Source organism: Streptomyces sp. bgisy027, assembly GCF_057710365.1.
On record NZ_JBYIVZ010000003.1, the window covers coordinates 56,473 to 171,815 of the forward strand.

Sequence of the window (115,343 nt, forward strand, 5' to 3'; positions counted from 1 at the left end):
GAGAAGATCCTCCGCCTCGCCGAGGAAGAGGCCAAGGATCTGCGCGAGGAGGCCCGCCGCGCCGCCGAGCAGCACCGCGAGCTCGCCGAGTCGGCGGCCCAGCAGGTTCGCAACGACGCAGAATCGTTCGCTGCGGAGCGCAAGTCCAAGGCCGAGGACGAAGGCGTCCGGATCGTCGAGAAGGCCAAGAGCGACGCCTCGCAGCTGCGTGCCGAGGCCCAGAAGGACGCTCAGTCCAAGCGCGAGGAGGCCGACGCCCTCTTCGAGGAGACCCGCGCCAAGGCCGCGCAGGCCGCCGCCGACTTCGAGACGAACCTCGCCAAGCGCCGCGAGCAGTCCGAGCGCGACCTGGCCTCGCGTCAGGCCAAGGCCGAGAAGCGTCTCGCCGAGATCGAGCACCGCGCCGAGCAGCTGCGCCTGGAGGCCGAGAAGCTGCGCACCGACGCCGAGCGCCGTGCCCGTCAGACGGTGGAGACGGCTCAGCGTCAGGCCGAGGACATCGTGGCCGACGCCAACGCCAAGGCCGACCGGATCCGTTCGGAATCCGAGCGCGAGCTCGCGGCTCTCACCAACCGCCGCGACAGCATCAACGCTCAGCTGACGAACGTCCGCGAGATGCTGGCGACGCTCACCGGTGCCGCGGTGGCCGCGACCGGTGCGCCGGCCGCCGAGGACGAGCCGATCACGCGTGGGGTGCCCGCTCAGCAGTCCCGGTAACGATCCGGCACACGTCTGCTGAATTTCCGCAAAGCCCTCTGCCACTGGGGTGGCAGAGGGCTTTGTCCCGTTTTAGCGTGGGCGGCATGATCGAGCTCGAGGGGCTGACGAAGCGGTACGGCGACAAGGTGGCGGTCAACAACCTGACGTTCACGGTGAGACCGGGCATCGTCACGGGGTTCCTCGGCCCCAACGGCGCGGGCAAGTCGACCACGATGCGCATGATCCTGGGCCTGGACCGGCCCACCGCCGGCGACGTCCGCATCGACGGCAAGCACTACGACCAGCTCAAGGACCCGCTCACCTATATCGGCGCCCTGCTGGAGGCCAAGGCCTGGCACCCCGGACGCAGCGCCCGCAACCATCTGCTGTGCCTCGCGCAGAGCAACGGCATCCCGGACAGCCGGGTGCGCGAGGTGCTGGACGCGGTCGGGCTGACCGCGGTGGCCAGGAAGAAGACCAAGGGCTTCTCGATGGGTATGGGCCAGCGGCTCGGGATCGCGGGTGCGCTGCTCGGCGATCCGCGGATCCTGATGTTCGACGAGCCGGTCAACGGCCTCGACCCCGAGGGCATCCACTGGATCCGGAACCTGATGAAATCGCTGGCCGCGCAGGGCCGGACGGTGTTCGTCTCCTCCCATCTGATGAGCGAGATGGCCCTGACCGCCGACCATCTGGTCGTCATCGGACAGGGGCGGCTGCTCGCCGACACGTCCATGCCGGAGTTCATCGCGCGCAACTCACGGGCGTACGTCCGTATCCGCACCCCGCAGCGCGAGCGGCTGCTCGACGTGTTGCAGCAGGCCGGGATCACCGCCGTGCAGAACGGCAACGGCACGCTGGAGGTGGACGGCGGCAAGTCCGAGCAGATCGGGGAGCTGGCGGCGCGCCACCAGGTCGTGCTGCACGAGCTGAGTCCGCAACAGGCCTCCCTGGAGGAGGCTTTCATGCAGCTGACCGCGGAGTCGGTGGAGTACCACGCGCACGCCGAGGCGCCGCCGCAGGCGCAGACGCAGGCCCAGGTGCAGGCGCAGGCGCAACAGCAGCAGTGGGGCGCCGACTGGAGGAGGAGCTGAGCATGGTGGTCACCCAGGTCGTCCGCTCCGAATGGACCAAGATCCGGTCCGTCGCCTCCACCGTGTGGACGCTGTCCCTCGCGGTGGTGGTCACCATCGCTCTCGGCATGCTGATCTCGGCCCTGTCGAAGAACGAGTTCGACGACATGAGCCGCAGCGACCAGCTGTCCTTCGACCCGACCTTCATCAGCTTCGCCGGGATGGGCCTCGGCCAGCTCGCGCTGATCGTGTTCGGGGTGCTCGTCGTCTCGAACGAGTACAGCACCGGCATGATCCGCACCTCACTGGCGGCCGTGCCGCAGCGCGGCACCTTCCTGTTCAGCAAGATCGCGGTGGCGACCGGGCTCTCCCTCGTCGTCGGCCTGGCCACCAGCTTCGTCGCCTTCTTCCTCGGGCAGTCGATGCTCGGCGAGTACCGGGCCGAGATCGGGGACCCGGGCGTGCTGCGGGCGGTGCTCGGCGGCGGGCTCTACATGGCCCTCATCGCGATGTTCTCGATGGGCGTCGCCGCGATGCTGCGCTCACCGATGCTGTCGCTGGGCATCCTGATGCCGTTCTTCTTCCTGATCTCCAACATCCTCGGGAACGTCTCGGCCACCGAGAAGATCGGCCGCTACCTGCCCGACCAGGCCGGCAGCAAGATCATGCAGGTGGTCACCCCGGTCGACAACGACACTCCCTACGGCCCCTGGGGCGGGCTCGGGATCATGGTGCTGTGGGTGATCGCCGCGCTCGCCGGCGGTTACGCCACGCTCAAGAAGCGCGACGCGTAGGCGCTCCGCCCGGAAGAGCCGCGATGTGCCGTCATTCGGCCGCGGCGGTCCGGTGGCCGGTCGCGCAGTTCCCCGCGCCCCTTCGGGGCGCGTCCGGACCCACGCCGGCCGGGGACCGCGCGTCCGAGGTTTTACTTGCTCTTGAGTGGAACCGTCAGCGCCTCGGTATCCTCCTAACCCTTACGGGGGGCGTGCGCCCCGCTGTCCTGAACCTTTCGATGGGTGCGGAGCATGATCGAGGCAGTCGGCCTGACCAAGCGCTACGGCGACAAGACCGCTGTGTACAACTTGTCCTTCCAGGTGCGGCCCGGCGCCGTCACCGGCTTCCTGGGCCCCAACGGCTCGGGCAAGTCGACGACGATGCGCATGATCCTCGGCCTGGACAATCCGACCTCGGGGCAGGTCACGATCGGCGGCTACCCGTACCGCAGGCTGCCGAACGCCCCGCGTCAGGTCGGCGCGCTGCTGGACGCCAAGGCGGTGCACGGCGGACGCGCCGCGCGCAACCACCTGCTGAGCCTGGCCCAGCTGTCCGGCATCCCCGCCCGGCGGGTGGACGAGGTGCTGGGCGTGGTCGGCCTCCAGGACGTGGCAAGACGGCGCTCCAAGGGCTTCTCGCTCGGCATGGGCCAGCGGCTCGGCATCGCCGCCGCGCTGCTCGGCGACCCCCAGGTGCTGCTGTTCGACGAGCCGGTCAACGGCCTCGACCCCGAGGGCATCCTCTGGGTGCGGAACCTGATGAAGTCGCTGGCGGCCGAGGGCCGTACCGTCTTCGTCTCCTCCCACCTGATGAGCGAGATGGCGCTGACCGCCGACCACCTGATCGTCATCGGGCGCGGTCAGCTGCTGTCCGACATGAGCGTCAAGGACTTCATCGCCGCGAACTCCGCGGGCTTCGCCCGGGTCCGGACGCCCGACACCGAGCCGCAGCTGCGCGAGAAGCTGGCCGGCGCGCTCACCGAGGCGGGCGGGCACGTGCTGCCCGAGCAGGACGGCGGGCTCCGGGTCACCGGGCTGGCGCTCCCCCGCATCAGCGACATCGCGCACGACTCCGACGTACGCCTGTGGGAGCTGTCGCCCCACCAGGCCTCGCTGGAGGAGGCGTACATGCGGATGACGCAGGGCGCGGTCGACTACCGCTCCACCATCGACCAGAAGGAAGGGCTCCAGCAGCCGCTGCCGCCGGGCGCACAGCCGCCGATGCCGGTGCCCGGTCAGGGCCAGCCGGGCTGGTACGCCCCGCCGCCGCCCCAGCAGGCCGGGCAGCCGTACGCCGCACAGCCGGCCCAGCCCGGACCGTACGGTGCTCCGGCGGCGCCCGGTGCCGGGACGCCGAACCCGTACGCGCAGGCGGCCCCCCAGGCGCCTCAGGCGGCCCCGGGCCAGGCTCCGGTGGCTCCGGCGCAGCCCCCCGCGCCGCCGGCCGCTCAGAACCCCGCCCAGGCGCCCGCGAGCGCTCCTGCCGCCGCGCCCGCGCCCCAGCCGCCCGTCGCCCCCGCGACTCCCGCCGCACCGACCCAGCCCGAGGACGCCCGATGAGCACGCCCCAGCCCCCGATGCCGCAGACCGCCGCACCGAACTGGCAGGCGGCGCCCGGCACCCCGTACCCCACCTACACCTCGCCGATCCCGGTGGTGCGCACGCACCTGGGGCACGCGCTCGCCTCGGAGTGGACGAAGATCCGCTCGGTGCGCTCGACGATGTGGACGCTCGGGGTGTTCGTGGTGCTCGTGATCGGCATCGGTCTCTCGGTCGCCGCACTGATCGCCGGCAACGCCTCGGAGGAGAGTCTCTCCGGCGAGAGCCCGCTGTCGTTCGGCTTCTTCGGACTGCTGCTCGGCAGCATCTGCATCATCACGCTCGGCGTGCTGACCACCGCCTCCGAGTACGGCACCGGCATGATCCGCACCACGATGACCGCGTGCCCGACGCGTGGCCGGGTACTGGCGGCCAAGGCGATCGTGTTCTTCGTGGTCGCGTTCGTGGTGACGCTGGCGTCGGCCGTCCTGGTCGCCCTCGCGGACGTGGCCTTCCTGGAGGGCTCCCGGGAGCCGACCGGCGAGGAGTGGCTGAAGGGCACCGTCGGCATCTCGTTCTACATCGCGCTGCTCGGACTGCTCTCGCTCGTCGTCGGCTCGGTCATCCGGCACTCGGCGGGTGCGATCACGATCATGATCGGTGTTCTGCTGGCCCCGCTGGTCATCGCGCTCTTCATGTTCGCGGAGTCGCTGAGGGACCTTCAGCAGGCGCTGTTCGAGTACTCCATCCCGAACCAGCTGAGCGTCTTCTACGCCCAGTCCCTCTCCGAGTCCGGCCCGTCCGGCTGGGACCCGCTGTGGATCATGCTCGGCGTCACGGCGGCCGCGTTCGCCGGCGCCTGGGCGCTGCTGGAGAAGCGCGACGTGTGAGCCCGGCCCGCTAGAACCTCGGCGCGTTCCTGGACCGCTGCACCCGTGTGGTGCGGCGGTCCTTCGCGTTCCAGCACGCCTTGTGCCAGTGCCGGCGGTCGTCCACGCCCGCGTGGTCCGGCCAGGCGACCACATGCGGGACGCCGTCCGGGATCATCTGCTCACAGCCCGGGCAGCGGTACGCCTTGCCCTGCGCGCTCGCGCCCGCCACGTGCCGTACGTTCCACTCGTCGCCGCCCCAGCTCTCCGAGGACTGCCAGCCGCCGTAGCGGCCGGGACGGTCGTCCTCGGCGCTGCGTCCGGACGAGCCGGAATCCTTGGGTCGATTGCGACGCGGGGACACGGAACACCTCACGGGGCTATACAGGATGCACGGGTCGTATCCAGCCTACGCGGCACGGACAGGGGTAGTCGTACGGCACCAACCCCCACAAGTCCCGCACGCCGGCCATTGATTCTGCAGACAATCCGCAAATCTCTTCGCCAAGCCGTGTCCTCGGCACGTGTCAGACGGTTATGCCCGGTGGGGGAGCTCCGCGTCGGAGCCAAGGAAGCAGGAAAAGCAATGCGCGTAGGAAGTTTCGTACTCGCGGCCCGGTTCCCGGGCCAGGGTGATGGGGAGGCGCTGCACCGCGCGGTCCGCTCCGCCGAGGTCGCCGAGGAGGCCGGGCTCGACTCGGTCTGGCTGGCCGAGCACCACTTCGTGCCGTACGGCACCTGTCCGTCCGCGATCACCCTGGCCGCCCTGCTGCTCGGCCGCACCAGCCGGCTGCACGTCGGCACCGCGGTGAGCGTACTGCCCACCGCCCACCCGGTGGCCCTCGGCGAGCAGGCGGCACTGCTGCACATCGCCTCCGGCGGGCGGTTCTCGCTGGGCGTGGGGCGCGGCGGGCCGTGGGTCGACCTGGAGGTGTTCGGGCAGGGCCTCAAGGCGTACGAGGAGGGGTTCCCGGAGTCGCTCGATCTGTTGGTGCGCTGGCTGCGCGAGCCCTCGGTCTCGGCCGCCGGCGAGCGGTTCGGCTTCCGCGAGGTCGCCGTCGTACCGCGGCCGTCGGAGTGTCTCACGGACGTCGGGGGCCCCGAGGTCGTCGTCGCGTGCACCTCGCCGAGCAGCGTGCGGCTCGCGGCCGAGCGCGGGCTGCCGATGCTGCTCGGGATGCACGTGGGCGACGAGGAGAAGGCCGAGATGGTCGCCCTGTGGCGGGAGCACGCCCGCGCGGCCGGGCGGCCGGGGGACGAGATCCGCGGCGCGGCCCATGTGTCGGCCGGCGTCTGCCAGATCGCGGACCGGCGCACGGACGCGGTGGAGACCCTCACGAAGGCGATGCCGGGCTGGCTGCGACAGGGCCTGGAGGCCCATGTGACGGTCGACGGCCGCCATCGCTCGATGCGCGACCCGCTGGCGTACACCGAACTCCTCTGCGGGCTGCACCCGGTGGGCACGCCGCGCCTGTGCGCCGACCGACTGGCGGCGACGAGTGAGCGGACCGGGATCTCCCGCTTCGCGCTGCTGGTCGAGGGTTCGGGCGATCTGGCGGCGACCGAGGAGAACGTACGACGGCTGGGCACCGAAGTGCTGCCGCACCTCGGCTGAGCCGGCCGGTGCGCACCGAACGCCCCGGACCGCCAGCGGGCTTGCCGCCCCAGTACTGAATGCACCTCCCGCGTATGGAGCGGCAAGCAAGCGACTCAATGCGTCAGCAGTCCCTGAACTCCGGGGACTGGTTCAGCACCTGGCTGCGCACCGAGGTGAAGCGGGACAGCGTCTCGTCGACCGAGGAGTCAAGCGGGAACACCGCCACCCGGTGGCAGTTCTGGAATGCCAGTCGCACCCCGAAGTGCCGTTGCAGCGCGCCGCGTATCGCGTCACTCGCAAGCGCACGCAGCAGCTGGCCACGTGCCTGCTCGTCCGGCGGGGGCGTCTGGTTGTCGGCGAACGAGCCGCCGTCGACCTTCAGCTGGGCCACCAGGGAGCTGATCATCTCCCATGCATAGGGCAGGGAGGTCCGGACGCAGTCGACGAAGGCGGCTTCGTCGACCTCGCCTCGCTCGGCCTGTTCGAGTAGGGCCGGTGAGACGTCGAGCGACATGGGTTCTCCTCTCGCACCCCCGCAGCAGCAGGGGTTGCCGGACAGATGAGGGAGTTCGCGATATCGGACACTCTGTGTACACACCTCGCGACCTCCCGTTTAATACGGTAGGCAACAGACGGTGACGGCACCAGGAGAATGCGTACATGGGCGGGCCCCGTTGGGCTCACAATCGGCCAGAAATGAACAGGGGCAGTCCGGGGTCATACGGACTCCCCCAGGGCGAATCGCGTCGGCACCGGCCCGTCGAGTAGCGTTGCCGACCATGCGTCTCGTCATTGCCCGATGCTCCGTCGACTACGCGGGCCGGCTCACCGCCCATCTGCCCTCGGCGCCCCGTCTGATCCTGGTCAAGGCGGACGGCAGCGTCTCGATCCACGCGGACGACCGGGCCTACAAGCCCCTCAACTGGATGTCGCCGCCCTGCACTCTGAAGGAGGGGGACGGCGAGCAGCAGGACGTCTGGACGGTCATCAACAAAGCGGGCGAGAAGCTGATCATCACGATGGAGGAAATCCTCCACGATTCGTCGCACGAACTGGGTGTGGACCCCGGTCTGATCAAGGACGGCGTGGAAGCACACCTCCAGGAACTCCTCGCCGACCGCATCGAGACGCTGGGCGAGGGCTACACCCTCATCCGCCGCGAGTACATGACGGCCATCGGGCCGGTCGACATCCTGTGCCGGGACGCCGAGGGCGCGACGGTCGCGGTCGAGATCAAGCGGCGCGGCGAGATCGACGGCGTGGAACAGCTCACGCGCTACCTGGAGTTGCTGAACCGCGACCCGCATCTCGCCCCGGTCCGCGGCATCTTCGCGGCCCAGGAGATCAAGCCCCAGGCCCGCGTCCTCGCCACGGACCGCGGCATCGGCTGCCAGGTCCTGGACTACGACGCGATGCGCGGCATCGAGGACGACAAGCTGCGGCTGTTCTAGGGCCGCGGTCCGCCCGCACTTCCCTGTTCCCGCCGCAGCGGCGCTCGGCCCCCACGACGTTGTCCGGCGGTGCCCAACCGACCTCAGGCCGGTTGGGCACCGCCCAATCGCGCCATAGGAGCCGAGCGCCGCTGCGGCGGACAAGTTTTGGCCGGGGACGGGTGCCGGGCCACGACGGTGGTCGCACCCCGGACAATGGGCGCGCTCACCAACCGCCACTGGAACCACTGACCGTGGCTGACCATGGGCGGTGGGCCGGATCGCCCACCGCCGCTCAGGTCGCCGACCGTAGGTCAGATCAACGCGTCCGCACCCGTGCTCGGGGTGTCCGTCCGCGTGGACGTCGGGGCGCTGGCTGTGGTGGTGCCCGCTGGGTTCGAGACGGTTGGGCCGCTGGCCGAGTCCGATGTCTCCGGAGACGACTGCGACTCCGTCGGTGTGGGCGTCTCCGACTCGGAAGGCACGGGCGTCTCCGACTCCGTCGGCGGGGGCGTCTCCGACTCAGTCGGAACGGGCGACTCGGATTCTGTGGGCTTCGACGAGGTCGGCTTGGATGTCGGTTTGGTTGGTGAACTCGATGTACCGCCACCGGAACCGTTTGTCCCGGTCGGGTTGTCCGACGGGTCCGTCGGAGTCGGGTCGTCCGACGTGCCGAGGGTGCCGTCGGGGCCCGGATCCGTCGGCCGGCTGGTGGCCGTACCGGCCTCGCCCTTGTCGTCGTCGCTCTCCACCTTGTCCGCGCCCAGGCTGTCGTCACCGGGGCCCTGACTGGCGGACGGATTGACGCCGACCTGGTTGGCCGGGGCGTTGGAGTCGTTGTCGGACGTGGCGCCGAGCGTCACCACCGTCCCGAGCACCGCCACGAGCAGCGCGCCCGCGCCGGCCGCGACGAGGTTGCGGCGCGCGAAGTTCCGGATGCCGCCGCGGCCCTTGTGCGAGGCCATCGAGGCCGACGGCACCGACGACCGGTGGGTGACCAGCGTCCCGGTGTCGCCGACGGGCGGGAACGGGGTCCGCACTCCGCCGGGCGGCGACTGCGACTCCTCGTAGCGCGCGTCCGGCACCTCCTCGCCCGCGGTCGCGCCGAACGCGGCCGGTCCCGGTGCCGTACCGGAGCGGTCCGAGACCAGCGCGAGGGCGCGGCGTCCGGCGACGGTCCCGCGTTTGTCGGCGAGGGCGCCGCGCAGGCCGATGGAGGTCTCCAGCTCGGTGCGGGCCCGCTCCAGTTGGTCGCCGCAGAGCGCGAGGATGCCCAACTCGTGGTGGAAGTAGGCCTGTTCGGACACATCCCCGGCGAGGCGGGCGGCCTCGGCACCGGCACGCAAGGCCCGCTCCCAGGCTCTCCAGTGCAGTCCCGCCGCGAACGCGGGCGCCGCCGTGCGGGCCAGCTGCACGGTCGGGCTCTCCTCGCCCTCGGCGGGCGGGGCTGAGGGTCCCCCCTGCTCGAACGGAGTTGAGAGCTCGGGGGAGGCCGGCACGAGCACGCCCAGCGCCGCGAGCACGGCGTCGGCCTCGGCGGATACGCGCTCCGGCGTGACGGAGGGGTGCCCGGCCCACCAGGTGTAGTGCTGCACGGCGGTGCGGGCGTCGTCCTGGGCGTCGTCGGCGTACCCGGCGGCCTCCAGCTGGACCTGCACGCCGGCGGCGAGCCGGTAGCGGGAGCCGACCGGCGAGACCAGCCCGCAGTCGGCCAGCTCGCCCAGCGCGGCGTCCGCGTGGGTGTCCCCGACGAGCGCGGGCAGATGCGCCTGGTGCGGCACCTCGCCGCCGAGCGCGACGGCGAACCTCAGGGTGGTACGGGCGGAGGCGCTGAGCCGCGAGGCGAGCAGCCGTGCCGGTCCTGCCGCCTCTCCGAGCGACGGCAGCGGTGTCTCCTCGCCGCCCTCGGGGTCGATCGGGGTGTCGAAGGACGCGTCGGACGGCGGGGCGTCCTCGAAGACGCCGTACTCGTCGACGGCGTCCGCACCGGCCCGCAGCCGGTCCCGCTGCCGCAGCAGCGCCCCGGCCTGGACGAACCGCAGCGGCAGGCCCTCGGACTCGAACCACAGGTCACCGGCCCAGTTCGCCTCGTCCTCGGTGAGGACCCGGCCGATACCGCGCTCCAGGAGCTCCACACTCGCGGCACGGTCGAGGCCGCCGAGAGCGACCTCCTCGACGCCGGAATCGGCGGACGGCGCGGGCACCTCGGGCGTGGCGGCGAGCAGGAAGGCGCACTCGGGGGTCGCGTCGAGCAGCTCGTCGAGCGCGGCGCCGCCGAACTCGATGTCGTCCAGGACGACGACCGCGCCGATCTCACGCACGCACGAGAGCAGTTCGTCCCCATCGGGGCGGTACAGGGGCGCGCCGTACACGGAGCAGAAGAGGTCGTGGAGCAGGTCCGCGGGAGCGCGGTGGAAGCCGGTGAGGCGGACGACGCCGTCGGGGGCGAGGTCCACACAGTCCTCGGCGACGAGGTCGAGCAGGCTGGTGCGGCCCGCGCCACGGGCGCCGACCAGACGTACGGAGCGGCCGCGGGCGAGCATCCGCACCAGCTGTTCGCGCTCGTCCTGGCGGGCCAGGAGCGGTTCGGCGGGACGGGTCGGACCGGGCGGGACCGGTGGCTTGGCGGCGCGGTCTGCCTCGGCGCGTTCGGCCAGGGTCAGCTTCTCGGGCCGCCCCGGACGCTCCGCCGCCGGGCAGATCTCGATCTCGCTGCCGTCGACGGGGTTGACGGTGAGCAGGTAGTCGCCGGAGACGAGTTGCACCGTGCGGGCGAGTGCGGGCGAGTGCTGGCCGAAGTCGGGTGTGAGGGGGTCCCTGGGCGGGCGCGGGCGCGACGACTGGCCGTCGGCGTCATGGCCGTACTCCTCGGGTCCCCGGTTGTTCGGGTCCATAGGTTTCAAGCCCCCCAAAAGCGTCGTGTGCAGTTCGCGGCCCCTCCCGGCCTTTGCACACCGCGCTGTCGCTTCTGGTCCGGGCCCGCTCGAAGGGGTTTGTCTAGGCAGCGGGCAGCCGAACCCTAAACCTTCGCACAGTATCTACGACAGGTCGGGGTACCGCGCCGTCCGAGACATCACAGTCTCGTGAGGATTGCGCGCGACGTGCGCTTCGCAACCGGAACGTCCTGCTGTCCCGCCCCACTCGCGCCGGGTGTCACACCCGGGGCAGGGACTCCACCCCGATGCCGCCCTCGATCGCCAGGATCCGGTGCAGCCGGGTGGCCACCAGCAGGCGCTGCATCTGCGGCGGCACGCCGCGCAGCACCAGGCGCCGGCCGCAGCGGCCGGCCCGCCGATGGGCCCCCATGATCACCCCGAGTCCGGTGGCGTCCCAGAACTCCAGCTCGGACAGGTCGAGCACCAGATCGCCGACTCCGTCGTCGACGGCCGAGTGCAGGACCGTACGGGCGTCCGCCGCGCTGCGGACGTCGAGGCGGCCCCCGACGACCAGTTCGGCGTGGTCGCCCCTGATGTGCATATCGCTCCCCTAGGCGTGCGTTCGTGCTCCGCGTGTGTGGTCTGCGTAGGTGCCTGTGTCTGCGGCTGTGTCTGTGCCTGTGTCTGCTATGAGTCTTCGCTGTGGCCGGTGATGCAACCTCTGACTGCGTTGAGCGGTCAGAGGTTGCCGTCTGTAAGCGAACCGATACCGAATTCACCCCATCGCGTGACACCTGAGGGGGCTGTGCGGTGGTCTACGAAACCTCAGTAGCTGTAAAAGCCTTGCCCGCTCTTGCGGCCGATGTCACCCGCGTCCACCATCCGGCGCATCAGCTCCGGCGGCGCGAACTTCTCGTCCTGGGACTCGGTGTAGATGTTGCCGGTGGCGTGCAGCAGGATGTCGACGCCGGTGAGGTCGGCCGTGGCGAGCGGGCCCATGGCGTGACCGAAGCCCAGCTTGCAGGCGAGGTCGATGTCCTCGGCGGTGGCGACACCCGACTCGTAGAGCTTGGTGGCCTCGACGACGAGCGCCGAGATCAGCCGGGTGGTGACGAAGCCGGCGACGTCGCGGTTGACGACGATGCAGGTCTTGCCGACGGACTCGGCGAACTCGCGCGCGGTGGCTAGGGTTTCGTCGCTCGTCTTGTAGCCGCGGACCAGCTCGACGAGCTGCATCATCGGCACCGGCGAGAAGAAGTGCACCCCGACGACCCGCTCGGGGTGCGCGGTGGCCGCCGCGATCTTGGTGATCGGGATGGCGGAGGTGTTGGAGGCGAGCACGGCGTCCGCACGCACGATCTTGTCGAGCGCGCGGAAGATCTCGTGCTTGACCTCCAGCTTCTCGAAGACGGCCTCGACGACCACGTCCGCGTCGGCGACCGCGTCCAGATCGGTGGTGGGGGTGATGCGGGCGAGGGCCGCGTCGGCGTCGTGCGCCTCCAGCTTGCCCTTGCTCACGAACTTGTCGTACGACGCCTTGATGCCGTCGGTGCCGCGCGCGAGGGCCTCGTCGGTGACGTCGCGCAGGACCACGTCCCAACCCGCCTGAGCAGAGACCTGGGCGATACCGGAACCCATGAGACCGGCCCCGATGACGGCGAGCTTCCGTGCCACTGACGACTCCCCTTTGAATCACGGCAGCAGTACTGCGAGTGTGCGCTTACACGCTGCTTACGATTGGCTTCTGCGGCGGACCTTAGCGCTCGTCGGGGACTGTGTGACCGGTTAGTAACGCGAGTCACGTCTCATCTGACGGACATCACACCGGCGCCGGTCATTCCGCGCCTCGGACGGCGTAGTTGAGCACGCTCGCGCTCAACAGCTCCTCGATGTCGTCGAGAAGCACGAGTACCTCCCGTGACACTTTGCCCGGATTGTGCCCGGCCGCCATCTCCCGTCCGATGTGGACGAACACCGTCTGATGGATCCAGGCGATCTGACCGGCGATCAGCCCCGGCCACGGGTCCGAGGCGTCCGCGCCGACCTCCTCGCGCAGGGTCGCCTCCAGGTGGTCGTGGATCTCCTGCTGCATGCTCCACAGCCGCGAGCGCAGCGGCGGCGCCTCGTGGATGCAGCGCATGAAGCGGTCGTAGCCCTCCATGAGGCCGACCCTGGGCGAGACCGACTCGACGTCCGCACGCAGTTCGCGCAGCACCGCGCGGGCGGCCGACTCCCCCTCCGCCCGGCCGCGCACCCAGCGGGAGAGCTGCTCGACGACGCCGGCGGAGCGGTCGAAGAAGAGGTCCTCCTTCGCCGGGAAGTAGTTGTAGACGGTGTTCACGGAGACGTCGGCGGCCTCCGCCACCTCCGCGATGGTCACGGTCACGAAGCCGTGCTCCAGGAACAGCCCGGTGGCGATGTCCGAGATCCGCTGTCTCGTTTCGCGCTTCTTCCGCTCCCTGAGCCCTTCCGTCATAGCCCTCATCCTAACTTCAGTGGGCTCTCTTAAAATTTGGGGTCATTGCAAAATTTAAGAGACTCTGTTTTTCTGGGGTCATGACCATCATCAGTACGGCCGGACTGGCCCGTACCTTCCGGACGAAGCTCGGCCCGGTAGAGGCCGTCCGCGGGATCGACCTGACCGTGCGCGAGGGCGAGATCCTCGGCTTCCTTGGCCCGAACGGCGCGGGCAAGACGACGACCCTGCGGATGCTCACGACCCTGCTCGCGCCCACCGGCGGCGCGGCCACCGTCGCCGGCCACGACCTCGCGACCGACGCCGCGGGGGTGCGGCGGGCGTGCGGGTACGTGGCGCAGTCGGGCGGGGTGGACACGCAGATCACCGTGCGGGAGGAGCTGATCACCCAGGGCCGCCTCTACCGCCTGACCAAGGCGCGGGCCGCCTCGCGGGCCGAGGAGCTGGCCCGCGACCTGGACCTCACCGGCTTCCTGGACCGCAAGGCGGGCACGCTCTCCGGCGGCCGGCGGCGCCGCCTCGACATCGCGCTCGCCCTCACGCACCGCCCGAAGGTGCTCTTCCTCGACGAGCCGACGACGGGACTGGACCCGGGCAGCCGGGCCGACCTGTGGGACCTGATCCGGCGCCTGCGCGACGAACACGGCACCACGGTGTTCCTGACCACCCACTACCTGGACGAGGCCGACGCCCTCTCCGACCGGCTCGTCGTCGTCGACCAGGGCGTGGTCGTCGCGGAGGGCACGCCGAGCGCGCTGAAGCTGCGCCACGGCGGCTCGATCGACGCCTCGCTCCAGGACACCTTCCTCGCCATCACCGGCCGCAGCGCCGGCCCGGCCGACGCCGCCCCCGTAGCCGTATAGGAGACCCCAGAAAGATGCTGCTGCACGACACGGCCCTCATCTACGGCCGCTATCTCCGCCAGTCCCTGCGCTCCCGGTTCGCCCTGCTCTTCGGCGTGCTGATGCCGCTGCTGTACCTGCTGTTCTTCGGTCCGCTGCTGACGGATCTGCCGCTGGGCGGCCGGGGCAGCTCCTGGCAGGTGCTGGTCCCCGGCCTGCTGCTCCAACTCGGCCTGTTCGGCGCGTCGTTCGCCGGGTTCTCGATCATCATCGAGAAGGGTCAGGGGGTGGTGGAGCGGATGCGGGTGACGCCGGTCAGCCGCCTCGCCCTGCTGCTGGGACGCGTGCTGCGGGACGCCACGGTGTTCGTCTTCCAGGCGGTGCTGCTGGTCCTGACCGCGCTGGCGATGGGCCTGCGGGCGCCGCTGCCGGGCGTCCTGATCGGCTTCGCGTTCGTCGCGCTGCTGACGGTGTCGCTGGCCTCGCTGTCGTACGCGCTCGCCATGAAGGTCCGCACCCCGCAGGAGTTCGGGCCGGCGATCAACGCCATGACGATGCCGATGATGCTGCTGTCGGGCCTGATGCTCCCGATGACGCTGGGACCGAGGTGGCTGGACGTCCTGTCCCACTTCATCCCGTTCCGCTATCTGGTGGACGCGGTGCGGGACGCGTACGTCGGCTCCTACGCCACCGCGCACATGCTGTACGGCGTGCTGGTCGCCGTCGCCTTCGCCACGCTCGCCGTGACGGTCGGCACACGCGTCTTCCGAACGGCCGGGGCGTAACTAGGCTGACCTCATGGTCAATCTGACACGCATCTACACCAGGACCGGCGACCAGGGCACCACCGCCCTCGGCGACATGAGCCGGGTCGCCAAGACCGACCTGCGGATCTCGGCGTACGCCGACGCCAACGAGGCGAACGCGGTGATCGGCACGGCGATCGCGCTGGGCGGCCTGGAGGAGGAGGTCGTCCAGGTCCTCACCCGGGTGCAGAACGACCTGTTCGACGTGGGTGCGGACCTGTCGACGCCGGTGGTGGAGAACCCGGAGTTCCCGCCGCTGCGCGTCGAGCAGTTCTACGTCGACAAGCTGGAGGCGGACTGCGACCGCTTCAACGAACGGCTGGAGAAGCTGCGCTCCTTCATCCTCCCCGGCGGCACCGCGGGCGCGGCCCTGCTGCACCATGCCTGCACGGTCGTCCGCCGTGCGGAGCGCTCGACCTGGTCGGCCCTGGAGGCCCACGGCGAGACGATGAACCCCCTGACCGCGACCTACCTCAACCGCCTCTCCGACCTCCTGTTCATCCTGGCTCGGACGGCGAACAAGGAGGTCGGGGACGTGCTGTGGGTGCCGGGAGGGGAACGCTAGGCGGTCATCGGCGGGTTTTCTCCTCCGACCGGACCAGCCGGTCCGAGGAGGCCGGCTCGCCCTTCGGCTGCTTGGGCCAGATCAGGTACGCCAGCGCGACCAGGCCGTGGATGCCCGCGGCGCGCAGTGCCACCCACTGGAAGGACCGCAGGGACGAGGTGTCGCCGTCCCCGACGTACCAGACCGCGCCCTGGAGGAGTGCACAGGCCACGGCCGCTCCGAGCAGCGTGCGAAGCCACAGGCCGCCCTCGTGCCGGGCGCGTGCCATGCCGTACTGCGCAGGCTTGGGCGGGCGCGGGGCGCCGCCCAGGCGGTGCGCGGCGTGGCCGTCCAGCCAGCGGATCGTGTAGTGGCCGTACGCCACGGTGTAGCCGATGTAGAGCGCGGCCAGGCCGTGCTCCCAGCCCGGCTCGGCGCCGTTCTTCAGGTCCACCGCGGTGGCCGCGAAGAGCACCAGCTCCAGCAGCGGCTCGCACAGCAGCAGCACCACACTCGTACGACGCCGCTTCAGCAGGTAGCGGACGGCGAGGCCCAGTGCCAGCAGCACCCAGAAGCCGACCTCGCAGGCGATGATGAGGGCGACGATCACAACATGCTCCCTTCGGTCACCCGTCCAGGCTCCCGTCGGGACCGGCCGCTTTCGTCGTCGGCACTGACGAACCGGCGGTACATCGAAAGATGCAGTCCAGGACCCTTCCCCGGAAGCACGCGCGGGCAGGGCGCACCGTGTTGGATGGAATCATGCTCCGTCCCCGCCCGCACCGCTTCGACGTGTACGTCGCCGTCGGCGGGCTGCTCGGCGGCCTGCTCCTGGTGGCCGTCGGACTGGCCACCCGGCCCGCCAAGGACCCCGTCACGCTCTTCGACGGCCCCTGGCCGATCCTGCTGCCGCTCACCGTGATGGCCGGCTGCGAACTGCTGCGCCGGACGGCCCCGCGCACGGCCCTGCTGATCGGCACGGTCGCGATCTGCGCGGACGTCCTCACCCAGGGCAACCTGGCCACGGTCCTGATGTTCACCGACATCGTCTACGCGGCCGTGCTCTACGGCCCGCTCCCCTCGGCCCGCCGCATCCAGTGGATCACCGGCCTGCTCACGGTGGCCGCGACCCTGGTGCCGTTCGCGGTGTGGCGCACCCCGGAGGCACTGCTGATCGGCGTGGTCGTCGGCATCGTGGCCTACGGGCCGGCGGGCACGGGCTGGATCGTACGCAACCACCGTGACGCCGCCGAGGCCGCCCGGCTGCGGGCCGAACAGACCGCGCTGCTCGCCGAGACGGACCGCTCCCAGGCCGTCGCCGCGGAGCGCGCCCGCATGGCACGCGAGCTGCACGACATGGTCGCCAACCATCTCTCCGCGATCGCCATCCACTCCACGGCCGCGCTCTCCATCGACGACCCGAGGACCTCCCAGGAGGCGCTGTCGGTCATCCGCGAGAACAGCGTCGAGGGGCTCGCCGAGATGCGCCGCCTCATCGGCATCCTGCGGGACGCCGGCGGCGACACCGCGCCGGTGGCCGCCCCGACGCTCGACGGCCTCGACGCTCTCGCCGAGGGCGCCCGCACCAACGGCCTCGACGTCCACCTCGATTGCGCGCCCGGCACCGTCCCCGCCCCCGTCGAGCTCGCCGCCTACCGCATCGTCCAGGAGTCCCTGACCAACGCCCTCAAGCACGCCTCTCCCGGCCGCGTCACGGTCGCGCTCGCCCAGCGGGACGGCTGTCTGACCATCGCCGTGACCAGCCCCTTCGGTGACCGCGACGGGCCGCGGGCGCCCGGTTCCGGCGCCGGCCTGATCGGTATGCGGGAGCGGGTCGCGCTGCTGGGCGGCGAGTTCGGGGCCGGGCCCGAGGACTCGGCCGGCGGCAAGATGTGGGTCGTACGCGCCGGGCTTCCGCTGACCGAAGGAGACCCCGCATGATCCGTGTGCTCGTCGCCGAGGACCAGTCCGCCGTCCGCGCCGGGCTGGTCCTCATTCTGCGCAGCGCGCCCGACATCGAGGTGGTCGGCGAGGCTGCGGACGGTGAGCAGGCGGTCGAGCGGGCCCGGGAACTACGTCCCGACCTGGTGCTGATGGACATTCAGATGCCCCGTCTGGACGGGGTGTCGGCCACCCGCAAGGTCGTCGAGGAGCGGCTCGCGGACGTGCTCGTGCTGACCACCTTCGACCTCGACGAGTACGTCTTCGGGGCGCTACGGGCGGGCGCCTGCGGGTTCCTGCTGAAGAACACCGAGGCCCGCGACCTGCTGGAGGCGGTGCGCACGGTGGGGCGCGGCGAGGGCATCGTCGCCCCGGCCGTCACCCGGCGCCTGATCGCCGAGTTCGCCGCGAAGCCCGTACGGGAGACGACGGCCGACCCGTCCGTCCTGGACAGTCTCACCAGACGGGAACGCGAGGTGCTGTCCTGCCTCGGCGAGGGCTTGTCGAACGCCGGTATCGCCGCCCGGCTCGACATGGCGGAGGCGACCGTGAAGACACATGTCAGCCGCCTGCTGGGCAAGCTGGAGCTGCGCAGTCGCGTCCAAGCGGCCGTACTGGCCCAGGAGTTGGGGATCTAGCCGACCGGCCCTGAAGCCGATGGGCAACTGGTCCAGACCTATTGACCTGTGGTCCAGACCTTTCTATTCTCACCGCACCATGAATGGGCGTGAGGCTCAGTCATGCCCCCTGACTTCCCAACAAGGAGGCGCAGCATGCGCTTCAGACACAGAGCCGTGGCGGGGTTCGCGACCCTGCTGCTTCCGCTGGCGGGCCTGGTCGGCCTCGCGAGCCCGGCCGAAGCCGCGACATCCGCCACCGCCACCTACGCCAAGACCCAGGACTGGGGCTCCGGCTTCGAGGGCAAGTGGACGGTGAAGAACACCGGCACCACGTCCCTCAGCTCCTGGACCGTCGAGTGGGACTTCCCCTCCGGCACCTCCGTCACCTCCGCCTGGGACGCCGACGTCACCTCCTCCGGCACCCACTGGACCGCCAAGAACAAGTCCTGGAACGGCACCCTCGCCCCCGGCGCGTCCGTCTCCTTCGGCTTCAACGGCGCCGGCTCCGGCTCCCCCGCCAACTGCAAGCTCAACGGCGGCAGTTGTGACGGCGGCACCACGGAGCCCGGCGACAGCGCCCCCAGCGCCCCCGGCACTCCGAGCGCCTCCGACATCACCAACACCTCGGTGAAGCTGTCCTGGAGCGCCGCCACCGACGACAAGGGCATCAAGAACTACGACGTCCTGCGCGACGGCGCCAAGGTCGCCACCGTGACCACGACGTCGTACTCCGACACCGGCCTGACCGCCGGCACCGACTACTCCTACACCGTCCAGGCCCGCGACACCGCCGACCAGACCGGCCCGGTCAGCGGCGCCCGCGCGGTGCGCACCACCGGCGGCACCACCGACCCGCCGCCCACCGGCGACAAGGTCAAGCTCGGCTACTTCACCGAGTGGGGCGTCTACGGCCGCAACTACCACGTCAAGAACCTGGTGACCTCCGGCTCCGCGTCGAAGATCACGCACATCAACTACGCGTTCGGCAACGTCAAGAACGGTCAGTGCACCGTCGACGACACCTACGCCGCCTACGACAAGGCCTACACCGCCGACCAGTCCGTCAGCGGCACCGCCGACACCTGGGACCAGCCGCTGCGCGGCAACTTCAACCAGCTGCGGCAGCTGAAGGCCAAGTACCCGCACATCAAGATCCTGTACTCCTTCGGCGGCTGGACCTACTCCGGCGGCTTCGGCCAGGCGGCGCAGAACGCGGCCGCGTTCGCGAAGTCCTGCAAGTCCGTGGTCGAGGACCCGCGCTGGGCCGATGTCTTCGACGGCATCGACATCGACTGGGAGTACCCCAACGCCTGCGGCCTGACCTGCGACACCTCCGGCCCCGCGGCCTTCAAGAACCTGATGTCCGCGCTGCGCACGGAGTTCGGCCCGAACTACCTGGTCACCGCGGCCATCACCGCCGACGGCTCCTCCGGCGGCAAGATCGACGCGGCCGACTACGGCGGCGCCTCCCAGTACCTCGACTGGTACAACGTGATGACGTACGACTACTTCGGCGCCTTCAACGCGCAGGGCCCGACCGCGCCGCACTCGCCGCTCACGTCGTACGCCGGCATCCCGCAGGCGGGCTTCAACTCCGCCGACGCCATCGCCAAGCTCAAGTCCAAGGGCGTCGCGTCCAAGAAGCTGCTGCTCGGCATCGGCTTCTACGGCCGCGGCTGGACCGGCGTCACCCAGGCCGCCCCCGGCGGCACGGCGACCGGAGCCGCGCCCGGCACCTACGAGGCCGGCATCGAGGACTACAAGGTCCTGAAGAACTCCTGCCCGGCGAACGGCACCATCGCCGGCACCGCGTACGCCTACTGCGGCAACAACTGGTGGTCCTACGACACCCCGTCGACGATCGCCGGGAAGATGTCGTGGGCCAAGAACCAGGGCCTGGGCGGCGCGTTCTTCTGGGAGTTCAGCGGCGACACCGCGGGCGGTGAGCTGGTGACCGCCATCAACAACGGGCTCAACTAGTACTCAACCAGCAGGTGAACTAAGCGACATTGACGCGCTGACCGGGCGGGGCTGCCTCAAGCCACGCGAGAAAACCGGTCAGCGCGTCTTCGCTCATGGCGAGTTCGAGACGCGTGCCCCGGTGCAGACAGGTGAGGATCACGGCGTCGGAGAGCAGCGCCAGTTCCTCCTCGCCGTCGGGCAGCCGGCGGCCGGCCACCTCGATCGCGGAGCGCTCCAGGATGCGGCGCGGGCGATAGGCGTAGGAGAAGACGCGGTACCACTCGATGCGGTCGCCGTTGTAGCGGGCGACGCCGTAGCTCCAGCCCTTGCCGCTGGTGTCGGTCTTCTCCGGCACGTCCCAGCGCAGCGAACAGTCGAAAGTGCCGCCCGAGCGCTGGATGAGTCTGCGGCGCAGGCCGAAGACGAACAACCCCAGCACCACAAGGGCGACGACGATTCCGCACACAGTCAGAGCGAGGACCATCGGCACCGACCTCCTCGTCTCCTAGGTAACGGAACGGAAAAAACTTCCATATCTGCCACAGCCGCGACCGGCACCGGATTGCTCCGGTCCCAGCCGCGGCTGAGTGACGTCATCGCGTGCGCTCCCCCAGAGCCTAGACGGCCCGGAAGGTGACCCCGGGGGTCAGCGCGCCGTCGCCGCCCGCAGGCGGACCTCCGCGCGGCGCTCGGCGGACGCGTCGTCGGCCGACTTCGCGCGCTCCAGCGCCCGCTCCGCGCGCTGGACGTCGATCTCGTCCGACAGTTCGGCGATCTCGGCCAGCAGCGACAGCTTGTCGTCCGCGAACGAGATGAAACCGCCGTGCACTGCGGCGATGACGGTCCCGCCATCACTCGTACGGATGGTCACCGGGCCCGACTCCAGCACACCGAGCAGCGGCTGGTGACCGGGCATGACGCCGATGTCGCCGGACGTGGTGCGCGCGACGACCAGGGTGGCCTGGCCCGACCAGACCTCACGGTCGGCGGCGACCATCGCGACGTGCAGCTCAGCAGCCAAGGTGGCTCCTCGGGTCACCACCCGGCGGTTGTGCCGGGTGTTGGTTACAAGTCTAGTAGGCATGGAAGAGGGGGCGGGACGTGCCCCGCCCCCTCACCACAAGAGCTCAATGGCTCACGAAGACCGGTGCGTCAGGAGACGCCCAGTTCCTTCGCGTTCTTCTTGAGGTCCTCGAGACCACCGCACATGAAGAACGCCTGCTCCGGGAAGTGGTCGAACTCACCGTCGCAGATCGCGTTGAACGCGGTGATCGACTCGTCCAGCGGCACGTCGGAGCCGTCCACACCGGTGAACTGCTTGGCGACGTGGGTGTTCTGGGACAGGAAGCGCTCGACGCGGCGGGCACGCTGGACGACCAGCTTGTCCTCCTCGCTGAGCTCGTCGATACCGAGGATCGCGATGATGTCCTGGAGGTCCTTGTACTTCTGGAGGATCCCCTTGACGCGCATGGCGGTGTTGTAGTGGTCCTGCGCGATGTAGCGCGGGTCCAGGATCCGGGACGTGGAGTCCAGCGGGTCCACGGCCGGGTAGATGCCCTTCTCGGAGATCGGACGGGACAGAACCGTCGTCGCGTCGAGGTGGGCGAAGGTGGTGGCCGGGGCCGGGTCGGTCAGGTCGTCCGCGGGGACGTAGATCGCCTGCATCGAGGTGATCGAGTGACCACGGGTCGAGGTGATGCGCTCCTGAAGGAGGCCCATCTCGTCGGCCAGGTTCGGCTGGTAGCCCACCGCGGAGGGCATACGGCCGAGCAGGGTCGACACCTCGGAACCGGCCTGCGTGAAGCGGAAGATGTTGTCGATGAAGAACAGCACGTCCTGCTTCTGCACATCGCGGAAGTACTCCGCCATGGTCAGACCGGCCAGGGCCACGCGCAGACGGGTGCCCGGGGGCTCGTCCATCTGACCGAAGACCAGCGCGGTCTTGTCGATGACGCCCGACTCGCTCATCTCGTCGATGAGGTCGTTGCCCTCACGGGTGCGCTCACCGACACCGGCGAACACCGACACACCGTCGTGGTTGTTGGCGACGCGGTAGATCATCTCCTGGATGAGCACCGTCTTGCCGACGCCGGCACCGCCGAACAGACCGATCTTGCCGCCCTTGACGTACGGGGTCAGCAGGTCGATGACCTTGACGCCGGTCTCGAACATCTCGGTCTTCGACTCGAGCTCGTCGAAGTTCGGGGCCTTGCGGTGGATGGACCAGCGCTCGCCGTCGTACTTCTCGTCGACGTTCAGCACCTCACCGAGGGTGTTGAACACCTTGCCCTTGGTGAAGTCGCCGACCGGGACGGTGATGCCGTCGCCGGTGTCGACGACCGGGGCCTGGCGGACCAGACCGTCGGTCGGCTGCATGGAGATGGTGCGGACCAGGCCGTCACCCAGGTGCTGGGCGACCTCCAGGGTCAGCGTCTTCTTCGCGCCGGCGTTGGCCGGGTCGGCCACCTCGACGTGAAGGGCGTTGTAGATGTCGGGCATCGCGTCGACGGGGAACTCCACGTCGACGACCGGGCCGATGACCCGGGCGACGCGGCCCGTGGCAACGGCCGTCTCAACTGTCGTCGTCATTACCTGTCACTCCCCGCGGTCGCGTCGGCCAGGGCTGCGGAGCCACCGACGATCTCGCTGATTTCCTGGGTGATTTCGGCCTGGCGGGCCGCGTTGGCAAGTCGGGAGAGCGTGGTGATGAGCTCTCCGGCGTTGTCGGTGGCCGACTTCATCGCGCGGCGCGTGGCGGCGTGCTTGGAGGCAGCCGACTGGAGCAGCGCGTTGTAGATACGGCTCTCGACGTAGCGCGGCAGCAGGGCGTCGAGGACGTCCTCCGCCGAGGGCTCGAAGTCGAACAGCGGAAGGATCTCGCCCTTCGGCGCCTCCTCCGCGATCGCTTCGAGGCTGAGCGGCAGCATGCGGGCGTCGAGGGCCTGCTGCGTCATCATCGACACGAACTCGGTGTAGACGATGTGGAGCTCGTCCACGCCGCCCTCGGCCGTGTCCCTCTCGATGGCCTCGATCAGCGGGCCCGCGACCTTCTTCGCGTCCGCGTACGTGGGCTCGTCGGTGAAGCCCGACCACGACTCCACGACCTTGCGCTCGCGGAAGTTGTAGTGGGCCAGACCGCGGCGGCCGACGATGTACGTGTCGACCTCCTTGCCCTCGGCCTCGAGACGCTCGGTCAGCAGCTCCGCCGCCTTGATGGCGTTGGAGTTGAAGGCACCGGCCAGACCACGGTCGCTCGTCAGGAGCAGCACCGCGGACCGCGTGACCGTCTCGGCCTGCGTGGTCAGCGGGTGCTTGGTGTTCGAGCCGGTACCGACCGCCGTTACCGCGCGGGTGAGCTCGGTCGCGTACGGCGTGGAGGCCGCCACCTTGCGCTGCGCCTTGACGACGCGCGAGGCGGCGATCATCTCCATCGCCTTCGTGATCTTCTTGGTCGCGGTGACGGATCGGATGCGACGCTTGTAGACCCGGAGCTGGGCTCCCATGAGTCAGGTCCCTTCCTTACGTCACTTGGAGACGCTGGTCGCCTTCGGAGCGGCCGTAGCGTCCTCCCCGAGCAGCTTGCCGTCAGCGGTCTCGAACTGCTTCTTGAACTCCGCGATGGCGTCGGCGACGGCCGTCAGCGTGTCGTCGGACATCTTGCCGCCCTCCTTGATGGAGGTCATGAGGCCCTGCTCCTTGCGGTGCAGGTACTCCAGGAGCTCCTTCTCGAAGCGGCGGATGTCGGCGACCGGCACCTCGTCCATCTTGCCGGTGGTGCCCGCCCACACGGAGACGACCTGGTCCTCGGTGGACATCGGCTCGTACTGGGCCTGCTTCAGCAGCTCGACCATGCGCTGACCGCGCTCCAGCTGCGCCTTCGACGCGGCGTCCAGGTCGGAACCGAAGGCGGCGAACGCCTCCAGCTCACGGAACTGGGCGAGGTCCACGCGCAGACGGCCGGAGACCTGCTTCATCGCCTTGTGCTGCGCGGAACCACCGACTCGGGAGACGGAGATACCGACGTTCAGCGCGGGGCGCTGACCGGCGTTGAACAGGTCCGACTCCAGGAAGCACTGGCCGTCGGTGATGGAGATGACGTTGGTCGGGATGAACGCCGAGACGTCGTTGGCCTTGGTCTCGACGATCGGCAGACCGGTCATCGAACCGGCGCCCATGTCGTCGGAGAGCTTCGCGCAGCGCTCCAGCAGACGGGAGTGCAGGTAGAAGACGTCGCCCGGGTAGGCCTCACGGCCCGGCGGGCGGCGCAGCAGCAGGGACACGGCGCGGTAGGCGTCGGCCTGCTTCGAGAGGTCGTCGAAGATGATGAGGACGTGCTTGCCCTCGTACATCCACTGCTGGCCGATGGCCGAACCGGTGTACGGCGCCAGGTACTTGAAGCCGGCCGGGTCGGACGCCGGGGCGGCGACGATGGTCGTGTACTCCAGCGCGCCGTTCTCCTCCAGCGCGCCACGGACCGACGCGATCGTCGAGCCCTTCTGGCCGATGGCGACGTAGACGCAGCGGACCTGCTTGTTCGGGTCGCCGGTGCGCCAGTTGTCACGCTGGTTGATGATCGTGTCGACGGCCAGCGCGGTCTTGCCGGTCTGGCGGTCGCCGATGATCAGCTGACGCTGACCACGGCCGATCGGGGTCATCGCGTCGACGGCCTTGTAGCCGGTCTCCATCGGCTCGTGCACCGACTTGCGCTGCATGACCGTGGGGGCCTGCAGCTCAAGGGCGCGGCGGCCGGACGTCTCGATCTCGCCGAGGCCGTCGATCGGGTTGCCGAGCGGGTCGACGACACGGCCGAGGTAGCCCTCGCCGACGGCCACGGAGAGAACCTCACCGGTGCGCTGCACCGGCTGCCCCTCCTCGATGCCGCTGAACTCACCGAGGACGATGGCACCGATCTCGCGCTCCTCGAGGTTGAGGGCGAGGCCGAGGGTGCCGTCCTCGAACTTCAGCAGTTCGTTGGCCATGGCCGAGGGAAGACCCTCGACCTTCGCGATGCCGTCGCCGGCAAGGGTGACCGTACCGACCTCCTCGCGCGAGGCCGCGTCCGGCTTGTACGACTGGACGAAGTTCTCCAGCGCGTCCCGGATCTCCTCCGGCCGGATCGTGAGCTCCGCCATCTGGGTTCCCTGCTCTCCTTGTTGGGCCCGAAGTTTCACTTTGGGGGGATGGGGACTCCCCCCTGAACGAGGTGAATCCTCTGCACGGCCCAACATGGGCCGTCGTAAGTACGTACTGCTATGAAGTTTGGTGCTAGCTCGCCAGTCGGCGGCCGGCGTCCTCGATGCGGTCCGCGAGGGAGCCGTTGATGACCTCGTCGCCGACCTGCACCCGGATACCGCCGACGACCTCGGGGTCCACGTCGATGTTGAGGTGCATGGTGTGGCCGTAGAACTTTCCGAGAGCGGCGCCGAGGCGTCGCTTCTGCGTGTCGCTCAGCGGCACCGCCGTGGTCACGACGGCCACCAGGCGCTCCCGGCGCTCGGCGGCGAGCTTGGACAGGGACTCCAGTCCCGACTCCAGGCTACGTCCACGCGGCGCGGTCACAAGACGCGTCACCAGACGCTCGGTCGTCGCCTTCGCCCGGCCGCCGAGCAGGCTGCGCAGCAGCTCGCGCTTGGCCGAGGTGGCGGCGGCGCGGTCGGTGAGCGCGGCTCGCAGCTCGGTGCTCGAGGAGACGATCCGGCCGAACCGGAACAGCTCGTCCTCGACGTCGTCGAGCGTGCCCGCCCTCTGCGCGGCCGTGAGGTCGGCGGTGTCCGCCAGCTCCTCCAGCGCGTCCACCAGGTCGCGGGACTGCGACCAGCGGGAGCGCACCATGCCGGCCAGCAGGTCAGCGGCCTCGCCGCCGACCTGGCCGGCGAGCAGGCGCTGGGCCAGCTCGGCCTTGGCCTCGCCGGCCTGCGCCGGGTCGGTCAGGACCCGACGCAGCGACACCTCGCGGTCGAGCAGCGCGGTGACGGCGGCCAGCTCGTCGGCGAGCCGGCCGGCGTCGACGGACGTGTTGTCCGTCAGCGCGTCGAGTCGCTCGCGTGCGGCTGCCAGGGCCTCGCGGCTCGCTCCGTTCATCGTCCGGCCTCGGCCTTCTCCTCGAGCTCGTCGAGGAAGCGGTCGATGACGCGGCTCTGCCGGGCGTGGTCCTCGAGGGACTCGCCGACGAGCTTGCCGGCCAGGTCGGTGGCAAGCTTGCCGACGTCCTGGCGCAGCGCGGACGCGGCGGCCTTGCGGTCGGCCTCGATCTGGGCGTGACCGGCGGCGACGATCTCCTCGCGCTGCCGCTGGCCTTCCGCGCGCATCTCCGCGATGAGCGTGGCGCCCTGCTCCTGCGCCTCCTGGCGCAGACGCGCGGCCTCGTGCCGGGCCTCGGCGAGCTGGGCCTTGTACTGCTCCAGAACGCTCTGTGCCTCGGTCTGGGCGGCCTCGGCCTTCTCGATACCGCCCTCGATGGCCTCGCGGCGCTCTTCCAGAACCTTGTTGATGTTCGGGAGGAGCTTCTTGGCGAGGAAGCCGAAGACGATGACGAAGGCGAGCAGGCCGATGACAAGCTCAGGGATCGGCGGGACGAGGGGATTCTCCCCCTCGCTCGCCGCGATGAGCAACTGGCTCATGTGAGTGCCTTTCGTCTAGTCGGCTGGACTGGTGTGGTGGATCAGTAGCCGTAGACGAACGGCATGACCAGACCGATCAGCGCGAGCGCCTCACAGAAGGCGAAGCCGAGGATCTGGTTGGCACGGATCAGGCCGGCGGCCTCGGGCTGACGGGCAAGCGCCTGGGTGCCGTTACCGAAGATGATGCCGACGCCGACGCCGGGGCCGATCGCGGCGAGGCCGTAACCGATGGAGCCGAGGGAGCCTTCGACAGCAGCAAGGGTCTGGGACATGCCAGTTCTTCCTTTTCTTTACGGACCGGTGGGGGTTGGCCACCGGACGAATTGTGGAGGTGAAAAAGGGGCGGTGGCTCAGTGGTGCTCGGCGAGAGCGCCCTGGATGTAGGTGCACGTCAGCAGGACGAACACGTACGCCTGCAGGGCCTGGATGAACAGCTCGAAGGCGGTCATCACGATGACCATCACGAACGAGACACCCGCGTAGGCGATGCCGAAGCCGTTCAGCATGTACCAGCTGGCGATCGTGAAGAGCAGCAGCAGGGTGTGACCGGCGAACATGTTCGCGAAGAGTCGCACGGCGTGGGTGAACGGCCGGATCAGCAGATTCGAGAAGAGCTCGATCAGCATGGCCAGCGGGAGCACCGCACCGAGCGACTTGTCGTAGCCGGTGACGTTCTTCCAGAAGCCGACGAAGCCGTGCCGCTTGAAGGTCAGGGACACCCAGAGGATGTAGACAATCAGCGCCAGGACCAGCGGGTACGAGATGATCGAGGTGACGGGGAACTGGGCGATCGGAATGATCGACCACAGGTTCAGCATCCAGACGAAGAAGAAGAGCGAGACGACGAGCGGTACGTACTTCTCGCCTTCCTTCTTGCCGATGGTCTCGTAGACGACACCGCGCCGGATGAAGTCGTAGCCCGCCTCGGCGACCATCTGGAGCTTGCCCGGGACCACCTGGGGCCTGCGGAACGCGGCCCAGAAGAAGCCCACGATGATGATCGAGCCGAGCAGCGCCAGCAGCATCGTCTTGTTGAAGTACAGGTTGCTGTCGCCGTCACCCCACAGGGGCTGGAACATGAACGAGTGCAGGCCCGGAGAGACCACGGCGAAGCCACACCCGTCGAAAAGGTGGCAGTCGGTCTCGAAGGCGAGCACCTGCGTCGGGTCAGCACTCACCGCGGGCTCCTTCAGCGTGGCGCATAGGTACGGCAACCTCGTTGTGTCGGCGCGGCGCGCAGCCGCGGTTCGGCACGGGACTGGTGTTACGGATGTGGGGGCGGCTGTGGGGCATCTCGCCTCGCGATTGAGCAGGCGTCAGCTCGGATGCCCGCGCCCGCGATGCCGCAGTTGGCACCGGACGATAGCAGGACTTCTCCAGCCCCTTTATCCCGCCCCTACCTCTCACGACGAGTGGCCCGTCTTTTCGGACTTGCCGTCCTTCGCGGAGGCGTCCGAATCGGGTTCGACGTAGAGGATCTTGGCCTTCATGTGGGCACGCGTCTGCATGGCGATCCACACGAGGGTGGTGCCGAGCAGTGTGAACGCGAAGACCCGCGGGTTGAACAGCGTCGTGTTCTTGAACGCGGCCATGAAGATGAACAGCAGCAGGATCTGCGCCGCGTACAGCATCAGACCCATGGCCTGGAACAGATGCGGAAGCGATTTGGCAGTGCGCTGAAGTACGTAGAGGCCGAGCCCCATGAAAAGGATCACGACCAGCGTCGCGACGACCGCCCCGATCGCTCCATTGCCACCGGCGACCACACCACTGACGACGGCGGCGACAGCGCCGGCGACGGCTGTGGGCACAGCGGCCTGGAGCAGGGTGCGGGCGTCATTGGACGGCATGGCGGCAACTCCGCTTTCACGGTGGGGGCAGGGTGTCGTCATGGACGAGCGTAGTCCCGGGCTGAGAGAGAACCTCACGCCGGGTGGACCGTCGCACTTCGGTCCTTCGACTCTGTCCCGGGTTCTCGTGAACCGTATCACAAACTATTTGATGAGGTCTTTACCTGAGAGGTGTGCCTACTGTCACACATGAGAGTGAAGGTGCGCGTCTGTGCAGGAACGCTGCCGACTTGTCTGGTATTGGGGTGCTTCGCTCCCCCATGACTTGGCAATGCTCTAGTCAGATTCTTACCTTGGGGCTTCTCTCAACTTGACCGTCAGCGCGACGTTCCGGCTTTACGCCGGTCCAGAGGCCGCGAACGAGCGCCCATTGCGGTCGATCCGTTGACGCGGGAGACCCCGGCGGCGACCGGAGTGCGCGGCTGCTCCTCGGACTCGGCCGTCGCGGTCTGCGGTGTGGCCGCCGCGGGCTCGGCGACGGCCCCGCCCCGGCGGTAGCGGGGCGGCACGAAGGCCTCGGCCCAGCGGGGGGCACGCGGTGTGAAGCGCGGCAGGAGCAGCAGGACCAGGCCGATGAAGCTGAGGAACACCACGCCGAGCACGATCCACATCGACGCCGAGTTCACGGAGTAGGCGAGTGCGCCGAAGGCGATCAGCGCCGACCAGAAGTACATGATCAGCACCGCGCGGCTGTGGGAGTGGCCGATCTCCAGCAGCCGGTGGTGCAGATGCCCGCGGTCGGCGGCGAACGGCGACTGACCGCGCCAGGTGCGGCGCACGATCGCCAGCACCAGGTCGGCGGCCGGGATCGCGATGATCGTCAGCGGCAGCAGCAGCGGGATGTAGACCGGCACCGTCTGGTGCACGGCCGCCTTCTCGGAGCCGGCGAACAGCTTCAGCGCGTCCGGGTCGACCTGACCTGTGATGGAGATCGCGCCCGCGGCGAGGACCAGGCCGATCAGCATCGAGCCGGAGTCGCCCATGAAGATGCGCGCGGGATGCATGTTGTGCGGCAGGAAGCCCAGGCACATGCCCATCAGGATCGCCGAGAACAGGGTGGCCGGGGCGGCGGCCTCGATGCCGTACGACACCCAGACGCGGTAGGCGTAGAGGAAGAACGCGGCCGACGCGATGCAGACCATGCCGGCCGCGAGGCCGTCCAGGCCGTCGACGAAGTTGACCGCGTTGATGGTGATGACGACGAGGGCGACGGTGAGCAGGGTGCCCTGCCACTGGGTCAGCGCGACGTTGCCGACGCTGGGGATGGGCAGCCACAGGATCGTCAGACCCTGCATGACCATGACGCCGGCGGCGATCATCTGGCCGCCCAGCTTGATCAGGGCGTCGATCTCGAACTTGTCGTCCAGGACGCCGATCAGCCAGATGAGCGCCGCTCCGGAGAGCAGCGCCCGCGGTTCGTTCGACTTCTCGAAGACGGTACTGAGGTTGGTGAGGTGGTCGGCGACCAGCAGGCCCGCGCACAGGCCGAAGAACATGGCGATACCGCCGAGCCGCGGAGTGGGTTCACGGTGCACGTCACGTGCCCGGATCTCCGGCATCGCTCCGGCCACGATCGCGAACTTACGTACCGGCCCTGTCAGCAGATACGTCACCGCGGCCGTGATGCAGAGCGTCAGCAGGTATTCACGCACGGGCTTCCCCACAAGTCTCGCTGGCCATCTCAGCCCCACACACTAGCGACGTACGCATACGCGACGCATATGTGTGGGGACTTCCGGGTAGCGACGATGGTTGCACGCGTGGCTGTGTGCTCGACTGCGTCTACCCCGCCTCAGCCGGGATACGGCGGAAATCTACCGGTGAGCTCCCGCACTTCTTCACGGGCCTTCTGGCTTTCCCTCTCGCCCCGCAGCACTCCCGCCAGCAGTGCCGCGAGCCACACCATCTCCTCCTCCCCCATGCCCTGGGTGGTCACTGCCGCGGTGCCCAGGCGCAGGCCGCGGGCGTCGCCGTGCGGCAGCGCGCAGCAGTCCAGCACCACTCCGGCCGCCGCGAGCCGGCCGCGCGCAGCACGGCCGTCCACGCCGAGGGGCGCGGGGTCGGCGGTGATCAGGTGGGTGTCGGTCCCGCCCGTGGTGACGACGAAGCCCTCCTCGGCGAGGTGGGCCGCCAGGGTGCGCGCGTTGGCCACCACCTGATGGGCGTACACCGCGAACGCCGGCGTCGCCGCCTCGCCGAAGGCGACGGCCTTCGCGGCGATGGTGTGCATCTGGGCGCCGCCCTGGGTGAACGGGAAGACGGCGCGGTCCACGCGCTCGGCCAGGTCCGCGCCGCACAGGATCATCCCGCCGCGCGGGCCGCGCAGCACCTTGTGGGTGGTGGCGCACACCACGTCGGCGTACGGCACCGGACTCGGCGCCGCTCCCCCGGCGACGAGCCCCATGGGATGGGCGGCGTCGGCGATGAGATGGGCGCCCACCTCGTCGGCGATGTCACGGAAGACGGCGTAGTCGATGTGGCGCGGATAGGCGATGGACCCGCACACCAGGGCCTTGGGGCGGTGATTGCGGGCGAGGGTGCGCACCTGGTCGTGGTCGATGAGGCCGGTCTCGGCGTCGACCCCGTAGCCGACGAAGTCGAACCAGCGGCCGGAGAAGTTCGCGGGCGAGCCGTGGGTGAGGTGTCCGCCGTAGGGCAGGCCGAGGGCGAGGACGGTGTCGCCGGGGCGCAGCAGGGCGGCGTACGCGGCGAGGACGGCCGAAGACCCGGAGTGGGACTGCACGTTGGCGTGCTCGGCGCCGAACAGTGCCTTGGCCCGCTCCACGGCCAGCCGCTCGGCGGCGTCGACCATCTCGCATCCGCCGTGGTACCGGTCGCCCGGGTAGCCCTCGGCGTACTTGTTGGCCAGTGGCGATCCGAGGGCGGCCAGCACGGCGGGCGAGGTGAAGTTCTCCGCTGCGATGAGCTGGAGCGTCGTCGACTGCCGGTCGAGCTCCCCCAGCAGGATGTCGGCGAGCTGGGGGTCCTGACGGCGCAGGACATCGGCCTCGAGGGCAGGGGTGACCGACATGGTGGGCTCCGGGCGTGCGTCGGCGGTGACGTACGTCCAATGTAGGCCCGGCGCGCCCCGGGCGCCCGGCTGTCACGTCCTCGCGGGTACTCCCGTGAGCGCGGTCACCACCGGATCCAGTGCCTCGTGTATCTCCTCGCCCACCGAGCGGAAGAACGTCAGCGGCGCCCCGTACGGGTCGTACACCTCGTCCGCCTCGGCCGTCGGCGCCAGCAGCCACCCGCGTAGAGCCGCCGCCGCGCGCACCAGGGCGCGTGCGCGCTGGACCACGCCGTCCTCCAGGGGAGGCAGCGTCGCGGGGTCTATGGCGCGGACCAGGCGGGTGAACTCCTTCAGCGTGAAGGTGCGCAGGCCCGCCGAATGGCCCATGGAGATGACCTGGGCGCGGTGGTCGCGGGTGGCCGTGAGGACCAGGTCGGCCATGATGACGTGCTCGTCGAGGAGCTCGCGGCCGACGAAACCGGAGGCGTCCGCGCCGAAGTCGGCGAGGACCGTCTCCGCGTTGGACTCCATGGCCGCGCCCTCGTGGCCCCAGGTGCCCGCGCTCTCCACGATCAGCGAGCCGCCGAGCACACCGAGCCGCTGCGTCACGAAATGACGGGTCAGCCGCTCGGTGATCGGCGAGCGGCACACGTTGCCGGTGCTGACGTGGAGGATGCGGAAGCTGTCGCGCGGCAGTCCCACGAAGGTGGTCGTGATCTCCGCCGCGCTTTCCCCGTTGCCTATGCCACGCCCCGCCTCAGGGGCTGTCAATTCGCCACCTCGAGGTCGGGTACGACCTTCCGCAGATCCTCCGCCGAGAGGGCACCCGCGCGCAGCAGCAGCGGCACCTCGCGCGTGACGTCGACGATGGACGACGGGACGTTGCCCGGGGTCGGGCCGCCGTCGAGGTACACCGAGACGGAGTCGCCGAGCATCTCCTGCGCGGCGTCACAGTCCTCCGGCGCCGGGTGTCCGGTGAGGTTCGCCGAGGAGACGGCCATCGGGCCGACCTCGGTCAGCAGCTCGATGGCGACCGGGTGCAGTGGCATGCGCACGGCAACCGTGCCCCGGGTGTCACCGAGGTCCCACTGCAGGGACGGCTGGTGCTTGGCGACCAGCGTGAGCGCGCCCGGCCAGAACGCGTCGACCAGCTCCCAGGCCAGCTCGGAGAAGTCGGTGACGAGACCGTGGAGCGTGTTCGGGGAGCCGATCAGGACAGGGGTGGGCATGTTGCGGCCCCGTCCCTTGGCCTCCAGCAGATCGCCGACGGCCTCCTTGGTGAACGCGTCGGCGCCGATGCCGTACACCGTGTCGGTCGGAAGGACCACGAGCTCGCCACGGCGGACGGCGGACGCGGCCTCACGCAGACCGGTCGTGCGGTCGGTCGCGTCGTTGGTGTCGTATCGCCGTGCCATATCTAGCGGGCCTCCTCGTACACGAAGTACACGTGCTTCCGGGAAAGAGTCTGCGGGGCGGTCACGGCAGCGCCTTGCGGGCCGTCGCGAACCGGGGGCGGTTGTTGAGGTCGGGGTGGTCGGCCGCGTCGGCCCAGCCACGCTCCTCGGTGAAGATCCACGGCACCTGACCGCCCTGGGTGTCGGCGTGCTCGATGACCACGACGCCGCCGGGCCGCAGGAGACGGTGTGCCGTCCGCTCCAGGCCGCGGATGAGGTCGAGGCCGTCCTCGCCGGAGAACAGGGCGAGATCGGGATCGTAGTCCCGCGCCTCCGGAGCGACGTACTCCCATTCCGTGAGCGGGATGTAGGGCGGGTTGGAGATGACCAGGTCGACCTGGCCGTCGAGGTCGCAGAAGGCGTCCAGGGCGTTGCCCTGGCGCAGGTCGACGCGCGAGCCCTCCACGTTCTTGCGCGTCCACACCAGGGCGTCCTCGGACAGCTCCACGGCGTGCACGCGCGAGCGCGGGACCTCCTGGGCGAGGGCGAGCGCGATGGCGCCCGAGCCGGTGCACAGGTCGACGATGCAGGGCTCGACGACGTCCATCGCGCGCACCGCGTCTATGGCCCAGCCGACCACCGACTCGGTCTCGGGCCGCGGCACGAACACGCCCGGCCCGACTTGGAGTTCGAGATAGCGGAAGTACGCACGCCCGGTGATGTGCTGGAGCGGCTCGCGCTGCTCACGGCGGGCGATGACCTCCCAGTAGCGGGCGTCGAAGTCCGCGTCCTTCACGGAGTGCAGCTCGCCGCGCTTCACGCCGTGCACGAACGCGGCGAGCTCCTCCGCATCGGTGCGCGGCGAGGGCACGCCGGCGTCCGCCAGCCGCTGGGTGGCCTGTGCCACCTCCGCGAGCAGCACGCTGCGGGGGCTTGGGGTCCGCCCCCCGATGAATTGCTGCACGCAAGTCCTCCGTGTCGTACTCGTCCGTGCGTACGTCCGTCCCCTACGCCCTTACGCGGCCGCCAGCTTCGCCGCCGAGTCCGCGTCGACGCAGGCCTGGATCACCGCGTCGAGGTCGCCGTCCAGGACCTGGTCCAGGTTGTACGCCTTGAAGCCGACGCGGTGGTCCGAGATGCGATTCTCCGGGAAGTTGTAGGTACGGATCTTCTCGGAGCGGTCGACGGTGCGGACCTGGCTGCGGCGGGCGTCGGCGGCCTCCTTCTCGGCCTCCTCCTGCGCCGCTGCGAGCAGCCTGGAGCGCAGGATACGCATCGCCTGCTCCTTGTTCTGGAGCTGGCTCTTCTCGTTCTGGCAGGAGGCGACGACTCCGGTCGGAATGTGCGTGATGCGCACGGCGGAGTCGGTGGTGTTGACGGACTGGCCACCCGGGCCTGACGACCGGTACACGTCGATGCGGAGGTCGTTCGGGTTGATCTCGACGTCGATCTCCTCGGCCTCGGGCGTGACGAGCACACCGGCCGCGGAGGTGTGGATACGGCCCTGCGACTCGGTCGCCGGCACCCGCTGCACGCGGTGCACCCCGCCCTCGTACTTCAGCCGGGCCCAGACGCCCTGGCCGGGCTCCGTGGCGCCCTGGCCGCCCTTGGTCTTCACGGCGACCTGAACGTCCTTGTAGCCGCCCAGCTCGGACTCGGTGGCGTCGATGATCTCGGTCTTCCAGCCGACGCGCTCGGCGTACCGCAGGTACATGCGCAGCAGGTCACCCGCGAACAGCGCGGACTCGTCACCGCCGGCGCCCGCCTTGATCTCCAGAATGACGTCCTTGTCGTCACTCGGGTCACGCGGGACGAGCAGGAGGCGCAGCTTCTCGGTCAGTTCCTCGCGCTGCTTGTCCAGTTCCTTGACCTCGGCCGCGAAGTCCGGGTCGTCGGCGGCGAGTTCCTTCGCCGTCTCGATGTCGTCGCCGGTCTGCTTCCAGGAGCGGTACGTGGCGACGATCGGGGTGAGCTCGGCGTAGCGCTTGTTCAGCTTGCGCGCGTTCGCCTGGTCGGCGTGCACCGAAGGGTCGGCGAGCTTCGTCTCCAGGTCGGCGTGCTCAGCGACCAGTTCCTCGACGGCCTCGAACATCTTGGGCTCCTGTGTGAAATACGTCTGTGAAGGGCGGGCGACCAAAAACGCCGGTCCCGGCGCGCCTGAGACAGGGCGCGGCCGTGGACCGGCGGATTGGAGCTCGCTACTTCTTGGAGCCGGCAGCAGCCTTGCCGAAGCGGGCCTCGAAGCGGGCCACACGGCCACCGGTGTCGAGGATCTTCTGCTTGCCCGTGTAGAACGGGTGGCACTCGGAGCAGACCTCGGCACGGATGGTGCCGCTGGCGATCGTGCTACGGGTGGTGAACGACGCGCCGCAGGTGCAGCTGACCTGCGTCTCGACGTACTCGGGGTGGATGTCGCGCTTCAAGGTGTCTCCTAGTTTCGGGAGGGCGCCGGGTCGCCGCCGCGGGATGCGGAGACGTGAACCGGAGCCGACGTACCAGTCTGCCAGGACTGGGGCCATCCCCCAAAACCGGGGGCCGCTCCGATCTATTCCGTCGGCGATTCCGTCGCGGACACGACACCGCCGGCGTCGCCCTGGGCCGTGCCCTCGGTCGCCGCCTTCGGGATCGGCCTGTCGTTCTTCAGGGCCGTCCAGACCTGCTCGGCCTTCCCCTCCGCGACGATCACGCGGTTCGGGTCCGCCGGGTCGTACCGGACCGGCATGGTGACCATGGTCATGTTCTTGGAGCTGATGCCCTTGAGGCCATTGGCGAAGGACATGAGCTTGTTGACCGAGCCGAGGTCGGAGTCGGTGGTGACCGTCTTGGTGGCGGTGTTGGCGAGGTCGTACAGCCGCTTGGGGTTGCCGAAGAGGTTGATCTCCTTCATCTGCTCCAGCAGCGCCTTGACGAAGGCCTGCTGCAGCTGGATACGGCCGAGGTCGGAGCCGTCGCCCACGCCGTGCCGGGTGCGGACCAGCCCGAGGGCCTGCTCGCCGTCGAGCTGGTGGGTGCCGGCCTTGAGATCGAGGTGGCTGTCGGGGTCCTTGATGTCCTTGGTGGTGGTGACCTCGACACCGCCGAGCTCGTCGATCAGCTTCTGGAAGCCGGAGAAGTCGACCTCGAGATAGTGGTCCATGCGGATGCCGGTGACGGACTCGACGGTCTTCACGGTGCAGGCGGCGCCGCCCGTGGAGTACGCCTCGTTGAACATCACGCCGGACGCCGCGTCGTGGGTGTCGCCGTCGGTGTCGGTGCACTGGGGGCGGTCGATGAGGGTGTCGCGCGGGATCGAGACCACGCTGGCCTTCTTGTGGCCCTCGTAGACGTGCAGGATCATCGCCGTGTCCGAGCGCGCGCTGCCGTCGTCGGCGCCCCCGCCGAGCTTCTTGTTGCTGCCGGAGCGGGTGTCCGAGCCGAGGACGAGGATGTTCTCCGAGCCGTTGTCGACCTTCTGCGGCCGGTCGGTGCCGAGGGCCTGGTCGATGTCGACGCTCTTGAGGTTGCCGTTGAGCTTGAAGTAGAGGTACCCGGCGCCGGTTCCGCCCAGGACCACGATCCCGGCGGCCGTCCAGGCCATGATCCGCAGGCCCTTGCGCTTCTCGCGGGGCTTGCGGCGGCGGCCCTTGGCGCGGTGGCGCGGGCCGTTGGTCCCGTTCTCGCCCGGTATGCCGGGCTCCGGCGTGCTCTCGGCGGACACTCTGCTCCTCGGTTCTCGTCCGGTCGGTTACCCCCTGCTGTCAGGGTCAGGCATGGCCAAAAGGCCCTTACCGCACCATCGTCACCCCGTCCGGTCAGACGGGGAAACCCGGGAAAGGGTTGCACAACGGACTGTGCCCACCGCCTGGAAGGCGATGGGCACAGAGCGTCTCCGTTCAATCGAGGAACACCGTGCTCACCTGCGGGTTCAGCCCCAGATGTCGTACTGCTCGAAATCGGTACCGACCGAGATCCTTGTGGCAAAGATCTCGCTCGTCGCCTTTCCGGTGCCCTTGTAGAGATAGAGGGTGCCGTCGGGCTTCCGGGCCAGGAAGTCGGCCCGGCCGTCGCCGGTGATGTCGCCGACCGCGTCGAAGGCGTTGTACGTCGTGTTGCTCCAGGTACGCACCTTGATCCGCGTGGAGAACGCACCCGTACCGGACTTTCCGGTGCCCTTGTACAGGTACACGTAGCCGGTGCTCTTGTTGCGGGCGATCAGGTCGGCCCTGCCGTCACCGTTGAAGTCACCGTGGCCGCGCACGGAGTTGTACTGGTTCCATCCGGAGCCGACCTTCACGCGGGTGCCGAAGTAGCCGTTGCCCTTGCCCGGATAGATCCACAGGTAGCCCGCCGAATCGACCGAGAGCAGGTCGGGCAGGTAGTCACCGGTGACATCACCCGGCGTGACGATGCGGGTGCGGCTGGCCCAGTTGTCGGCGAGCTTCCTCGTGGACCAGGTGCCGGTCGAGATCACGTAGTGCGTCCAGAACAGGTCCCCGTCGGAGCTCCGCCGGTACACCAGGTCCTGGTAGCCGTCCCGGTCGAGGTCGGTCTGCAGGACCAGGTTGACGCCCTTCCAGCTGCCCCAGGACTGCCGCGCGCCGAACGAGGTGCCCTTGGAGTCCTTCGCGTACCCCGTGTAGGTGGACCGGTTGCGCACCCACAGGTCGGCCCGGTGGTCACCGCTGATGTTGGTGTCCTCGATGCGCGGGTAGGCGGCACCGACGTAGGAGGCGACCTTGGCGAACACGCTGTACGCGCCCTTGGCGACGCAGTCCTGCACGCCCCAGGAGACGACACCCGCGATACGGCCGTTCACCACGAGCGGCCCGCCGGAGTCGCCGTTGCAGGCGGCGACGGTGCCGGTGTCGCTGCCGGTGGCCGGCTTGCCCGCGCAGACCATGTGGCCCTTGACGAAGTCGCTGCCGTAGAAGCCCGAGCACGTGGTGTCGGACTGGATCGGCAGCGTCGCCGACTTCAGCGACTGCGAGATGTCCTGGCTGGTGGAGCTGGTACGGCCCCAGCCGTAGACCTTGGCGCTCGTGCCGGCGGCGTACGAGGCGGTGTCGCCGGACGTCGTCATGCGGATCGGCGTCGCCTTGACCGGGTTGGCCAGCGTGATCACGGCGATGTCGTTGTCGATCGTCGTCGCGCTGTACGACGGGTGGTTCCACTGCCGGTACGGCAGCGAGACCGTGCCGCCGTGCAGGTCGCTGTTGCCTGCGTCGTCGGTGGTCGGCAGCTGGTTGGTGCCGGTGACGACGGCGCCGTAGCGGTACCAGTCGTAGCCCTTGACGCAGTGCGCGGCGGTGAGGATCTTCGTCGGCGCGACGACGGCGCCGCCGCAGAAGAAGCCCGTGTCGTCGGCCTCGTCGGCGGTGCCCTGGTCGTCGTAGTACCAGAGCTGCGCCATCCAGGGCGCCGAGGTGATGCTGGTGGTGGTGCCGCCGATGACCAGGGGGCTCACGGTGGAGTCATCGGAGCCGTCGGTCGTGCTCGCGCCGAACGACGACTTCTTCGCCGTCTCCCCCGCGGTGTCGTCCCCCTGGACGGCACCGGCGACGCGCCGCTCCAGCTCGGCGAGCGAGGCCGAGGCGGTGGCGGGCTTGACGGTGGGCCTGGGCAGGGCGGTCGCGGCCCCCGCGGACGAGGTCAGCAGCGCGCCGGCGACGGCCGCGGCGAGGCCGGCGGCGGCCACGGGCAGCCCGAAACGTATCCGGCGTCTGTGACGACCGCTGCCGGACGGATTGGTGGTCAAGAAGGTCCCCCCAGAGACACGAGAAGCAGGAAGGGGCGCACAGGTACGCCCGCTCCTCTCTGCGCCAAAAGGCCGCCCCACGTCACTGATATGACGTGGGGCGGCCTCAACGCCCGCCAGGGGCGCGGGCGGTATTCGATGTGCGGCTCCGCCGCGTGGGCGCGATCAGCCATGGACGGCCCGCGGCCGAAGTACAACGGTGGTCCTTCGGCTCTCGCAGCGGAGCGTCTAGTCGCCGTTGCCGGGGGTCGGCGTCGTCTTCTGGATCTGCATCAGGAACTCGACGTTCGACTTCGTCTGCTTCATCTTGTCGAGCAGCAGCTCGATCGCCTGCTGCTGGTCGAGCGCGTGCAGCACCCGGCGCAGCTTCCAGACGACCGCGAGCTCCTCGTTGCCGAGCAGGATCTCTTCCTTGCGGGTACCGGACGCGTCGACGTCCACCGCCGGGAAGATGCGCTTGTCGGCGAGCTTGCGGTCGAGCTTGAGCTCCATGTTGCCGGTGCCCTTGAACTCCTCGAAGATCACCTCGTCCATGCGGGACCCGGTGTCCACCAGGGCGGTGGCGAGGATGGTCAGCGAGCCGCCGTCCTCGATGTTGCGGGCCGCACCGAAGAAGCGCTTCGGCGGGTACAGGGCGGTCGAGTCGACACCACCGGACAGGATGCGGCCGGAGGCCGGGGCGGCGAGGTTGTACGCACGGCCCAGACGGGTGATCGAGTCGAGCAGCACGACGACGTCGTGGCCCAGCTCCACCAGGCGCTTCGCACGCTCGATGGCGAGCTCGGCGACCGTGGTGTGGTCCTCGGCCGGACGGTCGAAGGTCGAGGAGATGACCTCGCCCTTCACCGACCGCTGCATGTCGGTGACCTCTTCCGGACGCTCGTCGACGAGGACGACCATCAGGTGGCACTCGGGGTTGTTGTGCGTGATCGCGTTGGCGATCGCCTGCATGATCATGGTCTTGCCGGTCTTCGGCGGGGCCACGATCAGACCGCGCTGGCCCTTACCGATCGGCGACACCAGGTCGATGATGCGCGTGGTGAGGACGCCCGGGTCCGTCTCCAAGCGGAGGCGGTCCTGCGGGTAGAGCGGGGTGAGCTTGTTGAACTCCGGGCGGCCGCGGCCGTGTTCGGGCGCCATGCCGTTGACGGAGTCGAGGCGGACCAGCGCGTTGAACTTCTCGCGCCGCTCGCCTTCCTTGGGCTGACGGACCGCGCCGGTGATGTGGTCGCCCTTGCGCAGGCCGTTCTTGCGGACCTGGGCGAGGGAGACGTACACGTCGTTGGGGCCCGGCAGGTAGCCCGACGTACGGATGAAGGCGTAGTTGTCGAGGATGTCCAGGATGCCCGCGACCGGGATCAGGACGTCGTCCTCGGCGATCTGCGGCTCCTGCACGTCGTCACGGCCACGACGGCCACGACGGTCGCGGTAGCGGCCGCGACGGCCACGGCGGCCGCCCTCGAAGTCGTCGTCGTCCTGCGGGCCGTTGTCACGCTGGCGGTCCTGACGGCCACCGCCCTGCTGCTGGCCCTGCTGACGGTCCTGACGACCGCCGCCCTGCTGGTCGTCGCCCTTGCGACGGTCACCGCGGTCACGGTCGCGGCCGCGGTCACGGCGGTCACGACGACGGCCCTCGCCGCCGTCGGCGTCGCTCTTGGCGTCGCCCTGCGACTGCGCGGGCGTCTCGGCCTTCGGCTCGTTCCTGGCCTCGGCGGCGACGGTCTCCGGCGCGGCGGACGGGCTGCCCGCGTCCGCGGTGGCGCGACGACGACGGCGCTCGGCCGGCGCGTCCTCGTTCCCGTCGCGGGAGGGGCCGCCGGCCGGCTGGCCGGGAATCTCGATCTGCTGCTGGGCCACGGCCTTCTCGGCGGGGGCCTCAGCCGCCTTCTTCTCGGCGTCCTCGCCGGTGCGAGCCTTGGAGGTGGCGCGGCGCTTCGGCTTGGTCTCGGTGGCGGCCTCCGCCTTCGGGGCCGCGGCACCTCCCCCGGCCTGCGCCTCCTTGATGACCTCGATCAGCTGGCTCTTACGCATGCGCGCCGTGCCCCTGATGCCGAGGCCGGATGCGACCTGCTGAAGCTCGGCCAGCACCATGCCCTCGAGGCCGGTACCGCGGCGCCGCCGGGAGCCGGCGCCGCCGGCAGGCGCGGAGGCGTCCGTGGCGGGCGCGGCAGCGGTCTCCTCGACACGTGCGCCCATCAGATCGGTGGTGTCGCTCACGAAGGGTCCTTCCCTGGAGCGGACGTCGGCCTGTCTGGCTCGGCGACCGGTTGTGCTGTCCGGCTTAGGTCCTTGGTGTGTGGACCGCGCCGGGGCGGTGCTCCGCCCGAAACGGCGGAGAAATTTCTGGTGATGGCGGTTCCCTGAGCCGTGGCACTGAGTGTCGGTGTCATGCGGCTCGGTCGCGCCGGTTCCGGAGCGTGCCCGGCAAGTCGCTCAGTGCTCGTGTACGAGGTACTGCCCGCGTACGTCGTACGGAACACAGTGCGGCTTGGGAGGCTCCCGGAAGAATGTCTGTCCCGGACGGGGACAACAAGCACCTCGCCATGGTGGGGTCGGGTGCAGACTTGAGGTTAACACTACCGGATCCAACAAACATTCCCCCTCTCGAAATCCGGCAACCGTGTGTCAGGTCGCAAGCGGCAGCACGCTCGCTCCCTGGGCGTCGAGGTCGAGCCGGTTCGCGGCCCACCCCTCGCCTGCCAGATGGGCGACCTTGTCGGCGCTGTCCTCGTCGGCCAGTGCCAGCACAGTGGGTCCCGCGCCCGAGATGACCGCGGGCACTCCGTCGGCCCGCAGCCGCTCCACCAGCGCGGCGCTCTCCGGCATCGCCGGGGCGCGGTACTCCTGGTGCAGACGGTCCTCGGTGGCGGGCAGCAGCAGCTCGGGGCGCCGGGTGAGGGCCTCGACGAGCAGGGCGGCACGGCCCGCGTTGGTGGCGGCGTCGACATGCGGGACGGTGCGCGGCAGCAGACCGCGCGCGGTCTCCGTCAGGACCGGCTTACCGGGTACGAAAACCACCGGAACGATGGAATCAGCGGGTTCCATCCTGATGGCCCGCGCGGCGCCGGCCTCCATCCAGGACAGGGTGAATCCGCCCAGCAGACAGGCGGCGACGTTGTCGGGGTGACCCTCGATCTCGGTGGCGAGTTCGAGCAGGGCCGCGTCGTCGAGCCGGGCCTCACCGCCTATGGTCACGGCACGCGCGGCGACGATGCCGGCGCAGATGGCGGCGGAGGAGGAGCCGAGACCGCGGCCGTGCGGGATGCGGTTGGCGCAGACGATCTCCAGGCCGCGCGGCTGGCCGCCCAGCAGATCGAAGGCGGTGCGCAGGGAACGTACGAGCAGGTGGTTCTCGTCGCGCGGCAGCGTCTCGCTGCCCTCACCCGCGATGTCGATGTGCAGCCCGGAGTCGGCAACCCGGACGACCACGTCGTCGTAGAGCCCCAGCGACAGGCCCAGGGCGTCGAAGCCCGGACCGAGGTTGGCGCTGGTGGCGGGGACGCGCACCCGGACGGCGGCGGCGCGGAAGGCTGGACCGGCCATCGCTCGATGACTCTCCTTGAGCTGCGGTGATTGTCGATTGTCGAAGACATTCGATGACGTACGAGAACCTCTCGGACCGCTTCCGGGCCGCGGAGACGGCGCGGCACCGCACCTATGCGGAGGCATATGCGGCGGGCGGGTTCAGTACAGCGTATCGAAGGTAGGTTCTGTGGCGACATAGGGCGCACAGGAGGCGCACGATGCGTGTCGTATGCCCCCCGTGCACCCCTTGTGGGGAAGTTCCCCAGGTGAGCGCCTCGTGGCCGTCTGCGCGAGCCTGCTGCGACGGAGCGTGGCCCGGCTTACGCCAGCCCGAGCCGCTCGGCCGCCGTCGCCGCGTCGACCGGGACGGTGACGGGCTGCGGGGCGCCCGCGACGGCCCAGTCGGGGTCCTTGAGGCCGTTGCCGGTGACGGTGCACACGATGCGCTGGCCCAGGTCGACCTTGCCCTGCTCGGCGGCCTTCAGCAGACCGGCGACCGACGCGGCGGACGCGGGCTCGACGAAGACGCCCTCCTGGGCCGCCAACAGCCGGTAGGCACGCAGGATTTCACGGTCCGTCACCTCGTCGATGAACCCGCCCGACTCGTCCCGCGCGTCGATGGCGTACTGCCAGGAGGCCGGGTTGCCGATGCGGATCGCGGTGGCGATGGTCGAGGGGTCCTTGACGACCTCGCCGCGCACGATGGGCGCCGAGCCGGAGGCCTGGAAGCCCCACATGCGCGGGGTCTGCTTCGAGACACCGTCGGCGGCGTACTCCTTGTACCCCTTCCAGTACGCGGTGATGTTGCCCGCGTTGCCCACCGGAAGGACGTGGACGTCGGGGGCGTCGCCCAGCATGTCCACGATCTCGAAGGCGGCCGTCTTCTGCCCCTCGATCCGCACCGGGTTGACCGAATTCACCAGCGCCACCGGGTAGTTGTCGCTCAGGTCGCGGGCGAGCGTGAGGCAGTCGTCGAAGTTGCCGTCGACCTGGAGGATCTTCGCGCCGTGCACGAGGGCCTGGCCCATCTTGCCGAGCGCGATCTTGCCCTGCGGGACGAGCACGGCCGAGACCATGCCCGCGCGCACGGCGTAGGCGGCGGCCGAGGCGGAGGTGTTGCCGGTGGAGGCGCAGATGACGGCCTTGGCCCCCTCCTCCTTCGCCTTGCTGATGGCCATGGTCATGCCGCGGTCCTTGAAGGACCCGGTCGGGTTCGCACCCTCCACCTTCAGGTGGACCTCGCAGCCCGTGCGCTCGGAGAGCACCTGCGCCGGCACGAGGGGCGTGCCGCCCTCACGGAGCGTCACGACCGGCGTGGTGTCGGAGACGGGCAGCCGGTCCCGGTACTCCTCGATGATTCCGCGCCACTGGTGGGTCATTGCTGGTTACTCTCCTTCAACCCGCATGATGCTGGCGACACCCCGCACGGTGTCGAGCTTGCGCAGCGCCTCGACGGTCCCGACGAGGGCGGCGTCGGACGCACGGTGGGTGACGACGACGAGGGACGCCTCGCCGCCTCCGTCCTGCCGTCCTTGCTGGCGCACCGTATCGATCGACACTCCGTGCTCCGCGAACACGGTCGCCACCTGGGCGAGAACGCCCGGTTTGTCGGCGACGTCGAGGCTGATGTGGTAGCGCGTGACGACGTCGCCCATGGGCGACACGGTCAGGGCGGCGTACGCCGACTCGCCGGGCCCCGTTGCCCCGCTGAGCCGGTTGCGGCAGACGGCGACGAGGTCGCCGAGCACGGCGGACGCGGTGGGAGCACCGCCCGCGCCGGGGCCGTAGAACATGAGCTGCCCGGAGGCGTCGGACTCCACGAACACGGCGTTGTAGGCGCCGCGCACGGAGGCGAGCGGGTGGGTCAGCGGGATCATCGCGGGATGCACGCGCGCGGTGACGGAGGCGCCGTCCCCGGCCCGCTCGCAGATGGCGAGCAGCTTGATGGTGCAGCCCATCTCCTTGGCGGAGGCGAAGTCGGCCGCGGTCACCTCGGTCATGCCCTCGCGGTAGACGTCGTCGAGACGCACGCGCGTGTGGAAGGCGATGCCGGCGAGGATCGCGGCCTTGGCGGCGGCGTCGAAGCCCTCGACGTCGGCGGTGGGGTCGGCCTCCGCGTACCCGAGCGCGGTGGCCTCGTCGAGGGCCTCCTGGTACCCGGCGCCGGTCGAGTCCATCTTGTCGAGGATGAAGTTCGTGGTGCCGTTGACGATCCCCAGCACCCGGTTGACCTTGTCACCGGCGAGGGACTCGCGCAGCGGACGGATGAGCGGGATGGCGCCGGCGACGGCGGCCTCGTAGTAGAGGTCCTTGCTGTTCGCCTCCGCGGCGGCGTGCAGGGCGGCACCGTCCTGGGCGAGGAGGGCCTTGTTGGCGGAGACGACGGAGGCGCCGTGCTCGAAGGCGGTGGTGATGAGGGTGCGGGCGGGCTCGATGCCCCCGATGACCTCCACCACGACATCAATGTCGCCGCGCTTGACGAGGGCGGTGGCGTCGGTGGTGATCAGCGCGGGGTCGATGCCCTCACGGACCCTGGAGGGCCGCCGTACGGCCACGCCCGCGAGCTCGACGGGGGCGCCGATCCGGGCGGCGAGGTCGTCGGCGTGCGTCGTCATGATGCGCGCCACCTCTGAGCCGACAACCCCACAGCCCAGCAGCGCCACCTTCAGCGGACGCGTACGCATCATCCGACCTCGTTTCCTCATACCGTCTACGGTTGCACCAGTCTCACTCACCGGACGGGAGTTTCTGCCCTTCGTCCGGATCGTGAGACATCTATTTCATTTGTACCGGGGTGGAAGACAGGAGATCTTCCACCCCGGTGTTTGTGCTGCTCAGCCGACGTCGAGCCGAAGAAGATCCTCTTCGGTCTCCCGCCGGACGATCACCCGGGACGCGCCCTCGTGCACGGCCACGACCGGGGGCCGCAGCACGTGGTTGTAGTTGCTGGCCATGGACCGGCAGTAGGCACCCGTCGCCGGTACGGCGATGAGGTCACCCGGTGCCAGGTCGGCCGGCAGGAACGCGTCCTTCACCACGATGTCCCCGCTCTCGCAGTGCTTGCCGACGACCCGCGCGAGCATGGGCTCGGCGTCGGAGGTCCGTGACACGAGCGCGACGCTGTACTCGGCGTCGTACAGGGCGGTCCGGATGTTGTCGGACATGCCTCCGTCGACGGAGACGTAGGTACGGAGGTTGTCGAGGGGCTTGATGGTGCCGACCTCGTAGAGCGTGAACGCGGTGGGCCCGACGATGGCCCGCCCCGGCTCCACGGAGATGCGCGGCGTGCGCAGCTTGGCGCCCTCGCACTCCCGGGTGACGATCTCGGTGAGCGCCTTGGCGATTTCGTGGGGCTCACGGGGATCGTCGTCACTCGTGTACGCGATCCCGAGCCCGCCGCCGAGGTCGATCTCGGGCAGCTCGACGCCGTGCTCGTCACGGATGTCCTTGAGCAGGCCGACCACGCGGTGCGCGGCGACCTCGAAGCCCGACATGTCGAAGATCTGCGACCCGATGTGGCTGTGGATCCCGATGAGCTCCAGCCCGTCGAGCCTCAGCGCCCGCCGCACCGCCTCGGCGGCCTGCCCGCCGGCGAGCGGAATGCCGAACTTCTGGTCCTCGTGCGCGGTGGCGATGAACTCGTGCGTGTGCGCCTCGACGCCGACGGTGATACGGATCTGCACCCGCTGCCGCTTGCCGAGTCCCTGCGCGACATGGGCGACACGCACGATCTCCTGGAAGGAGTCGAGCACGATCCGCCCGACGCCGGCCTCGATGGCCCGGGTGATCTCCTCGACGGACTTGTTGTTGCCGTGGAAGGCGATCCGCTCGGCGGGCATGCCGGCCGAGAGGGCGGTGGCGAGCTCGCCCCCGGAGCACACGTCCAGGTTGAGCCCCTCCTCGTGCAGCCACCGCACGACGGCGCGGGAGAGGAACGCCTTGCCGGCGTAGAAGACGTCGGCGTCGTCGCCGAAGGCACTGCGCCAGGAGCGGGCACGGGCGCGGAAGTCGGCCTCGTCGATGAAGTAGGCGGGCGTGCCGTGCTGTTCGGCGAGGGTCTTCACGTCGACCCCGCCGACGGTGACCACGCCGTCGGCGCCACGGCCGACGGTCTGCGCCCACACCTTCGCGTCGAAGGCGTTGAGGTCGGCGGGTGGCGCGGAGTAGTGACCCTCGGGCAGGACATCGGCGTGACGGGGCCCGGCGGGGTGTGCGGAACGGCTCATGACTGTCGTGGGCTCTCTCAGAGATGTTCGGGTGCGTCGATACCGAGCAGGGACAGGCCACCGGCCAGCACCGCCCCGGCGGCTTCGGCAAGAGCGAGCCGGGCACGGTGGGCGGCCGAGGGTTTCTCGGCACCCCGCGGAAGCACGACGGCCAGCAACGGCAGCACGGCATCGGCGACGGTGACGAGATGCCGGGCGAGGCGGTCGGGCGAGCGGTGGGCTGCCGCCTGGGCGAGGACTCGGGGGTGGTCGGCGAGGGCGGCTTGGAGGGGGTGGGGGGTGAGGCCGGCTTGGAGGGGGTGGGGGGTGAGGGGTGACGGGGGGGTAGGGGTGACGGGTGCCGAGGGGTGAGGGGTGACGGGTGCCGAGGGGCTAGGGGTGAGAGGGGTGAGGGGCGCCGAGGGGCTAGGGGTGAGGGGCTCCGAGGGGCTAGGAGTGAGGGGTGCCGGGGGTTGCGAAGCGAGCCGGCCCGTGGGATGCCCTGTGGATGGCTCTACGGGTCCCGGCTCGGCGCTGAATCCCAGGTCGGCGGCGTTGCGGGAGAGGGCCCGGGTGCGGGCGTATGCGTAGCGGACGCGGAAGAGAGGGTTGCTCTCGCGCTGGACGAGGTGCTCGTCGGTGACACGCGGCCGGTCGTGCTCGGCAGGGTGGAGCAGGGCCCAGCGGGCGGCGTCGCGACCGAGGAAGAGGGGGTCGAGAGGGGCGGGTACCGGGCGGACGGTGCAGTGGGGAAAGCGGGGCGGGGCGGGTTGGTGCCGAGTGGCATGGGGGGCTGCGTGGGGGGCGGCGCCATTGCCTTGCCGTCCGGCCGCGGTGGACTCACTGGGCGTGCTGGACTCACTGGGCGTGCTGGGCGTGCTCGGCCTGCTGGGGTTTCCGGGCTCGCCGGAGTCAGGGGATCGGCCGGACCCGCTGGATCCGTTGGAACGGCCGGATCGGCCGGATCGGCCGGATCGGCCGCCGATTGTGTCCACCCGTACGCCCAGGACGTCGACCCACTCCTGAGCGAGCTCGGCCTCGCAGCGGGTGCGTACGGCGGCGCCCTGCGAACGCAGGATCCGGGCGACGGCGTCCATCACGACGACGGCCCGGACCTCAGACGGACAGGACAGCGGCACGAAGTCCTCGGAGGGACCGCCGGCGTATCCGTACCGCTCGCCGCGCCGAAGGATCTCCTCGACGAGGGCGACGGAGGCGGTCTCGCCGAGGCGGATGTTCAGGAACCCGGGCCCGGTGACGACGACATCGGCGACACCGTCCGCCCCCGCGAGGTACGACCGCACAATCTCGGCGACACGCAGGGCGGGCTGCCCGGCCGGGCGGGCGAGCTGGAGCGCGATGTTGGTCGCGTAGTCCCCATACCCGCCGGGCCCCGGCACGGTGACCACGGCCCGCTCGGGCACGGCGACGGCCAGTTCCCCCTCGTCGACAGCACGACGCACCGCACACAGCACGGAACGGGAGAGCTCGACGGGGGTCACGGGGACAAGCGTATGGGAGGAGGGGGGTGGGTATGCGCATGGGTTTGGGCTGGGTTTCGCGATGTGGACGGGGCGGGGAGCTGGGGGCCTGATTCAGCACGCGGTCCCGCCGTGGCACGGGGCTTACCGGGGTGGCGCGGTGCGGCGCGAGGTTGCCGGCGTGACGCTGGACCCATGGGTGGGGTGGGCGGCACGGTCGATCGACCTGCTCCGAAGGAGGACACGGATGACTCGGAGGACGCGGTAGGCGGGGCAGGGACTCAGGACGGGGCAGGCGCTCAGGACTCAGCTGCCCCTGCCCGCCTCAGCCTCCAGTGCGCCCGGCGGCCTCGCCCGCGCCCAGGACGCCCCGGAACACGGCATCATCGGCACCCCTGCCATCGGGTCGGCTGTCGGCCTCCCCACTTCCCCTCCGCTCGATCAACCGCCGTACAAGATTCACGAGTTCGGCGGGCTCGAAGGGCTTGGCGAGGAAGGCGTCCACGCCGACGTCGAGGCCGCTGTCGACCTCGTACTGGGTGCAGGCGCTGATGATGGCGAGGGGAAGATCACGGGTGCGGGGGTCGGAACGCAGCCGCGCGGCGGTACGCAGCCCGTCCAGTCGGGGCATGACCACGTCGAGGGTGATCACGTCGGGCCGCACCTGATGAACGACATCCAGACACTCGGCGCCATCGGCCGCGGTCACCACCTCAAGCCCCTCCAGCTCGAGATTGACCCTGATCAGCTGCCGGATGACCTTGTTGTCGTCCACAACAAGGACCCGGCCGGAAGCGCCTGGCACAACTCGAGAGTAGGTCCGGACCGGCCACCGCGTCCGGGTTTTCCCGACTTCCACCCCCCTGTGGGCGACCCACCCCAGGTCGCGCAGGGTGCCACGCCCCCGGAAACCCGTTCATGAACACCCCACTGAAGCTGGTAGGGTTCTACCCGTCGCCGCCAAGCAAGGCGCCCGACACGCCCCCGTAGCTCAGGGGATAGAGCAACGGCCTCCGGAGCCGTGTGCGCAGGTTCGAATCCTGCCGGGGGCACTCGCCTGCGCAGCGCATGTGCAGGTCAGTGCACTTTTTGGGGCATCTCAGCAGATGACAGCCAGTCAGGTTTTCCTGGCTGGCCTTGAGTGGTTCCACTTCTGCGCAGGTCAGGGCTGGTCTGGAGTTCTCGCGCAGGTTGGTGCCCCTGGGGGTACCGGGGTACCCAGGACATGGGAACCTGGCCGACGCCGGGGCTATTCGCTCGTCTTGGCAGCAGGCTGCGGACGACTGTCGAGTCTCAGCGGCAACATCGCGTCCACGGCGCCGAGGCCAGCCCTCACGCCCCATGTCGACGGCTTCACCAGCAGCGACGATCCCCGGAACGGTCATGGGTCGCGTGGTGCGACCAGCCCGAGGTCGTACGCGGCGATGACGGCTGCACGCGGTCGCACGGGCAGCCGCGGGTTCACCTGGACATGAAGAGCACCATCCCGGCGGCAGGGATGCGAGGGCGGCTTGGGCCGGGTGGGTCCCCGAGACGCCGTCCGGCTCACAGACCGTGTTCGTCCATCAGGCGCATCAGGTTCCGCTTGCGTTTCTGGGCGGTGCGCAGGGCGGTGACGTACACGGCGAACTCGTCCTCTGTGCCCAGGCGGCGGTGGCAGTCGCGGATGCTCAGTTGCAGGCCGACGAGCTGCTCGTAGACGGTGTTGCCGGTCTGCTTGGTCAGTGGCTCGGCCAGGCGCAGGTAGACGCCGAGCGCGTCGGCGGGACGGGTGGCCCGCGTCTGGTCGGCGAGGGCGAGCCACTGCCGGTCGTGGGCGCCGGTTTGGGTCGCGGCCTGCCAGGCGGCGGCCCCGTCCTCGTCGTCGAGCAGGGCGTCGACCAGGACGGGGCCGCCGTACCAGCCCTGTTGCCGCCGCTCCGCGTCGGCACGCAGCAGGGCAAGGGCTCCCCCGCGCTCGGCCGGCCAGCAGTCCGCGGCCCGCGAGGCGGCGCGCAGCTGCTGGTACGCAGCCAGGGTGCGCCGGGCACCGAAGTGGTCGCGGCGCACAGCGACGGCGTCGGAGAGCCGGCCCGCCTGCGCGTAGCGTTCGCAGAGGTAGTCGACGAGGGCGGTGTCGACGGCGGAGAGTGCCCGGGTTTCCCGGATGCCGCGTTCCGCCCAGCGCAGGGCCTCGTCGGAGCGCCGGGCGGTGTCCAGCTCGCGGGCGATGACCAGGTGCTGGTGACCGTTCGGTGAGAGGTCGGCTGCGTGCACGGCGATCACGGCGTCGACATCGCCTTCCGCCTTGGCCAGACGCTCCATCAGGTACTTCTCCGCCCAGCCGCGACGGTTGCCCTGCCACGCCTCGACCGCCGACTTCCGCAGGACGGCCATTCCCTCTTCGCCGAGGACATCCTCGTAATCGAGCGGATCGATGTCGGTCAGGCCGTCGTCGACGTCGCCGAGCGCATGGCCGACCAGCCAGCGCGCGAGCTCATCGGGGTCGGGGCGTGCCGCACGGCACGCGACGAGGTGGGCGTCGGCGAGGTCTGCGCCGATCTGCCCGAGCCAGCAGTCTGAGTCGTCGACGCTCTCCACCGCGTCGGCCAGCAGCCGCATCGCCTCCCGCGCCAGGGTGACCGCGTCGGCGGCCCGGCCCGAGCCGGTCAGCGCGCCGATCGAGGAAACCGCCTGCCCGGCCTGGTCGGCGTAGGCGCGGGCATCGGCGTACTCGACGTACCCGTACTGCGCGAAGGGGCCGATGTCGAGCAGATCGCGGACACGGGACCGGACCACGGCAAGGTCCCCTCGGGCGCTCGCGGCCCGCAGCTCCAGGCGCCGCCGCAACTGCCGGTCCTCGCCGATCTGTTCCCTCAGCACAGCGAGCAACTCGTCCTTGGACAGGGCGGACAGCCACCCGTCGAGGTCCTGCGCGCGCTCCCGGGCCGCCTTCCGCTGCCGCGGCAGGCTCTCCCGCTGGGCGAGCACCGTCAGGCCGAGGGCGACCAGGTGCTTGCAGAAGTTGCCCTCCAGGCCGTACGGGCAGTCGCACTCGCCGGCCGGCGCGCCGGGCCCGTCCAGAGTCAGCTCCACCTCGTACCGCTCCGTGCCGTGGACGCTCGCGGTGACCCAGCCGTCACCGACCTCGACCCCGGACACCGCGTCGAGGTACCCGAGGCCGCGTTCGAAGGAACGAGCACCGGCCAGCGTTCTGAGGTTCGCCTCGGTGAGGCCGCGCATGATTCTTTTCCGCCCTGCTGTGGTTGTGGAGTCGATGCTCCGCCACCCTAGGGGCTGGGGGTGCGAGTCGACGACTTCAGTGGGTTTGCCCTCCAACTCGACCAGTGCCAGGGAGGGTCCGCCCCGTGAGCGAGTACCAGTACTACGAGTTCCAGACCCTCGATCGACCGCTGAGCCGCGAGGAGCAGGAGCAGCTGCGGGCCATCTCCACGCGTGCCCGGATCACGGCCACCAGCTTCACCAACACCTACAACTGGGGCGACTTGAGCGGCAGTCCACGCCGCATGGTCGAGCGCTGCTTCGACGCCCACCTGTACGTCACAAACTGGGGCACCCACCGGCTGATGCTGCGCCTGCCCAAAGAAGCCCTGACCCTGCCCGCGGTGAAGCCGTACTGCCTCGACCACCACGTCGACGCCTGGACCACCCGCACCCATCTCCTGCTCGACCTCACCAGTGAAGACGAGGGTGGCGACTGGGTCGAGGGCGCCGACGATTCCCTGACCGCCCTCATCGGCGTACGCGGCGAACTGGCCACCGGCGACCTGCGCCCTCTCTACCTCGCCTGGCTCTCCGCGCTCACCGCCCGGGAACTCGAAGACGACGAAGAAGAGGAGTACCGGACCTGCCCCGAGCCGCCTGTCCCGGCCGGGCTCGGCGAACTGACCGCCCCACAGCGCGCGCTCGCGGACTTCCTGCGCGTCAATGACGACCTGCTGGCAGTGGCGGCCCAGGCCAGTCCCACCGCGCCCAAGGAGCCGGCCAAACCCACGAAGAAGGAACTCGCCCCGCTGATCGCCGCCCTCCCGCAGAAGGAAAAAGACGCTCTCCTGCTGCGGCTCGCCCTCGGCCCGGAAACCGAGTTGCGCACCGAACTCCTGCAGCGCCTGCGCGGCACCACAGCCCACACCACGGTCACCGGGCGCCGATCAGCGGCCCGCCTCCTGGACGCCGCCCGCACACGGCGCACCGAACGCCGACAGCGCGCCGAACACGGACGAACCGCAGCCCGCAACCAGCACCTGACCGCCCTCGCAGGCGAGGCCGAACACATCTGGCAGCAGGTCGAGGCGCACATCGCCACCAAGAAGACCAACGCCTACGACCAAGCCGTCACCCTACTCGCGGAACTACGTGACGCGTACGTCCACACCGGTCGGAGCACGGACTTCCGGCAACGCCTCACCAACCTGCGCGAGGACTACCAGCGCCGCCCCGGCCTCATCCACCGCCTCGACCACCACGGCCTCCGGTAACACCCCACTCCCTGTCTGCAGGCTTCCGTCCCGAGACCACCGCGCGGTCGGGCTCCGGAGCGACCCCGCACCACCCGTGTTCGCCCCGCAGGTGCAGGTCGGCGTCGTGTGCACGACCAGCCATGTCTTGTGGCTCCTGCCGGGACCTGCACCTGCGGTCGATCCGCCGCCGAAGTACCGATTCAGCTGGGCCGCCGTCTCGCTTGAACCTGCTGTCGGACTGGATCCGCAGGACCGGGCAGAACACCCGCCCGAAGCCGGTGCAAGGCTCCGCCGGCTTCCCCCTGCCTCACCGTCTCTCCGCTACTGCCAGGCGCGGACCGGCCGCTACTGCCAGGCGCGGACCAGATCTTCAGGTCCCCAGTGGGCCGCAAGTGGCAGACTGCCGACCACACCACTGCGGGACACCGCGACCAGCGGCGTGTCCGGCCCGGCGCCGGGCACCGCGAGTACGTCCCGGGCCAGGGCGTCGTATTCGCGTCGGCCGAACGGCTGGGACTCCAGCCACTTGATGGAGCCGACAAAGTGGACCGCGCCCGCCACGGGTTCACGGTCGGTGCCGACCAGGTCGATCTCGGGGTTGTTCTGCCGGTTCCACCAGCCGCCGACAGTCTCTGTCTCCGGCCATCGCTCGTCGGGCAGCAGCCGCAGCAGCGACTCGCGGATGAGCGGCTCGACCGCACGGCCCCGCCAGGTGGTCCAGGACCGCTCGATGCGCTCCAGGGCGAGATCGCCCCGGCCGCGCTCGATGAGCGGGATGCCTCGCTGCAGGAAGGCCAGCCAGAAACGGAGATACGGATCGGCGATGCGGTAGCGCTTGTTCTTGGTGTCGGCCTTCGCGGACAGCGGCAGGTCGGCCGCCAGAACCCGCTTGGCCTGCAGGGTGTTCAGCAGCGGGGACAGCGTGCCCGATGGCAGGGCACCTGTTCCGCCGGCCTGTGCAGCGATGGTGGAGAAGGTCCGCTCGCCGCTGCCCACCGCCTCCAGCACCGCCCGCGAGTGCGACGCCTCGGGGAACTCCCCCAGCAGCGACAGCTCGCCCGCCACCAGGAGCGGAGACAGCGGATTCGCCACGGCCTCGCGCAGGAAGTCCGCCCGGCCCATCCCGGGCCGCCACGACTGGACGATTTCCGGGAAGCCTCCCGTGATCAGCAGCGCGTCCACCGCGTCCGCCGCTTCCAGCCCGGTCATGGCCTGCACATCGCCCAGATGCAGCGGCCGTACGGTCATCTTCGCCGCCCGCCCGAAGAACGGGCGGCCATAGGACTGCAACGCCTCCATCACCGACATGTCGCTGCCGACCAGGATGAGCAGGACCGGCTTGGCGGACAGATGACGGTCCCAGACGGTCTGCAGAGCCCCCTCGAACTCCCCGTCCTGCTCAACCAGCCACGGCACCTCGTCGATCACCGCGATGCTCGGGACGTCGTCCGGAACCGCGACGGCCAGTGAGCGCAGCGCCTGATTCCAGTCCGCGGCCTGCAGCCCGGCCACCAGCTCCGCCCCCGGTAGGGCGGACTGGGCGAGCGCCCCAGTGAAGTCCGCCAGCTCGGCCACGGCGTTGCGGCCCCGGGTCGCCTGGAAGACCACGTACGGAACCCGGGACCGGTCACAGAACTCCTGGACCAGGCGAGACTTCCCCACCCGGCGCCGCCCGGTCATGATCACAGCCCGCCCACGGGTGGCACCCACGCCGTCGATCACCAAGCCCAGCTGTCGAGCCAGCAGATCCAGGTCAGCCACCCTGCCCTTGAATTCCACAGGCAGCCCCTCACAGCAGAACACAGTTTCGATATTACGTAGATTGAATCTTACTTAGATGGTAGCTCGCTTCCTGTGCAAGCGTGAAACCGTTGAACCCGTCGGAAGCATGGACAGGCGCGCCACACGATTCCGGGCCTCGGAGAGATGCGCCGACATCGGCCCAGCCAGAGAATCCCGCAGGTCACAGGCGGTCTGGCACGGCCAGCTGAGTGCGGGGTCTTGGTGTCTTGTCTGTGCCGGCGGGTGGTGCCGGGAGCGGCACTCGGGATGCGTGCCGCGTCGGTGGATGCGCGTCGCGGCCGTGATGTCACCTCGCCCTCGTGCGGGCCCCCGGCCGCATCGAGCGCTATCGACCCCCGCCCCCATGTCCCCGCTCCCGGCCCCACTGCCCCGCATCCCCCTCCGGCAGGAGTACCGCTGCCTGGTGCTGGGTGTGTGCGGCTGCTATTTGGGCTTCCGTTACGGCGTCTCCGCGTTCGCGCACCAGGTCTTCATAAATGGGCAGGTGATCGTTTTCGGCGGGAGTGCGTGGCACTGTGTCGTCCTTCCGGTGGGTATTGCCTTCAGGCCCTGTTCAGGCGGGCGGCAATTCCGTGGCCGAGGGCCAGATAGAGGATGGCGGGGAGGCCGTAATTGAGGATGACTCGTAGGCCCTCCGTGTCCATGGTGAAAATGTCGCGTGCCCATCCGGAGAGCAGGTCCGCCGCGCCGTGGACGAACCCCACGAAGGCGTTGGCCTGGTTCGCGTCGAGGAGGTACAGGACGATCCACAGGCCGAGCAGACCGGCCGCGACGTCGGCGATCGTGCAGATCGCCAGCGATGCTCTACGGGCCGTGGCCTCGTTGCGGGCCCCGCGGTCCTGGTGCGGGCGCTGGTCGTACGTCTGGTATCCGGATACCGGGTCGGTGTTCACAAGAAATCCGATCTGACGCGTTTGCTGGGCCGACTGGATACCGCGCTGCGCCGGGATTCGGGCATTGCGCGGTGACTTCCTTCCGCCTGGTTCTGCGTCAGACGAACGCGACCGTGTTACACCACCGTCGGGGACATCCCAAATATGGTGGCCCGGCGACCTATTCGGGCACATGGTCAATTGTTCACGTGCGCGTGCACATTTGCGCATGCAGTGCAGGACCCGTGGGGGATCAGCGGTCGCCGGCTGTCGGAAGCATCGCCCAGACCGTCTTGCCCAGGGGGTGCCGCCTGGTCCAGCCCCAGTGTTCGGACAGGCTGTCGATGATGCGCAGTCCGCGACCGTGCTCGTCGAAGGGGTCGGAGGTGTGCGGGTACACCGGCGGGCGGTCGCTCGGGTCCGTGACCGCGCAGACCAGGTGGGCCGGGCGGCGGACGCTGAGCCGGAGCCAGATGCCGGGGTCGGCCGCGGGGCGGGCCGCGGAGTGCGGTGCGGCGTGCAGTACGGCGTTGGCGAGCAGTTCGGTGACCACCATCAGGGCGTCGGGGCCGCAGTCGTCGAGTTCCCAGCTGCTCAGAGTGCGACGGACGAAGTCGCGGGCCTCGGCGCAGCCCCGTTCGGCGCCGACGAGGCGCAGGACTGCGGAGCGGGGCGGTGTCTGCGGAGACTCCGGTGTGGCGAGCCGGCGCGGGCCCGGGGGGCCGCTGTGTGCTGGTGGCGCTGTCGTCAACGCCTCATGTGACGCAGCGTCACGGGGCAGTCGGAGCCCTTCGTACGCAGGTAACGACACAACGTCTCCCCTGATACACGGTCAGGACGGGGCGTCCGCGCTGCACTTGACGCCACGGGCTATTATCCACGCCAACGGCGTCTCCGTGCAATTTCACGGGAAATTTCGCGTGAGATGTCGGCGTGGAGCACGTGGTGCGGTCCGGATCCGCTGGGGCATCGGGCACGCGCGTGACGGAACGTGAGCAACGTGAGCAAGGAGAGTGCAGTGCCAACAGCACCGAACGGCGTACGGGCAGACTCGTTGGGCGTCCGCTGGATCAAGAGCCGGCACAGCAATGCCGAGGGCAACTGCGTCGAGGTTGCCGCCCTGGGCGACGGCAGCGTCGCGATGCGCAACTCCCGCCACCCCGACGGACCGGCCCTTGTCTACACCCCTGCCGAGATCGCGGCCTTCCTGGCCGGCGCGAAGGAGGGGGAGTTCGACCACCTGGCGTGAGACGGGCCGACAGGGGACCGACCCACGTGAAGCAAGCCCACGCGAGGCGAGCCCACGTGAAGCAAGCCCACGTGAAGCAAGCCCACGCGAGGCGAGCCTCCGTGGGACGGCCCTGCGCGAGACGGCCCGTGCGAGGCGGGGCCCGTGTGTGATAGGTGCCTGTGGGCCGCCCCTGTGTGACAGGGGCCTGTGGGCCGCCCCCGTGTCACAGGAGCCTGTGGGCCGGGGCCCGCGTGCAACAGACGCCTGCAAGACGGGGCCCGCGTGCAACAGGCGCCAGCGAGACCGGGCCCGCATGCAACAGGCGCCAGCGAGACCGGCTGCGCCCCTATGTGAGACGGGCCTGGCGAGGCCGGCCTACGCGAGACGGGCCCTACGAACGGGCCGATACGAACGGGCTCATACGAAACGGGCTCATACGAAACGGGCCCGTACGAGTCGGGCGCCTGTCCCCGGATACGAGACGGCCACCATTCCCCTGAGCGCGCGACCGGTCGAGGGCGAAACGCCCTCCGCAAGCGGAAGTTGAGCGTTCCACTTCTTGCGGTTCCGGCGCCGCGAGGCGGCGGGATGCGATAATGCTGTCTGTCGTCTGCCGGTCTACGGGGAGTCAGGATGTCGCCCGAGTCACCTCGCATCTCCCGCCTCGAACCCTATCTGGACCGGACCGAGCCCGCCCCGACCTTGCTGAAGATGCTGGTCGGCGTCCAGTTGGGCGGCCTCCGCGAGGACCTCGGCCTGTCCCAGGACCAGGTCGCGCGGGCCGTGGGATTCAGTCCGGCGAAGCTGTCGCGCATCGAGGCGGGCAAGGGCCGTCGGCCTCCGACCGAGGCGGACGTGCGGGCCCTGCTGGAGCACTACGGCACCGAGGAGTACGAGGCCTCGGTGCTGCTTCAGTTGCTGCGGCGCGCCGGTGAGCCCGGCTGGTGGCAGCGCTACGACAAGCGGCTGATGCCGGAGTGGTTCGACCGGCTGGTCGGGCTCCAGGAGGCCGCGACCTCCATCCGTACCTTTGAACTCCAGTACGTGCCGGGCCTGTTGCAGACCGACGACTACACCCGGGCCGTCGTCGAGCGCGGGCTGCCGACCGCTCCGCCCCGTGAGGTGCAGCGGCGGGTCGAGCTGCGGATGCGCCGGCGGCAGCTGCTGCACCGCCCGGACGCGCCCCAGCTGTGGGCGGTCGTCGACGAGTCGGTGCTGCTGCGGGTCCTGGGCAGTCGCGACGTGATGCACGCGCAGCTGGAGCACCTCGTGGAGATGGCCCAGCGGCCGCATGTGACCGTGCAGATCGTGCCGCTGGACGTCACCAACGCCTCGGCGCCCGCGATGCCGATCACCTATCTCCGGTTCGGCGGCGTCGATCTGCCCGACATCGTCTATCTGGAGCACATCAAGAGCGCGGCCTTCCTGGAGGACCGCGACGAGACCGAGGAGTACCGCCTCGCCCTGGACCGCCTGGGCGACGAGGCCCTCAACCCGCGGGAGTCGCTGGAGCGGCTGCGCGAGACGATGAAGCGGTACGCATGAGCGGCAGGGGTTCCGGGGAGCGGCCGTGACGCCGCTTCCCCCGCCCTGCGGTCGCTACGGCAGTCGGCCGACGCCGCCGAACTCGATCCACTCCCGCGTGAGCTGACGCGGCGCCACCTCGGTGTCCGGACGCCAGGTGGAGACCTCCACCAGGCCGGGCTCGAGGATCTCCAGGCCGTCGAAGTACTCCGCGACGTCCTTCTCCTGACGTACCCGGCCCCAGTGCCCCTGCGTCGCCTGGTCCATGAAGTCGGTGACGAACTTACGGACCTCGGGGTCCTCGCTGACCAGCTGGCACATCACCATGAAGCTGCCGGGCGCGAGGCGCTCGCGCACCCGGCGGGCCACGGCGAGCGGGCCGTCGGTGTCGCTGTCCGGGATGCAGTGGAACACCGAGTTGAACAGCACGGCCACCGGCTGCGAGAAGTCGATCAGGCGCTCGGTGTCCGAGTGGGAGAAGATCTGGTCCGTCGCGCGCATGTCCGCGTGGATGACGGCGGTGTTGTTGTTCTGGTCCAGCAGGGCGCGGCCGTGGACCAGGACCATCGGGTCGTTGTCGACGTACACCACGCGTGAGGAGGGGTCGACGGCCTGCGCGACCTGGTGGACGTTGTTCTGGGTGGGCAGGCCGGAGCCGTGGTCGAGGAACTGCCGGATCCCGAACTCGCCGGCCAGGGTGCCGACCACCCGCTGGAGGAAGCGACGGTTGTTCAGGGCGAGGGCCCGGGTGCTGGGGACGACCTTGTCCAGCTCCTCGCAGGCGGCTCGGTCCGAGGCGTAGTTGTCCTTGCCTCCGAGGTAGTGGTCGTACATGCGCGCGGCCGTGGGGACCGTGGCATCGATCGACGTGGACAGCTTTCCAGGCTCCATGGCTTCCCCCAGGGGCAGGACGGCCGAGGAGATCACCTCGCCGACAACACATCCTAGGGAGACCGCAGTTGGTCGGGCCAGTCCATCGGTCGACGACCGGGAGAACGGCCCCCTTGACGGGGACACGGGGCACGGAATTCGCTGCTGGAAAGCGGCGGAGGTGTCCGGGAACGACATCTCTCGTGCGATATGTTCTGAATGTCGTTGTGTCGTCAAATGTTCGTAGGTGCCTACGAGATGGCCGTGCCTTGTCCCGGTACGGGCCTTTCAGCCGCACCCCTCTCGGCCGTGGCGAGCCCTCTGTGAGGGCTTCTCGGTCGCCTTTCGTGGTCAGGGCTGTGCGGCCCGCCTCTTCGAACTAGGGTTCTCGACCGGAAGCCACATTCGACGGGGGTACGCACGTGGCCGATGCGGCGCGCTCGCAGGACGACACCGCGCACGACGGGGGGAAGAGCGGCCGGTTCACCGGCATGGGTCCCTTCATGCTCGTCTGGAGCGGGCAGGCGGTGTCCCTGGTGGGCAATTCCGTCCTGCGGTTCGCCTTCGTCTTCGAGACCTGGTCGGCCACCGGCCGGGCGACCGCGCTGACCACCCTCTCGCTGTGCGCGCTGCTCCCCCAGGTGCTGCTGAGTCCGCTCGCCGGAGCCTTCGTCGACCGCGTCAGACGGCGTACGGCACTCCAGCTCGCGGACGGCGGCGGACTGCTGGTCGTGGCGCTGCTCGCCGTGCTGCACTTCACCGGCGGCCTGCACACCTGGGAGGTCTACGGGGCGGTCATGCTGCTCGGCGGTGCCGCCGCGTTCCAGTTCCCGGCGCTCGGCGCGGCCGTGCCGTTGCTGGTGGACAAGAGCCGACTCCAGCGCGCGAACAGCCTGTTGGCGAGCGCCAAGAGCACCGCCGACGTGGGCGGCCCGGCGCTCGGGGGGCTGCTGGTGGCGTTCTCCGGGCTCGGTTTCATCCTCGTCGCCGACCTGGTGAGCTTCGCTCTCGCGCTGGCCACGATCCGGGTCGTACGGATGAAGGGGGACAACGGGCCGGCGGCGAAGGCGGCCGGCGGTCCGCGCAAGAAGCTGATCGCCGAGGCGGTCGAGGGGATGCGTTTTCTGTTCCGCTTCCCGAGCCTGCGCGATCTGATGCTGGCCTTCTGCTTCGTCAACCTGGTCATGGTCTTCGGCTTCGCCGCCGTACAGCCCATGGTGCTGGCGCGCTCCGGCGGGGAGACCTCGGCGCTGGCGAGCGTCAACACCGCGATCGGGGTCGGCGGGGTCGCCGGCGGGCTGCTGATGGCGGCCTGGAGCGGGCCGCGCAACCGGGCCCGGGGCATGCTGCTCGGGATCATCGGCATGTGTCTGTCCGCGCAGGTGGCGATGGCGCTGGCGGGCGAGGTGGTCGGCTGGTGCGCGGCCATCCTGGTGGGCGCGGCGCTGATGCCGATGATCAACGGCACGATGCAGGCGATCGTGCAGACGAAGGTTCCGCAGGAGTGGCACGGCCGGGTCTTCGGCGCGGTGATGTTCCTGTCACAGCTCTCCGTCCCGCTGGCCACCGCGGTCTCCGGTCCGCTGGCCGACCATGTCTTCGAACCGCAGGCCGCGGACGGCGCCGGCATCTTCGTGGTGCTCGGGCCGCTCCTCGGGGACGGGCCGGGCAGCGGGATGGCCGCCATGCTGCTGATCGCCGGGCTGTGCGGCATCACCGTCGCGGTGCTCAGCATGTCCCGGCGCACGGTGCGCGAGATCGACTCGCTGCTGCCGGACGTCGCCGGCGACTCCGCGGAACCCCCTGACGGCGACGGCTCCGCGCGGCCCGGCGATCCCGAGGCCCCGCAGAGCACCGACGAACCCGACAACCCCGGGAACAAAGCACTCGTGGAGGGCCGACCATGACCACCAATCCGTTCGAGGACGAGAACGGGACCTATCTCGTCCTCACCAATGCCGAGGGCCAGTACTCGCTGTGGCCCGAGGGGATCGCCGTGCCGGACGGGTGGGACGTGGCGCTGACCGCGAGCAGCCGTGCCGAGTGCCTCGCCCACGTCGAGGCCAACTGGACGGACATATGTCCCGCCCGCGCGGGCGCAGACGCCTGAGATGGGGGCGACGGGGGCGTTGCACGGTGTGCATGAACTCTTCGCGCGGCAGGCTCGGCGGACACCGGCCGCGACCGCGCTGGTGGACGGCGGGGAACGGCTGAGCTACGGCGAACTCGACGCGCGTGCCGACCGGCTGGCCGGGCTGCTACTGCGGCACGGCGTTCGACCGGGGGCTCTGGTGGGCGTGTACCTGGAGCGGTCCGCCGAGATGGTGGTGGCGCTGCTCGGCACGCTCAAGGCCGGTGCCGGCCATGTGATGCTCGACCCGGACTTTCCGGCGGAGCGGCTGCGCGGGATGGCGGCCGACGCGGGGGTCGATGTCGTGGTGTGCCGCCGGGGGGAAGGCCAGCCGGTGACGGACGCCGTGTCGGTGGCGGTGGAGGACGCCGAGCAGGCCCGGCGGATCGCGCCCGTGGCCGTACGGCCGCACGATCCGGCCTGCGTGATGTTCACCTCCGGCTCCACCGGTCGTCCGAAGGGCATCGTCGCCCCCCATTCCGCCATCGCCGGGACGCTGACCGGGCAGGACTTCGCGTCCTTCGGGGCCGGCGCGGTGTGGCTGCAGTGCTCCCCGGTGTCCTGGGACGCGTTCGCGCTGGAGCTGTGGGGGCCGCTGCTGAACGGCGGCCTGTGCGTACTGCACCCGGGGCAGCGGCCCGACCCGGTGGTGATCGCCGAGTTGGTGAACCGGCACGCCGTCACCGCGCTGTACCTCTCGGCCTCCCTGTTCCACGTGGTCGTCGACGAGTGTCCGCGGGCCCTGGACGGCGTACGTGAACTGATCGTCGGTGGCGAGCCGTTGTCGCCCGCGCACGCGGCCCGCGCCCTCGCGCGCCACCCCGGACTGCGGCTGAGCAACGGCTACGGACCGGTCGAGGGCATGGTCTTCCTGACCGTCCATCCGGTCACCGCCGAGGAGGTCCGGGACGGCCGGCCGGTGCCGATCGGGCGCCCGCTGGCCGGGAAGCGGCTCCGGGTGCTGGACGAGCGGCTGCGGCCCGTCGCGGACGGCGGGACGGGTGAGCTGTACGCCGCCGGTGCGGGTGTCGCCCTCGGCTACTGCGGCCGGCCGGAGCTGACGGCCGAGCGGTTCGTGGCCGATCCGTACGGGCCCGCGGGCGAGCGGATGTACCGCACCGGGGACCTGGTGCGGCGCCGGGCGGACGGGGTGCTGGAGTATCTCGGGCGTGCCGATTCCCAGGTGAAGATCCGCGGCTTCCGGGTGGAGCCGGGCGAGGTGGAGACGGTTCTGGCGGGTCATCCGGGCGTGGTCCGGGCCGCCGTGGTCGCCCGGCCCGACAGCACGGGCGAGAAGCGGCTGGTCGCGTACGTCGTCGCGCGCGACGGCGACTCGCGGCCCTCGGAAGGGGAGTTACGGGAGCATGCGGCTCGACCGCTGGCCGACTATCTGGTCCCGGCCGCCTTCGTCCTGATGGATGCCCTGCCTCTGACCCCCAACGGCAAGCTGGACCGCGCCGCCCTGCCAGAGCCCGGCCCGGTCACCGGCTCCCTCGGCTCGGCGGGCGGACGGCGGCCGTCGGGGCCGGTGGAGGAGGCGCTGTGCGCGCTGTTCTCCGAGGTGCTGGGGGTCGCGTCCGTCGGCCCCGAGGACGACTTCTTCGAGCTCGGCGGCAACTCGCTGACGGGCGCCCGGCTGCTGGGCCGGATCCAGCTGACGCTGGGCGCGCGGGTCGGCGTACGGACGCTGTTCGAGTGCCGGACGCCGGCGGCGCTGCTGCCGTACGCCGAGGAGACGGCGGAACACGGCGACCGGGCGGACGTGCCCGCTGGGCCCCCGGCCGGTGACACGCTTCCCCTCTCCTACGCCCAGCGGCGCCTGTGGTTCCTGGACCGGGTCGACGCGGGCACCGCGTACACCCTGCCGGTGCTGGTGCGGCTGCGTGGGGCGGTCGACGCGCAGGCGCTGCGGGCGGCGCTCGGGGACGTGGCGGCACGGCAGGCGGTGCTGCGGACCGTGTTCGAGGAGAGTGACGGCGAGCCGGGGCAGCGGGTGCTGGACGGTGCCGAGGCACGTCCGCGGCTGCGGGAGGTCCGGGTCGGTTCCGGGGAGCTGGCGGGGGCCGTCGCCGAGGCCGCCCGGCACCGCTTCGACCTCGCCGCCGAACTCCCCCTGCACGCCGTGCTGTTCGGTGTCACGGACCGGCCGGACGAGCACGCGCTGCTGCTGGTTCTGCACCACATCGCGGGTGACGGCTGGTCCCTGCCGCCGCTGTTCCGGGACCTGTCGCGGGCCTACGCCGCCCGTGCCGCCGGAGCCGTGCCGGAGGCGACCGCGCTGCCCGTGCCGTACGCCGACTTCGCCCGCCGCCAGCGGGAGCGGCTCGGCGCGGTGGACGATCCCGGGTCGTTGGCCTGCGAGCAACTCGCGTTCTGGCGCAAGGCCCTGACCGGTCTGGCTCCCGGCGGTCCGCTGCTCCCCCGCCGTCCCGGACGGCCCGCCGTGCCGGGCCGGGACGCCGACACCGTCGTACGGCGGCTGGACGCGGGGACGCACGCGCGGATCGTCGATGCGGCGCGGGAGCAGGGTGCCACGCTGTTCATGGCGTTGCACGCCGCGCTGGCCACCGCGTTGGTGCGGGCCGGGGCGGGCGAGGATCTCGCGGTCGGGTCGCCGATCGCCGGGCGCGGGCACGACGGCACGGTGGACGACGTCGTCGGGTTCTTCGTCAACATGCTGGTGCTGCGCACCGACGCCTCCGGCGACCCGACCGCCCGGCAGCTGCTCGCGCGGATCCGGGAGACGGCGCTGGACGCCTTCGCGCACCAGGACGTGCCGTTCGAGGAGGTCGTGGACGCGCTGGGCCCCGTACGTCCGCCGGGACGGCAGCCGTTCACCGAGGTGGTGCTGGCGCTGCAGAACAACGCCCGCGCCGAGGTCGACCTGCCCGGCGCCACGACCGGCGTGGAACCGCTGCGCACCGGCACCGCACGGTTCGAGCTGCTGGTGGACGTGACGGACGACCACTCCCCGTCGGGCTCGCCGGACGGCATGACGCTGGTCTTCGAGTACCGGACCTCCTGTCTGGAGCCGGAGTGCGTGGACGGGCTGGCGGACTCGGTCGTCGAGGCGCTGCGCGCGGCGGCCGCCGAGCCGGACCTGCCGCTGTCCCGGCTCGTGCTGCCCGAGCCGTCCCGGCGGGCGGACCCGGCGCGGGACGCGCTGCTCACCCCCGCCCGCGCCGACGACGGCCCGGCGGACCCGGCGCTGCGCCGGGAGATCGCCGCCGTGTGGTCCGACGTCCTCGGCGTCGAACGCGTCGGCCCGCACGACGACTTCTTCCGGCTGGGCGGCAACTCCCTGCGCGCGGTGCGGGTCGCGGCCCGTCTGACCGGTGCCGGGCGCCCGGTGACCGCCGCCCAGCTGTTCACCTCGCCCACGGTCGCCGCACTCGCCGCCGAGCTGGAGCGCGCGCCTGCCGGGGCCCCCGCCGCACCGGCGCCGATCCCGCGCCGGCCGCGCGTTCCTCGGCAGCCCGGCCGCGCCGGCCGCACCGACACCAGCCACAAGGAGGTGCCATGGACCTGAGCGTGATGTTCTTCGGCGCCGACAGCCCCGCGGACCCCGGGGCCGCGCCCCGGCACAGCGAGGCATACGACGACATCCTCACCGTCGCCCGCACCGCGGACCGGCTCGGCTTCCACGCGATCTGGACGCCCGAACGGCACTTCCAGCAGGTGGGCCAGGTGTTCCCGAGCCCGCCGGTGCTCAGCGCGGCGCTCGCGGTGGCGACCGAGCGGATCAACATCCGGGCGGGCAGCGTGATCCTGCCGCTGCACCATCCGCTGCGGATCGCGGAGGACTGGGCGGTCGTCGACAACCTCTCGCACGGCCGGATCGGGCTGTCGGCCGCGACGGGCTGGCACTCCGCCGACTTCGTGCTCGCACCCGGCAGCTACGACGACCGCCGGGAGCGGACCCTGCGGGACATCCCGCTGCTGCGGCGGCTGTGGGCGGGCGAGGAGGCCGAGTTCACCGACGGCACCGGCGCCACGGTCACCGTCCGGCCGCAGCCCCGGCCCGTGCAGGACACCCTGCCGCTGTGGCTGACGAGCTCCGGCAACCCCGCGACCTGGGAGGCGGCCGGAGGTCTGCGGGCCGGGGTGCTCGGGGCGACCGTCGGGCAGAACCGGGAGGAACTCGCCGAGCGCATCGCCCGCTACCGGGCCGCCTGCGCCGCCGCCCCCGACCAGGGCGGCACCGACGCGCACGGCCGGGTGACGCTGATGGCGCACACGTTCGTCGGCGCGGACGACGAGGAGGCGCGGCGGCTGGCCGCCGCGCCGCTGAAGCGGTACCTGCGCTCCTACGTGCGCCAGACCACCGCGAACCGCACGGCCGACCGGGCGACGGCGGAGCTCACCGGGGAACAGACCGCGCTGCTCGCCGAGTTCGCCTTCCACCGCTATCTGACCTGGGGCAGCCTGCTCGGCTCCGCCTGGACCTGCCGGAAGATGCTCGCCGACCTGCGCGAGCTGGGCTGCGACGAGGTCGCCTGCTTCGTCGACTTCGGCCTCGGCCGCGCCGAGGTGCTGGCCGGGCTGCACCGGCTGGCGGAGCTGCGGGAGGACGTGGCGTGAGAAGCAATTTCGCGGTCTTGCGCGAGGACGTGGCGTGACAAGACGGTTCCCGGACTGGCGGGAGGACGCGGCGTGACAAGGCGATTCGCGGCCTCACGGAAGGACGCGGCGTGACGGGGCAATTCGCGGCCTCGCGGGAGGCCGCGGCGTGACGACGAGGGGCTTCACGGTCCTCCGGAAGAGCGTGGCGTGACAGGGGATTTTCGCGAGGGTCCGGGAGGACGTGGCGTGACGGGGACTACGGGGACTACGGGGGCGGCGACGGCCGGTGCGTCGATGGCCGAGCGGTTCGGCGCGCTCAGCGGCGAGCAGCGGATCCGGCTGATGCGGCGGCTGGTGGAGTCCGGGCAGCCGGGGCTGATCCCGGCGGTCGTGCCCGCGCGCGACGGGGACGGCCCGGTGCGGCTCAGCCCGGCGCAGGAGGACCTCTGGGTGTACGAGTCGCTGTATCCCGGTACTCCGGCGCTCAACCTGTGCTGCGCCTACCACTTCGACGCCCCGACGGACCCGGACCTGCTGGAGACGGCGCTGACGCTGGTGCGCCGCAACCACGACGTCCTGCGGGCCCGCATCGGCGGTGAGCCGGGCGCGCTCGGCGTCACCTTCCCGCCCGAGGAGCGGTTCCGTCCGGAGCAGGAGGACCTGCGGGGCACCGGCGTCACCGTCGCCGAGGCCTTCGAGACCTTCCGGCGCCGCCCCTTCGATCTGGCGGGCGAACCGCTGATGCGGGCTCGCCTGGTCACGGTCGACGACCGGCGGGCCACGCTGATGCTGAGCCTGCATCACGTCATCGCCGACTGGTGGTCCTTCGACGTGCTCCAGGCCGAGTTCGCCGAGGCCCACCGCGCGCTGCGCTCCGAGAGCGCGTCGATGCCGGCCCGGCCCCGCATCCAGTACGCCGACTTCGCCTCCTGGCAGGGCGAGTTGGAGGCGTCCGGCGTCTTCGAGGCGCGGCTGGCGTTCTGGCGCCGCTATCTCGCCGAGCCGCCGGGGCCGCTGACGGTGCCCGGTGCCGGTGCGGGGTCGTCCGAGGAGATCGCCCAGGTCCCGTTCCGCGTGGCCGCCCCGACCGCGCGGGCCGTACGGGCGCTGGCCCGCGAGCGCGGCGCGTCCGTCTACGTCGTCCTGATGGCGGCCTTCGCCGTCCTGGCGCACCGTCTCACCGGCGCCGACGACATGGTGCTCGGCACCCCGACCGCCAACCGGGCCGCCAAGGGTCTGGAGCGGGTCATCGGGTACGTCATGAACGCCATCCCGACCCGGTGGCGGATCCGGCCGGGGGACTCCTTCGCCGATGTGCTGGCCCGGTTCGCCACCGACTTCCCCGAGCTGATGGCCAACGCGGACGTGCCGGTGGGCCGGATCGTCTCGGCGGTCGCGCCCGACCGCAGCGCCGGGCGCTCGCCGCTGTTCCAGTGGGTGTTCATGCACCTGACGCAGCAGCGGAGCGTGGCCGCGCTCCGGGAGTTCAGCGAGCCCGAGCGGATCCACACCGGTGGTGAGCACGACCTCGTGGGCATCGTCCGGGACGCCGAGGACGGCACGATGGACGGCAGCTTCGAGATCCGTACGGCCCTGTTCGGCGCGGACGCCGTACGGCACTGGACGGACGCCTATCTGGAGCTGCTGCGCCGCTTCACCGCCGACCCCGGGGTGCCGCTCGCCGAGGTCGGTCTGCTGTCCGAGGCGGGCCGGACGCGGCTGCTGGAGACCGGCGTCGGCGCTGACGCTCCCGAGCCGGTGTCGCTGCCCGACCTGGTGGCACGGCAGGCTGCCCGTACGCCGGACGCGCCCGCGCTGGAGGCCGGGGCGCTGGCGCTGACCTACGCCGAACTCGTGGACCGGGTCGACCGGTTGGCCGCGGTGTTCGCCGAGCACGGGGCGGGGGCCGGTGCGGTCGTGGCCCTCGCGCTGGGGCGCACCTCGGCGATGGTGCCCGCGTTGCTTGCGGTGCAGCGGGCCGGTGCCGCCTGTCTGCCGGTGGATCCGGACTATCCGAGCGAGCGGATCCGGGGCGCGCTGGAGGACGCGAAGCCGGTGCTGGTTGTGGTGGGTGAGCGGGGGGTGGCCGTCGATACCGATGTGCCGACGTTGGTGTTGAGCGAATCGCTGGAATTGCCACGACCTGTTGATGGCCGTCCACCGCGCCGTCGTGGCTGGTCGCGCCCACGCGGCGGCAGCCGCAGATCAATGACAGCCCCGCGCCCCTGTGGGGCGTTCCGGCCGGCCTACGTCATTCACACCTCGGGCTCCACCGGGCGTCCCAAGGGCGTTGTCGTGCCGCACACCGGTCTGGCCGCCCTCGCTCAAGGGCTCGTGGACGGCATGGCGCTGACGTCGGAGACAAGAGTTCTGCAACTCGGGTCGCCCGCGTTCGACATCTCCGTGGGCGAGATGTGCATGGCGTTCGGGTCCGGCGGGACACTGGTCGTGGCGCCGGACGGGCCGCTCGTCGGGCAGGGGCTGGCCGAGGTGCTGACCGGGCTGCGGATCAGCGCCGCGATGCTGCCGCCGTCGGTGCTGGCGACCCTCCCCGTCGGGGAGTACCCGGACCTGCGGTCGCTGGCCGTGGGTGCGGAGGCGTGTCCGCCGGAGCTGGTGGCCCGCTGGGCCGTCGGGGGACGGCGGTTCCACAATGCGTACGGGCCCACCGAGTTCACCGTCGCCGCGACCGTCTCCGGCCCGCTCACCGGCGACGGCACGCCCCCGCCGATCGGCGCCCCGCTGCCGGGCACGCGCGCGTACGTCCTCGACGAACGGCTGCGACCGGTGCCGCCGGGGGTGTGCGGTGAGCTGTATCTGGCGGGGCCGGGTGTGGCGTACGGCTATCTGGGCCGGGCGGCGGCGAGTGCCGAGCGGTTCGTCGCCGACCCGTACGGGGCGCCCGGCACGCGCATGTACCGCACCGGGGACCTGGCCCGCCGCCGGGACGACGGGCAGCTGGAGTACCTGGGCCGCTCCGACGACCAGGTGAAGATCCGGGGGCAGCGGATCGAGCCGGGCGAGATCGCGGCCGTCCTCACCGGGCATCCGTCGGTCGAGCGGGCGGTGGCGGTCGTGCGGGAGGACCGGCCGGGCAGGCCGCGGCTGGTCGCGTACGTCGTCGGCGGTGACGGCCCCGGGCCGGTGCCGGAGGCGCTGCTGGCGTACGCCGCCGGGCGGTTGCCCGCCGCGATGGTGCCGGCCGACGTGGTGGTGCTGGACGCGCTGCCGCTGGCCCCCAACGGCAAGCTGGACCGGGCGGCGCTGCCCGCGCCGGGGAGCCGGCCCGACGGCGGCGGGCGGGCGCCCGAGGGCGGGCGCGAGGTGGCCCTGTGCGCCCTGTTCGAGGAGGTGCTCGGCGTCGAACGGGTCGGCGCCGACGACGACTTCTTCCGGCTGGGCGGCGACAGCATCATGGCGATCCAGCTGGCCGGGCGGGCGGCGGGGGCGGGGCTCGGCGTCACGCCGCGTGACGTGTTCACGGCCCGGACGCCGGCCTCGCTCGCGCTGACCGCACGGGAGACGGAGAGCCTCGTCGAGGACGCCGGCACGGGGCGCTTCCCGCTGACGCCGGTCATGCGCTGGTGGCGCGAACAGGGCGGGGACGCCTCGGCGTTCACGCAGTCGATGCTGTTCCCGGTACCGGCGGGCGCGGGCCCGGAGCGGGTCGAGGCGGCCGTGCGCGCGCTGGTCGGACGGCACGGGGCGCTGCGGATGCGGCTGGTGGACGGGGAGCTGGAGATCGGCGAGACCGTCCCCGAGGTGACCGTGGCACGCGTCGAGGTGCCCGCCGGCGCCGATGCCCGGGAGCCGGCCGACGAACTGGCGGCCGCGGTACGCCTCGACCCGGAGCGGGGCGAGATGCTGCGGGCGACCTGGCTGGACGGGGACACCGGGCGGCCGGGTCCGCTGCTGCTGACGGTGCACCATCTCGCGGTCGACGGGGTGTCCTGGCGGCTGCTGGGCCCCGAACTGGCCGCCGCGCTGGCCGGGGAACGGCTGCCGGAGCCGCCGGGCACGTCCTTCGCGCGCTGGGCCCGGCTGCTGGCCGAGGAGGCGGTGCGGCCCGGGACGGCCGATGTGGAGTCGGTCCGGTGGGAGGCGATGCTGGGCGGCCCGGACGCGCGGATCGCGGGCGGCCGGGGCGCCGGGGCCAGCCGCGCCGTGCTCACCGTGGAACTGACGCCGGAGGTCACCGAGGCGGCGCTGTCCGAGGTGACGGAGGTCTTCCACTGCGGCCCGGACGCGGTCCTGCTGACCGCGCTGGCCGCGGCGGTCGTACGGCACCGGGGCACCGGCACCGGTCTGCTGGTCGACCTGGAGGGCCACGGCCGCGAGGGGCTCTCGCGGCCGGCCGACGTCTCCCGTACCGTCGGCTGGTTCACCACCCAGTACCCGGTCCGGCTGGACGCGGGCGCCGCGCTCGGCGCGGACTTCTGGCGGCCCGCGCGGGACGCGGCCGGTGAGGCGCTCAAGCAGGTCAAGGAGCGGCTGCGGTCGGTGCCGTCGGGCGGCCTGAGCTGGGGTCTGCTGCGTCACCTCAACCCGGACACGGCCCCGAAGCTGGCCCTGCTGCCGGTCCCCGACCTGCGCTTCAACTACCTGGGCCGGTTCTCCGGCGGCGACACGGCCGGCGGCGAGCTGCTCGGCATGGCCGCCCAGGCGCTGCCGCTCGGGCACGCCGTGGAGATCGACGCGGTCGTCCTGGAACGGGGTGCCGGGCGGTCTCGTCTGAGCGCCACGTTCTCGTACGCGCGCGGGGTGCTCGGCGAGGACGAGGTGCTCGCGCTCGCGCGGCTGTGGTGCGAGGCGATCGAGGTGCTGGTCGAGCACGCCCGCCGGGACGGCTCGGGCGGTCACACCAGCTCCGACTTCCCGCTGGTCGACCTCTCGCCGGACCAGCTCGCCCTGCTGGAGGGCGACTTGGACTTCGAGGACCTCGACGGGGAGGGGGGCGGCTGATGGGCGGCCGTATCGCGGACGTGCTGCCGCTCTCCCCCGCGCAGGAGGGCCTGCTCTTCCACGCCCTGCGCGATCCGGAGCGGCCGGACCCGTATCTGGTGCAGGCCCGGTTCCGGATCGCGCCCGGCGTCAGGGGCGAGGCCCTGCGGGCCGGGGTCGCGGGGCTGCTGGAGCGGCACCCGAACCTGCGGGCGTGCTTCCGGCACGAGCACGTGGAGCGGCCGGTGCAGGTGATCCCGCGCGCGGTGAAGGTGCCGTGGACGGAGGTCGACCGCACCGGGCACACCCGCGACGAGGTGGCGCCGGAGCAGGCCCGGCTGATGGCCGAGGACCGCCGTGTGCGCTTCGATCTGGCCCGCCCGCCGCTGCTGCGGGCCACGCTGGTCCGGCACGACGAGGGCGCCGAGCTGCTGCTGACCTTCCACCACATCCTGCTGGACGGCTGGTCGCTGCCGTTGCTGGCGCGGGATCTGCAGGCGCTGACGGCCGAGGGGGCCGTGCTGCCGCCCGCCGTGCCCTTCAAGCAGTACCTGGTCTGGCTGAAGGGCCAGGACCAGGGCCGTGCCGAGGCGGCCTGGCAGGCGGCGCTGACCGGGCTGACCCGGCCCGCGCCGCTCGCGCAGGACGGCCCCGACGCCCCGGAGGACACGGTCGACGTCGAGCTCACGGCTGAGCTGACGGCGGCGGTCACCCGGCGCGCGGCGGACGCGGGCGTCACCGTCAACACCGTGGCGCAGACGGCGTGGGCGCTGGTGCTGGCCCGCACGACCGGCGCCGAGGAGCTGGTCTTCGGCGCGGTCGTCTCGGGCCGGCCGCACGATCTGCCGGGCGTCGAGCGGATGGTGGGGCTGTTCATCAACACGCTGCCGGTGCGGATCGCGCTGCGCGCCGGGGAGGGCGTCGACGAACTGCTGGCCCGGGTGCAGCGCGAGCAGCTGCGGCTGGCGCCCCATCACCACGTACGGCTGTCTCAGGTGCAGCGGGCGGCCGGGGCGGGCGAACTCTTCGACACGGTCCTGGCCTTCGAGAACTTCCCGCGCGCCGAAGGCGCCGCCCCGGCGGTGGAACTGACCGGGGTACGGGACGCGACCCACTACCCGGTGACGATCGCCGTGGTCGCCGCCGAACGGATGCTGCTGCGGGTCAGTTGTCGCGGAGGCATCCCGGCCGCCACGGTCGGCGCCCGCCTGGTGCGTGCCTTCGAGGCGCTGACGTCAGCGCACGGCACGCCCGCCGACCGGCTCGACGTCCTGCCTCAGGAGGAGCGGCGGCAGCTGCTCGCCCAGGCCGAGGGCCCGGCGCGTACGCCGTCCGCCGCGTTGAGCATCCCCGGGCGCTTCGCCGCGCAGGCGGCCCGCACACCCGACGCGCCGGCCGTCGAGTCCGACGGCGAGGTGCTGACGTACGGCCGTCTCGACGCCGCGTCCGACGCGCTGGCCGGGCGGCTGCGGGAGGCGGGAGTGCGGCCCGGCGACACGGTCGCGCTGCCGCTGCCGAGGTCCGTGGCGATGGTCGTCGCGCAGCTGGCGGTGCTGAAGGCGGGCGGGTGCTGTCTGCCGCTGGACCCGGGGGCTCCGGCCGGACGGCTGGCGGCGCTGGTGGGGGCGGCCGGCGCGAAAGCGGCGGTGGCGGACGGCGAGGTACGCCTTCCGCCGGGAACGCCGGTGCTAGGGACCTCGGGCGGCCCGGAGTCCACCACTCCCCTGCCCTCCTCCGTGCACCCCGAGTGCGCCGCCTACGTGATGTACACGTCCGGTTCGACGGGCGAGCCGAAGGGGATCGTCACCCCGCATCGGGCCGTCGTGGAACTGGCGTCCGACGGCCGTTTCGCGAGCGGCGCGCACGAGCGCGTGCTGCTGCACAGCCCGCACACCTTCGACGCCGCGACCTACGAGACCTGGGTACCGCTGCTGACCGGCGGCACGGTCGTGGTCGCACCGCCCGGACCCGTCACCCCCGATCTGCTGAAGAGGCTGCTGCCCGAGGGACGGGTCACCGGGCTGTGGCTGACCGCCGAACTGCTGCGCACCGTCGCCGAGATCGCGTCCGAGGTGCTCGGCGGTGTGCGCGAGGTGTGGGCGGGCGGGGACGTGCTCGACCCCGAGGCGGTCCGGCGGGTGCGCGAGCGGTGCCCCGGCACGCGGGTGGTCAACGGCTACGGGCCCACCGAGACGACCGTGTTCGCCACGGCCCACCCGGTGACGGGCGCCATCGGCGCGTCGGTGCCCATCGGACGGCCGCTGGACAACTCCCGCACCCACGTCCTCGACCGCCTGCTGCGCCCGGTACCGGCCGGTGCGGTGGGCGAGTTGTACATCGCCGGCAGCGGGCTCGCCCACGGCTATCTGAACCGTCCGGGCCAGAGTGCCGAGCGCTTCGTCGCCGACCCGTACGGGCCGCCCGGCACCCGTATGTACCGCACGGGCGACCTGGTGCGCCGCCTCCCCGGCGGTGAGCTGGAGTTCGTGGGCCGCGGCGACGACCAGGTCAAGGTGCGCGGCTTCCGGATCGAGCCCGGCGAGGTGGAGGCCGCGCTGGCCGCCTGCCCCGGTGTGGAGCGGGCCGTGGTCGCCGCGCGCCCGGGACCCGGTGGCGGCAAGCGGCTCGTCGCGTATGTCGTGGGCGGGGACCTGGACCTCGTACGCGAGCACGCGGCGCGCACGCTGCCCGCGCATCTGATGCCGTCGGCGTGGGCGCCACTGGACGCCGTACCGCTGACCGGGCACGGCAAGGTCGACCGGGCCGCGCTCCCCGAACCCGAGCCGGAGCAAGCGCGACCGGGACCCGGGCGGATCGCCCGGCCGGGGCATGAGCAGCGGCTGTGCACGCTGTTCGCGCAGGCTCTCGGGGTCGACGCGATCGGGCCCGACGGCGACTTCTTCGCGTACGGCGGCCACTCGCTGCTCGCCCTGCGGCTGACCGCGAGCATCCACACGGAGCTGGGGACCCGGGTGTCCCCCGCCACGCTGTTCGAGGCGCCGACGCCGGCCGCGCTCGCCGCCCGCCTGACCGCGGGACGCACGGAGGAGGACGCGTACGCCCCGCTGCTGGCGCTGCGCCGCGAGGGTGACCTGCCCCCGCTGTTCTGTCTGCACCCGGGCCTCGGCCTCGGCTGGGCGTACGCGGCCCTGCTGCCGCACCTCGCCCCCGGGCGGCCGGTGTACGCGCTGCAGACGCCGGTGCTGCACGGCGGACAGCTGCCCGCGACACTGGGTGAGTTGGCCGAGAGCTGTCTGCCGATCGTCCGGGCGGTGCGCCCGCACGGGCCGTACCTGCTGCTCGGGCGGTCCTTCGGCGGACCGCTGGCGCACGAACTGGCGGTGCGGCTGCGCGCGGCGGGCGAGGAGGTCGCGCTCGTCGCCGTCGTGGACGCGATGCCGAAGCCGCCCGAGGTGGCGCGGGTGCCGCTGGAGGCGGCGGTGGTGGAGCAGGCGGCGCTGGGCAACCTGCTGCGCAACGCGCTGCCCGGCGTCCCGGCCGGGCCGGGCCCGCTGGACCGGGCCGATGTGGTGGCCCGCGTCCACGCGCACAGCGCGCTCCTCGCCGGCCTCGACCGGCAGCGGATCGGCGCGCTGGTCGGCGCCATGGAGCGGTACATCGAGATGGCCCGCGCCTGGCGGCCGTCGCCGTACGACGGCCGGGTCACCCTCTTCTCCGCCACCCGCGCCGCGGAGGCGACGACCGGGGAGAAGAGTGCGGCGTGGCGGGCGTGCGCGGCCGCGGTGGACGTGCACGAACTCGACTGCGAGCACAGCGATGTGCTCACACCGGGGCCGGTCGGCGAGGTCGCCGCGGTCGTGGAGAACGTACTGGCAGACCTGGCGGAACCGGCCGGGGACCGCACGGGGGGGGGACGGAGCACAGGCAGATGACCGCTGACGACATCGGCACGGTCGGGGCGTACGACGAGGCTCTCGGGGAGCCCGTGGAGTACGAGTTCCCGGCCTCGGACGCGCAGGCCCGGCTGCTCGTCCTGGACCACATGGACCCGGGCGCCGCGACCTATCACGTACCGGCGGCCTTCGTCGTGCGCGGACCGTTCGACGCGGCGGCCTTCGGGCGGGCGCTCGACGGGCTCGTCGCCCGGCACGAGTCGCTGCGCACGGTCTTCCGCACCGGCCTCGACGGGGTGCCGCTGCAGATCGTGTCCGCGGCCGGCCGGGTCGAGCCGCGCGAGGAACGCGACGTACCGGTGGCCGGGGTGGAGGCGCGGATGCGGGCGGAGGCGGCCCGCCCCTTCGACGTGACGGCCGGCCCGCTGCTGCGCTGCACGCTGTACGCCGTGGCCGACGGCAGCCACCGGGTGCTGCTGGTGGCGCACCATCTGGTCTGCGACGGCTGGTCGCTGGGGGTGCTGCTGCGCGAGCTGTCGGCCGGGTACGAGAACGAGACCAAGGGCCTGCGCCACAGCCCGCCGGAACTCCCCCTCCAGTTCCCGGACTTCGCCGCCTGGCAGCGGGAGCGGCAGGCGGCGGGCGAGTACGCCGGATCGGTGGCCCACTGGGCCGAGCGGCTGCGGGGTGCCCCGGAGACGGTCGCGCTGCCGCTGGACCGGCCGCGCGGGGCGGTGCGCACGGCGGCGGGCGGCACCGAACGGTTCACGCTGCCGGCCCGGGTGCGCGAGCGGATCGCCGAGACGGCACGGAGGCGCGGCGGCACCCCGTTCATGGCGGTGTTCGCCGCGTACGCCGCGTTCGTGAGCCGGCTCTCCGGCGCCGAGGACCTGGTGATCGGCTTCCCCGTCTCCGGCCGGGACCGTCCCGAGCTCCAGGACATGGTCGGCATGCTGACCAACACCCTGGCGCTGCGCGTCGACCTGTCCGGCGACCCGTCGTACCACGACCTGATCGACCGTCTGCGCACCGCGCTGCTGGACTCCCAGCCCTACCAGGACGCCCCGTTCGAGGCGGTCGTCGACGAGGTCGCCCCGGCCCGTGAGATCAGCCACGACCCCCTCGTGCAGGTGGTCTTCGGCTACGACGACGACACGGAGCTGACCCTGCGGCTGGCCGGCGCCGAGGCCGACCGGGTCCATGTCGGCCTGGACTCCGCGAAGTTCGACTTCCACCTCCAGGTGGAGAGGTGGGGCGAGGACCTCGCCGCGTACCTGATCTATCGCAGCGCGCTGTTCGAGGCGGAGACGGTACGACGCTGGGTGCGCTGCTTCGAAACCCTGCTGGAGGGGTTGCTGGAAGACCCGGGCGCCCCACTGTCGACGATCGACATGCTGCCGCCGGACGAGAGGGCCCGGCTTCTCACATCGGCCACTGCAACGCCCTTCAGGGGCGCGGGGAACTGCGCGACAAGCCACGACGATCCCGCAGCCGCCCCACAACCGAACGCGGCACCCCCCAACGCGCACCTGGTCCCAACCCTCGTCGCGCATCAGGCCACCACCCGGCCCAACGCGACCGCGCTGATCTGTGGCGACCTGCACCTGACCTACGCCGAGCTCCTCACACGGGCCGACCACCTCGCAGCCCGCCTGCAGACACACGGCGTAAGCCGAGGAGACCGCGTCGGCCTCCTCCTCCCCCGCGGCGCCGACATGGGTATCGCCGCCCTCGCGGTCCTGCGCGCCGGCGCCGCCTACGTACCGCTGGACCCGGCGCACCCTCGCGCCCGCCTGGCCTACATGATCACCAACTCGGGTACCTCACTGCTGCTGACGGCGGCACAGACAACGGGCCTGACAGGCACGGACGTACCGGAACTCCACGTGGACGAGGACAGGGAGCCGGCGCCACCCCCGCTCACCCCGGTGGAATGCGCCCCCGACGACCTCGCCTACGTCCTCTACACCTCCGGCTCCACCGGCGTCCCCAAGGGCGTGGCCGTGGAGCACCGCGCGCTGCTCAACCTCGCGGTGAACGTCCGCCCCGTGTTCCCGGTGCACGAGACGGACCGGGTCCTGCAGTTCGTGTCGTTCGGCTTCGACGTGGCCGTGTCCGACCTGTTCTTCCCCTGGGTCGCGGGCGCCGAGCTGCACATCGCGCAGGAGGACGAGCGGCTCGGCGAGGCGCTTCAGGCCCGGCTGCGGGACTCCCGCATCACCTACGTCTTCCTGCCGCCGTCCGCCGCGATGACGCTGCCCCGCGCCCCGGGCGCGCTGCCCGACCTGCGCACCCTCGCGGTCGGCGGCGAGGCGTGCCCGGCCGAGCTGGTCGAGCGGCTCGGCGAGGAGGGCCGCCGGATCGTCAACGCGTACGGCCCCAGCGAGGCGACGGTGTACTCGACCACGGCCGATCTGCGGCCGGGCGAGCCGGTGGTGATCGGCCACGCGGTGCCGGGCACCAGCGCCCACGTCCTGGACCGGCGGCTGCGGCCGGTCCCGGTCGGGGTGACGGGCGAGCTGTACGTCTCCGGTGCCTCCCTGGCCCGCGGTTACATCGGCCGGCCCGGGATGACGTCCGAACGCTTCGTCGCGGACCCGTACGGCCCGCCCGGCAGCCGTATGTACCGCACCGGCGACCTGTGCCGGATCGACGCGCGGGGCGTCCTGCACTACCTGGGCCGGAGCGACTCGCAGGTGAAGCTGCGCGGCCACCGGATCGAACTCGGCGAGATCGAGGCCGTCCTGGCGGGCCATCCCGGGGTCACGGTCGCCGCGGCGGCGGTGCGCGGCGAGGGCGTCGATCAGCGGCTGGTGGCGTACGTGGTCGGGCAGGACCCGGCCCCCTCGGACGAGGTGCTGCGGACCCTGCTCGCCGGACGCCTGCCCGGCTACATGGTCCCGGAGGTCTTCGTACGCCTGCCGGAGCTGCCGCTGAACCGCTCCGGCAAGATCGACCGGTCCCGGCTGCCCGAACCCCCCTCCTCGCGCCCGGAGCTGAGCGGGTCGTACACCGCGCCGGACAGCGCGGCCGAGCGACGTGTGGCCCGGGTGTGGCAGCAGGTGCTGACCCTGGACCGGGTCGGCGTCCACGACAACTTCTTCGACCTGGGCGGCAATTCGGTACGGCTGCTGGCCGTGCTCGCGGCACTCCAGGAACACCCGGAGTACCGGGAACTCACCCTGATCGACCTGTTCCGGCACCCGACGGTCGCCGCCGTGGCCGCCCATCTCGACCGAGCGGCCGGGCAGGGGGCACCCCAGGAGGAGGCGGCCCGGCGCGGCGGCGACCGCCGGGCGGCCCTGCACAAGCTCCGTTCCAGGAAGGGCACGACGCGATGACGACCGAGGAAGCCGCACAGCACGACCTGGAGCCGGCGGTGGCCGTCGTGGGGATGAGCGGACGCTTCCCCGGCGCCCCCGACCTCGACACCTACTGGGCCAACCTGCGCGACGGCGTCTGCTCGCTGTCCGCCTTCACCGAGAAGGAACTGCTCGCCGACGGGGCGGACCCGGCCGAGCTGGGCAATCCCGCGTACGTCCCGGCGCAGGGGCATCTCGCGGACGCGGACCGCTTCGAGGCCGAGCTCTTCGGCTTCAACCGCACCGAGGCGGCGGCCCTGGACCCGCAGCACCGGGTGCTCCTGGAGACCGCCTGGTCGGCGCTGGAGGACGCCGGGTACGCCCCGCTGGACGCCCCGTCCCGCACCGGCGTGTACGTGGGCGGCAGCCCGACGGAGCACGCGCTGGCCGCCGGTACGGACCCGGCGCTCGCCGCGTCGATCGGCGCGCTTCAGGTCCGTATCCTCACCGACCGGGAGTTCCTGGCGCCCTGGATCTCCTACCGGCTGGGCCTGGACGGGCCGAGCATGACGGTCCAGACGGCCTGCTCGACCTCGCTGACGACGGTCCATCTCGCCGTCCAGGCCCTGCTGCTCGGCGAGTGCGACACCGCGCTCGCGGGCGGTGTCGCCATCGGCAGCGTCCGCAGGCAGGGCTACGTCCACTACCAGGGCGGCATCTTCTCCCCCGACGGCCGCTGCCGCCCCTTCGACGAGAAGGCGGCCGGCACGGTGCCGGGCAGCGGGGTGGGCGTGCTGGTGCTGCGGCGGCTGGAGGACGCGCTGGCCGACGGCGACCCGGTGCGCGCGGTGATCCGGGGCACGGCCGTCACCAACGACGGGGCCGGCAAGGTCGGCTTCACCGCTCCGGGCGTGGACCAGCAGACGGCCGCGATCACGGAGGCGTGGGCGGCGGCTGGGCTCCGGCCGTCGGCGGCGCAGTACGTGGAGGCACACGGGACCGGGACCGAGCTGGGCGACCGGATCGAACTGGAGGCGGCGAGCGCGGCGTTCGCGGCCGGCGGCCCCGGGGATCCGGACGGCGGTGCAGCTATCGCGCTCGGCTCGGTGAAGTCGAACATCGGGCACACGGACGCGGCGGCCGGTGCGGCGGCGCTGATCAAGACGGTCCTGATGCTGGAGCACGCCACGCTGGCCCCGACGGTGGACGTCACGAGCCCGGTCGCCGCGCTCGCGGACTCGCCGCTGCGGCTGGTGACCGAGACCCGTCAGTGGCCGCGCAGGCCGGACCTGCCCCGGCTGGCCGGTGTGACGTCGGTCGGCATCGGCGGCACGAACGTGCACGTGGTGGTGGAGGAGGCCCCGGCACGAGAGCCGCGCGCGGACGCGGGCGCACCCGCGACGGTCCTGCCGCTGTCGGCCCGGACGAAGCCTCAACTCGCGCTCGTGGCATCCCGGTTGGCGGCACGGCTGCGCGAGGCCGACGCCCCGTCCCTGGCCGATGTCGCGTACACCCTGCGCACCGGCCGGGTCGGAATGCCCGTGCGCGCCTACGTGGTCGCCGCCGATGTGCGGGAGGCGTCGGACAGGCTCATGGCGCTGGCCGAGGGCCACCCGGAGCCGGTGCGGGACCCGTCGGGCGAGGCGTGGCTGCGCGGCGAGGAGGTGACCTGGCCGGCGCTCGGCGGCGAGGTGCGCCGCGTACGGCTCCCGGCGTACCCGTTCGCGGGCGAGAGCCACGGCGCGCTGACGCTGCGCGGCCCGGCCGCGCCGATGCCGGCCGGGAGCGCCGCGCCCGCGCCCGGGAGCGAACTGGAGGCCGAGGTGGCCGAGTTGGTGATCGAGGCGCTGGATCTCGACGGCCCCGCCGGTCTGGAGAAGACATACTTCGAGGCGGGCGGCGACTCCCTGACGGCCGTGCATCTGGCGGGGCGCCTCCGCGACGAGCTGGGCGTCGACGTACCGATCCAGCTGTTCCTGGAACCGATCACACTGAAGGACATGACGATCCGCATCATCGAGATCAAGCAGGGCGGCGAGGACGGCGGCGCCCTGAACGCCCTGCTCGCCGAGTTCGAGGCGGAGTCGTGACCGCCCCCGACATCCGCACCCGCTGGCTGCGGGGCGTGAGCGCACCCGGCGCGAGGGTCCGGCTGGTGTGCTTTCCGCACGCGGGCGGCGCTGCGGGCACCTTCCACAACTGGGCCACGCTGACACCGCCGGAGATCGAGGTCCTGTCGGTGCAGTACCCCGGCCGCCAGGACCGGCTGTCCGAGCCGTGTCCGGCCACGATGGACGAGCTGGCGGACGCCATCACGTCGGCCCTGCTGGCAGAGCTGACGGACGATCTGCCGCTGGCGCTCTTCGGCCACAGCATGGGCTCGTCGGTGGCGTACGAGGTCGCCCGCCGGCTGGAGCGGATCCCCGGCCGCGCCCTCGCCCGGCTGATCGTGTCGGGCCGGACCAGGCCGCGTCTCGCGCAGGAGCTGGCGCCGCGGCCGGTGCCGACCGACACCGACATCCTGAACCACGTCCGCAGACTGGACCCCGAGGGCGCCGCGCTCTACGAGCACCCCATGCTGCGGACGGTCATCATGCCGTCCCTGCGCGGGGACTTCGGGCTCCTGGCCGGTTACCGTCCGGCGCACCTGCACCGGCTGGGCGTTCCCGTCACGGCCTGCGGGGGCGACAGCGATCCCGCGTGCCCGGTGGAGGACCTCTCGGCCTGGTCGGACGTCACGACCGGGGAACTGGACGTCCGCGTCTTCGAGGGGAACCACTTCTATCTCACGCCGCGGCAGGAGGAGCTGGTCGGGTTCATCGCCGCACGGCTGCTGTGAGGCCGGCCGCCGCCGTCACGCCGTGCGCTTGCGTGACGTCGTCTTCTTCGCCGCCGACTTCTTGGCGGTGCTCTTCGCCGTGCTCTTGGCCGCCGCCTTCCTGCCGCCCCGGGCCGACTTCGACGTCGTCTTCTTGGCCGAGGCGGTCGTCTTCTTCGCGGCGGTCTTCTCGGCGGCGGACGTCGACTTCTTGCCGGCGGTCTGCTTCGGGGCCGCTCGCGCGGACTTGCGCTGCGGCAGGCGTCTGACCTCGGCCTCCTCGGGCGCCTCGCCGCGCGACTCCTTGGCGGCGCGGACGCTGCTCTCCAGGGCCGCCATCAGGTCGAGGACCTTGCCGCCGGTGGCGGGCTCGGGGGCGGCGGGCAGGGCCTCGCCGGCCGCCTTCGCGGCGATGACCTCCTCGACGGCCTCGCGGTACTCGTCGTGCAGATCGTCGAGGTCGACCTCGCCGAGGGTGTCCATCAGGGCGTCCGCGAGGTCGAGCTCCTTGTCCCGGACGGTGACCCCGGCGTCGGGCGCGACCCCCTCGGGCGCGCGGACCTCGTCGGGCCAGAGCAGGCCGTGCATGGCGATGGCGTCGCCGACGACCCGGAGCATGCCCAGCCGCTCCCGGCCGCGCAGCGCGAACTTGGCGATGGCGACCTTGTTGCTGCGCTTGAGGGCCTCGCGCAGCAGGGTGTACGGCTTGGCGGCCGGGGCGCCGCTCGCGGCGAGGTAGTACGCCGCGTCCATCTGGAGCGGGTCGATCCGGTCTCCCGGGACGAAGGCCACGATCTCGATCGTCTTCGCGGTCGGGATGGGCAGCTGGGCCAGGTCCTCGTCGGTGATCGGGATGATCGAGCCGTCCGCGTCCTCGTACCCCTTGCCGATCTCTCCCTGGCCGACCTCGCGGTCCTCCAGTTCGCAGAACTTGCGGTAGCGGATCCGGCCGCCGTCCTCGGTGTGGATCTGGCGGAAGGAGATCGAGTGGCTCTCGGTCGCGTTCACCACCTTGATCGGAATGCTGACCAGGCCGAAGGAGATGGCGCCGTTCCATATGGATCGCACGTTCAGACCTTTCGAGGCGGTTCAGGCCGGTTTCGTGTGATTCTCATCGTATGACGCCGATCACAGAGGTGGAGGGGCGGCGCCTCGCGCTCAGCAACCTGGAGAAGGTGCTGTATCCGGCGACCGGGTTCACCAAGGGCGAGGTGCTGCACTACTACGCGACCACCGCCGACGTACTGCTGCCGCATCTGCGCGACCGGCCGGTGTCCTTCCTGCGCTATCCGGACGGCCCGGACGGCCAGGTGTTCTTCACCAAGAACGTCCCGCCCGGCACCCCCGACTGGGTCACCACCGCCGAGGTCCCCCGGGTCGAGGGGCCGGCGCGCATGGTGTTCGTGCAGGACCTCGCGAGCCTGATGTGGGCCGCCAATCTCGTCACCGAGTTCCATACGCCCCAGTGGGTGATCGACGCGCCCGGCGAGGCCGACCGCCTTGTCTTCGACCTGGACCCGGGCTCACCGGCCACCGTCGTGGAGTGCTGCGAGGTCGCCCTGTGGCTGCGGGAGCGGCTGGCCGCCGACGGCATCGAGGCGCACGCCAAGACCTCGGGCTCGAAGGGCCTCCATCTCACCGCGGCCGTCCGGCCGGCCTCCTCCGAACGGGCCACCGAGTACGCCAAGGACCTCGCCGTGGAGGCCGAGAAGGCGCTGCCGCGGCTCGCGATCCACCGGATGACGAAGAGCCTGCGGCCCGGCAAGGTCTTCGTCGACTGGAGCCAGAACGCGGCCCGCAAGACGACAGCGGCCCCCTACACCCTGCGCGCCCGCCGCGAGCCGACGGTGTCCGCACCCGTCACCTGGGACGAGGTCGAGTCCTGCCGCTCCCCTGACGCCCTGACCTTTTCCGCACCCGACGTGGCGCCACGCCTCCAGGACTACGGCGACCTGCTGGCGCCGCTGCTGGACGCGGACAGGGCGGGCACGCTGCCTTGAGGACGGGGATGGTCCCCGCTCAGCCCGCCCGGCCCGGTCAGCCGGAACCGACCCGCACCGTTCAGCCGGCGGCCAGCCAGACCCGCCGGTCCCGGGCCATGGCGTGCAGCGCCTCCACGTCCGCCGGCTTCAGCACCCCGCCGGAACGCCCGAGCCCGACCACCTCGGTGTCCCTGAGAACCCGGACCTCCCGCACCGAGGCCGTGATCGCCACGGCGGCCGGGGCGACCAGGACCAGCACGGGACGGACCTCGGCGGTCAGCGCGTGGGACGCCCGGTCGGCGTCGGAGCGCACGCGGCGCAGCAGCGGACGGGTCTCACGGCGGCCGAGGGCGACCATGGGGTCGGCGACGGTGACCTTCGCCTTGCGGGCGTACAGCGTGTGCAGCGCGAAGAGCCCGCCGGGCCCGATCAGCAGGTGATGGATGCGGTCGCCGCCGGGCAGCGGCACGGAGTGCAGCGCGTGCCAGCCCGCGCCGTCCAGCCGGTCCAGCGCCTCCCCGACCGTCTGCTCGGCCGTCAGCGCCCGGCGCCGCGGGTCGGGCCGCAGCCGGCGGGAGGGGCCCGGATCCCGGTCCAGGGCGATCAGCAGCGCCTCGCCGGGGCGGTTGGGCGCCAGGTCGTCGTCCGGGTGCAGGGTCAGCCCGGCCAGCTCGGCGGGGGTGGGCACCGGGGGCGGGCCCACCGTCACCGAGCCGGTGATGAAGGGGTCGAGCGCCTCCAGCACATCCTCCCGGCTCGCGTCGCTGAGCAGGTTGATCCGGCCCGCCTCACGGTCGTACCAGGCGAGGTTGCGCCCGTCGGTGAGGCAGACGTAGAGCCGTTTCTGGCCGTGCCGCCAGGTCGGTATGACGCGCAGTCCCTTCATGCACCATCACCCCACGACCATGGGAACAGGCGAGGTGCTGCGGGGGCAAGAACCCGGTTACCTTTGAGAGGAGTTGGGCACACCTCTCGCGAGGTGTGGTTGGGGAGGCGCCGTTGCGTACCCGCAGGAAGCAACCCGACGTACCTGCTCCGGACAGTCCCTGGAGCGAGATCGTGCCCGGCCTGTGGATGGGCGGGCACGAGTTCCGGGGCCGCTCGGGGCAACTGGAGTTCGCCGTCGTCAGCGACGAGTTCGATCTCGTGCAGACGCTGCTCAGGCTGCCCGGGCACGGCCCCGATCCCGGCGTGGAGCACCATGTGTGGCCGATCCCGGACGGGCCGCTGGACGGCACCCAGCTCGCCGGGGTGATCCGGCTCGCGGAGGCGGCGTGCGAGGCCCTCGACGCGGGCCGCAGGGTCCTCGTCCGCTGCTATCACGGCTACAACCGCTCGGGGCTGGTCATCGCGCACGCCCTGGTCCGCCGGAGCCACTCCGCCGAGCAGGCGATCCGGCTGATACGCTCCCGCCGCTCTCCGTGGGCCCTGCACAACGAGCTGTTCGTCGACTACCTCCGGGCCGGACTGTCGACCGCCCGGCTCCTGGAAGAGCTCGCCGAATAGCCCGTCGCCCGTACGCCCACCGGGTGCGCAAAAAGGACTTCCGTACGAATAGGGTGTACGGGCCGACGACACCCCGAGCCCCAGGAGAACCGTGCCCCGCAGCCGCCCCACGCGCATCGTCGCGCTCGGTGCCCTGGTCGCACTGCTGTCGGCGGCGGCGACGGGCTGCGGTGACGCCGGGGAGCTCCAGGGCGCCGGCTCGACCGAGACCGCGGTCAGCCCGGACAAGCTCTGGCCGAGGCTGACGCCGGCGTCCCGCCCGGCCTATGAGATCGGCGAGGTGAACCGGGAGGTCGTCAAGGGCGTCATGCTCCCTGGCGACGACATCCGTGATGTGAACCCGGTGGCGGTCGTGCGCAAGGAGATGGACAAGAGCCCTGGGGACTACGAGGGCGGGAACGCGCAGTACCGCGAGACCGGCCGGCTGATGGCGCAGTGCGGGGGCGGCGCCGGCCACGGGAAGTGCCCGGTGCTGCGGCCCTACTACCGGGACCTCACGGGCGACGGGCGGCCCGAGCTCACCCTCGGCTTCCGGCTGATGCCCGGCAAGACGATCGCGGTACGCGTCTACACCGTCGAGAAGCACCGGCTCATGCAGGTGATGAGCTGGGACGACGCCATCAGCAGCGTCGAGCTGGCCGGCCGGTCGGTGATCATCCGTTCGCCGTCCGAGGTCGCCGGGTACGAGTACCGGCTCCAGTGGACCTGGGACGCGGACCAGAAGGCGATGCTGCTCACCCACGACGAGATGCTGCGCACCGGGCACCACAGGAAGACGGCCCATCCGTCCCCCTCGCCGTCCGGCTCCCCCTCCCTCACCCCCTCGGCGAGCACGCCATGAGGCTCGCGCTGCCCCAGTGGGCGGGCACGCTGGCCGTGAAGGCCGCCGTCTTCATCACGGTGATGTGCTGTGCGCTGGCCGCGCTGCTCGGCGTGCTCGTGCACGTCTCGGTGACCAACCAGACCGTCGGCCAGGCCCGCGAGCTCGCGCTGTCCCGGCTGGCGGACGCGACGGCGGCGTTCGAGGCCGGGGACCCCACCGGGCCGGGCGTCGAGCTCGATCCGCCGGACCTGCCCGAGTCCCTGCGGAAGATGGCGGTGTCCGGGGAGCGCGGCACGATGGTCGCCGACCACCGCGGCCGGCCCACGATGTGGGCGGCGGGCCCGGCCGACGGCGAGAGGGCGCTCGCGGTCGAGGTGGACTACTCGCAGCAGGCCCGCACCATCGACGGCCTGGACCGGGCGATCGTGTGGTCGTCGGCGCTGGCGATCGGGGTGACGGCGCTGGTGGGCGCGTTCGCGGTGACGCGGGTGACACGGCGGCTGCACGCCACCGCCCGGGTGGCCCGGCGGATCAGCGCGGGCGATCTGGACGCCCGGGTGGACGACCCCCGTACGAAGGAGGACTCGACCCGGCCGCAGGACGAGGTGGCGGTGGTGGCCGCGGCGCTGGACTCCATGGCGTCCTCGTTGCAGGGCAAGCTGCTCGCCGAGCAGCGGTTCACCGCGGACGTCGCGCACGAGTTGCGCACGCCGCTGACCGGGCTGCACGCGGCGGCCGAGCTGCTGCCGCCGGGGCGGCCGACGGAACTGGTGCGGGACCGGGTGTCCGCGCTGCGCACGCTGACCGAGGACCTGCTGGAGATCTCGCGGCTGGACAGCGGGCGCGAGCGGTCCGAGCCGGACAGCGAGCCGCTCGCGGCGCTGGCCGAGCGGGTGGTGCGGGCGTCCGGCACCGAGACCGAGGTCGTCGTGGTGCGGGACGTCGTGGTGGAGACGGACCGGCGGCGGCTGGAGCGGGTGCTCGGCAATCTGGTGGCCAACGCGCACAAGCACGGGCGCGGGCCGGTGTCGCTGACCGTGGACGGTCCGGTGGTCACCGTCAGGGATCACGGGGGCGGCTATCCGGAGTACCTCGTCGCGCACGGGCCGCAGCGGTTCCGTACCGAGGGCGGCGCCAAGGGGCACGGCCTGGGGCTGACCATCGCGTTGGGGCAGGCGGAGGTGCTCGGGGCGCGGCTGTCGTTCGGCAACGCGACCGACGGCGGCGCGGTCGCGACGCTCGTCCTGCGATAGGCACCACCCCTCCCGCGGCATGCTTCCGAGGTGCTTCTCCTATGGCCCATTAGGACGAGCGAACGCCCGATTGGCCCCCTAATGTGGCGATTAGTCAGGTTCGTTCCCTTGTCCTGGAGGTACACATGGCACTGCGATCCCGACTCGCCGTATCCATAGCCGCCGGCGTCCTCGCCGCCGCGGCCGCCGCAACGCCCGCCGTCGCCGACGACGAGTGGGGTTCCCAGAACGGTGGCTCGTCCGGCGAGTCCCAGGGCGGCGACTGGGGCGGGGGCCAAGGAGAAGGAGGGGGCGGTCAGGAAGGGGGCGGGGGAGGAAACCAGGGCGCCGACGGGGGTGGCGAATGGGGCGGATCCGGCGGGGAGTGGAGCCAAGGCGGCAACCAGAGCCAGCAGTTCACCCGGGGCCGCGTCACCGCGAGCTCGCTGCTGCTGCGCTCCGCGCCGAACCGCGGCAGCCAGGTGATCCGGGTCGTCCACCGGGGGGACATCGTGAGGATCTTCTGCAAGACCCAGGGAGAGAGCGTCCAGGGCAACCGCTTCTGGTACCTGCTCGCGGACGGCACCTGGGCCTGGGGCTCGGCCCGTTACATCGAGACCCGGCACGCGCCGCGCTGGTGCTGAACCATTAGGCACACAAGGCGGACTATTTGGGTAAGTTCCGGACATGACCAAGGCCGGAACCACCCTGGTGGCAGCGGACGCTCCCGCTCCCGCCGCACCGCTCCCCCGGCGCCGTGGCATCGAACTGGCCCTCATCGTGGTGGCCGTCCTGCTCTCCGTCTACGGCTACTGCGCGGTCGGCCTCGCCCGTAACGGCACCGTCCCGCCCGGCGCCGCAGGATACGGCGCCGGGCTCGGTGTGCTCGCACTGGTCGCGCATCTGGCCGTACGCCTGCGCGCACCGTCCGCGGACCCGCTGCTGCTGCCGATCGGGGTGCTGCTCAACGGACTCGGCCTGGTGCTGATCTACCGTCTCGACCTGGAGACACCGGGCGACCGGGCCGCGCCCACCCAACTCGTGTGGTCCACCCTGGGAGTGGCACTGTTCATCGTGGTGGTCCTGCTGCTGCGCGACCACCGGGTGCTGCAGCGCTACTCCTACGTCTGTGTGGTCGCCGCGCTCGTCCTGCTCACCCTGCCGATCTTCTTCCCGTCCGTGAACGGCGCCCGCATCTGGATCCGGATCGCCGGATTCTCCATCCAGCCCGGCGAGTTCGCGAAGGTGCTGCTCGCGGTGTTCTTCGCGGCGTACCTGGCCGCCAACCGCAACGCGCTGGCGTACACCGGCCGTCGCGTCCTCGGCATCGACAAGCTCCAGTTGCCCACCGGCCGCGTCCTCGGCCCCATCGTCGCGATCTGGCTGCTGAGCGTGGGCGTGCTGATCCTGGAGCGCGACCTCGGCACCTCGCTGCTGTTCTTCGGCCTGTTCGTGGTCCTGCTGTACGTCGCCACCGGGCGCACCGGCTGGATCGCCCTCGGCCTGCTGCTCGCGGCGCTCGGCGCGGTGGCCGTCGGCGAGTTGGAGCCGCATGTGCACGGCCGGGTCGAGGACTGGCGGCACCCGTTCGCGTCGATCGCCGCCGGCGAGGGCCCCAACCAGCTGTCGCAGTCGCTGTTCGCCTTCGCGGCGGGCGGCACGTTCGGCACCGGACTGGGCCTCGGCCACTCCATCCTGATCGGCTTCGCGGCCAAGTCCGACTTCATCCTGGCGACGGCCGGGGAGGAGCTGGGCCTCGCGGGCCTGTCCGCGATCTTCATCCTCTACGGCCTGCTGGTGGAGCGCGGTTACCGGGCCGGCCTCGCCCTGCGCGACCCGTTCGGCCGGCTGCTCGCGGTCGGGCTCGCCTCGATCGTGGCGCTCCAGGTGTTCGTGATCGCGGGCGGGGTGACCGGGCTGATCCCGCTGACCGGCATGGCGATGCCGTTCCTGGCGCAGGGCGGCTCGTCGGTGGTCACCAACTGGGCGATCGTGGCGCTGCTGATCCGGGTCAGCGACAGGGCCCGCAGCAGACTCGGCGTGCCCAAGGGCGAGGAGGCCGCCCGATGACCCGGCACATCCGGCACGCCGCGTTCTTCTGCGCCCTGCTGCTCATCGCGCTGCTCGTCAACGCCACCCGCATCCAGGTCTTCGAGGCCCCGTCCTACGACGACAACATCGCCAACCGCCGCACCACGATCTCCCGTTACGGACAGCCCCGCGGCGACATCCTGGTCGACGGCGAACCGGTCACCGGCTCCCACGACACCGGCGAGCACCTGCGCTACGAGCGGACGTACACCAACGGCCCGATGTACGCGCCCGTCACCGGCTTCGCCTCGCAGGAGTACGGCACGACGTTCCTGGAGCACGCGCAGGACGGCGTGCTCGCGGGCACGGACCCGCTGCTCTCCCGTTTCCCGTGGAGCGGCGCCGACGGCGGCCGGAACCCCGGCGGTGACGTCGTCACCACGCTGCGCCGGGCCGCGCAGGAGGCGGCGTACGAGGGGCTGGCGGGCCGCAAGGGCGCGGTGGCCGCGATCGAGCCGTCGACGGGACGCATCCTGGCGCTGGTCTCGGCTCCCTCCTACGACCCGTCCGCCCTGTCCGGGAACGGCGCCTCGGTGACCCGGTCCTGGGCGTCGCTGAACCGCGACAAGGACCGGCCGATGCTGAACCGGGCGGTGCGCAAGACGTATCCCCCGGGCTCGACCTTCAAGGTGGTGACGGCGGCCGCGGCGCTCGACGCGGGCGTGGTCGAGGACCTGGACGAGCCGACCGACTCCCCCGACCCGTACACCCTGCCGGGCACCCGGACCTCGCTGACGAACGAGTCCGAGGGCTGTGCGGACGTCCCGCTGCGCAAGGCGTTCGAGTGGTCCTGCAACACCGTGTTCGCGCGCCTCGGGGTCAGGACGGGCGTGGACGGGATGACGCGGACGGCGGACGCCTTCGGCTTCAACGACGCGAACCTGAAGATCCCCTACTCGGTCGCCGAGAGCACCTTCGACTCCGAGGTGGACCGGGCACAGCTCGCGCTGTCCTCGATCGGGCAGTACAACACCCGCGCCACCCCGCTCCAGATGGCGATGGTCGCGGCGGCCGTGGCCAACGGCGGTCAGGTGCGCTCGCCGTACCTGGTGGAGCGCACGACCCGGGCGAGCGGCACCACGGTGGCGGCGGCCGGCTCCCGCCCCTCCCGGCAGGCGATGCGCCCGTCGACCGCGAGGCTCCTGAAGGAGCTGATGGTGGACGTCGTACGGGAGGGCACCGGCACCAACGCCTGGATCCCGGGCGCGACGGTGGGCGGCAAGACCGGCACGGCCCAGCACGGCCTCGGCAACTCCGGCACGCCGTACGCCTGGTTCGTCTCCTGGGCCAAGGGCGACCGCGATCTGGAGCCCAAGGTGGCGGTCGCGGTGGTGGTGGAGGACGCTGACGCGGACCGCGGGGAGATCAGCGGCGGCGGGGACGCGGCGCCGATCGCCCGCGCGGTGATGGAGGCGGTGCTGAAGTCACCCTCGGGCGACGGCGGTTGACGTCGGTTCCTGGATCAGGGCGGCCGGCAGGGCGACGTAGGCGGTGACGCCCGTGCCCCCGGTGGGGCGGAGCTCGACCTGGGCGCCGAGGCGGGCGGCGAGGGCGCCGACGACGTGGTGGCCGAGGAACCGGGTCGGTGCGGCGTGCAGGGAGTCGCCCTTCCCCGACAGCACGGCGTTGGCCTCGGCCATGCGCTCCGGTGTCATGCCGATGCCCCGGTCCACGACGGCCAGGCAGTACTCGGCGGCGTCCGGCCAGCCGTAGACCTCGACGGGCTGGGTGGGCGGGCTGAACATCAGCGCGTTCTCCACCAGCTCGGCGATCAGATGGGACAGCTCGGCGACGCTGTGGCCGCGGATGCCGCACCGCTGGACGTCCACGGCGGTCACCCTCCGGTACTGCTCGACCTCCGCGACGGCCGACCGCACCACGTCCGTGACGGCGACCGTGCCCTTCCAGGACCGGGCCGGCGACTCCTCACCGGCCAGCACCAGCAGGGACTCGGCGTTGCGGCGCATCCGGGTGGCCAGGTGGTCGAGTTCGAAGAGCTCGGCGAGGGCGTCCGGGTCGAGCTCCTGGCTCTCCAGGGTGGTGATCAGGCCGAGCTGCCGGTTGAGCAGGCTCTGGTTGCGGCGGCCGAGGCTGGCCAGGGACTCGGTGCTGGTGCGGCGCAGGACGGCCTGCTGGGCGGCGAGGCCGACGGCGGTGTCCTCGACGTTGCGCAGGGCGGCGGCCAGCCGGATGATCTCCCGTGCGCCGCCCGGGAGTCCGGGCCGCGCGGCCCCGTCGCCGTGCGCGCCGCCGGGGTCGGCCTCCTGGACCCGCCGTACCGCCTCGGGCAGCCGCGCCCCGGCGACGGCGTCCGCCTCGTCGGCGAGGGCGCCCAGCGGACGGGTGATGGAGCGGGCCGAGAAGACGGCGAGCGCGACGGCCACGCCCAGGATCAGCGCCCCGAGGGCGAGGAACCCGCCGAGCTGCCGCGTGGCGGCGGAGCCGGCGTCGGCGGCCCGCGCACGGACGTCGTCCCCGGCCTCCCTCTGCACGCCGTGCAGATCGTCCACGAGGGTGGTCATGTCGGCCCACCAGCGGGCGGGGGCCACGTCGAGAGCGGACCCGTCGGCCCCGCGCTCGGCCCGCGCCTCGTACCCGGCGACCCGGCGCGCGGCGCCCGTGCCGAAGGCGTCGTCGAGGGCGGACTCCACCTCTCCCCGGGCGAGTTGCCGGAACTGCCCGAGCGCGGCCACCCGGGTGGCGCGGACCTCCGTGAAGTCGAGGTACTCACCGGAGCGGAACCGCCCCGCCGCGAACACCCCGTTGAGCGAACCGCGTTCGAGCGCGACGGCCTCCGTGCCCCGGGCGAGGGCCTGCAGGGCCTGCACGCCCTGCGCGATACGCCGGTCGCCGTCCGGGACACCGGCCGACTCGGCGTCGATGAGACGCGTGACGGCCTTGGTGTAGGCGCGCAGGGTGGCGGCGCGCTCGGCGGTGCCGGTGTCGACGTGCTCGCGCGTGGTGGCGAGGGCGGCGAGCGGAACGTCGGCGGCACGCAGGGCGGAGACGAGCGGACCGCTCTCCTTCTCCAGCGCGGCGCTCAGGTCCTCCCGCGCCCGGTCGGTACGGGTCCGCTGTGCGACGACGTCGTCCAGGTACCCCTTCTCGCCCCCCAGCAGCCCGTTGGTCAGCCCGCGTTCCCGCTGCACCTCCCGGACGAGCCCCTGCACCCGCAGCAGCACCCCGACATGTGCCTCGGTGTCCCGTGCCGCGGAGAAGTCGGCGGCCCGGTCGGCGACGCCGAGCCCGGTGAGAGCGAGCAGCAGACACGTCGGAACGGCCAGCACTATGGCCATACGGCCACGAATGGAGCTCCAGCCGGGCAGCGCGGCGGAGCGGCGGACGATCGGGCGAAAGGCAATCAGTAAGTTCCCCGTCATGCTCCGTGAAGCTACGGGCGGGCCGGTCAGGGCACGGTTTCCCGCCCGTAAGACGGCGGTACACAGGTACTCACCCGCCCGCCGTCGCGGCTGTGAAAGAGGGACATGTGCCCACGTACTGAGACGCCCTCTGGGCCACCGCCGACGGCCGACCTATCGTTCGGTCCATGCCGACATCAACCAACCCGGACCCCGCCTTCGAACTCGCCCAGGTCAACATCGGCCGTCTCAAGGCGCCGCTGGACTCACCGCAGTTGAAGGACTTCGTCGACAACCTCGACCCCGTGAACGCCGACGCCGAGGCCGCGGACGGCTTCGTGTGGCGGCTGAAGGACGACTCGGGCGACGCGACCGGCGTGCCCGTCTTCGGGGACGAGTGGCTGATCATCAACCTGACGATGTGGCGCGACACGAACGCCCTGACGGCGTACATGTACCAGGGCCGGCACCGCGAGATGCTGGCCCGCCGCCGCGAGTGGTTCGAGCGTGTCCAGGAGGCGATGACGGCCCTGTGGTGGGTCCCGGCGGGCCACCGCCCGACGGTCGCGGAGGCCGAGTCCCGCCTCCTCCACCTGCGAACGAACGGCCCCACCCCGCACGCCTTCACCCTGCGCACGTCGTTCCCGCCGCAGGGAACGCAGCCGGTACCGGGCGAAGTCCCGGACGACCTGGGGTGCTCGGTCTAGGAGATCAGACCTGCGGGTCCGGGGGCTCAGGCGGAAGCGCAACCGGAGGTCGGCGATTGAGGGCGTTGAGCTCGATAGTGAGAGGGAAAGGTACAGTCAGCTTCAGCCGGTCGTGATGGATGCCCGTGATGACGTACGTGTTCGTGGACCGATCGAGCTCATAGGTGTAGACCACCGGGAGGCCCTCGCTCTCCTCCACTCGCCAGTAGTGCGGAATACCCGCGGCCGCGTACTTACGCGGCTTGATCTCCCGATCACGCTCCACGGAGTCCTCCGAGACGACTTCGACGGCGAGGACGACGACATCGGAGTGGTGCCAGGTCTGATGCGGACCGGTATCGGCGTCCGCTCGGTACACCAGGACGTCCGGCTCGGGCCGGTTACGTCGGTCCAGCATGACACTGAACTCGCGGTCGACGTCATAAGCATCCGGCGCCTGGCTGAGCAGGGCGTACTCGAGAAGACGGATGGTGCGCAGGTGAAAGCGGGTCTGCGGACTCACGAGAATGAGACTCCCGTCGATCAGCTCCGTGTGCGGAGGAAGATTCGGGAGTCGGTCCAGGTCATCCGCCGTCCAGCCGCCCTCCGGCGGACGGGGCCACTCGAAGTCGTCGTCCAGCCCGTACTCGCGTGCGGCGCTCATGATTGCTCCCATGCGGCGGAGTCTGCCTGGCACAGTCAGCCTACCCAGGCGAATATGCCGATTCGCCCCTCGCCCGAGTGATCACCCATCAAGGCGTTGACCTGCCTCGACAGCCTCCTCCACCTCCGCCACCCGCTCCCGCTCCTCCACCGCGAACCGCTCGGCGTCGAGCTTCTCGGCGATTTCCTCGTCCTGAGCCATCAGCAGATCGAGATTGGAGTCGCCCATCTCGAACACGCCCATGTCGACATAGGCCTGCTGAAGGCGTTTCCCCCACAGGCCGATGTCCTTCACGCACGGCACGATCCGCGAGAACAGCAGCCGCCGGAACAGCTGCAGAAACTCCGAGCGCTCGCTGATCTGCTCCGCCTCGGCCTTCGGAATGCCGAAGTTCTCCAGGACCTCGACGCCCCGCAGCCGGTCGCGCATCAGATAGCAGCCCTCGATGACGAACTCCTCGCGCTCACGCAGTTCGGCATCGGTCAGCTGTTTGTAGTAGTCCCGCAGCGCCATCCGCCCGAAGGCCACGTGCCGCGCCTCGTCCTGCATCACATAGGCCAGGATCTGCTTGGGCAGCGGCTTGGTCGTCGTGTCGCGGATCATCCCGAACGCGGCCAGCGCGAGCCCCTCGATCAGCACCTGCATCCCGAGGTACGGCATGTCCCACCGGCTGTCGCGCAGCGTGTCGCCGAGCAGCGACTGGAGGTTGTCGTTGATCGGGTAGAGCATCCCGATCTTCTCGTGCAGGAAGCGCCCGTAGATCTCGGCGTGCCGCGCCTCGTCCATCGTCTGCGTCGCCGAGTAGAACTTGGCGTCCATGTCGGGCACCGACTCCACGATCCGCGCCGCACAGATCATCGCGCCCTGCTCGCCGTGCAGGAACTGGCTGAACTGCCAGGAGGCGTAGTGCTGCCGCAGCTCACCGCGCTCGCGCTCGTTCATCTTCGTCCAGTACGGCGTCCCGTGGAGCGCCATGGCCTCTTCCGGCGTACCGAGCGCGTCGTACGGATCGACCTCCAGCTCCCAGTCGATCCGGCGCTGCCCGTCCCACTGCTTGTCCTTGCCCTTCTGGTACAGGGCCAGCAGCCGCTCGCGCCCGTTGTCGTACTCCCAGCCGAAACGGGCCGAGCCGGCGGCCGGCACCTGCCAGAGGGGTTCTCCCGGATCGTTCGCGTACAGGTCGTATGTCGGCATGTTCGGCAGGCTCACACGTGGTAGACGCGGGGTCAACAAGTCCTGCGCAAGGGATTGACGCCCTTGCTGACAAGCAGTCTCATAAGAGTCGGACGACGTACCCCCGGTAACAGAGGTGAGGGACCGATGACGACCCTGACGGAAGCCGACGCGCTGGACGGCCTGCGCGACGCGCTCGGGCTGCTCAAGGACCGCGAACAGGTGGCGGAACGCCTCCTTGCCTCCTCCGCCAAGCACTCCTTCGACCCCGACAAGGAGCTGGACTGGGAGGCGCCCTTCGAGGAGGGCAAGTGGTTCTGGCCCCCGGAGCTCGTCTCGCTCTACGACACCCCGATGTGGAAGCGGATGAGCGAGGAGCAGCGCATCCTCCTCTCCCAGCACGAGGCGGCCGCGCTGGCCTCGCTGGGCATCTGGTTCGAGATCATCCTGATGCAGCTCCTGGTCCGCCACATCTACGACAAGTCGGCGACGAGCGCCCACGTCCGCTACGCACTCACCGAGATCGAGGACGAGTGCCGCCACTCCAAGATGTTCGCCCGCCTGATCTCCCACGGCGGCACCCCCTGGTACCCCGTGAGCCGGGCCCACCAGCACCTGGGCCGCCTGTTCAAGACGATCTCCACCACCCCGGGTTCCTTCACGGCGACCCTCCTCGGCGAGGAGGTCCTCGACTGGATGCAGCGCCTGACCTTCCCGGACGAGCGCGTCCAGACCCTCATCCGCGGCGTCACCCGCATCCACGTGGTCGAGGAGGCCCGCCACGTCCGCTACGCCCGCGAGGAACTGCGCCGCCAGATGCTGACGGCCCCGAAGTGGTCCCAGGAGTTCACCCGCGTCACCTCGGGCGAGTTCGCCCGCGTCTTCTCGGTCGCCTTCGTCAACCCCGAGGTCTACACGAACCTCGGCCTCGACAAGCGGGAGGCCCTGGCCCAGGTGAAGGCCAGCGGCCACCGCCGAGAGGTCATGCAGACAGGCGCCAAGCGCCTCACCGACTTCCTGGACGACATAGGCGTACTGCGCGGAGTGGGCCGCCGCCTGTGGAAGTCGTCGGGCCTGCTGGCATAGAGGCACGCGACCGGCAGCCGCATACGGCGGCAACGGGACGTGCCGGGGGGTGTCCGCCCGCAGCGGCGGGCGTCAAGGCACAGCACCCTTCTGATAGCGAGCAACCGCCCGAACGAGGACGGACACCCCCGGCACGTCCCCGCCCCCCAACCCACCGCCACGCGCCACCCGCACCCCCACTCTCCGCCACAGGCCGCCGCAGGCACCCCCGGCCCACCCGCCGGAAGCTACGCTGCTGGTCATGACGCCCTCGGCCCCCACCCCCGCCTACCGTCGCCTCAGCGTCGAGGAACGCCGCAGCCAACTCCTCGACGCCGCCCTCGGCCTCTTCGCCCACCGCACCCCCGAGGACGTCTCCCTGGACGACGTGGCAGAAGCGGCCGGCGTCTCACGCCCCCTCGTCTACCGCTACTTCCCCGGCGGCAAGCAGCAGCTCTACGAGGCCGCCCTCCGCTCGGCCGCCGAAGAACTCCAGAACTGCTTCGACGAGCCCCGCGACGGCCCTCTCCTCGCCCGTCTCGCCCGTGCGCTGGACCGCTACCTCACCTTCGTCGACCAGCACGACACCGGATTCAGCGCCCTGCTCCAGGGCGGCAGCGTCGTGGAGACCTCCCGCACCACGGCCATCGTCGACGGCGTACGCCGCGCCGCCGCCGAGCACATCCTCAGCCACCTGGACGTCGCCGACCCCGGCCTCCACCTGCGCATGACCGTGCGGGTGTGGATCACCACGGTCGAGGCGGCCTCCCTGATCTGGCTCGACGAGGGCAAGCAGCCCCCGATGCCGGACCTGCGCGACTGGCTGGTCGACCAGTTCGCGGCGGCACTCGCCGTGACGGCGGCCCGGGACCCCCGGACGGCCGCACTGGCACAGAAGCTCGCCGACGACCGATAGCCGACACTGTTCCGGTGAAGACCGAAGACACCCCCTTCGAGGGCGGCCCGATGGACGGCCGCGTACTCCCCGTCCTGCTGGGCATCACCAGCCACCCGCCCAAGACGTACCGCATCCCGGTCCCCGACCCGCACGGCGGCCCGCCCACGGTCCTCGTCTACCGCCGCGTCCCGCGCACGCAGGGCGCCCGCCCGGGCCTCAGCCGCCGCTGGAAGTACGAGTACGACCCCGAGGGCAGGCGGAGCAGCCGCCTGAAGTGGCCGTGGTCCAAGCCAGACACCACGCCGCCCGGCAAGCCACACGACCCGGACGAGTGACCTCGCTGCGCCGAACCGCGCACATCCGCCGCGCGAACCCGGTGTGATCGTCCGATGCTCACGATGTGGAGCGGAGAGCCCGCCCGCATCGGAGGTGATGTCGTGTCAGGAAGGCTTCTGCGTCTGGCGTGTACGGCGGCGGCCGCGGCAGCCGCCGTACTCCTCGCCCCCACCCCCACGCTGGCCACTCCCCAGGAGCGCTCCACCGCAGAGCTCCTGACGGACCTTCAGCAGCTGTACCGAGAGACCGAACAGGCCACCGAGACCTACAACGCCACCGCGGAGAAGCTTCGGAAACAGCGCGCCGAGGTGGCCCGCCTGGACACCGCCCTGGCCCGAGCCCGTCTGTCCCTGCACGACAGCAGGGGCGCGGCCGGCCGGCTGGCCCGGCAGCAGTACCAGAACACCACCGACATCTCCCCGTACGTCCGGCTGCTGCTGGCCGCCGACCCGCAGCACGCCCTCGACCAGGGCCATGTCATCGGCCGCCTGGCCCGAGAACGCGCCGAGACGGTCGGCCGTCTGACCGGCGGCGAACGCGAGGCCGCCGACCTGGCCCGCAAGGCCCGCGAGGCACTCGACGGTCAACTCGTCCTCGCCGAACGGCAGAAGAAGGACCGCGACGGCGTCCTGAAACAGCTGCGCAAGGTGGAGGAACTCCTGTCGTCCCTCACTCCCGCGCAGCTCGCCGCGCTGGCACAGCTGGAGAACGAGGACACGGCCGAGGCGCAGCAGGCCTTCCTCGCCTCGGGCGCCCTCGCACAGGACGACCACAAGCCGTCCTCCGAGGGCGCCCGGGCGATCCGCTACGCGAAGCGGCAGCTCGGCAAGCCGTACAAGTGGGGCGCGGAGGGCCCGAAGTCGTACGACTGCTCGGGCCTGACGTCCAAGGCGTGGGCCCACGCCGGAACGCGCATCCCGCGCACCAGCCAGGAGCAGTGGGCGCGGCTGGACCGCGTCCCGCTGACCGAGCTGCGCCCCGGCGACCTGGTCGTCTACTTCCCGGACGCCACGCACGTCGCCCTGTACGTGGGCAAGGGCAAGGTGGTCCAGGCGCCGCGCACCGGGGAGAAGGTCAAGATCTCCCCGATCGCGTCGAACCCGGTCCTGGGCGCCGTACGCCCACAGGTCAAGCCCCAGCGACCTCACCGAGATAGGCCGCGGTCTTCTCCGGCTCATAAAAGTAGTGCTCGAAGTCAGCCGGGTCGTTGAACCCGTTGGCGAACCGGTCGGCGACCGGCTGGAGCTGACCGGCGGCGCCGATGAGGTTGAGGATGTGCTCCGGCGGCGGTGCCAGCATGGCGTTGGTCCACTTGGTGACGTGCTGCGCGGTGTCCCAGTAGCGGTCGAACGTGGCGCGCATCCAGGTCTCGTCGAACTCCTCGTCCCCGTGCTCCAGGATCGAGGCGAGGTAGGCGGCGGCGCACTTGGACGCGGAGTTGGACCCCTGGCCGGTGATGGGGTCGTTGGCCACGACGACGTCCGCGACGCCCAGCACGAGCCCGCCGCCGGGGAGCCGCCCGACCGGGTTGCGCACGGTCGGCGCGTACCGCCCGCTCAGCGTGCCGCCGGCGTCCGTGAGCTCGACCTTGGTGGCCCGGGCGTACTCCCAGGGCACGTACCGCTCCATGAGTCCCAGGGTCAGGGAGAGGTGCTCGGCCGGGTCCTTCACGCCGTCGAAGACGTCGAGCGGGCCGCCGGGTATGCCCTCCCAGAACAGGATGTCCGCGCGTCCGGAGGTCGTCAGACACGGCATGACGAACAGCTCGCCGACACCGGGGACGAGGTTGCAGCGCACGCCCTCGGTGTCCGGGTGCTCCGGACGCGGACCGAGGCCATGGACGTACGACACGGCCAGCGCGCGCTGCGGCTCGCTGTAAGGGGAGCGCTCCGCGTCCCGCCCGAACATCTGGACGAGCTCGCCCTTGCCCGCCGACACCAGCACCAGGTCGTACGTACGGGAGAAGTAGTCGAGGTCGCCGACCGCCGCACCGTGGATGACCAGCTGGCCCCCGCGCTGGGCGAACGTCTCCATCCAGCCGGCCATCTTCACGCGCTGGTCGACGGACTGCGCGAACGCGTCGAAGCGCCCGAGCCAGTCGATCGCGCGGGCCGCGGGACCCTCGCTCCAGGAGCCGGGGGCCGCGACCGAGACGCCGAGCCCTTCGATCTTCGGGGCCTGGGACTCCCAGAAGTTCAGCTGGAGGTCGCGCTCGTGCTGCAGCGCGGTGTGGAACATGCACTGCGTGGACATGACCCGGCCGGAGCGGATCTCGTCCGCCGTCCGGTTGGACATCAGGGTGACCTCGTACCCGTTCGACTGGAGTCCGAGGGCGATCTGGAGTCCGGCCTGGCCGGCTCCGACGACGAGTATCTTCCGCATGCGGGTGGTGTCTCCTACGGGGATCGGGGACGGCTCGGGCAGGACGGGGCTATTCGGGGGTCTCGTCCAGGGCATGGCCGACGAGGGCCAGCAGGGTCTCGATCACCGAGATCCGGCGCCGCGCATCCATGATCATTACAGGTATGTGCGCGGGGATCGTCAATGCCTCTCGCACGTCCGCCGGTTCGAACAGCTCGCTGCAGTCGAAGTGGTTGACCGCGACGACGTACGGCAGCCCGCAGCTCTCGAAGTAGTCCAGCGCCGGGAAGCAGTCCTTCAGCCGCCGGGTGTCGGCCAGCACGACCGCCCCGATCGCGCCACGCACCAGGTCGTCCCACATGAACCAGAACCGCTGCTGGCCCGGCGTGCCGAACAGGTAGAGCACCAGGTCGTCGTCGAGCGTGAGGCGGCCGAAGTCCATGGCCACGGTGGTGGTGAGCTTGCCGGGCGTGGCGGTGAGGTCGTCGGTCTCCTCGCTCGCCTCGGTCATCAGCGCCTCGGTCTGCAGGGGCGTGATCTCCGAGACCGCGGTGACCAGTGTGGTCTTGCCGACACCGAAGCCACCGGCCACGACTATCTTCGTGGCGATGGGGGCCCGGTTGCGGTCCGTCTGCCAGGACTTCAGGTCCTCATCGGTGTCTTCAAAGACGACGGAGTCCACTCAGCACCCTTTCCAGCAGAGCGCGGTCCGGCCGGCCCGTGCCGTGGCCGGTTCCCGTGCCGTACACCCGGATCTTTCCCTGGTCCGCGAGGTCGCTGAGCAGCACGCGGACCACGCCGAGCGGCATCTTCAGCAGCGCGGCGATCTCGGCCACCGTGCGCATACGGCGGCACAGTTCAACAATGGCCCGCAGCTCCGGCATCACCTTGGTGCTGAGGGAACCAATCGTCAGTTCCTTGCGCTCCTCGGGAGCTTCGAGGGCGGCCACGAACGTCTCCACGAGGAGGACGTGGCCGAACCGGGTACGGCCGCCGGTGAGCGAGTAGGGCCGTACGCGCGCGGGTTTTCGGTCACCGCCGCGGACGGGGAGCTGGGGCCTGTTCTTCGGGGCGTTGCTCATCGGGTGCTCCCTGCCGAGGCGTCCTCCAGCGACTTCCTTAGCTCGCTGCGCAGTTCGGGGGTGAGGACATGGCCGGCCCGGCCGACGAAGAGCGCCATGTGGTACGCCACCACGCTCATGTCGCAGTCCGCGGAGCCGTGCACTCCGAGGAGCGAGCCGTCGCTGATGGACATCACGAACAGGCTGCCCTCGTCCATCGCGACCATCGTGTGCTTCACGCCGCCGAACTGGATCAGCTTGGCCGCGCCGATGGTGAGGCTGCCGATGCCGGAGACGACGGTGGCCAGGTCGGCCGACGATCCCCGGGGGCCCTTGGGCTGGGGGGTCTTGCTCCGGGCCGCGTCGGTGGGGGTCCCCCCGCGCGAGGTCGTTCGAGCGTGGGGGAGGTCCGGGTCGGAGGAGAGCAGGAGCAGGCCGTCGGAGGAGACCACCGCCACTGACTGGATGCCCGGCACCTCCTCGACCAGGTTCGTCAGCAGCCAGTGCAGGTTGCGGGCTTCACTGCTCAGTCCGAAGGTACTGGGCGCGGTCAACTGCTTGCCTCCTCGACAGTGCCCCCCGTGGCTTCCTCGGATACGGCCGATTCGGCGTCCGGCGCCTTGTTCTGGGCCGTCTGTTCGGCGATCTCCGCCGCTACGTCGCGGTAACCGGCCTGGGCGCCCTGGCGGAAGCCGCCGAGCCTCTTGCGGAGGGCTTCGGCGTCGACACCGCCGGTGGGCCGGCGCGGAGCCTGGGTGGGGGTGGTGATCTTCGGGGTGCGCTTGGGGAGGCCCTTGTCGGTGAGCTGCTCCTCGTCGGCCGTGCGGGTGTGTTCCGCCTCGGCCACGCCTTCGGCGTACTGGTTGCCGCTCGCAGTGCCCGTGCGGCTCTCGTGGCCGGGTGCGGGTGGCCCCTGGGGGGCGTCCTCGCCATCGGCGGCCGCGGGTCCCCCGGCCGGCCGCACCGGGAGGCCGGCCGCGGGCCGCACCGGGACCTCGGCCGTCGGCTGCACCGGGATCAGCAGTTCCATCGTGGTCTCGGCAGGGTGCTCGCGCTCCTGCTCGACCTCGATGGCCGCGTCGGTGTGCCCGGCCTGGGGTGCGGCCTCTTCGGCGCCCGGGCCCGACGCCCGTACCGCTTCCTGCGCGCTCGGCCCCGATTCGCGTACCGGCTCCTCGGCCTCCTCCGTCTCCCGCACCGCGCGTTCCGCCATGGCCACCAGCGGGTCGGCGCTCTGCTGGCGGCCGCGCAGGACGTTGGAGTTGGCCTCCGCGTCGGCGCCCGGGAGGGAGAAGCCGTGGCCGGTGGTGTGGTGCGGGGTGTCCGAGGGGACCGCGGCCGTGGGGGCGGGGGCCAGCAGACCCTTGGGCAGGACCGCGACCGCCGCGATTCCGCCCTGCTTCTGCTCACGGAGCTGGACGCGGACGCCGTGCCGGTGGGCGAGGCGCGCGACGACGTAGAGGCCGAGGCCCAGGCCCTCCTCGCCCTCCTGGTCGTAGGAGGCCTCGGGGTCGAACTCGGCGAGGCGGGAGTTGAGGCGGCCGAGACGCTCGGCGGTCATGCCGATGCCCTCGTCCTGGACGGAGAGCATGACCTCGCCGTTCTCCAGCAGCCAGCCGGAGACCTCGACGGGAAGGTCGGGCGGGGAGAACGACGTGGCGTTCTCCATCAGTTCGGCCAGCAGGTGCGAGAGGTCGTCGGCGGCGAACCCGGCGACGTGCGCGTGCGGCGGGAGCGCGGCGATACGGACGCGCTCGTACCGCTCGATCTCGCTGACCGCCGCGCGGACCACGTCGACCAGCGGGACCGGACCCGCGTGCTGCTGGACGTGCTCGGTGCCGGCCAGCACGAGGAGGTTCTCACTGTGCCGGCGCATGACCGTGGCGAAGTGGTCCAGCTTGAAGAGGGTGGCGAGCCGCTCGGGGTCCTGCTCGCGCTCCTCCAGCCCCTCGATGACGGCGAGCTGGCGCTCGACCAGGCCGAGGGTGCGCAGGGCCAGATTGACGAACGAGCCGCCGATGCTGTCCCGCAGCCGCTCCAGCTGGGCGGCGGACTCGCCGAGCTCGGCGCGCAGCCCCTCGCGGGCGTCGGCCATCTTCTGCCGCTGCCCGACCAGGTGCTTGCGGTCCGACTCCAGGGTGCCGATGCGCTCGTGCAGGGCGACGGCGTGCGCGTGCAGGGCGTTGACGGAGTTGACGACCTGCGCGAACTCGTCCTTGCGGCCGGTGAACTTGACGGGCTCCTCCGCCGCCGGGTCCTCGGCCCCCGCGAGCCGGGCCGAGCCGAGGCGCAGCACGGCGAGCGGCCGGGTGAGGCTGCGGGCCATGCCGGTGGCGACGCCGACGGCGAGCAGCATCAGCGCGCCGAGGATCGCGATCCGGATCTCCAGCGCGGTGACGTCGTCGTCGCGGAGCTCCTCCAGGGCCTTGGTGCGGCGGTCGTAGAGGGCGGACTCGGCGCCGCGCATCGAGTCGACGCGGGCGGAGAGGGCGGCCTCGGCCCGCTGGGTGTCGGTGGCGAGGTCCCGGCCGGAGAGCGTGGACTGGTCGGTGAGGGCGGAGAGATACCGCTCGGCGGTGTCGACCTCGGGGCCGGTGACCGTGGAGTCGTACGAGGTGCGCGCGCTCTTGGGAGCGGTGTCGCGGAAGTCGTCGAGGGCGGCGTCGGAGCGCAGCCGGGCCTGCTGGGCGGCGGCGCTGAGCGCGTCGCGCTGCTTGGCGTCGGCACCCGAGGAGGTCTCCCGGGTGGTGGCGATGCCGGTGAGCGGGTCGATGACGGTCTCGGTGGTGGTCGGCACGCTGAGCGCGGCCAGCAGCAGCCCGCGGGCGGCCGCGGCCTGCTGTACGGCGGAGTCCAGCTCGGCCAGCGCATGGGCGCCGGAGCCCGCGCGCGGCGGCATCTGCTCGGCCAGCCGCTCGGCGAGCCGGTGAAGTTCGGTGATGGCGGCCGAGTAGGCCTGGTGCGACTCCAGTGCGGTGCTCTTGCCGGTGAGCGAGGACCGGCGCAGGGCCGCGATGCCGTCGAGGTCCTCGCGCAGCGAGGCGGGGGTGTCGGTGTCGGCGCGCAGTTCCTCGACCTGCCGGTCGACACGGGCGCTGCGCTGCTCGCTGGGCGCCTTGGACTTGGGGCGGCCGGCGGCGATGTAGGCGGTGACCTCGTCACGCTCGTCGGCGAGGGAGTGCGCGAGCGTGAGCGCGTCCTCGGTCTGTTCGGCGAGGGTCACCAGTGCCTGGGAGTCGTGCAGTTGCCCCGAGGCGGCGACGATCGAGGGGACGCCGGCGCCGGCGATGGCGGCGGCGACGACCGCCACGGCGACGATCAGCCGGTTCCGTACGTGGGTCGGGCGCCCCTTGCCCGCGGGCGCGATGCCGGCGTCGGTGCCGGGAGCGGGCTGCGCGCCCCCCGCGGAGGCCGTCTGCTTGCCTGAGCGACGTGGCCGCATCTTCTGCACCGGTGCTCGCATTCCTGACTCGTGATACCCATGGGTCCGGATGACGCTCCGTCAATTTACGTCGACGGTACGTACACCCCTCCCCCAAGCTCTCGACTTGGCTCGAGCAGGGGATGTCCTCACCGGACCCCGACCCTCCCAGTGCCGGTGGGCGACGGCCGCGCATCACCTGCCCCGCCACTCGAAGGAGTGAACCCCGGAGGTGAGTTGGCGGGCAAGTTCCTCCGGCGCACTCACATGCCCTGTGCGGCAGGCCGGTTGGACGTCTGCGGCGGGCGATGGCAGGATTCGCCGCCACGCCTCCCCGCAGCACTGCATTCCACCGCAAATCAGGCGTCTGACCTGCGTCTGTGCACCCGTCCTGCGACTGCTGAGCCCCCTTCGCACACCTTGTGAAGGGCTCGTGCAGACTGACCGGATGCGAACTGAGCTTGTTTCGGAGCCCGGCGTTCCGGCCCGCCTCAACGAGGACTTCGCAAGTGTCGGCCTTCCCGCCTCGGGACAGGGCGGCGCACTGGTCGTCCTGGACGGAGTGACCCCGCCGCGGGGTGAGACGGGCTGTCTGCATTCCGTCCCCTGGTTCACCGCGCGGCTCGGCGGAGCCCTGACCGAACTGACCGTTTCACTCCCCGATGTTCCTCTCGCGGACGCCCTGGCCCGCGCCATCACGCGTACCGCCGAGGCACACTCGCAAACCTGTGACCTTTCTCACCCACGAACACCGCAGGCAACCGTGGTTCTGGCGCGCTGGTCGGCGGAGACGGTGGAGTACCTGGTCCTGTCGGACTCGGTCCTGCTGACGGAGTCCCCGGGCGGCGCGATCACGCCGTACCTGGACGACCGCCTGTCCCGCCTCCCGCGTGCCTCCCTCGCCACCGACGCCCTGATCGACGCTCATGTCCGCAACAAGGAGGGCGGCTTCTTCACGGCCGCGGCGGATCCGTCGGTCGCGGCGCGTGCGGTGACCGGGGTGCTGCCGCGGACCGACGTCCGCGCGCTGGCCGCACTCACGGACGGTGCGGCGAGGTGGGTGGAGAAGTTCCGGGAGGGGGACTGGGAGGACCTGTTCCGGTTCATCCGGAAGGAGGGGGCGCGGGCCCTGGTGGACCGGGTGCGGGCGCTGGAGGCGGCCGACGCGGAGGAGCGGACGTATCTGCGCCGGAGCAAGACGCACGACGACGCGACGGTCGTGTACGTCGAGTTCTGAGCCGCCCCTTGCTTCTCCCTTGCTTCTCCCCTGCCTCTCTCCGTCTCCTACTTCTCCGTCTCCTACTTCTCCATCCCCAGGTTGAGCTGGTTCAGCAGTCGGGCCAGCTCCGCCACTTCGCGGCGGTCCCAGTGCGAGAGCTGCTCGACGTAGCGGGCGCGCCGGGCGTCGCGGACCTTGGCGACCCGGCCGCGTCCCACCTCCGTGAGGTGCACCAGCCAGGCCCGCCCGTCGGCCGGGTCCGGCTCGCGGGCGACCAGGCCCAGGTCCTCCAGGGCGCGCAGCTGCCGGGACATGGTGGCCTTGCCGACGCCGATGTAGGCGGCGAGTTCGGTGGCCCGCTGGCGGCCGGCGTCGTCCAGACGGACCAACAGGCCGTACGCGGCGGACTCCAGATCGGGGTGCACCTCGCGGGCCATCTCGCCCTGCTTGGCCCGGGCGCGCCGGAACAGGACCGTCAACTCGCGTTCCAGGTCAAGGAATTCAGGCTGGTCCAGACCACCACCGGACATGCCGGAACCAACTCGCGGTCCGTCACCGTTTCCGTCTTCGTGCACGTCAGCCCCTGCCTCGATTTCCCGGTCCTGAAAGTTTCCGCCAACCGCCGTCATTGCCGCAGCTCCGTCAGTATTTCGCAGGCGTAGACCAACGGCAGCCTCCGGACCCCCTTCCACCTGCTCTTCTCGCTCCCTAGCTTCTCTGTCAGAAACGTGACTGGCATGCCCACGCCACACCCGTCCGGCGACGGTCGGTCACGGACTCGCGCGATTTCCCCACCGAGCGTCACCGAGCCTTCGGAGGCACGCTATGCACGTGCACAGACCCGAACCGCTCCGCCCCCGGCACACCCATGTCGCCGGGGCTCTGCTCGCAGCCGTCCTGACCCTGACCCTCCTCGTGCTGACCACCCGGCCCGCCTCCGCGTCGGCCGACGACACCCCGCCCCGCGGCTCCGCGCACATGGGCATGGGCGTCGCCGCCCACGACGGCGTGGACGGTGCCCTCGTCTCTGAGCTGGCCGCTCAGACCGAAGGCGTCGACGTCTCCAGCCATCAGGGCAACGTCGCCTGGTCGACCCTGTGGAACAGCGGGGTGAAGTGGGCCTACGTGAAGGCCACCGAGGGGACCTACTACACCAACCCCTATTTCGCCCAGCAGTACAACGGCTCCTACAACGTCGGAATGATCCGCGGCGCTTACCACTTCGCGACCCCGGACACCACCAATGGCGCAACCCAGGCCAACTATTTCGTCGACCACGGCGGTGGCTGGTCCCGCGACGGCAAGACCCTGCCGGGCGTCCTCGACATCGAGTGGAACCCGTACGGCGACGCCTGCTACGGCAAGACCACGTCCGCGATGGTCACGTGGATCCGCGACTTCCTGAACCGGTACAAGGCCCGCACCGGCCGCGACGCCGTCATCTACACGGCGACGAGCTGGTGGAAGCAGTGCACCGGCAACCACAGCGGCTTCGCCACCGCCAACCCGCTGTGGGTCGCCCGGTACGCCGCCGCGGTCGGGGAACTCCCGGCCGGCTGGAGCTACTACACGATGTGGCAGTACACGTCCTCCGGCCCGACCGTCGGCGACCACAACAGATTCAACGGAGCCCTCGACAGGGTCGTGGCGCTCGCCAACGGATAGGGCCTGGTGCGGAAGTGGCGTCGTCGCCCGGAGGGCGGTCGCACGGCGTTCGCTGCGTCCTCTCGATGTGCCGCCCGGAAGCCCTCGTACCGGGCGTAATCGGGCTTTCGGGCGGTGCGGCCGGAGGACGTGCCGGGCGTCGCGCGGCAGGCGCCACTTCCGCAACAGGCCCTACCCCCCCTGTCGCGGCGAAGGCCCGGGCCTCCCTCACGGGACCCGGGCCTTGCCTGTCCGGTCGCGTCCGTCACGCCGCGACCGGAACCTCAGGGGCGGCGCCGTCGGTGGCCGGCGCCAGGGCCAGCTCCAGGACCTGGCGGACGTCGGTCACGGCGTGGACGTCGAGCTTGTCCAGCACCTCGGCCGGGACGTCGTCCAGGTCGGGCTCGTTGCGCTTCGGGATCACGACCGTCGTGACACCCGCGCGGTGCGCCGCGAGCAGCTTCTGCTTCACACCGCCGATCGGGAGGACCCGGCCGGTCAGCGAGACCTCGCCCGTCATCGCCACGTCCGTACGGACCAGCCGGCCCGAGAGCAGCGACGCCAGTGCCGTCGTCATCGTGACGCCGGCGCTCGGACCGTCCTTCGGCACCGCGCCCGCCGGGAAGTGGATGTGCACGCCCCGGTCCTTGAGGTCGGCGACCGGCAGTTCGAGTTCGGCGCCGTGGGAGCGCAGGAAGGACAGGGCGATCTGTGCGCTCTCCTTCATCACGTCACCCAGCTGGCCGGTCAGGGTCAGTCCCGCCGCGCCCGTCTCCGGGTCGGCCAGCGACGCCTCCACGAACAGCACGTCACCGCCGGCGCCGGTGACCGCGAGACCGGTGGCCACGCCGGGCACCGCGGTGCGGCGCTCCGCCGGGTCCTGGGCGGACTCGGGCACGTGGTGCGGCCGGCCGATCAGCGCGCGCAGGTCGTCCTCGCCGATCGTGAACGGCAGCTTCCGGTCGCCCAGTTCGTGCTGGGCGGCCACCTTGCGCAGCAGTCGTGCGACGGAGCGCTCCAGGTTGCGGACGCCCGCCTCGCGCGTGTACTCGCCGGCGAGCCTGCGCAGGGCGTCGTCGCCGATGGCGACCTCGTCCTTGTCCAGGCCGGCCCGCTCCAGCTGGCGCGGGAGCAGGTGGTCACGGGCGATGACGATCTTCTCGTCCTCGGTGTAGCCGTCGAGACGGACCAGTTCCATCCGGTCCAGGAGCGCCTCGGGGATGGCCTCCATGACGTTCGCCGTCGCCAGGAACACCACGTCGCTCAGGTCGAGTTCGACCTCCAGGTAGTGGTCGCGGAAGGTGTGGTTCTGGGCCGGGTCCAGGACCTCCAGGAGAGCCGCCGCGGGATCGCCGCGGAAGTCGGAGCCCACCTTGTCGATCTCGTCGAGGAGGACCACCGGGTTCATCGAACCGGCCTCCTTGACGGCCCGGACGATCCGGCCGGGCAGCGCGCCGACGTACGTACGCCGGTGACCGCGGATCTCCGCCTCGTCCCGGACGCCGCCGAGGGCGACCCGGACGAACTTGCGCCCCATCGCGTGCGCGACGGACTCGCCGAGCGAGGTCTTGCCGACGCCGGGCGGGCCGACCAGCGCCAGCACGGCACCGCCGCGCCGGCCGCCGACGACACCCAGGCCGCGGTCGCTGCGGCGCTTGCGCACCGCGAGGTACTCGGTGATCCGCTCCTTCACGTCCTCCAGGCCGGCGTGCTCGGCGTCCAGTACGCCCTTGGCGCCCTGGATGTCGTAGGCGTCCTCGGTCCGTTCGTTCCACGGCAGCTCGAGGACGGTGTCCAGCCAGGTGCGGATCCAGGAGCCCTCGGGGGACTGGTCGCTGGACCGCTCCAGCTTGTCGACCTCCTTGAGCGCGGCCTCGCGGACGTTCTCCGGCAGGTCGGCGGCCTCCACGCGGGCGCGGTAGTCGTCGGACTCCTCGCCGTCCTGTTCGCCGTTCAGCTCGCGCAGTTCCTTGCGGACCGCTTCCAGCTGGCGGCGCAGCAGGAATTCGCGCTGCTGCTTGTCGACGCCTTCCTGGACGTCCTTGGCGATGGTCTCGGCGACGTCCTGCTCGGCGAGGTGGTCGCGCAGCTGCTGGGTGGCGAGCTTGAGGCGGGCGACCGGGTCGGTGGTCTCCAGCAGCTCGATCTTCTGCTCGGTGGTCAGGAACGGCGAGTAGCCGGAGTTGTCGGCGAGCTGGGAGACGTCGTCGATGGCCTGCACCCGGTCCACGACCTGCCAGGCGCCGCGCTTGCGCAGCCAGGCGGTGGCGAGGGCCTTGTACTCCTTCACCAGTTCGCCGACCTGTCCGGGCAGCCGCTCGGGCACGCTCTCGTCGATGCGCGTTCCCTCGACCCACAGGGCGGCACCCGGTCCGTTCGTCCCGGCGCCGATGCGCACCCTGCCGCGACCGCGGATCAGGGCGCCCGGGTCGCCGTCGGCCAGCCGGCCGACCTGTTCGACGGTTCCGAGCACACCGGTGCCCGGGTACGTCCCGTCGATGCGTGGCACCAGCAGCACCCGGGGCTTCCCGGGTGTGGAGCGGGCGGCGGCCTGGGCGGCCTCCACCGCGGCGCGTACATCGGCGTCGTTCAAGTCCAGAGGGACCACCATTCCGGGCAGCACCACCTCGTCGTCGAGCGGCAGCACGGGCAGGGTGAGCGAAGTGGACGTCGAAGCCATGATCTCCCCTTCGGCAGTCAAGTTGAGCTATGCCGACTCAATGCTTGGGGTGGCTCGAATGTTCCCCGGCCTCCGTTCGCTGTGAGCGATCAGCCGCACCACAGGCCGTGACCTCGGCTTTTGTACGTGAACGCCCGACGGGGCCCAGAGCTTTCCGGACCCCCGGACGGGTCAGCGCGCGTGCAGGATGCGGAAGGCTCAGCGCGCGGAGGCCACGTGCCGGCGCCGCACGAGCGGCCACAGCCCCACCCCGATGACCAGGGCGATCAGATGCCCCAAGAGGGTCAGCGGGTCGGCGAGGCCGAGCAGGTCGTGGACCGGCAGCGCGCCGAACAGCGCCATCACCGGCCACCGCAGCCACGGGCGGAGCAGCCATGGTGGAGGGCGTGGACCAGGGCGGGGTCGGCGTACGCGGTCAACCGCGAGGTCACCGTCAGGGCGACGGCGTAGGTGAAGGTGAGCAGGCGAAGGTGAAGGGTGTGCCGGTGGGGGTGGGGAGCAGGCGCCAGGGGCGGAGGGCGAGGGCTCGGGGCACGCGGAGCCACGACCGCACGTGCGCCCGCGCCGACCCCGGCCCCGACCAGGCCTGCGTCGGCCAGGACACGGCGGACGCACCCACGGGCATCCGCTGCCGCTCCGTCCCGTCCGGCAGCCCGGCCGCATCGGGAAGAACCGCGTCACCGGTACCGCCGACCACGTCGCGGGTACGGTCGGCCCCACCCGAAGGAGCCCGCCCCGGGGCCGGCCCCGTCGCATCCGCGGCCACGGCCCGTTCCACACTGAGGCGCTCCTTCCGTTTCCCCTCGGTCCACGCCTGAGGCGCTACCGCCGTTTCCCCTCGGCGTCGGCCCGCCTCGCCCCCATGTCTGTGACCCTCGCCACACGACAGCCGATTCTCGGCAACCTCTCAAGAAGCTCTCGCGTCGCTACAGGACGCGCACGCGCCAACGCACGCCCGGCGCCGCCGCAGCCGGCCTGCGTCAACCTGGAACACCCGCGGTACTCCCCGAGACAGAGCGGAGCCCCCTGTGCCGCCGCGGCCCGGGCTCGCCGTCCGCGGTATTCCCCTGGGGCGGCCCGAGTTGAGCTGCGAGGATGGCCGGATGCCCACTTCGTACGACATCCCGGAAGTCCTGGACCGCCGCGAGGGCCCGCACGGCGAGATCGTGCTGCGGCGGCACGGCGAGCTGCTCCAGATCATCGCGAACGGCTGCTTCCTGATGGACACCTCCGACGGACGTTCGGAGCGGCTCCTGGTCGACGCCGCGCTCATCGCGCTGGACGGACGGCCGGCGCCGCACCTGCTGATCGGCGGACTCGGCGTCGGCTTCTCGCTCGCACACGCCGCCGCTGATCCCCGCCCGGGACGGATCGCCGTCGTCGAGCGCGAGAGCGCGATTATCGGCTGGCATCTCGACGGACCCTTGGCGGACTTCTCCGCCGGTGCCGTCGCCGACCCGCGCACCGAGATTCTGGAAACGGATCTCGTGGGGTACGTACATGAGACTTCCGACACGTATGACGCACTGTGTCTCGACATCGACAACGGCCCCGCATGGACTGTCACCGAGGGCAACGAGAGTCTCTACTCACGGGACGGACTCGCCGCCTGCGCACGGGTGTTGAGGCCGGGAGGGGTACTCGCGGTATGGTCCGCACAGCCCTCTCCGGAATTCGAAGAAACCTTGCGTAATGCCGGATTCCAACAGGTGCGTACCGAAGAGATCCCCGTTGCCCGGGGCGTTCCGGACGTCGTGCACCTTGCCGTACGACCTGGATAGCCGAGGCGCGGTGACTCCCCGTACTCTGCTTCCCTGACGCGGATCATTCAAGCGTCAATCGCAAGCATGAGCAGGCATAGCCAGTCAGCGGGATCACCCCACGGATTCCGGAAAGCAACTTTGGGGCGGGCGATGGAGCAGACACACACCTCCCACAACGGCACGGCGGCGACCCCGGGCGCGCAGCGCCGGGTCCTCGTGGTCGAGGACGATCCGACCATCGTGGACGCCATCGCGGCCCGCCTGCGTGCCGAGGGATTCCTCGTGCAGACGGCCGGGGACGGTCCGGCGGCGGTCGACACGGCCGAGGCATGGCAGCCCGACCTGCTGATCCTCGACATCATGCTGCCCGGCTTCGACGGCCTGGAGGTCTGCCGTCGGGTACAGGCCCAGCGGCCGGTCCCGGTGATGATGCTGACCGCGCGCGACGACGAGACCGACATGCTGGTCGGGCTCGGCGTGGGCGCCGACGACTACATGACCAAGCCGTTCTCGATGCGGGAGCTGGCGGCACGCGTGCACGTGCTGCTGCGCCGCGTCGAGCGGGCCGCGCTGGCCGCCACCACCCCCCGGTCGGGCATCCTGCGGCTCGGCGAGCTGGAGATCGACCACGCGCAGCGGCGGGTGCGCGTGCGCAGTGAGGACGTCCACCTCACGCCGACCGAGTTCGACCTGCTGGTGTGCCTGGCGAACACGCCGCGCGCGGTCCTCTCGCGCGAGCAGCTGCTCGCCGAGGTCTGGGACTGGGCGGACGCCTCCGGCACCCGGACGGTGGACAGCCACATCAAGGCGCTGCGCCGGAAGATCGGCGCCGAGCGGATCCGCACGGTGCACGGCGTGGGCTACGCCCTGGAGACACCGACGCCATGAGCGACGGGCCGGCCGCGCGGAGAGGCCCCGGGGAGCCCTGGGGCGGCGTCAGTCCGTTCTCGATCAAGACCAAGCTGGGCACTCTGGTCGTCGTCTCGGTGCTGATCACCACCGGGCTGTCGATGATCGCGGTGCGCACGCAGACGGAGCTCCGCTTCATCACGGTCTTCTCGATGATCGCCACACTGCTCATTACGCAGTTCGTGGCCCATTCGCTCACCGCGCCGCTGGACGAGATGAACACGGTGGCACGGTCCATCTCGCAGGGCGACTACACCCGCAGGGTGAAGGAGAACCGCCGGGACGAGCTGGGCGACCTGGCCGAGACGATCAACCTGATGGCCGACGAGCTGGAGGCCCAGGACCAGCAGCGCAAGGAGCTGGTGGCGAACGTCTCGCACGAGCTGCGCACCCCCATCGCGGGCCTGCGGGCCGTCCTGGAGAACGTCGTCGACGGCATCGCCGAGGCCGACCCCGAGACCATGCGCACGGCCCTGAAGCAGACCGAGCGCCTCGGCCGGCTCGTGGAGACCCTGCTGGACCTGTCCCGCCTGGACAACGGCGTCGTACCGCTGCGCATGCGGCGCTTCGAGGTCTGGCCGTACCTCTCCGGCGTACTGAAGGAGGCCAACATGGTCGCCTCCGCGCGCGGCGGGATGGCCTCCGGCTCAGGCAGCCACACCCGTACGGACGTCCATCTGCACCTCGACGTCTCCCCGCCGGAGCTGACCGCGCACGCCGACCCCGAGCGCATCCACCAGGTCGTCGCCAACCTCATCGACAACGCGATCAAGCACAGCCCGCCGCACGGCCGCGTGACGGTGAAGGCGCGGCGCGGGCCGCTCCCGGAGTCGCTGGAGCTGGAGATCCTGGACGAGGGTCCGGGCATCCCGAAGTCGGAGTGGCACAAGGTCTTCGAGCGCTTCAACCGGGGCGCGGTGCGCCGGCCGCACGGGCCGGGCAGCGACGGCGGCACGGGGCTCGGGCTGGCCATCGCGCGCTGGGCCGTGGATCTGCACGGAGGCGGGATCGGCGTGGCCGAATCCGATCGGGGTTGCCGGATTCTTGTCACACTTCCAGGGCAGTCTTCCGTTCAAAGTTGACGTAAAGTTCGAAGCGGAGTCTCAAGATCCACGTCGTCCTGCCTGACGGACACGCGTGATCAGGTCCAGACCTGCGCTTTTGGTGCGCCGGGTCTCGATGCCCCCATCCCTTCTGAAGCGGAACCACGCTTGTTTCCCGCCATTTCCGGGCCCGAAACACGCATTCTGATGTGACTTACGCGACGATGACCTTGCTCGACCTGACCTTCCCGGCCATGGGGGCGTAGCCTTTATTCCCGCTGTCCATCACCTTGTGAAGCGGAAGAGGGCGGTTGCCGCCGTGTCGCCACAGTCCCCCAGTAACTCGAGCATCTCGACCGACACCGACCAAGCGGGCAAGAACCCCGCGGCCGCGTTCGGTCCGAACGAGTGGCTCGTCGACGAGATCTATCAGCAGTACCTCCAGGACCCGAATTCGGTAGACCGAGCCTGGTGGGACTTCTTCGCCGACTACAAGCCCGGCGTCGGCGCCGCGGCGCCGGCGGGCACTGCGGCCGCGGGGGCCGCAGAGACCACCACGGCCCCCAAGCCCGCCCCGGCCGCTCCGGCCGCTCCGTCGGTGCCCGCGCCGGCCCCCGCGGCCGCGCAGCCCGCGCCCGCCGCCCAGGCCCCGGCCGCCGCTCCGGCGAAGCCCGCCGCGCCCGCTCCGGCCGCGAAGCCCGCTCAGCGGAAGAAGGCCGAGCCCGCCACCGCCTCCGCCGAGGGCCCCGAGCTCGTCACGCTGCGCGGCCCGGCCGCCGCGGTCGCGAAGAACATGAACGCCTCGCTGGAGGTGCCCACGGCCACGTCCGTGCGCGCGGTCCCGGTGAAGCTGCTCTTCGACAACCGCATCGTCATCAACAACCACCTGAAGCGCGCCCGGGGCGGGAAGATCTCCTTCACGCACCTGATCGGGTACGCGATGGTGCAGGCCATCAAGGCCATGCCGTCGATGAACTACTCCTTCGCGGAGAAGGACGGCAAGCCGACCCTGGTCAAGCCGGAGCACATCAACTTCGGCCTCGCCATCGACCTGGTCAAGCCCAACGGCGACCGCCAGCTCGTGGTCGCGGGCATCAAGAAGGCCGAGACGCTGAACTTCTTCGAGTTCTGGCAGGCCTACGAGGACATCGTCCGCCGCGCCCGCGACGGCAAGCTCGGCATGGACGACTTCACCGGCGTCACGGTCTCCCTGACCAACCCCGGCGGCCTCGGCACCGTCCACTCGGTCCCGCGTCTGATGCCCGGCCAGTCGGTCATCATGGGCGTCGGCTCCATGGACTACCCGGCGGAGTTCCAGGGCACCTCCCAGGACACCCTGAACAAGCTCGGTATCTCGAAGGTCATGACGCTCACGTCGACCTACGACCACCGGGTCATCCAGGGCGCCGCGTCCGGCGAGTTCCTGCGGATCGTCGCGAACTTCCTGCTCGGCGAGGGCAACTTCTACGACGAGATCTTCGAGGCGCTGCGCATCCCCTACGAGCCGGTCCGCTGGCTCAAGGACATCGACGCCAGCCACGACGACGACGTCACGAAGGCCGCCCGCGTCTTCGAGCTGATCCACTCCTACCGGGTCCGCGGCCACGTCATGGCCGACACCGACCCGCTGGAGTACCGCCAGCGCAAGCACCCCGACCTCGACATCACCGAGCACGGCCTCACCCTGTGGGACCTGGAGCGCGAGTTCGCGGTCGGCGGCTTCTCCGGCAAGTCCCTGATGAAGCTGCGCGACATCCTCGGCGTGCTGCGCGACTCGTACTGCCGCACCACCGGCATCGAGTTCATGCACATCCAGGACCCGAAGCAGCGCAAGTGGATCCAGGACCGCATCGAGCGCCCGCACACCAAGCCGGAGCGCGAGGAGCAGCTGCGCATCCTGCGCCGGCTGAACGCCGCGGAGGCCTTCGAGACCTTCCTGCAGACGAAGTACGTCGGCCAGAAGCGCTTCTCCCTGGAGGGCGGCGAGTCCGTCATCCCGCTGCTCGACGCGGTGCTGGACTCGGCCGCCGAGTCCCGCCTGGACGAGGTCGTCATCGGCATGGCCCACCGCGGCCGCCTGAACGTCCTCGCCAACATCGTCGGCAAGTCGTACGCGCAGATCTTCCGCGAGTTCGAGGGCAACCTCGACCCGAAGTCGATGCACGGCTCCGGCGACGTGAAGTACCACCTGGGCGCCGAGGGCACCTTCACGGGCCTGGACGGCGAGCAGATCAACGTCTCGCTGGCCGCGAACCCCTCCCACCTGGAGACGGTCGACCCGGTCATCGAGGGCATCGCCCGCGCCAAGCAGGACATCATCAACAAGGGCGGCACGGACTTCACCGTCCTGCCCGTCGCCCTGCACGGCGACGCGGCCTTCGCGGGCCAGGGCGTGGTGGCCGAGACGCTGAACATGTCGCAGCTGCGCGGCTACCGCACCGGCGGCACGGTCCACATCGTCATCAACAACCAGGTCGGCTTCACGGCGGCGCCCGAGTCCTCGCGGTCCTCCATGTACGCCACCGACGTGGCCCGCATGATCGAGGCCCCGATCTTCCACGTGAACGGCGACGACCCGGAGGCCGTGGTGCGCGTCGCGCGCCTGGCCTTCGAGTTCCGTCAGGCGTTCAACAAGGACGTGGTGATCGACCTCATCTGCTACCGGCGCCGCGGTCACAACGAGTCGGACAACCCGGCCTTCACCCAGCCGCTGATGTACGACCTGATCGACAAGAAGCGCTCGGTGCGCAAGCTCTACACCGAGTCCCTCATCGGTCGCGGCGACATCACCCTGGAAGAGGCCGAGCAGGCGCTCCAGGACTACCAGGGCCAGCTGGAGAAGGTCTTCACCGAGGTCCGCGAGGCCGTCACGGCCCAGCCGGCCGCCGGTCCCGTCTCGGACCCGCAGGCGGAGTTCCCGGTCGCCGTGAGCACCGCGATCTCCTCGGAGACCGTCAAGCGGATCGCCGAGTCCCAGGTCAACATCCCCGACACCTTCCACGTCCACCCGCGTCTGCTGCCGCAGCTGCAGCGCCGGGCGACGATGGTCGAGGACGGGACGATCGACTGGGGCATGGGCGAGACGCTGGCCGTCGGCTCCCTCCTCCTGGAGGGCACCCCGGTCCGTCTCTCCGGCCAGGACTCCCAGCGCGGCACCTTCGGCCAGCGGCACGCGGTCCTCATCGACCG

94 protein-coding genes and 1 tRNA gene (2 of these 95 only partly in view) are annotated in these 115,343 nt (G+C 71.1%); 44 read left to right on the forward strand and 51 right to left on the reverse strand.

What is annotated here, in order from left to right:
- The 5 genes from AC3ETA_RS04020 to AC3ETA_RS04040 all read left to right on the forward strand — a co-directional run.
- Positions 1-717: the 3' portion of a coiled-coil domain-containing protein gene (locus AC3ETA_RS04020; protein ID WP_125524869.1), read on the forward strand. Its footprint begins 222 nt before the window's first position; only the last 717 of its 939 coding nucleotides appear in the window; the start codon falls outside the window, past its left edge; it ends in the stop codon at positions 715-717.
- An 86-nt stretch (positions 718-803) separates the two neighbouring features.
- Positions 804-1,793, forward strand: coding sequence for an ABC transporter ATP-binding protein (locus AC3ETA_RS04025; protein ID WP_432191413.1), 990 nt, complete (start codon positions 804-806; stop codon positions 1,791-1,793).
- A 2-nt stretch (positions 1,794-1,795) separates the two neighbouring features.
- The gene (locus tag AC3ETA_RS04030) at positions 1,796-2,566 is read left to right on the forward strand and encodes an ABC transporter permease (RefSeq protein WP_432191414.1); all 771 of its coding nucleotides are present in this window, start codon (positions 1,796-1,798) and stop codon (positions 2,564-2,566) included.
- Positions 2,567-2,797: 231 nt separating this feature from the next.
- Positions 2,798-4,105: an ABC transporter ATP-binding protein gene (locus AC3ETA_RS04035; RefSeq protein WP_432191415.1), complete on the forward strand. Its 1,308-nt coding sequence runs from the start codon at positions 2,798-2,800 to the stop codon at positions 4,103-4,105.
- On the forward strand, positions 4,102-4,974 hold the full coding sequence (locus tag AC3ETA_RS04040) for an ABC transporter permease subunit (protein WP_432191416.1): 873 nt from the start codon (positions 4,102-4,104) through the stop codon (positions 4,972-4,974). The genes AC3ETA_RS04035 and AC3ETA_RS04040 overlap by 4 nt, the downstream gene beginning before the upstream one ends.
- A gap of 10 nt (positions 4,975-4,984) precedes the next feature.
- Here the strand turns inward: AC3ETA_RS04040 and AC3ETA_RS04045 are convergent, their stop codons facing one another.
- The gene (locus tag AC3ETA_RS04045; RefSeq protein ID WP_432191417.1) at positions 4,985-5,317 is read right to left on the reverse strand and encodes an ATP/GTP-binding protein; all 333 of its coding nucleotides are present in this window, start codon (positions 5,315-5,317) and stop codon (positions 4,985-4,987) included.
- Positions 5,318-5,539: 222 nt separating this feature from the next.
- Here AC3ETA_RS04045 and AC3ETA_RS04050 point away from each other — a divergent pair, with 222 nt between their 5' ends.
- Positions 5,540-6,568, forward strand: coding sequence for an LLM class flavin-dependent oxidoreductase (locus AC3ETA_RS04050; protein ID WP_432191418.1), 1,029 nt, complete (start codon positions 5,540-5,542; stop codon positions 6,566-6,568).
- A 103-nt stretch (positions 6,569-6,671) separates the two neighbouring features.
- Here AC3ETA_RS04050 and AC3ETA_RS04055 read toward each other — a convergent pair whose 3' ends face one another.
- Positions 6,672-7,064 carry an SCO5389 family protein gene (locus tag AC3ETA_RS04055; RefSeq protein WP_030959211.1) on the reverse strand — a complete coding sequence of 131 codons (393 nt, stop codon included), beginning with the start codon at positions 7,062-7,064 and terminating at the stop codon, positions 6,672-6,674.
- Between the two features lie 265 nt (positions 7,065-7,329).
- Here AC3ETA_RS04055 and nucS point away from each other — a divergent pair, with 265 nt between their 5' ends.
- Positions 7,330-8,001, forward strand: a complete 672-nt coding sequence (gene nucS, locus AC3ETA_RS04060; protein WP_432191419.1) for an endonuclease NucS — start codon at positions 7,330-7,332, stop codon at positions 7,999-8,001.
- A gap of 293 nt (positions 8,002-8,294) precedes the next feature.
- Here the strand turns inward: nucS and AC3ETA_RS04065 are convergent, their stop codons facing one another.
- The 4 genes from AC3ETA_RS04065 to AC3ETA_RS04080 all read right to left on the reverse strand — a co-directional run bounded on the left by AC3ETA_RS04065 (position 8,295) and on the right by AC3ETA_RS04080 (position 13,332).
- Positions 8,295-10,874, reverse strand: coding sequence for an ATP-binding protein (locus AC3ETA_RS04065; RefSeq protein ID WP_432191420.1), 2,580 nt, complete (start codon positions 10,872-10,874; stop codon positions 8,295-8,297).
- A gap of 259 nt (positions 10,875-11,133) precedes the next feature.
- Positions 11,134-11,457: an STAS domain-containing protein gene (locus AC3ETA_RS04070; RefSeq protein ID WP_019760944.1), complete on the reverse strand. Its 324-nt coding sequence runs from the start codon at positions 11,455-11,457 to the stop codon at positions 11,134-11,136.
- A 224-nt stretch (positions 11,458-11,681) separates the two neighbouring features.
- Positions 11,682-12,530, reverse strand: coding sequence for a 3-hydroxyacyl-CoA dehydrogenase family protein (locus AC3ETA_RS04075; protein WP_432191421.1), 849 nt, complete (start codon positions 12,528-12,530; stop codon positions 11,682-11,684).
- Positions 12,531-12,690: 160 nt separating this feature from the next.
- Positions 12,691-13,332: a TetR/AcrR family transcriptional regulator gene (locus AC3ETA_RS04080; RefSeq protein ID WP_432191422.1), complete on the reverse strand. Its 642-nt coding sequence runs from the start codon at positions 13,330-13,332 to the stop codon at positions 12,691-12,693.
- 80 nt (positions 13,333-13,412) lie between these two features.
- Between AC3ETA_RS04080 and AC3ETA_RS04085 the strand changes: the two genes are divergently transcribed.
- Genes AC3ETA_RS04085 through AC3ETA_RS04095 form a run of 3 tightly spaced genes read left to right on the forward strand, consistent with a single transcriptional unit; the run spans position 13,413 to position 15,545 of the window.
- Positions 13,413-14,195, forward strand: a complete 783-nt coding sequence (locus AC3ETA_RS04085) for an ABC transporter ATP-binding protein (RefSeq protein WP_432191423.1) — start codon at positions 13,413-13,415, stop codon at positions 14,193-14,195.
- Between the two features lie 14 nt (positions 14,196-14,209).
- Positions 14,210-14,959, forward strand: a complete 750-nt coding sequence (locus AC3ETA_RS04090) for an ABC transporter permease (RefSeq protein WP_432191424.1) — start codon at positions 14,210-14,212, stop codon at positions 14,957-14,959.
- Between the two features lie 13 nt (positions 14,960-14,972).
- A complete protein-coding gene (locus tag AC3ETA_RS04095; protein WP_432191425.1) occupies positions 14,973-15,545 on the forward strand; it encodes a cob(I)yrinic acid a,c-diamide adenosyltransferase in 573 nt (190 codons plus the stop codon).
- A 4-nt stretch (positions 15,546-15,549) separates the two neighbouring features.
- On the opposite strand, the gene AC3ETA_RS04100 is transcribed toward AC3ETA_RS04095, so the two are convergent.
- Positions 15,550-16,134 carry a hypothetical protein gene (locus AC3ETA_RS04100; protein ID WP_432191426.1) on the reverse strand — a complete coding sequence of 195 codons (585 nt, stop codon included), beginning with the start codon at positions 16,132-16,134 and terminating at the stop codon, positions 15,550-15,552.
- A gap of 152 nt (positions 16,135-16,286) precedes the next feature.
- Between AC3ETA_RS04100 and AC3ETA_RS04105 the strand changes: the two genes are divergently transcribed.
- The 3 genes from AC3ETA_RS04105 (at position 16,287) to AC3ETA_RS04115 (ending at position 20,065) form a co-directional block, all read left to right on the forward strand.
- Positions 16,287-17,465, forward strand: a complete 1,179-nt coding sequence (locus AC3ETA_RS04105) for a sensor histidine kinase (protein ID WP_432191427.1) — start codon at positions 16,287-16,289, stop codon at positions 17,463-17,465.
- The gene (locus tag AC3ETA_RS04110) at positions 17,462-18,103 is read left to right on the forward strand and encodes a response regulator (protein WP_432191428.1); all 642 of its coding nucleotides are present in this window, start codon (positions 17,462-17,464) and stop codon (positions 18,101-18,103) included. The genes AC3ETA_RS04105 and AC3ETA_RS04110 overlap by 4 nt, the downstream gene beginning before the upstream one ends.
- 135 nt (positions 18,104-18,238) lie before the next feature.
- On the forward strand, positions 18,239-20,065 hold the full coding sequence (locus tag AC3ETA_RS04115) for a glycosyl hydrolase family 18 protein (RefSeq protein ID WP_432191429.1): 1,827 nt from the start codon (positions 18,239-18,241) through the stop codon (positions 20,063-20,065).
- A gap of 19 nt (positions 20,066-20,084) precedes the next feature.
- On the opposite strand, the gene AC3ETA_RS04120 is transcribed toward AC3ETA_RS04115, so the two are convergent.
- The 26 genes from AC3ETA_RS04120 to AC3ETA_RS04245 form a co-directional block, all read right to left on the reverse strand.
- Positions 20,085-20,531 (reverse strand): DUF2550 domain-containing protein, encoded by a 447-nt coding sequence (locus tag AC3ETA_RS04120; RefSeq protein WP_380844583.1) that lies wholly within the window; start codon positions 20,529-20,531, stop codon positions 20,085-20,087.
- Between the two features lie 162 nt (positions 20,532-20,693).
- Positions 20,694-21,068, reverse strand: a complete 375-nt coding sequence (locus AC3ETA_RS04125) for a F0F1 ATP synthase subunit epsilon (protein WP_381462186.1) — start codon at positions 21,066-21,068, stop codon at positions 20,694-20,696.
- 131 nt (positions 21,069-21,199) lie between these two features.
- Positions 21,200-22,636 (reverse strand): F0F1 ATP synthase subunit beta, encoded by a 1,437-nt coding sequence (gene atpD / locus AC3ETA_RS04130; protein ID WP_432191430.1) that lies wholly within the window; start codon positions 22,634-22,636, stop codon positions 21,200-21,202.
- Positions 22,636-23,550 (reverse strand): F0F1 ATP synthase subunit gamma, encoded by a 915-nt coding sequence (locus AC3ETA_RS04135; RefSeq protein ID WP_432191431.1) that lies wholly within the window; start codon positions 23,548-23,550, stop codon positions 22,636-22,638. The genes atpD and AC3ETA_RS04135 overlap by 1 nt, the downstream gene beginning before the upstream one ends.
- Positions 23,551-23,571: 21 nt before the next feature.
- Positions 23,572-25,179, reverse strand: coding sequence for a F0F1 ATP synthase subunit alpha (gene atpA / locus AC3ETA_RS04140; protein ID WP_432191432.1), 1,608 nt, complete (start codon positions 25,177-25,179; stop codon positions 23,572-23,574).
- Between the two features lie 133 nt (positions 25,180-25,312).
- Complete coding sequence (locus AC3ETA_RS04145; RefSeq protein WP_432191433.1) at positions 25,313-26,128, reverse strand: F0F1 ATP synthase subunit delta; 816 nt, start codon at positions 26,126-26,128, stop codon at positions 25,313-25,315.
- Positions 26,125-26,667: a F0F1 ATP synthase subunit B gene (locus AC3ETA_RS04150; protein ID WP_380844601.1), complete on the reverse strand. Its 543-nt coding sequence runs from the start codon at positions 26,665-26,667 to the stop codon at positions 26,125-26,127. Before AC3ETA_RS04150 ends, AC3ETA_RS04145 begins: the two co-directional genes overlap by 4 nt.
- A 41-nt stretch (positions 26,668-26,708) precedes the next feature.
- Positions 26,709-26,939, reverse strand: coding sequence for an ATP synthase F0 subunit C (atpE, locus tag AC3ETA_RS04155; protein WP_009321656.1), 231 nt, complete (start codon positions 26,937-26,939; stop codon positions 26,709-26,711).
- A 78-nt stretch (positions 26,940-27,017) separates the two neighbouring features.
- Positions 27,018-27,845, reverse strand: coding sequence for a F0F1 ATP synthase subunit A (gene atpB, locus AC3ETA_RS04160; protein WP_432191434.1), 828 nt, complete (start codon positions 27,843-27,845; stop codon positions 27,018-27,020).
- A 225-nt stretch (positions 27,846-28,070) separates the two neighbouring features.
- Positions 28,071-28,517 carry a Cg1360 family ATP-synthase-associated protein gene (locus AC3ETA_RS04165; protein WP_432191435.1) on the reverse strand — a complete coding sequence of 149 codons (447 nt, stop codon included), beginning with the start codon at positions 28,515-28,517 and terminating at the stop codon, positions 28,071-28,073.
- Positions 28,518-28,834: 317 nt separating this feature from the next.
- Positions 28,835-30,169, reverse strand: a complete 1,335-nt coding sequence (locus tag AC3ETA_RS04170; RefSeq protein ID WP_432191436.1) for an MraY family glycosyltransferase — start codon at positions 30,167-30,169, stop codon at positions 28,835-28,837.
- 140 nt (positions 30,170-30,309) lie between these two features.
- Positions 30,310-31,548, reverse strand: coding sequence for a serine hydroxymethyltransferase (locus AC3ETA_RS04175; protein WP_432191437.1), 1,239 nt, complete (start codon positions 31,546-31,548; stop codon positions 30,310-30,312).
- 72 nt (positions 31,549-31,620) lie between these two features.
- Positions 31,621-32,301 (reverse strand): arsenate reductase/protein-tyrosine-phosphatase family protein, encoded by a 681-nt coding sequence (locus AC3ETA_RS04180; RefSeq protein ID WP_432191438.1) that lies wholly within the window; start codon positions 32,299-32,301, stop codon positions 31,621-31,623.
- Entirely contained in the window at positions 32,298-32,945 is a 648-nt protein-coding gene (locus AC3ETA_RS04185; protein WP_030944961.1) for an L-threonylcarbamoyladenylate synthase, read from the reverse strand. The genes AC3ETA_RS04180 and AC3ETA_RS04185 overlap by 4 nt, the downstream gene beginning before the upstream one ends.
- Positions 32,946-33,006: 61 nt before the next feature.
- On the reverse strand, positions 33,007-33,846 hold the full coding sequence (gene prmC / locus AC3ETA_RS04190; RefSeq protein ID WP_432191605.1) for a peptide chain release factor N(5)-glutamine methyltransferase: 840 nt from the start codon (positions 33,844-33,846) through the stop codon (positions 33,007-33,009).
- A gap of 93 nt (positions 33,847-33,939) precedes the next feature.
- Positions 33,940-35,016 (reverse strand): peptide chain release factor 1, encoded by a 1,077-nt coding sequence (gene prfA, locus AC3ETA_RS04195; protein ID WP_432191439.1) that lies wholly within the window; start codon positions 35,014-35,016, stop codon positions 33,940-33,942.
- Positions 35,017-35,122: 106 nt separating this feature from the next.
- Positions 35,123-35,347 carry a 50S ribosomal protein L31 gene (gene rpmE / locus AC3ETA_RS04200; protein WP_030944953.1) on the reverse strand — a complete coding sequence of 75 codons (225 nt, stop codon included), beginning with the start codon at positions 35,345-35,347 and terminating at the stop codon, positions 35,123-35,125.
- A gap of 122 nt (positions 35,348-35,469) precedes the next feature.
- On the reverse strand, positions 35,470-36,621 hold the full coding sequence (locus AC3ETA_RS04205; RefSeq protein WP_432191440.1) for an LCP family protein: 1,152 nt from the start codon (positions 36,619-36,621) through the stop codon (positions 35,470-35,472).
- 207 nt (positions 36,622-36,828) lie between these two features.
- Positions 36,829-38,616 (reverse strand): trypsin-like serine protease, encoded by a 1,788-nt coding sequence (locus tag AC3ETA_RS04210; protein ID WP_432191606.1) that lies wholly within the window; start codon positions 38,614-38,616, stop codon positions 36,829-36,831.
- Between the two features lie 270 nt (positions 38,617-38,886).
- Complete coding sequence (rho, locus tag AC3ETA_RS04215; RefSeq protein ID WP_432191441.1) at positions 38,887-40,875, reverse strand: transcription termination factor Rho; 1,989 nt, start codon at positions 40,873-40,875, stop codon at positions 38,887-38,889.
- A gap of 408 nt (positions 40,876-41,283) precedes the next feature.
- Positions 41,284-42,201, reverse strand: coding sequence for a homoserine kinase (thrB, locus tag AC3ETA_RS04220; RefSeq protein WP_030947226.1), 918 nt, complete (start codon positions 42,199-42,201; stop codon positions 41,284-41,286).
- A gap of 302 nt (positions 42,202-42,503) precedes the next feature.
- The gene (gene thrC, locus AC3ETA_RS04225; protein ID WP_432191442.1) at positions 42,504-43,562 is read right to left on the reverse strand and encodes a threonine synthase; all 1,059 of its coding nucleotides are present in this window, start codon (positions 43,560-43,562) and stop codon (positions 42,504-42,506) included.
- Between the two features lie 6 nt (positions 43,563-43,568).
- Positions 43,569-44,867: a homoserine dehydrogenase gene (locus AC3ETA_RS04230; RefSeq protein WP_093748929.1), complete on the reverse strand. Its 1,299-nt coding sequence runs from the start codon at positions 44,865-44,867 to the stop codon at positions 43,569-43,571.
- 150 nt (positions 44,868-45,017) lie between these two features.
- Positions 45,018-46,409, reverse strand: a complete 1,392-nt coding sequence (lysA, locus tag AC3ETA_RS04235) for a diaminopimelate decarboxylase (protein WP_432191443.1) — start codon at positions 46,407-46,409, stop codon at positions 45,018-45,020.
- 17 nt (positions 46,410-46,426) lie between these two features.
- Positions 46,427-47,890: an ArgS-related anticodon-binding protein NrtL gene (gene nrtL, locus AC3ETA_RS04240; RefSeq protein WP_432191444.1), complete on the reverse strand. Its 1,464-nt coding sequence runs from the start codon at positions 47,888-47,890 to the stop codon at positions 46,427-46,429.
- Positions 47,891-48,194: 304 nt separating this feature from the next.
- The gene (locus tag AC3ETA_RS04245; RefSeq protein ID WP_432191445.1) at positions 48,195-48,674 is read right to left on the reverse strand and encodes a response regulator; all 480 of its coding nucleotides are present in this window, start codon (positions 48,672-48,674) and stop codon (positions 48,195-48,197) included.
- Between the two features lie 175 nt (positions 48,675-48,849).
- Here AC3ETA_RS04245 and AC3ETA_RS04250 point away from each other — a divergent pair.
- A tRNA-Arg gene (locus AC3ETA_RS04250) sits at positions 48,850-48,921 on the forward strand.
- 493 nt (positions 48,922-49,414) lie between these two features.
- On the opposite strand, the gene AC3ETA_RS04255 is transcribed toward AC3ETA_RS04250, so the two are convergent.
- Positions 49,415-51,091: an SWIM zinc finger family protein gene (locus AC3ETA_RS04255; RefSeq protein ID WP_432191446.1), complete on the reverse strand. Its 1,677-nt coding sequence runs from the start codon at positions 51,089-51,091 to the stop codon at positions 49,415-49,417.
- Positions 51,092-51,216: 125 nt separating this feature from the next.
- Here AC3ETA_RS04255 and AC3ETA_RS04260 point away from each other — a divergent pair, with 125 nt between their 5' ends.
- A complete protein-coding gene (locus AC3ETA_RS04260; RefSeq protein ID WP_432191447.1) occupies positions 51,217-52,347 on the forward strand; it encodes a hypothetical protein in 1,131 nt (376 codons plus the stop codon).
- 327 nt (positions 52,348-52,674) lie between these two features.
- Here AC3ETA_RS04260 and AC3ETA_RS04265 read toward each other — a convergent pair whose 3' ends face one another.
- From AC3ETA_RS04265 to AC3ETA_RS04275, 3 genes are all read right to left on the reverse strand, one after another.
- On the reverse strand, positions 52,675-54,108 hold the full coding sequence (locus AC3ETA_RS04265; RefSeq protein ID WP_432191448.1) for an ATP-binding protein: 1,434 nt from the start codon (positions 54,106-54,108) through the stop codon (positions 52,675-52,677).
- A gap of 566 nt (positions 54,109-54,674) precedes the next feature.
- Positions 54,675-55,025: a hypothetical protein gene (locus tag AC3ETA_RS04270; RefSeq protein ID WP_432191449.1), complete on the reverse strand. Its 351-nt coding sequence runs from the start codon at positions 55,023-55,025 to the stop codon at positions 54,675-54,677.
- Positions 55,026-55,257: 232 nt separating this feature from the next.
- On the reverse strand, positions 55,258-55,755 hold the full coding sequence (locus AC3ETA_RS04275; protein WP_432191450.1) for an ATP-binding protein: 498 nt from the start codon (positions 55,753-55,755) through the stop codon (positions 55,258-55,260).
- Positions 55,756-56,022: 267 nt separating this feature from the next.
- On the opposite strand from AC3ETA_RS04275, the gene AC3ETA_RS04280 reads away from it, so the two are divergent.
- Positions 56,023-56,253, forward strand: a complete 231-nt coding sequence (locus tag AC3ETA_RS04280) for a DUF397 domain-containing protein (protein ID WP_037862983.1) — start codon at positions 56,023-56,025, stop codon at positions 56,251-56,253.
- 615 nt (positions 56,254-56,868) lie between these two features.
- The gene (locus AC3ETA_RS04285; protein WP_432191451.1) at positions 56,869-57,780 is read left to right on the forward strand and encodes a helix-turn-helix domain-containing protein; all 912 of its coding nucleotides are present in this window, start codon (positions 56,869-56,871) and stop codon (positions 57,778-57,780) included.
- Positions 57,781-57,834: 54 nt separating this feature from the next.
- Here the strand turns inward: AC3ETA_RS04285 and AC3ETA_RS04290 are convergent, their stop codons facing one another.
- Entirely contained in the window at positions 57,835-58,650 is an 816-nt protein-coding gene (locus tag AC3ETA_RS04290) for an SAM-dependent methyltransferase (RefSeq protein ID WP_432191452.1), read from the reverse strand.
- 401 nt (positions 58,651-59,051) lie between these two features.
- On the opposite strand from AC3ETA_RS04290, the gene AC3ETA_RS04295 reads away from it, so the two are divergent.
- The 9 genes from AC3ETA_RS04295 to AC3ETA_RS04335 all read left to right on the forward strand — a co-directional run bounded on the left by AC3ETA_RS04295 (position 59,052) and on the right by AC3ETA_RS04335 (position 80,259).
- Positions 59,052-60,536 carry an MFS transporter gene (locus AC3ETA_RS04295; RefSeq protein ID WP_432191453.1) on the forward strand — a complete coding sequence of 495 codons (1,485 nt, stop codon included), beginning with the start codon at positions 59,052-59,054 and terminating at the stop codon, positions 60,534-60,536.
- A complete protein-coding gene (locus AC3ETA_RS04300; RefSeq protein WP_432191454.1) occupies positions 60,533-60,739 on the forward strand; it encodes an MbtH family protein in 207 nt (68 codons plus the stop codon). The genes AC3ETA_RS04295 and AC3ETA_RS04300 overlap by 4 nt, the downstream gene beginning before the upstream one ends.
- 28 nt (positions 60,740-60,767) lie before the next feature.
- Positions 60,768-64,289: an amino acid adenylation domain-containing protein gene (locus AC3ETA_RS04305; protein ID WP_432191455.1), complete on the forward strand. Its 3,522-nt coding sequence runs from the start codon at positions 60,768-60,770 to the stop codon at positions 64,287-64,289.
- Positions 64,280-65,341: a MupA/Atu3671 family FMN-dependent luciferase-like monooxygenase gene (locus AC3ETA_RS04310; protein WP_432191456.1), complete on the forward strand. Its 1,062-nt coding sequence runs from the start codon at positions 64,280-64,282 to the stop codon at positions 65,339-65,341. Before AC3ETA_RS04305 ends, AC3ETA_RS04310 begins: the two co-directional genes overlap by 10 nt.
- 228 nt (positions 65,342-65,569) lie before the next feature.
- Positions 65,570-70,285, forward strand: coding sequence for an amino acid adenylation domain-containing protein (locus AC3ETA_RS04315; protein WP_432191457.1), 4,716 nt, complete (start codon positions 65,570-65,572; stop codon positions 70,283-70,285).
- Positions 70,285-74,157, forward strand: a complete 3,873-nt coding sequence (locus AC3ETA_RS04320) for a non-ribosomal peptide synthetase (protein WP_432191458.1) — start codon at positions 70,285-70,287, stop codon at positions 74,155-74,157. The genes AC3ETA_RS04315 and AC3ETA_RS04320 overlap by 1 nt, the downstream gene beginning before the upstream one ends.
- On the forward strand, positions 74,154-77,459 hold the full coding sequence (locus AC3ETA_RS04325; RefSeq protein ID WP_432191459.1) for a non-ribosomal peptide synthetase: 3,306 nt from the start codon (positions 74,154-74,156) through the stop codon (positions 77,457-77,459). The genes AC3ETA_RS04320 and AC3ETA_RS04325 overlap by 4 nt, the downstream gene beginning before the upstream one ends.
- Positions 77,456-79,510 (forward strand): beta-ketoacyl synthase N-terminal-like domain-containing protein, encoded by a 2,055-nt coding sequence (locus AC3ETA_RS04330; RefSeq protein ID WP_432191460.1) that lies wholly within the window; start codon positions 77,456-77,458, stop codon positions 79,508-79,510. The genes AC3ETA_RS04325 and AC3ETA_RS04330 overlap by 4 nt, the downstream gene beginning before the upstream one ends.
- Positions 79,507-80,259, forward strand: a complete 753-nt coding sequence (locus AC3ETA_RS04335; RefSeq protein ID WP_432191461.1) for a thioesterase II family protein — start codon at positions 79,507-79,509, stop codon at positions 80,257-80,259. The genes AC3ETA_RS04330 and AC3ETA_RS04335 overlap by 4 nt, the downstream gene beginning before the upstream one ends.
- 15 nt (positions 80,260-80,274) lie before the next feature.
- On the opposite strand, the gene ku is transcribed toward AC3ETA_RS04335, so the two are convergent.
- Complete coding sequence (gene ku / locus AC3ETA_RS04340) at positions 80,275-81,306, reverse strand: non-homologous end joining protein Ku (RefSeq protein WP_432191462.1); 1,032 nt, start codon at positions 81,304-81,306, stop codon at positions 80,275-80,277.
- A 50-nt stretch (positions 81,307-81,356) separates the two neighbouring features.
- Between ku and ligD the strand changes: the two genes are divergently transcribed.
- A complete protein-coding gene (ligD, locus tag AC3ETA_RS04345; RefSeq protein WP_432191463.1) occupies positions 81,357-82,238 on the forward strand; it encodes a non-homologous end-joining DNA ligase in 882 nt (293 codons plus the stop codon).
- Positions 82,239-82,299: 61 nt separating this feature from the next.
- Here the strand turns inward: ligD and AC3ETA_RS04350 are convergent, their stop codons facing one another.
- Entirely contained in the window at positions 82,300-83,106 is an 807-nt protein-coding gene (locus tag AC3ETA_RS04350; protein ID WP_432191464.1) for a nuclease-related domain-containing protein, read from the reverse strand.
- A gap of 113 nt (positions 83,107-83,219) precedes the next feature.
- On the opposite strand from AC3ETA_RS04350, the gene AC3ETA_RS04355 reads away from it, so the two are divergent.
- The 6 genes from AC3ETA_RS04355 to AC3ETA_RS04380 all read left to right on the forward strand — a co-directional run bounded on the left by AC3ETA_RS04355 (position 83,220) and on the right by AC3ETA_RS04380 (position 89,320).
- Positions 83,220-83,726 (forward strand): protein-tyrosine phosphatase family protein, encoded by a 507-nt coding sequence (locus AC3ETA_RS04355; RefSeq protein WP_432191465.1) that lies wholly within the window; start codon positions 83,220-83,222, stop codon positions 83,724-83,726.
- 91 nt (positions 83,727-83,817) lie between these two features.
- Complete coding sequence (locus AC3ETA_RS04360) at positions 83,818-84,567, forward strand: hypothetical protein (RefSeq protein WP_432191466.1); 750 nt, start codon at positions 83,818-83,820, stop codon at positions 84,565-84,567.
- Positions 84,564-85,802, forward strand: a complete 1,239-nt coding sequence (locus tag AC3ETA_RS04365) for an ATP-binding protein (protein WP_432191467.1) — start codon at positions 84,564-84,566, stop codon at positions 85,800-85,802. Before AC3ETA_RS04360 ends, AC3ETA_RS04365 begins: the two co-directional genes overlap by 4 nt.
- 125 nt (positions 85,803-85,927) lie before the next feature.
- A complete protein-coding gene (locus AC3ETA_RS04370; RefSeq protein WP_432191468.1) occupies positions 85,928-86,425 on the forward strand; it encodes an SH3 domain-containing protein in 498 nt (165 codons plus the stop codon).
- 43 nt (positions 86,426-86,468) lie between these two features.
- Positions 86,469-87,851 (forward strand): FtsW/RodA/SpoVE family cell cycle protein, encoded by a 1,383-nt coding sequence (locus AC3ETA_RS04375; protein WP_432191469.1) that lies wholly within the window; start codon positions 86,469-86,471, stop codon positions 87,849-87,851.
- On the forward strand, positions 87,848-89,320 hold the full coding sequence (locus AC3ETA_RS04380; RefSeq protein WP_432191470.1) for a penicillin-binding transpeptidase domain-containing protein: 1,473 nt from the start codon (positions 87,848-87,850) through the stop codon (positions 89,318-89,320). The genes AC3ETA_RS04375 and AC3ETA_RS04380 overlap by 4 nt, the downstream gene beginning before the upstream one ends.
- Here AC3ETA_RS04380 and AC3ETA_RS04385 read toward each other — a convergent pair.
- Positions 89,297-91,252 carry a sensor histidine kinase gene (locus tag AC3ETA_RS04385; protein ID WP_432191471.1) on the reverse strand — a complete coding sequence of 652 codons (1,956 nt, stop codon included), beginning with the start codon at positions 91,250-91,252 and terminating at the stop codon, positions 89,297-89,299. The genes AC3ETA_RS04380 and AC3ETA_RS04385 overlap by 24 nt on opposite strands.
- Before the next feature lie 167 nt (positions 91,253-91,419).
- Here AC3ETA_RS04385 and AC3ETA_RS04390 point away from each other — a divergent pair, with 167 nt between their 5' ends.
- A complete protein-coding gene (locus tag AC3ETA_RS04390; RefSeq protein ID WP_432191472.1) occupies positions 91,420-91,938 on the forward strand; it encodes a DUF3291 domain-containing protein in 519 nt (172 codons plus the stop codon).
- 4 nt (positions 91,939-91,942) lie between these two features.
- Here AC3ETA_RS04390 and AC3ETA_RS04395 read toward each other — a convergent pair whose 3' ends face one another.
- Both AC3ETA_RS04395 and AC3ETA_RS04400 read right to left on the reverse strand, forming a co-directional pair.
- A complete protein-coding gene (locus AC3ETA_RS04395) occupies positions 91,943-92,581 on the reverse strand; it encodes a Uma2 family endonuclease (RefSeq protein ID WP_432191473.1) in 639 nt (212 codons plus the stop codon).
- An 81-nt stretch (positions 92,582-92,662) separates the two neighbouring features.
- Positions 92,663-93,775 carry a ferritin-like domain-containing protein gene (locus AC3ETA_RS04400; protein ID WP_432191474.1) on the reverse strand — a complete coding sequence of 371 codons (1,113 nt, stop codon included), beginning with the start codon at positions 93,773-93,775 and terminating at the stop codon, positions 92,663-92,665.
- Between the two features lie 126 nt (positions 93,776-93,901).
- Between AC3ETA_RS04400 and AC3ETA_RS04405 the strand changes: the two genes are divergently transcribed.
- The 4 genes from AC3ETA_RS04405 (at position 93,902) to AC3ETA_RS04420 (ending at position 97,264) form a co-directional block, all read left to right on the forward strand.
- Complete coding sequence (locus tag AC3ETA_RS04405; RefSeq protein WP_432191475.1) at positions 93,902-94,840, forward strand: AurF N-oxygenase family protein; 939 nt, start codon at positions 93,902-93,904, stop codon at positions 94,838-94,840.
- Between the two features lie 241 nt (positions 94,841-95,081).
- On the forward strand, positions 95,082-95,735 hold the full coding sequence (locus AC3ETA_RS04410) for a TetR/AcrR family transcriptional regulator (protein WP_432191476.1): 654 nt from the start codon (positions 95,082-95,084) through the stop codon (positions 95,733-95,735).
- A 14-nt stretch (positions 95,736-95,749) separates the two neighbouring features.
- Positions 95,750-96,052 (forward strand): hypothetical protein, encoded by a 303-nt coding sequence (locus AC3ETA_RS04415; protein ID WP_432191477.1) that lies wholly within the window; start codon positions 95,750-95,752, stop codon positions 96,050-96,052.
- A 102-nt stretch (positions 96,053-96,154) separates the two neighbouring features.
- Positions 96,155-97,264 carry a C40 family peptidase gene (locus AC3ETA_RS04420; protein ID WP_432191478.1) on the forward strand — a complete coding sequence of 370 codons (1,110 nt, stop codon included), beginning with the start codon at positions 96,155-96,157 and terminating at the stop codon, positions 97,262-97,264.
- Here the strand turns inward: AC3ETA_RS04420 and AC3ETA_RS04425 are convergent.
- Genes AC3ETA_RS04425 through AC3ETA_RS04445 form a run of 5 tightly spaced genes read right to left on the reverse strand, consistent with a single transcriptional unit; the run spans position 97,182 to position 102,938 of the window.
- Positions 97,182-98,435, reverse strand: coding sequence for a styrene monooxygenase/indole monooxygenase family protein (locus AC3ETA_RS04425; protein ID WP_432191479.1), 1,254 nt, complete (start codon positions 98,433-98,435; stop codon positions 97,182-97,184). The genes AC3ETA_RS04420 and AC3ETA_RS04425 overlap by 83 nt on opposite strands.
- Before the next feature lie 49 nt (positions 98,436-98,484).
- Positions 98,485-99,096, reverse strand: a complete 612-nt coding sequence (locus AC3ETA_RS04430) for a GTP-binding protein (protein ID WP_432191480.1) — start codon at positions 99,094-99,096, stop codon at positions 98,485-98,487.
- On the reverse strand, positions 99,077-99,496 hold the full coding sequence (locus AC3ETA_RS04435) for a DUF742 domain-containing protein (RefSeq protein WP_432191481.1): 420 nt from the start codon (positions 99,494-99,496) through the stop codon (positions 99,077-99,079). Before AC3ETA_RS04435 ends, AC3ETA_RS04430 begins: the two co-directional genes overlap by 20 nt.
- Positions 99,493-100,029, reverse strand: coding sequence for a roadblock/LC7 domain-containing protein (locus AC3ETA_RS04440; protein ID WP_432191482.1), 537 nt, complete (start codon positions 100,027-100,029; stop codon positions 99,493-99,495). Before AC3ETA_RS04440 ends, AC3ETA_RS04435 begins: the two co-directional genes overlap by 4 nt.
- The gene (locus AC3ETA_RS04445) at positions 100,026-102,938 is read right to left on the reverse strand and encodes a sensor histidine kinase (RefSeq protein ID WP_488187628.1); all 2,913 of its coding nucleotides are present in this window, start codon (positions 102,936-102,938) and stop codon (positions 100,026-100,028) included. Before AC3ETA_RS04445 ends, AC3ETA_RS04440 begins: the two co-directional genes overlap by 4 nt.
- Positions 102,939-103,344: 406 nt before the next feature.
- Here AC3ETA_RS04445 and AC3ETA_RS04450 point away from each other — a divergent pair, with 406 nt between their 5' ends.
- Positions 103,345-104,133: a protein phosphatase 2C domain-containing protein gene (locus AC3ETA_RS04450; RefSeq protein ID WP_432191484.1), complete on the forward strand. Its 789-nt coding sequence runs from the start codon at positions 103,345-103,347 to the stop codon at positions 104,131-104,133.
- 62 nt (positions 104,134-104,195) lie between these two features.
- On the opposite strand, the gene AC3ETA_RS04455 is transcribed toward AC3ETA_RS04450, so the two are convergent.
- Entirely contained in the window at positions 104,196-104,690 is a 495-nt protein-coding gene (locus tag AC3ETA_RS04455; RefSeq protein ID WP_432191485.1) for a MarR family winged helix-turn-helix transcriptional regulator, read from the reverse strand.
- Between the two features lie 250 nt (positions 104,691-104,940).
- Between AC3ETA_RS04455 and AC3ETA_RS04460 the strand changes: the two genes are divergently transcribed.
- Positions 104,941-105,780 (forward strand): lysozyme, encoded by an 840-nt coding sequence (locus AC3ETA_RS04460; RefSeq protein WP_432191486.1) that lies wholly within the window; start codon positions 104,941-104,943, stop codon positions 105,778-105,780.
- A gap of 244 nt (positions 105,781-106,024) precedes the next feature.
- Here AC3ETA_RS04460 and lon read toward each other — a convergent pair whose 3' ends face one another.
- Together lon and AC3ETA_RS04470 are read right to left on the reverse strand one after the other, a co-directional pair.
- Complete coding sequence (lon, locus tag AC3ETA_RS04465; RefSeq protein WP_432191487.1) at positions 106,025-108,439, reverse strand: endopeptidase La; 2,415 nt, start codon at positions 108,437-108,439, stop codon at positions 106,025-106,027.
- Positions 108,440-108,637: 198 nt separating this feature from the next.
- Entirely contained in the window at positions 108,638-108,781 is a 144-nt protein-coding gene (locus AC3ETA_RS04470) for a hypothetical protein (RefSeq protein WP_432191488.1), read from the reverse strand.
- A 761-nt stretch (positions 108,782-109,542) separates the two neighbouring features.
- On the opposite strand from AC3ETA_RS04470, the gene AC3ETA_RS04475 reads away from it, so the two are divergent.
- The 4 genes from AC3ETA_RS04475 to AC3ETA_RS04490 form a co-directional block, all read left to right on the forward strand.
- Complete coding sequence (locus AC3ETA_RS04475; RefSeq protein ID WP_432191489.1) at positions 109,543-110,220, forward strand: spermidine synthase family protein; 678 nt, start codon at positions 109,543-109,545, stop codon at positions 110,218-110,220.
- A 132-nt stretch (positions 110,221-110,352) separates the two neighbouring features.
- Positions 110,353-111,090, forward strand: coding sequence for a response regulator transcription factor (locus AC3ETA_RS04480; RefSeq protein ID WP_030956984.1), 738 nt, complete (start codon positions 110,353-110,355; stop codon positions 111,088-111,090).
- Positions 111,087-112,193, forward strand: coding sequence for a HAMP domain-containing sensor histidine kinase (locus tag AC3ETA_RS04485; RefSeq protein WP_432191490.1), 1,107 nt, complete (start codon positions 111,087-111,089; stop codon positions 112,191-112,193). The genes AC3ETA_RS04480 and AC3ETA_RS04485 overlap by 4 nt, the downstream gene beginning before the upstream one ends.
- A gap of 280 nt (positions 112,194-112,473) precedes the next feature.
- A protein-coding gene (locus AC3ETA_RS04490; RefSeq protein ID WP_432191491.1) for a multifunctional oxoglutarate decarboxylase/oxoglutarate dehydrogenase thiamine pyrophosphate-binding subunit/dihydrolipoyllysine-residue succinyltransferase subunit crosses the window boundary here: on the forward strand, positions 112,474-115,343 show its 5' portion. It continues 922 nt past the right edge of the window; only the first 2,870 of its 3,792 coding nucleotides appear in the window; the start codon lies at positions 112,474-112,476; its stop codon lies beyond the right edge, outside the window.

Coding starts and splice junctions, on each gene's coding strand:
- ligD (WP_432191463.1), top strand. CDS start 81,357: ATGACGCCGATCACAGAGGTGGAGGGGCGGCGCCTCGCGCTCAGCAAC.
- AC3ETA_RS04435 (WP_432191481.1), bottom strand. CDS start 99,496: ATGAGCAACGCCCCGAAGAACAGGCCCCAGCTCCCCGTCCGCGGCGGT.
- AC3ETA_RS04300 (WP_432191454.1), top strand. CDS start 60,533: ATGACCACCAATCCGTTCGAGGACGAGAACGGGACCTATCTCGTCCTC.
- AC3ETA_RS04405 (WP_432191475.1), top strand. CDS start 93,902: ATGACGACCCTGACGGAAGCCGACGCGCTGGACGGCCTGCGCGACGCG.
- AC3ETA_RS04035 (WP_432191415.1), top strand. CDS start 2,798: ATGATCGAGGCAGTCGGCCTGACCAAGCGCTACGGCGACAAGACCGCT.
- AC3ETA_RS04030 (WP_432191414.1), top strand. CDS start 1,796: ATGGTGGTCACCCAGGTCGTCCGCTCCGAATGGACCAAGATCCGGTCC.
- AC3ETA_RS04165 (WP_432191435.1), bottom strand. CDS start 28,517: ATGCCGTCCAATGACGCCCGCACCCTGCTCCAGGCCGCTGTGCCCACA.
- AC3ETA_RS04425 (WP_432191479.1), bottom strand. CDS start 98,435: ATGCGGAAGATACTCGTCGTCGGAGCCGGCCAGGCCGGACTCCAGATC.
- AC3ETA_RS04255 (WP_432191446.1), bottom strand. CDS start 51,091: ATGCGCGGCCTCACCGAGGCGAACCTCAGAACGCTGGCCGGTGCTCGT.
- AC3ETA_RS04450 (WP_432191484.1), top strand. CDS start 103,345: ATGCGAACTGAGCTTGTTTCGGAGCCCGGCGTTCCGGCCCGCCTCAAC.
- AC3ETA_RS04475 (WP_432191489.1), top strand. CDS start 109,543: ATGCCCACTTCGTACGACATCCCGGAAGTCCTGGACCGCCGCGAGGGC.
- atpE (WP_009321656.1), bottom strand. CDS start 26,939: ATGTCCCAGACCCTTGCTGCTGTCGAAGGCTCCCTCGGCTCCATCGGT.
- AC3ETA_RS04375 (WP_432191469.1), top strand. CDS start 86,469: ATGACCAAGGCCGGAACCACCCTGGTGGCAGCGGACGCTCCCGCTCCC.
- AC3ETA_RS04395 (WP_432191473.1), bottom strand. CDS start 92,581: ATGAGCGCCGCACGCGAGTACGGGCTGGACGACGACTTCGAGTGGCCC.
- thrB (WP_030947226.1), bottom strand. CDS start 42,201: ATGGCCGGTCCAGCCTTCCGCGCCGCCGCCGTCCGGGTGCGCGTCCCC.
- AC3ETA_RS04320 (WP_432191458.1), top strand. CDS start 70,285: ATGGGCGGCCGTATCGCGGACGTGCTGCCGCTCTCCCCCGCGCAGGAG.
- AC3ETA_RS04325 (WP_432191459.1), top strand. CDS start 74,154: ATGACCGCTGACGACATCGGCACGGTCGGGGCGTACGACGAGGCTCTC.
- AC3ETA_RS04150 (WP_380844601.1), bottom strand. CDS start 26,667: ATGAGCCAGTTGCTCATCGCGGCGAGCGAGGGGGAGAATCCCCTCGTC.
- AC3ETA_RS04175 (WP_432191437.1), bottom strand. CDS start 31,548: ATGTCGGTCACCCCTGCCCTCGAGGCCGATGTCCTGCGCCGTCAGGAC.
- AC3ETA_RS04310 (WP_432191456.1), top strand. CDS start 64,280: ATGGACCTGAGCGTGATGTTCTTCGGCGCCGACAGCCCCGCGGACCCC.
- lysA (WP_432191443.1), bottom strand. CDS start 46,409: ATGAGCCGTTCCGCACACCCCGCCGGGCCCCGTCACGCCGATGTCCTG.
- AC3ETA_RS04460 (WP_432191486.1), top strand. CDS start 104,941: ATGCACGTGCACAGACCCGAACCGCTCCGCCCCCGGCACACCCATGTC.
- prfA (WP_432191439.1), bottom strand. CDS start 35,016: ATGTTCGAGGCCGTCGAGGAACTGGTCGCTGAGCACGCCGACCTGGAG.
- atpD (WP_432191430.1), bottom strand. CDS start 22,636: ATGACGACGACAGTTGAGACGGCCGTTGCCACGGGCCGCGTCGCCCGG.
- AC3ETA_RS04145 (WP_432191433.1), bottom strand. CDS start 26,128: ATGAACGGAGCGAGCCGCGAGGCCCTGGCAGCCGCACGCGAGCGACTC.
- AC3ETA_RS04095 (WP_432191425.1), top strand. CDS start 14,973: ATGGTCAATCTGACACGCATCTACACCAGGACCGGCGACCAGGGCACC.
- nucS (WP_432191419.1), top strand. CDS start 7,330: ATGCGTCTCGTCATTGCCCGATGCTCCGTCGACTACGCGGGCCGGCTC.
- AC3ETA_RS04080 (WP_432191422.1), bottom strand. CDS start 13,332: ATGACGGAAGGGCTCAGGGAGCGGAAGAAGCGCGAAACGAGACAGCGG.
- AC3ETA_RS04285 (WP_432191451.1), top strand. CDS start 56,869: ATGTCGCCCGAGTCACCTCGCATCTCCCGCCTCGAACCCTATCTGGAC.
- AC3ETA_RS04370 (WP_432191468.1), top strand. CDS start 85,928: ATGGCACTGCGATCCCGACTCGCCGTATCCATAGCCGCCGGCGTCCTC.
- AC3ETA_RS04040 (WP_432191416.1), top strand. CDS start 4,102: ATGAGCACGCCCCAGCCCCCGATGCCGCAGACCGCCGCACCGAACTGG.
- AC3ETA_RS04085 (WP_432191423.1), top strand. CDS start 13,413: ATGACCATCATCAGTACGGCCGGACTGGCCCGTACCTTCCGGACGAAG.
- atpA (WP_432191432.1), bottom strand. CDS start 25,179: ATGGCGGAGCTCACGATCCGGCCGGAGGAGATCCGGGACGCGCTGGAG.
- AC3ETA_RS04385 (WP_432191471.1), bottom strand. CDS start 91,252: ATGACGGGGAACTTACTGATTGCCTTTCGCCCGATCGTCCGCCGCTCC.
- AC3ETA_RS04445 (WP_488187628.1), bottom strand. CDS start 102,938: ATGCGAGCACCGGTGCAGAAGATGCGGCCACGTCGCTCAGGCAAGCAG.
- AC3ETA_RS04380 (WP_432191470.1), top strand. CDS start 87,848: ATGACCCGGCACATCCGGCACGCCGCGTTCTTCTGCGCCCTGCTGCTC.
- AC3ETA_RS04050 (WP_432191418.1), top strand. CDS start 5,540: ATGCGCGTAGGAAGTTTCGTACTCGCGGCCCGGTTCCCGGGCCAGGGT.
- AC3ETA_RS04480 (WP_030956984.1), top strand. CDS start 110,353: ATGGAGCAGACACACACCTCCCACAACGGCACGGCGGCGACCCCGGGC.
- AC3ETA_RS04055 (WP_030959211.1), bottom strand. CDS start 7,064: ATGTCGCTCGACGTCTCACCGGCCCTACTCGAACAGGCCGAGCGAGGC.
- AC3ETA_RS04230 (WP_093748929.1), bottom strand. CDS start 44,867: ATGCGTACGCGTCCGCTGAAGGTGGCGCTGCTGGGCTGTGGGGTTGTC.
- AC3ETA_RS04365 (WP_432191467.1), top strand. CDS start 84,564: ATGAGGCTCGCGCTGCCCCAGTGGGCGGGCACGCTGGCCGTGAAGGCC.
- AC3ETA_RS04105 (WP_432191427.1), top strand. CDS start 16,287: ATGCTCCGTCCCCGCCCGCACCGCTTCGACGTGTACGTCGCCGTCGGC.
- AC3ETA_RS04065 (WP_432191420.1), bottom strand. CDS start 10,874: ATGGACCCGAACAACCGGGGACCCGAGGAGTACGGCCATGACGCCGAC.
- AC3ETA_RS04135 (WP_432191431.1), bottom strand. CDS start 23,550: ATGGGAGCCCAGCTCCGGGTCTACAAGCGTCGCATCCGATCCGTCACC.
- AC3ETA_RS04185 (WP_030944961.1), bottom strand. CDS start 32,945: ATGGCACGGCGATACGACACCAACGACGCGACCGACCGCACGACCGGT.
- AC3ETA_RS04025 (WP_432191413.1), top strand. CDS start 804: ATGATCGAGCTCGAGGGGCTGACGAAGCGGTACGGCGACAAGGTGGCG.
- AC3ETA_RS04110 (WP_432191428.1), top strand. CDS start 17,462: ATGATCCGTGTGCTCGTCGCCGAGGACCAGTCCGCCGTCCGCGCCGGG.
- AC3ETA_RS04410 (WP_432191476.1), top strand. CDS start 95,082: ATGACGCCCTCGGCCCCCACCCCCGCCTACCGTCGCCTCAGCGTCGAG.
- AC3ETA_RS04090 (WP_432191424.1), top strand. CDS start 14,210: ATGCTGCTGCACGACACGGCCCTCATCTACGGCCGCTATCTCCGCCAG.
- lon (WP_432191487.1), bottom strand. CDS start 108,439: ATGGCTTCGACGTCCACTTCGCTCACCCTGCCCGTGCTGCCGCTCGAC.
- AC3ETA_RS04390 (WP_432191472.1), top strand. CDS start 91,420: ATGCCGACATCAACCAACCCGGACCCCGCCTTCGAACTCGCCCAGGTC.
- AC3ETA_RS04120 (WP_380844583.1), bottom strand. CDS start 20,531: ATGGTCCTCGCTCTGACTGTGTGCGGAATCGTCGTCGCCCTTGTGGTG.
- AC3ETA_RS04330 (WP_432191460.1), top strand. CDS start 77,456: ATGACGACCGAGGAAGCCGCACAGCACGACCTGGAGCCGGCGGTGGCC.
- thrC (WP_432191442.1), bottom strand. CDS start 43,562: ATGACCCACCAGTGGCGCGGAATCATCGAGGAGTACCGGGACCGGCTG.
- AC3ETA_RS04350 (WP_432191464.1), bottom strand. CDS start 83,106: ATGAAGGGACTGCGCGTCATACCGACCTGGCGGCACGGCCAGAAACGG.
- AC3ETA_RS04070 (WP_019760944.1), bottom strand. CDS start 11,457: ATGCACATCAGGGGCGACCACGCCGAACTGGTCGTCGGGGGCCGCCTC.
- AC3ETA_RS04470 (WP_432191488.1), bottom strand. CDS start 108,781: ATGGCGCTGTTCGGCGCGCTGCCGGTCCACGACCTGCTCGGCCTCGCC.
- AC3ETA_RS04485 (WP_432191490.1), top strand. CDS start 111,087: ATGAGCGACGGGCCGGCCGCGCGGAGAGGCCCCGGGGAGCCCTGGGGC.
- AC3ETA_RS04115 (WP_432191429.1), top strand. CDS start 18,239: ATGCGCTTCAGACACAGAGCCGTGGCGGGGTTCGCGACCCTGCTGCTT.
- AC3ETA_RS04400 (WP_432191474.1), bottom strand. CDS start 93,775: ATGCCGACATACGACCTGTACGCGAACGATCCGGGAGAACCCCTCTGG.
- AC3ETA_RS04290 (WP_432191452.1), bottom strand. CDS start 58,650: ATGGAGCCTGGAAAGCTGTCCACGTCGATCGATGCCACGGTCCCCACG.